The following is a 102,527-nucleotide window of genomic DNA, read 5'->3' as shown; positions in this document are numbered from 1 at the left end:
AAGGCGATATAGAGAGCCGGTGCGACGGCTTTCCCTGAGAGTTCGTCAAGGTCGCAAGCGCACCCACAGACTCGAATATGAAGAGGTAAGCCTCAAGGGCTTCGTGAGCTTGTTCGTAATCTGCGGGTGCATGTTCCTTCTTGCCGAAAACAGACATCCAGCGAAATCAGTATCGGCTAGAAAAGAACGGAACACCTATATCGTGAGCAAGCTCACTCCCACAGAATCTGGAGTGTGTCCCGGATCCGTGGCCCACATGAGACCAGTCGGGCCTTGCTCGCGAAGCGGTCTAGCCCAAAGGGTCCAGTCAGCCCTTCACTCAGCGCCCGGCTTGAGCTATGGGCCAGACGCAATCACGCTCACATACTCATCAAACAACCGCACCTGACCGCTCACCCTGCGCCATCCCCGATACGATTCCGCATCCCTCCTGTAGCGGGCAAAGGCTTCGGATTCCGGTCCGTCCGCGAACAGTGAAGCGATGGCTGCGCTCTGGAAGTACCAATAAATTCCATCACATTGTTCGGTGGCTTTGGCGTTGGAAAGGTCGATCGCCCTGGACCGCCATTGCGCTGCAAGCTCACGTCCCTCTTCCCGAGAAGCGTCTGGCAGCGCTCGCCAGCCAATCTTCTCGGCGTCGTCCACATAGGCGTGATACCTGGCGAGTAATGCCTTGTCTCTTTCCCAGACCGAAGGACAAACGGGCGGCGGCGTCGCGAACGCACCAGGCGCCTGACAAACCGGCAACCCGCTGAGAAGTTGCTGCACCCGCGACAACGGCTCCTCATGCCCCTGCTCCTTGCCGCCGGCAGAAGCTGACTCTGACTTCGACCCTGGCACAACCTCCTCCACCCGCCCCTCGCGACCCAGAACCGCCCTCAACCAACCTCGCATTTGCATAGCCACGCTCCTTGATAAATACCGTCCACAAAAACACGTTCGATCCAAGCCAACGACTCAAGCCGAACCTGCGCAAACTACATCACCCCTCCTCCGAAAAAATCCAATTTCCGCAAAAAAATCCCGAGACTGGCCACCCCCTCCGCCCCACTCGTTTCCCCTCATTTTCCTTAGTTGCCCGCTTAGTTCAGATCAGTAGGTGAACCGGTTCACCTTTCCGCGCTTTTCTTTAAACCACCCGAAAGGATCCAATAAAACCCTGCAGCCCTTGATCCACAAGGGCTAGAGCCATTCCGACCACCTCACAACCTCCCCTAGTAGCCTTGAGACATCATTGCGAGCTGTATCAAATGTGAGAAAAACTTCGCGTCTGTAGGAACTTTCCCACACAATTAACTGCCTGAGCTGACACTGCTGGCTACTAGCTATCGGTGTGATCGCAGTGCGCGTTCACCTAACCTTCGCGGCGAGTTTTCGGGATGACATTGATCCGATTCAGCTTTTCGAGAAGGTGTGCCAACCGGCCAACGCGTATCTCTCCACGCTGTCACGTCATATTCGCCGCATTGTTGAGAAGGGTTCAGGGACGATGTACCAATGACTCAAACGTTTGACGTAGAAGCACTCATAAAGCTGCGCAGCCAGACCCGGGCTATTTCCGACGTGCTTAAAGCACAGGCGTCCGATTACCTGGCCACGCTGGCGCTGCTGATTCGTCCGCAGAATCTGTTCGGTGAGTACCTCCAGGGCGCACAGCGCAGCAGTGGCCGGGAAACCCAGCACCATTTCAAAGCACTCAAAGAGCTGTACGACAGAATTGGTTCGGCGTCTCCGTTCCAGTTGGTCAACGAGATGGAAGTGCCGCTGAACCTGATCAGCACCACGCCCGAGCTGTTCCCGCTGGAATACGACAAGGTCCTGGCCGACAGCGGTCAGACCGTCCGCATCACCAGCCCGACGCGCTGGGTGATCGGTTTCAATTCATTTGATCTGGCGCGCTTTCGCAGCGTCATCAAAGACCCCAACCGCAGCAGCGCCGAGTTGTACCGCTTCGTCGTGCACTACCTGGTGCTGTTTTACTGCGTGAGCAAATCACCGGGCCTTGGGCGTTTGTTTGACGGCCTGCGGTTTCCGGTGAGTTTTGAGCGACTGAAGGATTTTGGCGACCTGCCGTTCTGCGTGATCAGCTCGCCGGTGCGCTCGACGCTGCCGGACGACTCGGTCATTCGCAGCAGCACGCAGATTGCCGGGAACGCCAGTTTTGAAGAACTGGTGGGCCAGGACAGCATCATGGACATGAAAGATGAGATTCGTCAGCGCCTGCTGATGACGATCGAAGGACTGTAAAGCACTCGGCTCAACGTCGAGCCGACACGCAAAATGACTTGCAGCGAGTTGCTCGCACAGGAGAAAACGATGGCGAAGAAGGAAAGTACCCAGCACAAACTCGACCGCGTTCGCGCCCCTCGGGTCCACATCACCTACGACGTCGACATCGGCGATGCTCAGGAAAAGAAAGAGCTGCCCTTTGTCGTCGGCGTGCTGGGCGATTTTTCCGGCAACCCCCTTGAGCCACTGCCCAAGCTCAAGGATCGCAAATTCATCTTCATCGACCGCGACAACTTCAATGGCGTGCTCAAAGGCATCAAGCCGCGCCTGGCCTATCGCGTCGACAACACGCTGGCCAAGAACGGCACGCAGCTGGGCGTCGAGCTCAACTTCAACGCCCTCGAAGACTTCGAGCCGCAGAACGTGGTCAAGCAAGTCGAGCCGCTGCGCAAGCTGCTGGAAGTGCGCAACAAGCTCGCCGACCTGCGCAACAAGATGGGCGGCAACGACAAGCTTGAAGAGCTGTTGATGGACGTGTTGCAAAACACCGAGAAGCTGAAAACGCTGGGCAAGGAATTCGGTCGTGAAGCCGCCGTTCCCGCCACCGACGCCAAAGAGTAAGCAGGAGCACGACCATGAACGACAAACAAACCGTGGCCCAGCCGGACACTGATCTGGTTGAAGTGGAAAACTTCGCCCCGCAGTCTTCGCTGCTCGACAGCATCATTTCCGAAAGCCGTGTTGCCCGCTCCGAAACCGAACGCACCCGCACCCGTGATCTGATCGGTGAGCTGGTAGGTCAGGTGCTCGAAGGCGAGATGACGCCGAGCAAAGACCTGATCGCCGTGCTCGATGCGCGCATCGCCGAGATCGATTCGATGCTCTCCGAGCAGATGAACGAGATCATGCACGCCCGTGAATTCCAGCAACTGGAAGCGTCCTGGCGTGGCCTGAAATACCAGGTCGACCAGACCGAGACCAGCACCACGCTGAAGATTCACCTGCTCAATGCGTCGAAGAAAGACCTGGTCCGCGACCTCAAGGCCTCCTCGGAATTCGACCAGAGCGCGCTGTTCAAGAAGATCTACGAAGAAGAGTACGGCACCTTCGGTGGCGCCCCGTTCGGCATGCTGCTGGGTGATTACGAGTTCAACCGTAACCCGGAAGACATGTACCTGCTGGAAGAGATCTCCCACGTCGCCGCCGCGGCCCACGCGCCGTTCATTTCGGCGGCATCGCCCGAGCTGTTCGGCTGGGACTCGTTCACCGACATGTCCGGCCCACGCGACCTGGCGAAGATCTTCGACACCGTCGAATACGCCAAGTGGAAGTCCTTCCGTAACTCCGAAGACTCCCGTTATGTCGGCCTGACCCTGCCCCACGTCTTGGGTCGCCTGCCGTATGGCCCGGATACCACGCCGGTCGAAGAATTCAACTTCGTCGAAAGCGTCGATGGCCGCGACCACAACAAATACCTGTGGATGAACGCTGCCTACGCCCTCGGCACCCGCGTCACCGACGCGTTCTCCCGCTACGGCTGGTGCGTGGCGATTCGTGGCGTGGAAGGCGGCGGTCTGGTGGAAGGTCTGCCGACCCACACGTTCAAGACCGACGACGGCGAAATCGCCCTCAAGTGCCCGACCGAAATCGCCATCACCGACCGCCGCGAGAAAGAACTCTCCGACCTCGGCTTTATCCCGCTGGTGCACTGCAAGGGCACCGACTACGCGGCGTTCTTCGGCACTCAGTCGACGCAGAAGCAAAAGCAGTACAACACCGACATCGCCAACGCCAACGCCCGTCTCTCGGCGCAGTTGCAGTACATCTTCGCCACCTCGCGCATCGCTCACTACATGAAGGCGATCATGCGCGACAAGGTCGGCAGCTTCGCTTCGCGCAAAGACGTCGAGATGTTCCTCAACAAGTGGCTGTCCAGCTACGTGCTGCTCGACGACACCGCCAGTCAGGAAGCCAAGGCCAAGTTCCCGCTGCGTGAAGCCCGTGCCGAAGTCTTCGAAGTACCGGGCAAGCCGGGTGTGTACAAGGCCGTGACGTACCTGCGTCCGCACTACCAGCTGGATGAACTGACGGCGTCGCTGCGACTGGTCGCCGAATTGCCGCAATCCACACGCGGTTAACCGAATCGGGTCTGCCAGGGAGGCAACATGAGTAGCCAACACAAGCTGTTGCCGTCACTGCTGGACCGGTTGCTGGACGACCGTCCGCACCAGTCCGTTGAAGCCTCGGCGCAACGCTTGTGTTCGCTGGCCGATTACAAGGCCAGCATCGTGCGGGACCTGGAAATCCTGGTGAACACCCGTCAGTCCCTGGTGGCTGGCGAACTCGCCGGTTTTCCGCAACTGCCCGGGACGATCCTCGACTACGGCATGCCCGATTTCACCAGCAAAAGCGTGCTCGACCCGCAGGACCGCTACCTGATTCAGCAGCAGCTGGAGAAAGCGATTTCCGACGGCGACCGGCGCTTTCGCAGCGTCAAGGTACAACTGCTCGCACAACAAACCGGCCAACGCATGCTGACCTTTCGCGTTGACGCCGTACTGCGCCTGCAAGACATCTCCCGTCAGGTTTCCTTTGACGCGGTGTTGCAGGTCAATACCCAGGAATACACAGTACAGAACCTCAACTGATGCTCGACGACCTGCTCCCCTATTACGAAAAGGAACTGTCGCACCTGCGCTTTCTGGGCCAGGAGTTCGCGAGCCAGTACCCGAAAATCGCCTCGCGGTTGCTCATCGAGGGCGATAACTGCGAGGACCCGCATACCGAGCGGTTGATCGAGGCGTTTTCGTTTCTCGCGGCACGGGTGCACAAGAAGCTCGATGACGAGTTTCCGGAAATCGTCGAGTCGTTCCTTGAGGTGCTGTACCCGCACTACCTGCGCCCTACCCCGTCGATGTCCATCGTCGAGTTCACCCTGGGCAAGAACGAGAAAGTCACCGACGCCTATCGCGTCGCCCGTCACACCGAGATTCATGCCACGCCCCTCGACAGCGTGGTGTGCAAGTTCCGCACGTGCTACCCGGTCGACCTGTGGCCGATCAGCGTGCAGCAGGCCTCGTTCGTGGAGATGGAACGCTCGGCGTTCAACGGCCATAGCGCGGACTTGGTGGCGCGTTTGCGCATCGGCCTGACGGCGACCTCCGACGTGCTGTTCGGCCAGATGGAGCTGGACTCGTTGCGCTTCTTCCTCGATGGCGAAAGCACGCTGATGCTGCAGCTGTACGAGTTGCTCTTCAACAACCTGGCCAAAGCCACGCTGACCTTTGAAGACGACGGCCGCATGCGCGAAGTGGCCCTGCCGGCCGACGCGCTGAAGGCGGTTGGTTACGGTCTGGATGAAGGGCTGGTGGATTATTCGGAGCGTTCGTTCCTCGGCTACCGGCTGCTGCACGAATACTTCACCTTCCCGGACAAGTTCATGTTCTTCGACCTGTCCGGTTTCCGCCGCATTCTGGCGGGCAAGAAGCTGGGCAAGGTCGAGATCAATTTCTACTTTTCCGACTACGACCTGCACGACCGCCTGGCCCGCCTGACCCAGAACATCGGCCGCGCCAACTTCAAGCTCAACTGCACGCCGATCATCAACCTGTTCCGCCAGCAGGCCGAGCCGATCACCCTGACCCATGCTCAGCATGAATACGCCATCATTCCGGACGTGCGCATGCAAAACACGGCCGAGGTGGTGTCCATTGACCGGGTGCGCCGGGTCAAGAAAGTCGGCGGCCTGGAGCAGGTCAGCAGCTGTCATCCGTTCTTCGAGCCGCGCGCCGATCAGGGTCCGGGCAACAGCTTCTGGATCGCCCGCCGACGCCCCTCTCAGAGCCGACAACGGGACGGCACCGACATGTTCATTCGTGTGGTTGACCGGGATCTGGAGCTGATCAACTCGGCCAGCGATACCTTGAGCATCCGCCTGACCTGCAGCAACCGCGACCTGCCTTCACTGCTGCCCTTCGGCGGCGCGCGCGGGGATTTCAGTGTCCCCGCAGGCTCGGTCATCGACGACATCCGCTGCCTGCGCAAACCCACCGCGTCGGTGCGCGTGCCACTGGGCAACGGCGTGATCTGGCGCCTGGTCTCGCACCTGTCGCTGAACCACATGTCGCTGGTCAGCAAAGGCCGCGATGTGCTGCTGGAATTGCTGTCGCTCTACAACTACCGCAACACCTCGGCGATCCGTAAGCAGATCAACGGCATCGTCTCGGTGAGCAGCGAGCCGGTGGTCGCGCGGATCGGCCACCCTCGTCCGAACTTCGTGCGCGGCGTGGGCATCACCCTCAAGTTCGATGAAAGCCAGTACACCGGCAGCGGCGTGTTTCTGTTCGGCATGGTGCTGGACCATTTCTTCGGCCAGTACTGCTCGATCAACAGCTTTACCCAATTAACCCTGCGCACCTTGCAGCGCGAAAAGAGAGTGGTCCAATGGCCCCCGCGAACCGGCGATCAACCCCTGGTCTGATCGACCAGGCACGGGCTGAGCCGCACCGATTCGAATTCTTTCAGTTGGTGCGTTTGCTCCGCCTGCATTACAGCAGGAACGGGCAAATGGACCTGCAGACGCGGCCCCATGAAGACCCGTTGCGCTTTCGTTCGCAGCTGTCGCTGAATTTCCCGGCGAGCGAAGTCAGCGATCTGAAATTCGAGCGCGAGGGCAAGGTGTCGGCGGCCGGGCTGCCGCTGACCGAAGTGCAGGTGACGTTCATGGGGCTGGTCGGGCCGTCCGGCGTATTGCCACGCCCGTACACCGAGCTGTTGCTGGAACGCCACATTCGGTACCGCGATGACGCTGCCCATGCGTTTCTCGACGTGTTCTCGCACCGCATGACCACGCTGTTCTACGAGGCCTGGCAGAAGTACAAGTTTTACATCGAGTACGAGCGCAACGGCACCTCGGACTTCGATCGCTACCTGCTGCATTTGGTGGGCCTTGGGCCGCAGGCGCAGAAACAGAAGTTCGGCCCTGAAGGCTCACCGCTGCGTCGGGAGCTGTTCAGCTATTTCTCGGGGATGTTCGCGCAGAAGCCGCGCAACGCGCTGAACCTGCAAGTGATGCTGAGCTTTTACTTCTCGCTGCCGTTCAAGGTGCGTCAGTTCGCCGGGCGCTGGCTGAAACTCGACGTCAGCCAGTGCACGCAGCTGGGCCGCAAGAACGCCGCCCTCGGGCAAAGCGCCGTGGTCGGCAACCGGGTCTGGGATTACCAGTCCACCGTGCGCATCGACATCGGCCCGTTGACGCTGGCCGACTATCAGCGTTTTCAGCCCGGCACCGAGGACTACCAGAAGCTGGTGGAGCTGGTGCGTTTTTACGTTGGCGCGCACCTGGATTACCAGATCGCGCCGACCCTCAAGCGCGAAGCAGTGCCGCTGGCGAAGATCGGCCGGCAGGGCAACGTCGCGCTGGGCTGGCTGGGCTGGTTGAAACGTCCGGGCGCCGATGTCGAGCCGGCCCGTTGTGCTCTTTTCCATATTCCTTTTGATGGGGTCTCACTGTGAACCTGAAGTCGCTGTTCGCCAAACTGAACGAAACCAGTCGCACAGCCACAGAAGGCGCTGCCGCCCTGTGCTTGTCAGAAAATCATTACGACGTTGAAGTCGAGCACTTGCTGCTGCAATTGCTGGAAAACAACGACAACGATCTGCCGGCGATCCTTCGTCACTACGACGTGGTCCCCGAGCGCCTGCAGGCGCAGTTGGTCACCGCCCTCGGCACCTTCAAAAAAGGCAACACGCGCACGCCGGCCCTGTCGCCGCACATCACCCGGATGATCGAGCAGGCCTGGGTCCTGGCCTCCATCGAATTCGGCCAGAGCCAGATCCGCACCGGCTACTTGATTCAGGCGTTGCTGGACGATGACGAGCTGCACCGGGTGGTCGTGGCCTCGGCGCCTGAGCTGGAAAAAATCAACGCCGACGACCTGCGGGTCAACCTCGCGGCGCTGGTGGAAGGCAGCCCGGAATCGGGTCTGGCCAGTCCGCTGGAAAGCCCCAAAGCCGCCAATGGCCGCACCGTTCAGGGCAACGGCAAAACGCCGGGGCTGGATCAGTACACCATCAACCTGACCCAGAGCGCCCGCGACGGTCGCATCGATCCGGTGCTGGGCCGCGAGTTCGAGGTGCGGCAGATGGTCGACATTCTGACCCGTCGCCGGCAGAACAACCCGATCCTTACCGGTGAAGCCGGCGTGGGTAAAACCGCCGTCGTCGAAGGCCTGGCGTTGCGCATCGTTCAGGGCGACGTGCCGTCGGTGCTCAAGGACGTGGCGATTCACACCCTCGATCTGGGCCTGCTGCAAGCCGGCGCCGGGGTCAAAGGCGAGTTCGAAAACCGCCTGAAGTCGGTCATCGAAGAAACCAAACGCAGCCTGCACCCGATCATTCTGTTTATCGACGAAGCCCACACCCTGATCGGCTCCGGTGGTCAGGCCGGGCAGAACGATGCCGCCAACCTGCTGAAACCGGCACTGGCCCGGGGCGAGCTGCGCACCATCGCCGCGACTACCTGGGCGGAATACAAAAAGTACTTCGAGAAAGACGCCGCCCTCGCCCGCCGCTTCCAGGTGGTCAAGGTCGAGGAGCCGGACGAAGACAAAGCCATTTACATGCTCCGTGGCCTGCTCGGCAAAATGCAGGAGCACCACAAGGTCACGGTCATGGACGAAGCGCTGGTGCAGGCCGTGCGCCTCTCCAACCGCTACATCACCGGGCGTCAGTTGCCGGACAAAGCCGTCAGCGTGCTCGATACAGCCTGCGCCCGCGTAGCCCTGGCGCAGTCAGCGCAGCCCGGCCCGCTGGAAGACTGCAAGCGCCAGATCGACAACGTCCAGGCCGAGATCGCCGTGCTGCAGCAGGAAGCCGCCAAAGGCAGCGACCACTCCCGCCGTCTGGCCGCGCTGAACGAAGAATTGCAGAGCGTTCAAACCACCCGCGAAACCCTGGAGCAGCAATGGCAGCGCGAGCTGGATCTGGTCAAGAAACTGGCTGAGCTGGGCAGCGTCGAGACACCCGATGTCAGCGAGATTTCCGCCGTACGCGCCGAGCTGTCAGCCGTTCAGGGCGAGCAGCCGCTGGTCCACGCACTGGTCGACGGCGGCACCATCGGTGAGGTGATTTCCGGCTGGACCGGCATCCCGCTGGGCAAGATGCTGCGCAACGAAATCGACACCGTACAGCGCCTGCCGGCACTGCTGGGCGAGCGCGTGCTCGGGCAAGATCACGCCCTGGCGGAGATCGGCAAACGCATCAAGATCTCCCGGGCGCGCATGGAAGACCCGAACAAGCCCATCGGCGTGTTCCTGCTGCTGGGACCGAGCGGCGTCGGCAAGACCGAAACCGCTCTGGCGCTGGCCGACACGCTATACGGCGGCGAACGTAACGTCATCACCATCAACATGTCCGAGTACCAGGAAGCCCACACCGTTTCCAGCCTCAAGGGCTCGCCACCCGGCTACGTCGGTTACGGCGAAGGCGGCGTGCTGACCGAAGCGGTGCGGCGCAAGCCCTACAGCGTGGTGCTGCTGGACGAAGTGGAAAAAGCCCACCCGGACGTGCTTGAGCTGTTCTTCCAGGTGTTCGACAAGGGCGTGCTGGATGACGGCGAAGGTCGCGAGATCAACTTTCGCAACACGGTGATCATCCTCACTTCCAACACCGGCACCGATCGCATCATGGAGCGCTGCCTGAACACCACCGAGCAGCCGACCCCGGACGAGATTGTCGAGGACCTGCGCGACGAGCTGAATCAAGTGTTCAAGCCCGCCTTCCTCGGGCGCCTGACCATCGTGCCGTACTACCCGGTTCAGGACGAGATTCTGGAGCGCATCGTTGCCCTGAAGCTGGAGCGCATTCGCAAGCGCTTCGAGCGCAACCATCAGGCGGTGCTCGGCTACGACGAGGCGCTGGTCAAGGCCATCGCCGCGCGCTGCACCGAGGTCGACAGCGGCGCACGCAACATCGACAACATTCTGTCCAAGACCCTCATGCCGGAACTGTCCCAGCACGTGCTGGAACGCATGGCCCAGGACAAACCGATTCAGCGCCTGAACATCGAACTGAGCGGCGACGGCGATTTCGCCTACAGCCTCACGTGATCCGGCTTGATTTGATTGAGCATTCATAGGTAGCAGTCATGAACATGCGAAACAGGGAACGTCTTTGCGCCGGGGCCGGCTGGGCCACCCGTGTGACCCTTTTGACGGTCGTGATGGCGCTCACCGCCTGCGGCATCACCGACCGGGCCAGCAAGCGCGTCGATGACACGTGGGCCGGCGACATGCTGTTCGGCGACAAGGAAAAAGTCATCCTGACGGCCGACGGCGGCAACCAGCTGAACCCCGATGAGAGCGGCCGGCCGCTGTCGGTTGTGCTGCGGGTCTATCAGCTCACCGCGCTGGAGCGGTTTGCGTCCATCGACGCCGATTCGCTGTGGGACAACCCGCAGCAGGCCCTCGGTAACACGCTCATCGACAGCCAGGAAATCACGTTGCTGCCGGGCATGGGCCAGATCGACCAGTGGCCGCTGAACAAGGCCACCGGCTATGTCGGCATCGCTGCGTTCTTCCGCTCCGACGAGAAGAGCCACTGGAAAGTCGCCTTCGATGCCAACTCCCTGCGCAAGGATGGCATCTGGTTCTCCTCCGACGGCCTGCGTGTGCTGGTCGACAACAACCACGTGCTGGCGGTGCGTGGCAACGACGTGCTGAACAAGCCGCAGACCGAGGCGCAGTTCGCCAAAAGCAACGTCATGCCCACGGCCGAGCCCGCCGCCAATGCGGGCAATCCGCCCCTGAGCCAACAGGTGCAGGACGCGATGGTGCAGAAGGCCAAGGACACCGCCGTGGACTCTGCGCAACAGAGCGCACAGAAAGGCGTGCAGTCAAAGTTCGATTCATTAGTGGAAGGCGTTCATGAGTAAGCAGAGCCGCGTGATGTGGTCCGAGGGCATGTTTCTTCTGCCGCAGCACTTCCAGTACCAGGATGAATTCCATCAGCACCAGCTGGCCGAATCGACGCTGCGTGGTACGCCCTTCCATTGGGGCGTGCAGGCCATGCAGATCGACGAAGAAGCGCTGGCCGGCGGATCCCTGCAATTCAAGCGGCTGAAACTGGTGTTTCCCGACGGCAGCCTGTTCGACGCGCCGTCACACGATCCGCTGCCGGCGGCGCGGGATTTGCGCGAGTTGCTCAAGGGCAATGACTTCAAGGTCTACGCCGCCCTGAAGCTGCCGGAGCCGTTCGGCCTCAATTACGTCGAAGACGGCCAGGAGCAGAAAAGCGCGCGGCGTTTCCGCAAGCAGTTCGACACCCTGCCCGACCTCAACGAGGGCGATCTGGAAAACGAGATCACCAGCCTGCGCCTGAACGTGGTCATGCTGATCGACGGCGACTCGCTGGACGGCTACAGCTACTGCCCGATCGCGCGGCTGTCGCGCAACAACATTGGCGGCTTCAGCCTCGACACCCATTTCGTGCACCCGACCCTGCACCTGGGCACCCACGAAACCCTGATCGGCCTGGGCAAGCGTCTGCTCGGTGCCCTGCATTCGAAGAGCAAAGCGCTGTCGGGCCGCCGCCGCGAACGTGCCGACCAGATCGCCGAATTCGGCTCCAGCGACGTCACGCTGTTCTGGCTGCTCAACACGGTCAACCGCGCGTACCCGAATCTGGCGCACCTGCTGGCCCACCCGCGTCTGCACCCGGAGCGTCTGTACCTGTTCCTGGCGGAACTGGCCGGCGGTTTGCTGACTTTCTCGCTGGAGGTCGAGCTCAACGACATCCCCGAGTACAACCACCACGACCCGGCGGCGTCGCTGGTCACGCTGGACCAGATGATCCGCACGCTGCTGGACAACGTCATCCCGAACCAGTGCATCGTCATCAACCTGACCCAGACCAAGCCGTCGTACTGGCAGGGTCAACTGCACGATCCGCGACTGGTCGATGCCGATTTCTATATTTCCGTGCACGCCGACATGCCCGGCTCCAGCCTGCTGGAACTGGTGCCGCGGGCGGTCAAGGTCGGTTCCCCGGAAGACATCGAAGTGGTGGTCAACAGCGCGATGCCCGGCGCCACGCTCAACCATTCGACGCGATTGCCCAACGCCATTCCGGTGCGTCTGGACAATCACTACTTCTCGATCGAACCCCATGGCCGGGTCTACGAACGCATGATGAGCGCCCAGGCGATCTCGTTCTACGCACCCAGCGCTTTCACCAACCTCAAGCTTGAACTGATGGCAGTACTCAAATGAGCGAAGCCGTAATGCAAGGCGCCATGGCCGCCGACCAGCCAAAACCGACCCTCAAAGACCTGGTGCAGGATTTCATCAGCATGGCGCTGATCCTGCGTCGTGGCCGTCAAGTGACCTCGGTCAGCGCGTTCGAGGAAAGCGTCGACACCTTCTTCGCCAACCTGGAGCGAGAAGCCCGCGCCTCAAATTACAGCGTCGAGCAGGTCAAGGACACGCAATACGCTTTGTGCGCGTTTCTCGACGAAAGCGTGCTGCGGGCCAAAATGCCTGTGGCCCCGGTCGTGGCAAAAGCCGAGGAGTCGCCCGCTTCAGCCACCGCCGCACTGGCGGCGCCGGCGGAGAAAGTCAACGAGCTGCGCCGGCATATCGAAGTGTCGCCGCTGCAGTTCCGTCACTTCGGCGTGCACCTGGCGGGCGAAGGTTTCTTCGACAAGATCGAAACCCTGCGCGCCGACGTCAAACGCAACCTCGACGTGCTCGAGGTGTATCACCTGTGCCTGGCCCTGGGCTTCGAAGGCAAATTCAGCGTCGGTGAAGGCAAGGATCAATTGCGCTATCTGGCCAACACACTCGGTCAGGACATCGCCCGCTATCGCAAGACCCCCAAAGCGCTGTCGCCGGACTGGGCGCTGCCCGATCAGGTTTCGCAGATGCTGCGTCACGAGGTGCCGGTGTGGGTTTACCTGGCGCTGATCGCGCTGGTCTGTCTGGCGGTTTACCTGACGCTGGACTGGCTGCTGGGCAAGGACGTTGCCTTATTGTCCGAACACATCAGCCAATTGTTCAGTGCCTGAGCACTGCTCGGGTAAGCGAGTCAGGAAGACATGAAAACACTACTTCGCGCTCTAAAAAGTTTCTGGTTCCTCGTCATCACGCTGTGGCTGATAAGCCTCGTCGCCTGCGTGGTCATGGCGGCACGCAGCCAATGGTCGCGGGAATACCTGCTGCAAACCCTGCTCATCGTGAGCGGGTTTTACATCTTCGTCGGCTTTATCCGTCAGATACGACGCATTCAGAAAGAGCGCAATCTCGAAAAACTGGTGCATCACGAAGTTGACCGCTCACTGCCGGCCGACGGCGACTTCCGCGACCAGCAAGTGCTGCGCGACCGCCTCAAGCACGCGATCACCATGCTCCGCGCCGATCGCTCGGCAGGTGGGGGCGGTTCATCGGCTCTGTACGAGTTGCCGTGGTACCTGGTCATCGGGCAGTCGGCGGCCGGCAAGACTTCGCTGCTCACCCGCTCGGGGCTCTCGGCCACCACCGCCAGTGGCCAGAGCAGCGGCGAAAGCGGCACCCGCCACTGCGACTGGTATTTCAGCCCTGAGGCGGTATTGATCGACACCGCCGGCCGTTACCTGGCCGAGGACTCGGCCGCCAGCGAATTCACTGCTTTCCTGCAACTGCTGAAAAAGCAGCGCAAGAAAACCGCGATCAATGGTCTGGTGCTGGTGGTCAGCCTGCCGGAGCTGCTGGCAGCCACCGCCCATGAACGTGCGGAAATGGCGATCCAGCTGGTCGCACGCATCGAGGAGTACAGCCGCAGCCTCGACGCCCATCCGCCGATCTACCTGATGCTGAGCAAGACCGACCAGTTGCCGGGCTTCAATCAGGCCTTCGACGGTCTGGACCTGAACGAGCGCCAGCAGCCGTTGGGCATGACCTTTGCGCTGTCGGAAATTCGCACCCAGGGTTTGAAGACAGTCCTCGACAGCAAACTGAAGAACCTGCACAACGGCGTTCAGCGTCACGTCGACGCGCAGATGATCAGGCTCGGTTCCGACGCCAACAGCGCGCTGCTCAACTTCCCGAACTACTTTGCCGATCTGTCAGGCGTGCTGGTGCCCTTCCTCGAGCACTTCACCCAGCCCGCCAGCCACGGCAGCCCGCTGTTGCTGCGCGGCCTGTATTTCACCAGCGCGCTGCAGACCGCCGAGCAACTGAGCCAGGTGTTCGACGACGATCTGGCCGAAGACTTTGCCCTGCAGCCGGCCAGCGACAGCGCGAATGCCGCGCAGGCCAATGGCCGGAAGACTGGCGACCGCAGCTACTTCATCACTGACACGTTCCGCCGGGTGATTTTTCCCGATCGGGACTTGATCTCGTATCAGTCCCGCGACGGCCGCGACAGGTCGATGACCCCGGTGGTCATTGCCGCCGCGCTGCTTGCAGGTCTGGGTTTCATTGGCTGGCAGGCGCTGTCGTTCCAGCACAACCGCGAGTGGATCGCCGCCCTGCAGGACAAGCTGACCGAGCTGCAGGACGCGCCTGACCGCGCCCAGCGCATGGCCGCCGGCGAAGGCCTGGAACTGCTGCGCCATGAACTGGCGCAAATCGAGAAGCACCGCGCCAAAGGCGTGCCGCTGCAACTGAGTGCCGGCCTGTATCGCGGTGACGAAATCTTTGCTGCCGCGCAAACGGCCTATCTGCAGCAACTGCGCAGCCAGGCCCTTGAGCCAGTCGCCCTGAAGCTGCAAATGCAGATGCGCGCGTTCAACGAGTTCACCAAATCCGTGGACCCGCAGAACGAACTCGGTGCCACTGCTGGTAAATCAAGCGGCAAGGCTGGCGGTAAAAACGACAAGGGTCAGAAGCTGGCCGATCGCAGCGTGCGCAGTTTTGCCGCCAACACCGGCAAGCCAAGCCTGAGCAGCATTCCGCGCAGCGTCGGCGATGTCGGCAGCCGCCTCAAAGGCGCCGTGCGCAGCAACGTGACCAAAACCCGCGAAGCGGCCCTGGCCGACCTGCGCAACCCGGCCACGGCCAGTGACGCGGCGGAACTGTCGGCCACCACCGGCGGGCTGTCGTTGTCCGAAGAAATGCTTGGCCGCCTGGATGAGCAGCAAGTCGCGTCGATCATCGAGTCCTACAACTCGCTCAAGCTGTACCTGATGCTGACGCAACCCAACGCCCATTCGGACCCGGAATTCGTCAGCGCTGCCTTGCCCGTCGCCTGGAGCAACACGGCGTCGGCGGACAGCCCGGTCAGCGACGAGGTGATCGCCGACAACGTGCCGATGTACGTGCAGTTGCTCAAAACCGGTCAGGCCCCTGCCCTGCCCCGCAACGATCAACTGGTCGAAGAAACCCGCAAGAGCCTCAAGTCGTTCATGATTTCCAGCTCGCTGGTGGACCGTGAATACCTGCGCCTGCAACTGGAAGCCAGTCGGCAATTCCCGGCCGTGGGCCTCAACGAGCTGGTGCCACTGCCCGGTCGCCAGTTGCTCTACGGCAGCGAAGCGGTGCCGGCCATTTTCACCCGCCAGGGTTGGGATGGTTTCGTCAAACCCGAGCTGATCAAGCTGATGTCGAGCAACCTGCGCAACGAGTCCGATTGGGTCCTCGACGGCGACGGCGGCGACAGCATCATCCAGAAAGCCAACTTCATGCGCGAGTTCATGGCGCGCTACAAGCGTGACTACGCCCAGTCCTGGTACACCTTGCTGAGCAGCGTCGGCGTGCGCCACTTCACCGACATGGCCAACGCCACGCAACAGTTGTCGCTGCTGAGCGACGTGCAGAATTCGCCGGTGAAAATCCTGCTGTCCGGGGTCAACGACAACACCCAGTGGGACGTGCCTGCGCCCCAGGTCAATCAACAGCCCGGCACGCCGAAGGCTGATGATTTCTGGAGCAAGGTCACCGGACTGGTCAGCGGCCCGCAAGTGCCGACCGCAGCCATGCTTTCCCCACTGCCAGCAGTGGATGACGGCAGCCTGGCCCAGCGCTTCGAACCGGTGTCGCGGGTCTTCGCGACGCAGAACGCTGAAGGTGCCGACAGCACGATCATGGATCGCTACCTGGCGGCGCTGCGCAAACTGAAGGTGCGGATGAACAACATCCAGCGCTCCCAGGATGTCGGCAAGAGCAGCAAACAGCTGATCAGCGAAACCCTCGAAGGTCAGCCGAGCGAAGTCACCAACGTGCGCAACTACGTCGAGACCACGGTCGATACCAGCCAGGGCGGCTTGTCCGAATCGTTGCAGGGTCTGTTCAGCCTGCCGATCCAGTTCGCCTGGGAAACCCTGCGTGACCCGGCCGGCCAGCAGATCGCCAAGGCCTGGGCGCAGCAGATTGCCAAGCCGTGGGAGCAAGTCATGGCGCACCGTTACCCGATCGCCGCCGGCAGTCGCAACGAAGCGTCGGTCAAAGACCTGCAGCGTTTCGTCGATCCCGAGTCCGGCCTGCTGCCGAACTTCAAGCGCAACGAGATCGGCAACCTGTCCGGCGGTGAAGGCCTGGGCATGAGCAGCGGCGCCAAGACCGCGCCGCTGGTCAACCCGAACATGGTCACCAGCATCGACAAAGCCAGCTCCCTGGGCCAGGTCATCGCCAGCCTGTCGGACAAGGAAAACGGCTTCGAGATCATGCTGGAACCGTCGGCGTTCTTCACCGACATCATCTTCACCCTCGACGGTCAGGTTCAGCATTACCGCAACGGCAAGACCAGTTGGAGCCGCTTCTCCTGGCCGGGCACCACCACCGCGCCTGGCGCACGACTGGACGTCGTGACGCTGACGGGCGAGCGCATCACCGTGTTCGACTACCCCGGTCGCTGGGGCCTGTTGCGCATGAACGACAGCGCGCGGGTCGACGACCTCGACGGCATCCAGCAGCGCTTCAGCTGGAACACCGCCAACGGTCAGGTCAGCCTCGCGGTGCGCAACTATGGCGGGGTCAAGCTGACGGACCTTGCTAACGTCAAATCCCTGAGCGCGCTGAACACGCCGTCCAAGGACGTGGCGCAAGGATCGGCGAAGTGATGAGCGGCGCGCTGTTCTTTGCACGCTGCGGCGTGAGCGGCCGGGAGCGCCGTCAATGATCGGCTGCTTCGGCAAGCTGCCGTCGAGCGCGGACTTCGTCAGCCTGCACGGCGCGGCGGATGACGTCTGCGAATTCGACGGCTGGCTGCAGGGGTCGCTGGCGGCGATTCATTCGAAGGAAGACTGGCAGGCGCGATTCGATCGCCTGCCGCTGTGCTTCTTCTCGTACCGCGCGCGCTCGGGCAACTGGTTGTTGGGCGGGCTGGTCAGTTCGATGGATTCCAGCCAGCGCCGTTACCCGCTGTTCATCTTCCAGTCCGTGAAGGCGGGGGATGGCGGGCCGCTGGTCAACCCCTTCACCCTGAGCGAATTGTTCTGCGCGCAGATCAAGCCGCTGCTGCACCTCGGTGCCCAGGGCGAGCGATCGGCAGTGCTGTTCGAGCGGATCAAGGCCCTGCGCCCGTTGCAGGGGCAGGACTTCGCCCTGTTCCGCCAGGTGCACGAGAAATTCCTGCGCAACTTCAACCTGCGGGACATCGCCACGGCGCTGGGTCATTCCTGGCCGGAGTTCGTCACCAATGCCGTGCTGACCCGCTTGCATGCGCTGCGCCGCCCGCTGAATCAGGCACAGGCGCCGGGTATCAGCCTGCCGCTGCCGGCAGAACGCGGCTTGAAGAACCCGACGGCGGACCTGTGGGTCGACTGGCTGACGCGGATGAAAACCGGCCGTGTGTCGCCCCAGGTCAGCGTGCTGGCCGATGACTTCATGCGGCCCAAGTTGCTGTGCTTCCCGTCGCGCAGCAACACCGGCCTGTACACGGCCCTGACCGACCCGGCCGAGCGGCCGGAGCATTACGACGTGCTGGCGGATTTCGCGGCATTCGACGAACACCACCGCCCGCCTCAGTTTCCCGACACCGAACGCCCCCTTTATGACGTCATCGACCGTTTTGTCGACGCGCTGGATGTGAAGTCTGTATGAACAAGCTCAAGTATTACCTGCTGCGTTACCAACCCTACATTTTGGGGGTGTGCTTCTTCCTGACGATCTTCATCGTCTGGGGGCTGGGCCGCGCGCTGGACTTCAGTTCCCTGGGCAGCCTGCTGACCGGCATCGGCGTGTTTTTGCTGCTGTCGATTGGCTACGTGCTGTATCTCTACCGGAGCACTTCGCGGCAGCACAACCTCGAGGGGCTGCTGCGCGACGACGCCGATCAGGCGGTGTTGAACGCCAGCCCCGCGGACCGCGAAGAGGTCAGCCTGCTGCGCGAACGCCTGCTGCAAAGCATCGATCGCCTGCGCAGCAACACCCCGCGCGGCACCCGTGCCAAGGACGCGTTGTACGCCCTGCCGTGGTATCTGGTGGTTGGTCAACCAGCCGCCGGCAAGAGCACCATGCTCTATCAATCCGGCCTGAATTTCCCCTACGCCGAGCGCGAAGGCGTGCGCGTCGCCGGCTTGGGCGGCACGCGCAATTGCGACTGGTTCTTCAGCTCCGAAGCGGTGCTGCTGGACACCGCCGGCCGCTACATGACCGATCAGGAGGAAGCCGGTAAATGGCGCGGCTTCCTTCAACTGCTGCGCCAGCACCGTCAGCGTCGCCCGCTCAACGGGCTGATCGTGACGGTGAGCATCCACGACATCCTGCAGGCCTCGCTGGAAGACCAGGAACGTCTGGCCAAGCGCCTGCGTGAGCGCATCCAGGAAACCTACTCGCTGCTGGAAGTGCGCCTGCCGATTTATCTGGTCTTCACCAAGTGTGACCTGGTCCCCGGTTTCGCGCCGTTTTATCGCCAGCTCGACGAGGTGGGCCGTGGCGAAGTGATGGGCAAGACCTTCCCCCACAGGGACTATGAAAAAGCCGACTGGGCCCAGCGTTTCGGCGTGGCCATGGACGAGCTGGTCAACTACTGGAAGGAAGTGGCCAGCCAGCAATTGGTGTTGCAGGACATCCAGATCACCCGTCGCGACTCGGCGGTCTACCGCTTCCCGCTGGAACTCGCGGCGCTGAAGCCCCGCCTTCAACTGTTCGTCGACGCCCTGCTGCGCGCCAATCCGTATCAGAACGCCGAGCTGTTGCGCGGCTTCTACTTCACCAGCGCACTGGATGCCGACGCGCCGGAACTGGGGGGCCACACCCGTCAGGTCAGCGAGCGATTCTCTCTGGAAGCCGAACATGCAACCGCTCACGGCCAGGCCCAGCCTCAGCCGCTGTTCATCAACAGCCTGTTCCGCAAAGTGATCATCCCCGACCAGCATCTGGTGGCGCTGTACACCAGCAACGCTCGCGAACGCCGTCGCAAGGCCGCGTGGGTCGGCGGCGCCAGCCTTATCGCCCTGCTGCTGTGCGGCGCGTGGGGCTGGTCGTACTGGAACAACAAGACCGAGATCCAGACGCTGTCTTCCGAGCTGACCGCTGCGGCAGCCCAGGATAACGCGACGCCGGGGCAGTACACCGACTGGCAAACCCTTGACCGCTTGCGTGTCCGGACCGCCGATTACTACGTTCGCCACCATGATCAGGGCGTGCCGCTGCGCCTGCGTCTGGGCCTTTATCAGGGCTACGACGTCGAGCCGCTGGTGCGAGCGCGTTACTTCAACCGGCTGGAAACGGTCATGCTCAAGCCGACTGCGGACAACCTCACCCGCTCGCTGTACCTGCTGACCACGATCAAGGTCTACCAGCGCAACGCCAAGGACCTGATGCCGGTCACCGGCGTCGACAGCGTCGAGCCGCGCGCCCTGCCGAATGACAACCGCGCGCAGTCGATCGCCGACTTTGGCAAGGCCACCCTGGAGACCTACGTTCAGCTCTCGCGGTCACAACGGGAAAAAGCCGATCCGGCGTTCCTCAAGGCGAAGATTCCTGACTATTGGTACCCGGCCATCGCCAAGCAGACCGGCAAAACCATCGGCGCGACGGGCGCTGCGACGAACTCGGGCACGGACTACGAGCTTGCCAGTCGCCAGGTTAATTTCTACAGCGACCAGATCCACGAGCCGGACGTGCCGAGGATTCTCGACAACGCGTTCCTGACCTCCAGTTCGCGCAATTACATCAACAGCCTGCTCTCGCAGTCACTGCGCTCCATCGAGACCATCACCCTGGAATCGGACACCCTGTTCGCCTTCGGCCGTGCCGATTTCCAGAGCCTGAAAACCGAGGGCCAGAGCCAGTTGAGCGCCATCGCCGGCAAGCTGCTGAGCACGCCGAACATCGGCAAAATCATCATCGCCGGTCACGCCGACCAGCTCGGCGACCGTCAGGGCAACCTGCAGGTGTCCAGGCAGCGGGCGCAAACCATCAAGACCTATCTGGTCGGCAAGGGCGTGCCCGCCGAGCTGGTGGAGGCCGTGGGCGAAGGCAGCGAGAAGCCGCTGGTCAAGTGCGACATGCAGCAGCCGCGCGCGCAGTTGATCCAGTGCCTTGAGCCGAACCGGCGCGTAGAAATCGAGGTGCGTGCGCTCAACTGATTGGGCGCAGGCATCTGAAGAACCCGACGCCAGGGCCCTGTTGCATGAAGGCCCGGGCAGCGGCAACCGATTCCTCTGACGCTTCAGAGGGGTCAAATCAAGGGGCGTGACCTGGCCGCTGGACGGCTAGCCCCAACCTGTAAGTAAGGAGAATCAAGAAATGGCATTTGACGCATATATTCAGATCGACGGCATTCCAGGCGAAGTTCTGGATGACAAGCACAAGGACTGGATTGAAGTACTCGGCTACGAGTACGGCGCCACTCAAGCGACGTCGGCGACTGCCAGCTCTTCGGGCGGTGCGTCCTCCGAGCGTGTTGCACTGAGCGATTTCAGCATCCGCAAAGCAGTCGACAAAGCGTCTGCAAAGTTGTTCGAAGCGTGCTGCAAAGGCACTCACATCGCCAAGATCCAGCTGAACGTCAACCGTGCGGGCGGCGACAAGCTGACCTACCTGACCATCAACCTGGAAGAGGTTGTGGTGTCGTCGGTCAAGGCCGTTGCCGGTGGCAGTCAGGATGGCGAAGACAAGGCCGTCAGCGACCTGCCGATCGAAGAAATCAGCTTCAACTTCGCTCGCATCAAGACCACGTACACCCAGCAGAGCCGTGCCGATGGCCAGGGTGGCGGTAACGTCACTGGCGGTTGGGACCGTACTGCGAACAAGGTTTTCGCTTGATCGAGTAGTCACAGCGGTCCGTTGCCTGGCGCAGCGGGCCGTATTCAACACCGCGTCGGCTGGATCGGCGCGGTGTTCTTTTTTCTTATCCCGAGTTGACCATGTCTGAATTTCTCAACGACCTTTCACTGACCGAACTGACAGCGCCGATCGATGGAGGAAGCGGCGAAGACCTGAGCTTTTCCACGCTGTTCGACAACGTCAAGGAAGCTCGTCGAGCGGACCCTGATTACCTGACTCAGGGTGACTGGCAGACCGATCTGAAATCCTCGGATTGGGACTTGACGATCACCCTGGCTGCACAAGGCCTTGCTCAGCAGAGCAAGGATCTGATGCTGGTCGCCTGGCTCAGTGAAGCCCTGGCGCACAAATACCACTTCCTCGGCATCACCTTCGGCCTGACCCTGGCCGAGCGGATTCTTGAGCGCTTCTGGGATGACCTGTACCCGGCGCTGGACGAAGGCCTGGAAGAGCGCGCGGCACGCCTGGCCTGGCTGAAAACCACCCTGGCCGATGTGGTCGGCGGACTGCCGATCACCCAGGGCGATCAGTTCGGCCTGCTGCGTTATGACGAATCCCGGCACATCGAAAACCTGGCCCTGCAGAACCCGCAGGCGATGCGCGTCGCACTGGACGAAGGCAAGATCAACGCGGAAATCTTCCAGCGTTCGGTGGTGCTGACCGACACCGAGCACTTCCTGCGCAAGGCATCGGAAATCACCGACAGCCTGCAGGCCTGCCGGCAGTTGCAAGCCACGGCGGATCGCCTGTTCGGTGTTGAGGCGCCAAGCTTTGCCGGTTTGAGCGAGATCCTCTCCCGCGCCGCGCAACTGGCTGAAAAACTGCTCAAGGACCGTGGCGTGGAAGTCAATCCCGCGCCTGCCCAGCCGACCGCCGAACCTGTCGCCGAACCGGCCGATCAACCTGCTGCGGGGCCTGCCATGACCATCACCGTGAAAGACACCGCGTCGGCGCCACTGCGCACCACGCCGCTGACCCGCGACGAAGCCTTCACCATGCTCGCCGGCGTCGCCCAGTTCTTCAAACAAACCGAGCCGCAGAGCCCGGTGCCGTACCTGATCGAACGCGCAATCAAATGGGGCAACATGCCGCTGGAAGGCTGGCTCAACGACGTGATCAAGGACAGCAACGTGGTCGACAGCATTCGTGATGTGCTGGGGACGAAAGAGCCGAAGGGCTGACACGAAACCCTGACGGGCAACCGAACGCTCATCAAAAAAGACGCCGCCGCCGTTACAGGTGGATGAAGATCTGTGGGATCGACCAGCGCTGTCAGCCCATCAGTTCGGAAATCTCGATCAGGTTGAGATCGGGGTCACGCACATAAACCGAACGAATCGGGCCTGTGGCACCGGTGCGCTGGACCGGCCCTTCCACGATAGGCCACGCCTGCGCCTGCAAGTGCGCGATCACCGCGTCGAGGGTCTGACTGGCGATGAAGCACAGGTCCAGCGCGCCGGGCACTGGCAGGTGAGCCTTGGGTTCGAATTCGTGACCGCGCTCGTGAACGTTGATCTTCTGGTTGCCAAAGCGAAACGCCAGGCGGCCGCTGCCGAAGGTTTCCAGCTGCATGCCCATGACGCGGACGTAAAAATCCTTGCAGGCCTCAACGTCCACAGTTGTCAGTACCAGATGGTCGAGGTGATCAATCATTGTGCGCGCTCCGTGGGCTAAAGAGGTCGACCGTCAGGCAGTCCTGACGGACCTCAGTGTTCGTTCTTGTCCAGCGTTCTCAGCTTCTGCGGCAATGCCCACATTAACAGGCTCGCCGCGACCAGGCTGCTCACGCCGATGACGTAAAGCGCGGGCGTCGTGGTGCCGGTGAGGTCTTTGATCCCGCCGACCATCACCGGGCTGACGATGCCGCCAAACTGCCCCAGGGTGTTGATCAGCGCGATACCGCCCGCAGCGCCGGCACCTGCGCCCGCCAACAGCTTGGGCGGGAGGGTCCAGAATGCCGGAATGGCGGCGACAATCCCGCCACCGAGCATGGCCAGGGAGACGATCAGCAGGCTGGTGTGCTGGGCAAAAAATCCGGCGCTGAAAAAGCCGATGGCCCCGAGCACCATCAGCCCGCAGACGAATTTGCGGCGTTCGCCGCTGGCATCCGAGAGACGTCCGACAACGATCATGCTGACGGCGCCGAAGATATACGGAATGGCCGTGAGCAGCCCGATGATCACAGGGCTTTCGACGCCGGCGCTGCGAATCAGCTGCGGTGCCCAGAAGTTAAGGCCGTAGGACGCCACCTGAATCAGGAAATAAATCAGCCCGAGCATCAGGAAGCCTGGCATCTTCAGCGCGGTCAGCAGCGAGCCGCCCTGCTTGTTCGGCTCATGCTGGGCGATGCGGCTCGACAGATACGTTTTTTCGGCATCGGTCAGCCAGTGGGCATCCGCGACACGGTCCTTGAGCAGCTTCAGCACAGCGAAACCGAGGGCAATGCAAGGCAGCCCACCGAGGAGGAACAGCCAGTGCCAGCCACGCAGCTGCATCACGCCGTCCATATGACCGAGCACCAGCCCCGAGACCGGTGCGCCCAGCAGCCCGGCGAAGGCCGAGGCCAGGAACAGAATCGACGTGATGCGGCCCCGGTAGGTCTGCGGGAACCAGAGCGTCAGGTAAAACAGCACGCCCGGTGCGAAACCCGCTTCCATGGCGCCGATGATGAAACGCAGCACATAGAACTGCCATTCGGCGGTGACGAAGACCATCAGCGCCGTGGCAACGCCCCACGACATCATGATGCGGGCAATCCAGCGCCGCGCCCCCACCTTGTACAGCATGATGTTGCTCGGCACTTCGAACAGCACGTAGCCGATGACGAACAGGCTCGCCCCCAGCCCGTACGCGGTGTCGCTCAGGCTCAGATCCGTCTGCAGCTGGAACTTGGCGAAGCTGATGTTGATGCGATCAAAAAACGCGAACAGGTAGCAGACCATGATCAACGGCATCAACCGCCAGGCGACCTTGCGGATCAGTGCCTTTTCGGCGCTTACAACCTCGGCGAGGCTGCTGTTCGGGGTCAGAACAGAGACGGTCATTGCAATACTCCAGATGGACTCCCTGAGAGAGCCCTATTGTTTTTGTTGTCTGGACGCGCACGCGGCGGAGTGCGCGCGTTTGTGGGGGAAAACCGGGGCGCACGGCGCGTTAGGCGGGCAGGTTTTCCGGGGCCGGGTGAAGATCACGGTTGCGCCCTGCCTTGGCCACCTGCCCCGGCATTTCATGGCCCAGCAGCTCCGGTAAACCGCGCGACAGGACGAGCAGATGCGCCAGGTCAATGCCTGTCTCGATGCCCATCTCATCGCACATATTCACCAGGTCCTCGGTGCAGATATTCCCCGATGCACCCGGCGCAAACGGGCAGCCACCGAGACCGCCCAGCGAGGCATCAAAGCGCCGCGCCCCCGCTTCGTAAGCGGCGAGGACATTGCTCAGCCCCAGGCCGCGGGTGTTGTGAAAATGCAGCGTCAGCGCCGATGCCGGGACACGGGTCAGCAGGCGCTGCACCAGCGCAAACACCTGACGGGGGTTCGCCATGCCGGTGGTGTCGGCCAAGGAAATGCCGTGCATGCCCAACGCCAGATAGTCATCGACGATCCGCAGCACACGGTCTTCATCGATGCGGCCCTCGAACGGGCAACCGAATGTGGTGGCGATGGAGCCGTTCAGGCTCAGGCCAGTGCCCGAGGCCAGTGCGACCACATCGGCAAAGGCCGCCAGGGACTGCTCGCAGCCCATGCGCATGTTCGCGCGGTTGTGGGTCTGGCTGGCGGACATCACCAGATTCAGCTCATCGGCACCCGCCTCGATGGCCCGCTGGGCACCGCGCAGGTTGGGAATCAGGGCGACGTAGGTCACGCCGGGCTGGCGCCGGATGCCACGAAACACCTCATCCCCGTCACGCAAGGCCGGAATGGCTTTGGGGGAAACAAAAGAACCGGCTTCGATGCGGCTGAAACCGGCGAGAGAAAGTTGGTCGATCAAGGCGATCTTGTCAGCGGTGTCCACCCAGGTCGGCTCGATCTGCAAGCCGTCGCGCGGCGACACTTCCTGCACGATCAGGCGCTGGGAAAAGTCGGTGATCATTGCACCACCCCACTGTGCTTGAGCTGCGCAATGTCATCGGCGCTCATGCCCAGCTCGCCGAGCACACTGTCAGTGTGCTGCCCCAGCGCAGGGCCTTGCCAGTTCACGGCGCCTGGGGTCTCGGAAAGTTTCGGCACGATGCCCGGCATCTTCACCGTGGCCCCGCCCGGCAGATCGGCGTCGAGAATCATCCCGCGCGCCTGGTAATGCGGGTCGGCGACGATGTCCGCAACGTTATAGATCCGCCCCGCCGGCACTTCGGCCTGCTCCAGCGCCTTGAGCACCGCGTCAATGGGCAAGGCCGACGACCACGCGCTGATCGCCCCGTCGAGCATGTCGCTCTGGGCGGCGCGGCCATCGTTGTGGGCGAACTCAGGGGCCTCGGCCAGATCGGCGCGGCCAATGGTCTGCATCAGGCGCTTGAAGATCGGGTCGCTGTTGCCGGCGATGACCACGTAGGCACCATCGGCGGTCGGGTAAGTGTTGGACGGCGCAATGCCCGGCAGTGCGCCGCCACTGCGCTCACGGACGTGGCCAAGCATGTCGTATTCCGGCACCAGGCTCTCCATGACGTTGAACACGCTTTCGGCCAGGGACACATCGACCACCTGACCATCGCCCTGGCCGGTCTTGACCCGCAACAGCGACATCAGCGCGCCCATCACCGCGTGCATTGACGCCAGCGAATCCCCCAGGCTGACCCCGACCCGCGCCGGGGGCGAGCCCGGCGTGCCGGTGGTGTAGCGGATGCCACCCATGGCTTCGCCAATGGCGCCAAACCCGGGACGGTCGCGGTAAGGACCGGACTGACCGTAGCCGGAAATGCGCACGAGGGTGAGTTTGGGGTTCAGCGCGTGAAGCACCTCCCAGCCAAGACCCAGCTTTTCGAGGGCTCCGGGCCGCAGGTTCTCGATCAACACGTCCGCGCTTTCAGCCAGCCGCTTGACGATGTCGATGCCTTCGGGGGATTTGAGGTTCAGGGAAAGGGACTTTTTGTTGCGCGACTGCAGGTACCACCACAGCGAAGTGCCTTCGTGCAGCTTTCGCCATTTACGAAGCGGATCGCCCTGCCCCATGGATTCGATTTTGATCACTTCGGCACCGAACTCGCCCAGCAGGCGGGCGGCAAAGGGTGCAGCGATCAGTGTGCCGATTTCAATGACGCGCACGCCTTGAAGGGGGCCTGTCATAGCGGTGACCTCGAGTCTTTCTTGGAATTTGTCGCCAAGACTAGAGGAACGGGGTTCGGCAAATCCAACCGTCAGTTGGCAACGACCGTTCGCAAAACGCGAACGCTCAGCCTCCGTGGCTCTGCAGATGCTCGAACAGCAACAGGCTGACCGGCGACAGTGCCGCGGTGTCGCGCACCACCAGAATCAGCGTGCGCCGGGCCCACCTATCGCTCAAGCCTACGGCCCTGAGGCCCAGCGACGGACCGAGCAGGTCGAACGCCTTGCGCGGCAGTACGCCGATGCCCATGTCGGCCTGGACCATCCGGCACATGGCGTCGAAACCCGGCACGTGGATGCGCACCCGCAGCGGCCTGCCGTGGGCGCGAGCGGCGTTCTGGGTACGCATGTTGATGGAGCTGGCGGCGTGCAGCCCGATGTAGTCACTGCCGAGGGTGTCCTCGAACGCCACCTGTTGCAGCCCGGCGAGCGGGTGATCGTCACGCATCACGACGACCAGTTCGTCGCGCCGATACGGTGCGCTGTGAAGCCCCTGAACATCGGTGTCTGCAGAGCAGATGCCGATGTCCGCGACACCGTCGACCAAGCCCTGCACGACGCCGTTGCTGGGCCGCTCTTCGAGATCGACTTTGACCAACTCATGAGTGGCCACGAAGGCGTGCAGGTCTTCCGGCAAGAACTGAATGATGGCTGAGAGGTTGGCCAGCATGCGCACATAACCGCGCATGCCCTGCAGGTGCTCGTCGAGTTCAAGTCCCATTTTTTCCAGATCGGAGAGCATCTGCCGGGCATGGTGCAGCATGGTCTCGCCTGCTGCCGTCAAAAGCATGCCCTTGGCATTGCGCAGGAACAGGCCAATGCCGAGCACTTCTTCCAGCTCCATCAGCCGCTTGCTGGCGGCCGACACGGCAATCGCCTCGCGCGCCGCCGCCCGGGTCAGGGTGCCTTCTTCGTACACCGCCACGAAGAGCTTGAGGGTAATCAGGTCGAGTCGGCGGATGAGGTTTTTATGGAGCATGGGACGTACTCGATCGGGGCGCGGCCGAAAGCATAAACGCGCTGCTGCTTGGTGGGACCGGCTTTGGCCGGGAAGCGGTCACCGCGAACACCATCAATTTCGCGGCGTGACGTCCGACGCCTTCCCGGCTGAAGCCGGTCCCACTATCGATACGCGCTGTGCTAGTGGGACCGGCTTTAGCCGGGAATATGCCAGCGTGTGCGCCATCCATTTACGTCGAGACAAATGACGCCTTCCCGACACGAGGCTGACATAACAGGGTTGCCGTCCGAGTCTGCGACGGCAACCGCATCCATCCAAAAGGATGGGTAAGACACTGTATTTCTGCCAAAAGGAGGATAATCCGCCATCAAGCTGAACCGATTCAGGTCGATAACAGGGGGATTCCTCTTTCTACGGACAGCCCCCAGATGAACCTCAGACGCCTCAACATTGCTCCCCGCTCGCTGATCTGCTTCGGCTTTTTCGCCGTATTGATCGCCGCCGTCGGACTGTTCTCACTGATGCAATCGTCCAGGCTGAAAGACGCCCGCGACGCCCTGCAGGACAACGTGCTGCCCACCCTCCTCGCCATCGCCGACATCAAAAATGACCTGCTGACCATCCGCCTCGGCAACACCAGCCTGCGCGCCGCACAAAGCCCCGCCAGCACCGACGCCGCCATGAAGCGCGTCAGTCAGGGCCGTGCCGAACTGGAGAAAGACGTGCAGGGCCTGAGGTCATTGCTGATCACCGAGCGTGGCCTGAACGCCTACCGCGAGATGGAGCGCGACATGCAGGCCTACCTCGCCGTGCACACGCGCTTTCTCGACGCCGCGGCGCAGAAACGGGATGACATTATCGTTTCGCTGACCGAACCGTCCGGGGAACAGACCCGCGCGGCCGACGCCCTCGCCAAGGACATCGCGACCATCGCCGACCTGGGCAACCAGAAAATGCAGGACTCGGATGTCGCGGCAGATGAAAGTTACGCTCAGTCCCGCGATGTCATCATTGGCGCCATCGTGATCGCCCTCGCTGCCACCCTCGCCCTGGCTGCGCTGTTTACCCGCAGCCTGGTCGCGCCCATCGCCAAGGCCCTGGCCGTCGCGGAGAACATCGCTGCCAACGACCTGAGCAAGCCGATTCAAGTGGACGGTTCCGATGAGCCGGGCCGCCTGCTGCTAGCGCTGTCGGTGATGCAGCAGAACCTGCGCCACACGCTCTCGGAGCTCGGCCACTCGTCCAATCAGCTGGCCTCGACTTCCGAAGAGATGACCGCCGTGACCGAAGAATCCCTGCGCGGGGTTCAGCGTCAGAATGACGAAATCAATCAGGCCGCCACCGCCATCAATCAGATGAGCGCAGCGGTGGAAGAAGTCGCCCACAACGCCTCCCTGGCTTCGACGGCGGCACGGGATTCCAGCGACTCGGCGGAACAGGGCCGCCTGCGGGTCAACGAAACCATTTCGGCGATCAACGAGCTGCATGACTCGGTCGGCAGCACAGCGGATGAGATCAATGGCCTGGCCGGCCAGGTGCAGAACATCAGCGGCGTACTGGACGTGATCCGCGGCATCGCCGATCAGACCAATCTGCTCGCCCTCAACGCGGCCATCGAAGCGGCCCGCGCAGGCGAAGCCGGACGTGGTTTCGCGGTGGTGGCCGATGAAGTGCGGGCCCTGGCCCACCGCACCCAGCAGTCCACCGCCGAGATCGAAAAGATGATCGACTCGATTCAGGGCGGTACCCACAAGGCGGTCACGGCCATGGGCCAGAGCAGCGAGCGCGCCCGGGTCAGCCTGGACGTTGCCGGTGCCGCCGGTCGCGCCCTTGCCGAAATCAAAACCGCCATCGTGCTGATCAACGAGCGCAACGTCAGCATCGCCACCGCCACTGAACAACAGGCCCAGGTCGCCCGGGAAGTCGATCGCAACCTGACCAGCATTCGCGACCTGTCACTGCAGACCTCTGCCGGCGCCCATCAGACCTCGGCGGCGAGCAATGAACTGTCGCAACTCGCGGTGGGCCTGAACGGTCTGGTGATGCAATTCAGAACTTAATGGCACCCGCGGAATCGCAACACTGAGCCGCCTGTTGGCGGCATCAGATGATTTCGGAGGTAAAGCATGAAGTTTGTAAAGCTGGGTTCCACGGGTCTGGACGTGTCGAGGCTGTGCCTGGGGTGCATGACGTTTGGCGACCCGGATGCCGGCACGCACCCATGGACGCTGGATGAAAACGCCAGCCGGCCGATCATCAAGCATGCCGTCGAGCAAGGCATCAACTTCTTCGACACGGCCAACAGCTATTCGGCGGGCACCTCGGAAATCATCGTCGGCAAGCTGCTCAAGGAGTTCACCCGTCGCGAAGAAACCGTCATCGCGACCAAGGTGTTTTTTCCGGCCAACATGTGGGAAGGCTCCAAGCGGCCCAACGAACAGGGGCTGTCGAGAAAAGCCATCATGGCCAACATCGACGCCAGCCTGACCCGGCTGGGCACCGATTACGTCGACCTGTACCAGATTCATCGCTGGGATTATCACACCCCCATCGAAGAAACCATGGAAGCGCTGAACGACGTGGTTCGCGCCGGCAAGGCGCGCTACATCGGCGCGTCGTCGATGTTCGCCTGGCAGTTCGCCAAGGCTCAGCAGGTCGCGACAGCCCATGGCTGGAGCCGCTTCGTGTCCATGCAGAACTACCTCAATCTGCTGTACCGCGAAGAACAGCGCGAGATGATTCCGCTGTGCCTGGATCAGGGCGTCGGCCTGATGCCCTGGAGCCCGATGGCCCGTGGCAGGCTCACCCGGCCCCACGGTCAGCAGACCGAACGTACGAAAACCGACATCTCTGGCCAGTCGTTTTACGAGGCGACGGAAGTCGAAGATGGCCGCGTCATTGATGTGGTCGAGCAGATTGCCGGCGAGCGCGGCGTGCCCATGGCGCAGGTCGCGCTGGCCTGGGTGCTGGCCCAGCGGGGCGTGTCGGCACCGATTGTCGGTGCCTCCAAGCCGCACCATCTGGACGATGCGATCGCGGCGCTGGAACTGGTGCTCAGCGATGATGAAGTGAAACGCCTTGAAGCGCCTTACGTTCCCCATGCTGTCACGGGCTTCGCGTGAAGCCCAACGGTAACTCCGGGCTTGCCACCGGCCGGGCCGTCGCGTTGTTCGACGGCACCTGCAAACTGTGCAATGGCTGGGCGACCTTCATCATCAGCCAGGACCGCGAGCACCGCCTGACGCTGGCGGCCGTACAGTCGCCCGAGGGTCAGGCGCTGCTGAAATGGGCCGGGTTGCCCCAGGACCAGTTCAACACCATCGTGCTGGTGGAAAACGACCGCTTTTATGTGCGCTCGGACGCGATGTTCAAGATCCTCGCCCACCTGCCCGCGCGGTGGCACTGGCTGCTCATGGCGCGGATGTTCCCGAGGGTGTTGCGCGACTGGCTGTACGACAAGATCGCGCTGAACCGCTACAAGCTGTTTGGCCGTTATGACGCGTGTCGCTTGCCTGCCCCGGATCATCCGGGCCGCTTCCTGAGCAAGAACGCCCTCAACCACCGCTAAATCTTCAGCGGCTGAAATGCCGTCTTCGTGAGCAAGCTCACTCCCACACGCCCTGCGCATGACTCGGAATCTCAAGTCATCCCGCGATCCCGTGGGAGCACTCCCACACGCCTTGCCTATCACTCGAAATCTCAAGCCGTTCCTCGATCTTGTGGGAGCGAGCTTGCTCGCGAAGGCTATCTTCAGTCCGCGGAGAAAGTGGCCAAATGTACCGGCCCCTTCGTGAGCAAGCTCACTCCCACACGTCCTGCGCATGGCTCGAAATCTCAAGCCGTTCCTCGATCTCGTGGGAGCGAGCTTGCTCGCGAAAGCTATGTTCAGTCCGCAGAGAAAGTGACCAAATGCCCCGGCCCTTTCGTGAGCAAGCTCACTCCCACACGTCCTGCGCATTGCTCGAGATCTCGGATCAGCCTCAACTCGGTAGATCCCACTATATGGGACTGATAATCACATATTGAGGTATCAGAATATGTCGTCTATGGTGGGACGTCTTCGCTTCCCGCAGCTCCTTATATAAAAACAACAGGAAATCCCATGCCCCAGCCATTAATGGATTCGGGCCTGCACGCCAGCACCATGAAGCGCCTCAACCTCAAGTTGATCCCCTTCCTGATGCTGCTGTACATGGTCGCGTACATCGACAAGTCGAACATCTCCGTCGCCGCGTTGCAGATGAATGCCGAGCTGGGCCTGACCGCTCGCATGTACGGCATCGGCGTGGGCCTGTTCTTTCTGACGTACATCCTTCTCGAAGTCCCGAGCAGCGTCATCCTCACGCGGGTCGGCGCGCGGCGCTGGATTGCGCGGATCATGATCACCTGGGGCATCGTCGCTGCGGGCATGGCCTTCGTGCAGAGCGCCAACCAGCTGTACGGCATGCGCCTGCTGCTGGGCGCCGCCGAAGCCGGTTTTACGCCGGGGATCATTTACTACCTGTCGCAGTGGTACCCGAAGACCGATCGGGCCAAAGCCATGTCGTTCTTCTACATCGGCGCCGCGCTGGCGTCGGTGATCGGCCTGCCGCTGTCGGGGGCGTTTCTGCACCTGGACGGGTATTTCGGCGTCAGCGGCTGGCGCTGGCTGTTTCTGCTGGAAGGCCTGCCGGCGGTGATCCTCGGGATCGTTGTGTTGCGCTACCTGCCGGATTCGCCGCAGACCACCCACTGGCTGCACGCCGATCAGAAGGAATGGCTGAGCCGGACCATTGCTGCCGAGCAAGCGAGCTCGCCGATCTCCCACCATGCCGCCTGGCAGACCGCGTTTCGCAGCCGTCAGGTCTGGCTGTTGAGTCTCTTCTGGCTGTTGCAGGCGTTCGGCACCATCGGCATCACGCTGTTCCTGCCGCTGATCGTCAAGTCGGTGTCCGGCCAGGAATCGTTCACCGTCAGCGTCATGTCCGCGCTGCCCTTCCTGTTTGCCTGCGTGTTCATGTATTTCAACGGCACCCATTCCGACCGCAAGGGCGAGCGCGGCTGGCACCTGGCGCTGCCGCTCATGGCGGCCGGTGTGCTGCTGGCGCTGGCGGTGTGGACCAGCAACCCGTGGCTGGCGTACGGCTTGCTGGTGGTGGCGGTCGGTCTGAACTGGGCCGCCACGCCGGTGTTCTGGGCGACCACCACCGAATACCTGTCGGGTGCTGCCGCTGCGGCGTCCATCGCGCTGATCAACTCCATCGCCAACATCGCCGGCCTTGGCCTGCCGCCCGTCATGGGCTGGATCAAGGACGCCACGCAAAGCTACGACTACGCGCTGCTGCTGGTCTCCGCAGCTTTGGTCGCTGGCGGTGTGCTGGGACTGTTCCTGGCCCGCGCGCCCCGTGCCGCACCGGTCACCGCCCGCGCCACTGCTCCCGCTGCGGCGCCTGTCCCAAGAGGTTTAGATGAAGCCAAGGCTCCTTAAAATTGCCCGTCTGCCGTCCATGCTCGATGACGCGCTGAACGCGACCTACGAGGTGGTGGAGGCCGAGCAAAATGGCGCCGGCGTCGACGAATCGACCGCCGACATCCGCGCCATGGTCGCCAATGGCGAATCCACCGTTAGCCGACAGTTGATCGACAGCCTCCCTGCGCTGGAAGTCATTGCCGTGTTCGGCGTGGGCTACGACGGCGTCGATGTGGCGGCGGCGCGGGAACGTGGCATCCGCGTCACCCACACCCCCGATGTGCTCACCGAAGACGTGGCGGATTTCGCCATGGCCTTGATGCTGGGCATCGCGCGCAACCTGCGGGTGGCCGACCGTTTCACCCGCTCGGGCGCCTGGGCAAATGGCCCCATCGCCTTCAGCCGCAAGGTCAGCCGGGCGCGACTGGGCATCATTGGTCTGGGCCGCATCGGTGCTGCCATCGCCCGTCGCGCCCAAGGCTTCGACATGTCGATCGCCTACACCGGGCGCCGGCCTCAGGACGTCGAGTTCACCTATTACGCGTCGGCGCTTGAACTGGCTGCGGCGGTGGATTTTCTCGTCGTCGCCGTCGGTGGCGGCGCCAGCACCCATCATCTGGTGGACGCGCAGGTGCTGGAGGCGCTGGGACCGAAGGGCTATTTGATCAACGTCGGCCGTGGCAGCGTGGTCGACGAAAACGCCCTCGCAAAGGCCCTGGCCGAAGGTCGTCTGGCCGGCGCGGCGCTGGACGTCTACGAAAACGAGCCTCACCCCGCCGCCGCGCTGCTTGATCTGGACAACGTCCTGCTCACCCCGCACATGGCCAGCGCCACGTGGGACACCCGGCAGGCGATGTCCGATCTGGTCATGGCCAACCTCCACGCCTGGCACAGCGGCACAGACTTGCCCACGCCCGTGCCGGACTAGTCCGACGTCGCCAGCGGCTCGATGAATGAACAACCGAGCCGCAGCAGACAGAATGGGTTGCCTGTTTGCGATGAGTATTTGCAGGTATGGTGTGGCTTTCCCCTGCCAAGGAAGATCCATGGCCACGAACCCCTCCAGCCACGCTCAAAAACACCTTGCCGTTCTCATCGATGCGGACAACGCCCCCGCCGCCATCGTCGAAGGCCTGTTCGAAGAAATCGCCAAATACGGCGTCGCCAGCGTCAAGCGCATTTATGGCGACTGGACCGGGCCGCAGCTCGGCGGCTGGAAGAAGGTCCTGCTCGACCACTCGATCCAGCCCATTCAGCAGTTCGCCTACACCAAAGGCAAGAACGCCACCGACAGCTCGCTGATCATCGACGCCATGGACCTGCTGTACACGCGCCGCTTCGACGGGTTCTGCCTGGTCTCCAGCGACAGCGACTTCACCCGCCTGGCCTCCCGACTGCGCGAGGAGGGCCTGACCGTGATCGGCTTCGGTGAAGAGAAAACGCCGCGACCGTTCGTGGCGGCCTGCGACAAATTCATCTACATCGAACTGCTCCGCGAAGAGGTGATTGCCGCCGCCAGCGCAGAGCAAACGCTCGACGCTCCCGCGCAGTCAGAAATGGCCAAACCCGCAGCGACCGAGACGGCAAAACGGCCCAAGGCGCCTATCAGCTTCATCGCAAAAATCCTCGACGACATCGCCGACGAAGACGGCTGGGTGCAGCTCGGCGCCCTCGGCACCAACATCACCAAGCTGCGACCGGAATTCGACCCGCGCACCCATGGCTACAAAAAGCTCAGCGACCTGATCAAGGGCTACCCGCAGGCGTTCGAGCTGCAAGCCAGACCCGCGTCCAGTGGCACGGCGGTGATGTACGTCAGGCACAAACAAAACGGCAAGTAACCCGACCAGCGTTTCTCATCTATGGAGCCATGCATGCCCATTTATTCAGTCGACTACCGCTTCAACGCTGAACCCCGCAATCATCGCTTCGACCTGAATCAGCCGAAACTGTCAGCGAGCGACGCGGCGATGCACCTGCTTGAGCTGCATTTCGGCGACAGCGAAAACAGCCTGATCATGCCCAACGCCGATGCCGAGCCGGATGAAATCATCGAACAGGCCGGCCAGCTCGGGCTGACGGAGATTCGCGTCACGCAGGTCGCTTCCGAGTAGGCCTGCCGACGACGTCCGGTAAAAACGTTGAACCCTGCAGCGGCACCTGCATCCGATCACTACGACTGAACATTTCCCGACTGACAGGTGCCCCATGATCGAGATCAACAGCTACACGACCGTCAAACGACGGGAGCGCGTGCCCCATGACGTGTTCGCCCATTACTGGCGCGACGTCCACGGCCCGCTGTGCTCGCGGCTTCCGGGCTTGGGCTTGTACATCCAGCACCACTTTTCCCGGCAGCAGGACGCGCACCTCTGGCCCCTCGCCGAGGGCATCAGCGAGATTCAGGATTACGAACTGGACGGTGGGGTGGAGATCGGTTTCGAATCTGCTGCGGACCAGAAGCAGTTTCAGGACGCCAGCCCGATCCTGTTCTCGGACGAGCAGAACATGTTCGACGAAACCCTGGCCTATGCCCTGCCCCAAGGCTCGCTGACCCTGACCAATTCGCTGGCGGATGAGCGGTTCAACGGCACCGACACCTTCGACCGTATTCACATCCACTTCAGCCCGCGGGAAACCCTGGCGCAGCTGCACGCGTACCTGAAGTCAGATCTGGGACCGCTGCTGGCAGCGTCCGATGAAGTGGTGAAAGTCTGCCTGCACCTGTGCGAACCGTTCGAGAACGATGGCCAGCACCCACCTGCGCCCAACGTCGCTCACTTTGCCAACCCGGCCCGCGCCGAACTGGCCGTGCTGGAAATCGCGTTCAAGTCGCCACTGGCGCGTCGGCGTTTTTTCCAGAGCGACGTGTTCCAGAACACCCTGCCTGAACAATCGAAGCACATCGCCCAGCTCAAGACGTTCGCCGTCTCCGGGCTCTACACCTACGTGCGCGACAAGTCCCTGACCACCGCAGGATTGCGCGGCAGTCGGGCAGCCGAGCTGATTGAATACCTGGGCGCGGTGAATCAGGTTCAGCCGGATGTTGAAGAGCTGATGCTCAAAGGCACGCAGTCCCGCTGACAATTCCGGTCGGCGGCCGTAGACCACGGCTGCCGACGCCTTTCCAGCCTGTGAGCACCCGCCACGGCCTCGCAATTGATCCGATCCATGCATCAAAGGATGAAAAAATAACGATTATCGTCGTCTGAAAATTGCCACAGAATCTCCAGTTACAAGCGCTTACAAACTCAAAAAAAACGCTGGAGAACAACATGCATCAACCGCCAAGCCAGACCTCCTCCGGGAAGTCCAGGGCAGGAATGGTCTTCCGGGTCACCTCCGGAAACTTTCTTGAACAGTTCGACTTCTTCCTCTTCGGCTTCTACGCCACCCAGATCGCCTCCGCTTTCTTTCCCGCCAGCAACGAGTTCGCCTCGTTGATGATGACCTTCGCTGTCTTCGGTGCAGGGTTCTTGATGCGGCCGCTGGGCGCCGTGCTGCTGGGAGCGTACATCGACGATGTCGGGCGCCGTCGCGGTCTGATCGTGACGCTGGCAATCATGGCCAGTGGCACCTTGCTGATCGTCCTGGTGCCGGGTTACGCGACGATCGGCCTGTGGGCACCGGCGCTGGTCTTGCTCGGACGGCTGCTGCAGGGATTCTCCGCAGGTGCAGAGATGGGCGGCGTGTCCGTCTACCTCGCCGAAATGGCAACGCCGGGGCGCAAAGGTTTTTACGCCAGTTGGCAATCGGCCAGTCAGCAAGTGGCCATCGTTGTCGCCGCCGCCCTGGGTTACGGCCTCAATCAATGGCTTGCCCCGACCGAGCTGTCGGCATGGGGCTGGCGCATTCCGTTTGCCGTCGGCTGCCTGATCATCCCGTTCATTTTTCTGCTGCGCCGCAGCCTTGAAGAAACCGCGGAGTTCACCACGCGCAAACACCGCCCGACGATGAAGGAAGTGTTCGCAACCCTCCTCGGCAACGCCAGTGTGGTCATCCTCGGGATGCTGATGGTGGCGATGACCACCACCGCCTTTTACATGATCACCGTTTACGCACCGACCTTCGGCCGCTCGGTGCTGCAGCTCAGTACCAGTGATGCGCTGATCGTGACGCTGCTGGTGGGGGTGTCGAACTTCTTCTGGCTGCCCGTCGGCGGCGCCCTGAGTGACCGACTGGGGCGCAAGCCGCTGCTGCTGGCGATGTCATTGCTGACGCTGCTGACGGCCTATCCCGCGCTGGCATTCCTGGCCCAGACGCCGACCTTTGCCCACATGCTCGAAGTGCTGCTGTGGTTCTCGTTTCTCTACGGCATTTACAACGGCGCGATGATTCCCGCGCTCACGGAAATGATGCCCGTCGAGGTGCGCGTGGCCGGTTTCTCCCTCGCCTACAGCCTGGCGACAGCAATTTTCGGAGGCTTCACGCCGGCTGTTTCGACCTGGCTCATTCACCTGACCGGAGACAAGGCCGCGCCGGCCTACTGGATGATCTTCGCCGCCCTGTGCGCCTTTACCGCGACGCTGGTGCTGTACCGCCGCCTCGCCACTCAGTCACTTGCCACTGCTTGAAGGACCCTGTCATGAACTCTTTACTAAAACCCCTCTGCGTTATGGCGCTGACCAGCTGCGCCTACGGCAATCTTGCGTACGCCGAAGCGCTGACCGTCATGACCTCGGGCGGCTTCACTGCCGCCTATCAACACTTGGGGCCGCAATACGCAGAGCACAGCGGCAACACGCTGAAAACGGTGCTCGGCCCGTCAATGGGTAAAGCGGCGGAAGCCATCCCCAACCGGTTGAGTCGCGGCGAGCACGCCGACGTGGTGATCATGGTGGGCTACGCACTGGATGATTTGATCAAGCAGGGCAAGGTCGACGCCGCCTCGCGTGTGGAACTGGCGGACTCGCGCATCGGCATGGTAGTGAAGGCCGGCGCCGACAAACCTGCCATCGGCACCGATGCTGAACTGAAAGACACCCTGCTGGCGGCCAAGTCAGTGGCCTATTCAGACAGCGCAAGCGGCGTCTACATCGAGAAAGAGCTGTTCAAGAAGCTCGGCGTTCAGCCGCAGCTGGCGCCCAAAAGCAAGATGATCGAGCGCATTCCGGTGGCCTCCGTCGTGGCCAAGGGCGACTACCAGCTGGGCTTCCAGCAGGTCGCCGAATTGTTGCCGATCCCGGGCGTGACCTTCGTCGGCAAGATTCCGGAAGACGTGCAATCGGTGACCCGCTATGCCGCCGGGATTCCGAAAAATGCCGATCACCCCGTTGAAGCGAAGGAGCTGCTGAAGTTTCTGTCGTCCCCCGACGCCCAGGCCAGCATTCGCGAAACCGGCCTGGACTCAGTCCCGCGGTAACGTCCCGGGCAGCGCGCGAATCCGCTGTTCCAGCTCCAGTGCCGCGGGCGTCAATGTGCGTCCGCGGCGTTTCAGCACGCCCATCTGCCTGATCACCTCCGGCTCCACCAGCCTCACTTTCGCCAGGATCGGGTGGGCAGAAATCGGCATGGCAATGGACGGCACCACCGCAATGCCCAGCCCCGCCTCGACCAGGCCAAGCACCGTGGTCACGTGGCGTGCTTCGCAAACGCTGTTCCGGCCCGGCTGAAAACCGGAAAGCGCGCGATCCAGCACCAGACGATTGCCCGAAGATTTATCCAGCGTGATGCAGTCGTGTTCGCACGCCTGGGCCCAGGTGACGGTGTCGAGGACGGCCAGCGGATGGTCGCGGCGGCAGGCAATCACGTAGTGCTCTTCGAGCAGCGGACTGAACTCGATTTCCGGCGCCAGGTTGCCGGTGAAACTGACCCCGAAATCGGCTTCCCCTGACGCTACCGCTGCACTGACTTCGTTGGCCGAGACGTCGATCAGCCTGATATTGATCAACGGGTATTGCCCGTGAAAGCTACGGATCGCATGGGGCAGGAAATAGTAGGCCGCAGACGGTACGCAGGCCACGGTCAGCGTGCCCCTGCGGTTGGCGCCGCCGTCGCCGATGCTGAGCAGCGCCAGATCCAGGTCGTCCAGGAGACGTTCGACCTGGGGCAGAAACGCTCGCCCGACGTTGGTCAACGAGACCTTTCGCGTGGTCCGCTCAAACAGCTTGACCCCCAGGGCGGACTCCAGCTTTTCGATGCGACGGCTCAGCGCCGACTGGGTGATGCGGATGGACTCGGCCGCCCGGCGAAAGCCCTGCTTTTCAACCACCGCACGAAAAGCCTGAAGGTCATTGAGGTCGAAGTTGATGTTCACGGCATGTCGTCGCTTTGATCGTAGACGGGCATCAATGGTAAGGCGCAATGCGTCGGCGAGCTATCCCCGGGCGAGTCCCACGGCTGCCCCTTGCACGGAACGAATGGCCTAATAAAGCGTGTCGGCGATCCGGCCTGGCAGCGCCTTGTCGTAGGCCTCGCCGTCGATGGCTGCCTTCGAAACCTCCTTGAGAATCTGACCCGCTGTCGGCAGCGCGCTGCGCGGCACCTGCTTGGACGCATCCCACAGCCCTGCCCTGATCACCGCCCGGCTGCACTGGAAATACACGCTGGTGACGGTGATTTTCAGCACCGACTTCGGCGGCTTCCCGTCCACGGCAAAACGCTCCAGCAGGTCGGGCGCGATGGAGATCTGCGCCGTGCCGTTGACGCGCAGGGTTTCGCCCACGCCTGGGACGAGAAACAGCAGCGCGACTCGCGGGTCTTCGATGATGTTGCGCAGGGTGTCGATGCGGTTGTTGCCGCGTCGGTCCGGCAGATACAGCGTCTGGCTGTCTTCGATATGCACGAAGCCTGGCTGATCGCCCCGCGGCGAGGCATCCAGGCCGCCTGCGCCCGACGAGGCGAGGATCACGAAGGAAGCCGCTTCGATGAACGGCCGGTAAACCGGGTGAATGTGGTCAACTTCTTTGACCAGGGATGGCGGCGCGATCGGGCCATACACCGCTTCCAGCGCCTCTACGGTTGTCAGGTATGAGCTGTCTTCAAGATCCATCGTGGTTCTCTGCGGTTTCTTCTTTAAAAGAAAGGGTCGGTATGCACTGACGCCTGATCCCCGTCAGGGGCAATAGTGGCAGACGCGTGTGGCAGATTGAGCGGCGATCTGATTCACTGCCTGCCTTTTCACCGTCCAGCATCTGCACACCGGGTAACCAGGCATGAACCGTCGCAAGAAACTTAACCAGATACTCAGAGCCAACGCAAAAAAGGCGAGTGCCAAACTGGCGCCGAAGAACAAAGACACCTACGTCAGCAAGGCCGACCGGTTGAAGCTGGCTGAGGCCAATGCTGAAGCCACGACCGAATCCACCCCTGAAGCGGTCCGCCCTTCCGAGGCCGTTTGAACACCCTCCATTTGCGATGCGCTGCCTACTCCTGGTAGGACCGGCTTCAGCCGGGAACAGGCCAGCGCCTACGCCATCAATTTTTCAGTGTGATTACCGAAGCCTTCCCGGCTAAAGCCAGTCCCACAGAAAGCTCCGGCTTCAGCCGGGAATGGTCTTCGATCACCGCCCGTACGCGATCGGCATCGGCGGCGGTGACCGGGTTATAGACGATCATCGACAGATCCAGTCGCCCGTCCACCGCAAAGTTCGAGTATTCCAGCTCAATGATGCCATGGGGGTCGTGGCGCAGGCGTTTGGTGCCTTTGCCCTGTAGCCGCACGTCGTTGTCTCGCCACAGCACCGCGAATTCCGGGCTCAGGGTGCACAGTTCTTCCGCCAGCCGGGTGACCTCGGACGCCGCGCCGGCGCGGGTCGCGTCCGCCCGAAAGGCCGCAACGATGAACCGCGCCACCGCGTTCCAGTCAGCCTGCCGGGCCTGGGCGCGCGGGTTGCAGAACATCAGGCGCAAGATGTTGCGTTGCCCCACCGGCAGCAGGCTGTAATCGGTGAAGACCGCCGCCGCTGCGGTGTTCCACGCCAGCACGTCCCATGTTGCCGTTTTGATAAACGCCGGGCTGAACGCAAGGGTGTCGAGGACCCGTTGCAGTCGCGGCGTCACCCCGTCGGGCGCGCTGTAGACCACTTCCGGCGGATGGCCGAAAGCGAGCATGAACAGGTGCTCGCGCTCGGGTTCGGTCATCAGCAGACTTTCCGCAATCCGGTTCAGCACCTGTGCCGAAGGTGCCCCGCCGCGCCCCTGCTCCAGCCACGTGTACCAGGTCGCGCTGATATTGGCGCGCTGCGCGACTTCCTCCCGGCGCAAACCCGGTGTGCGTCGTCGGCCGGAAAAACCGAAACTGGCCGGATCAAGGCGCGCCCGGCAATCCTTCAGATACGTGCCCAGCAAATGAACAGAGGGGTTGGCCATGGTGATCCTGTTGGTTTTTATACCCTGATAACGTCACGTCTTTTAAGCGGATAAACGTTACGCGCATCCTGCCGGCTTCAGCAAAAGGAGTTTTCAGCAATGCGCGTATTTCTTACCGGCTCCACAGGTTTTATCGGCTCCCACGTCGCCCGGGAACTACTCGCCGCGGGTCACCAGGTGCTGGGCATGACCCGTTCTCAAGCGGGAGCAGAAGCATTGCGGGCCATCGGCGCCGAGCCCCATCACGGCACCCTCGAAGACCTCGCCAGCCTCAGACTCGGCGCCGAGCAGTGCGACGCAGTCATTCACACCGCGTTCGATCACGACTTCGCCCACTTCGTCGACAACTGCCAGAAAGATGCGCGGGCCATCGCCGCACTGGGCGAAGCGCTGAACGGCTCGCAGCGCCCGCTGCTGATCACCTCCGGCACGCCGATGGGTTCGCCGGCACCGGGCGAGCCTGCCGATGAGGATCATTTCAATGCCGAGCATCCCAATCCCCGCGCCGCCTCGGAACGGGCAGCAGAGGCGCTGTTGCAACGCGGCCTCAACGTGGTGGCGATGCGTCTGTCGCAGATCCACGACACCGTCAAACAGGGTCTGGTCACCGATTTCATCAAGCACGCGCGGGAGACCGGCGTCGCGGCATATGTCGACGCAGGCATGAATCACTGGTCCGCCGCGCACATTTCAGACACAGCCCAGCTGTACCGACTCGCGCTGGAAAAACACCAACCCGGCGCTCGCTATCATGCAACCGCCGAAAGCCACATCCCCTTTCACCTCATCGCCGAAGCCCTGGGTGAAGGCCTGGGACTGCCCGTTGTTTCAGTGCCAGCCGACGAGGCGATGGCGAGGTTCGGCTGGCTGTCGAGCTTTGTGGGACGGGATATGTCGAGCAACAGCAGCAAAACCCGGGCGCGATTGGGCTGGGTGCCGACCGGGCCGGGTTTGATTGAGGATCTCAAAGGGTGTTTTGAACGGCGGTGAATGATCCGTAGAGACGCCGAGCTGCCGATCCCAACCAAGGGCCCGTGCGCGCCACGGGCCTACAACGCGTCAGAACCCCACGAGAAGCGATAAGCGCGCACGGGCGCCGGCGGTTGGCAACGACCAACGTCCGCGTCGGCGCCGACGATCAACCACTCGGCCCTCGACGTTGATCCCAGCTGGCGAGCCTTGTCGGCCACGAAGCAGCGCTCCAGTTCGGCGGCGGGCACCAGGGCAAAGGCGGATGGATGGGTGCGCAACCAGAGCGCGGCGTGTTCGACGGCGGATTGATCGGCAAACCCGAAATGCACCACCGGCTGGCGGGCGAACAGCCAGTGCCCTTCCCGCCAGCCGACCAGCACCAGTTCAGCGCCGTCAGTCAGCCGGGAAGCTTCGCTCATCAGCACCTTGTGGGGGTTGGGGCCGTCGGTGAACGGTTCGACGAAGCCACGGCCGAACCACAGGCAAAACCATGCCACCACCGCCACGCCAAACACAGCGCGGGCCTTCGGACGATTGCCAAACCAGCGGCGAAGCAGCCACGGAATCAGCGGCGCGGCGGCCAGCACCAGGCCGGGTAGCGCAGGGAAGATATAGATTTTGCGCTTGCCGGTGCTCAGGCAGAAAAACAGCACCACCAGGACTACCCAGCCCAGCAACAACAAGATCCGGGCGTCGTTCTTTCGCAGCTGGCGGCGCCAGGCGGGTACCAGCCACGGCAACGCCAGCACCAGCGGCAGCCAGTACTGCGGAATGACGGTCAGGAAATACCAGAACGGTTCGCGGTGATCCCAGGCCGACGCGTAGCGGCCACCGGTCTGGTGAAACAGGATTTCCTTCAGGTACGCCACTTCGTCAGCGCCACCCTTGAGCCAGACCGTGGCGAGCAGCGGCACAAGCCAGACCGCACATCCCGCCAGCACCACCAGAAAACCGGCCGCCCAGCGAAGCCCCTGCCCCGGCATGACGGCCACACCCGACCAGCCCTTTCGCACGGCATAGACGTAGGGCACCAGCATCAATGCCGGCAGAAAACCCACCCCTTTGGTGATGATGCCCAGGCCCATGGCCAGACACGCGACGTAGAACCAGCCCCACGCCGGGCCCAGCAGCAGATGACGGACCATGCCGTAGAAGCCGAGCGCCACCCACAGGCACAGGAAGCTGTCGATCTGGCCGGTGCGCAGAATGCTGTAGGTCTGGTACGTCGCCAGAAACAGCAGCGCGGCGATGCGACCCACTCTGCGGCACCAGAGGCGTCGGCCCAGGTCGTACAACACCGCCGTGGCGGTGGCCGCCGAGAGCAGGCCCGGGATGAAGAGTGCCAGCGACGGCGAACCGGTCAGCCAGGTGAAAAACGCGACCGTCCACATGAACAAGGGTGGTTTGTCGCCGTAGATTTCACCGGCCCGATGGGGGATCAGCCCACTGCCGCTGTGCAGCATTTCCAGTGCGACGCCCAGAAACCGTTCTTCGTCGACATTCAGCGGCTGCCGGATGCCAAAACCGGCGCCGACCAGAATCAGCGCAAGCGCCACCAGCGCCAGGCACTGCCACGCGGGAGATTGAAAACGTCCCACCGGCTATTCCTTAAGGTCTTTGTGTTTGGCAATCAGCTGCAGGTTGCGCAGGTAGACCACAAAGCCGAATGACTGACCGATGATGAACACCGGGTCTTCGCGGTAGATCGCATAGGCCAGCAACAACGCGCTGCCCACCATGCTCAGGTACCAGAAACCCACCGGAATCACGCTGCGTTTCTTGATTTCGCTGTACAGCCATTGCAAGACGAAACGGCCGGTGAAGACCGCCTGACCGAGAAATCCCACCGTGAGCCAGAGCGTTTCGCGGGTGAAATTCATCCGTTCATCTCCTCGGGCCGGGTGTTGAGTCGCGTGCGGCGCACCAGCCACCAGACCCCGAACAGGTCGAGGATGCCCACAAGCGCACGGTCCAGATTGCCGTAGTTGGAAACGCCGGCCTGACGATGACGGTGGTGAACCGGATGAACGATCATTCGGCCGTGATGGCGCTGGATCAACGCGGGAATGAAGCGGTGCATGTGGTCGAAGTAAGGCAGCTGCAGAAACGCCGCTCGATGGATCAGTTTTAGCCCGCAGCCCGTATCGGGCGTCGCGTCCTTGAGCAGGCGGCTGCGCAAGGCATTGGCGAAGCGGGACGCCCAGCGCTTGCTCGCGGTGTCTCGCCGGTTGACCCGATGCCCCGCCACCAACCTCACCGGCTGGCCCTGGTTCCGGTCATTGCCCTGCCCGGTATTGCGCACCAGTGCCAGCATGCCGGGCAAGTCGGCGGGGTCGTTCTGGCCATCGCCGTCCAGCGTCGCCAGCCACTCGCCGCGCGCGGCCTGAGCGGCATGCCAGATCGAGGTGCTCTGCCCGAGGGAAACCCCGTGGTGCAGGATTCGCAGGGGCTCATACCCTTCGGCCTTGATCTGCTGCAGGACACGCAACGTGTCGTCGGTGCTGCCGTCGTCGACCACCAACACCTCGTAGCGCTCCCCGGCCAGCGCGGTGCGTACTTCATTGAGCAACGAAGGCAGGTTTTGCGCTTCGTTTTTTGCCGGGATCAATACCGACACAAACACCGATTCACTCATCACGCCCACCGCGCCTCTTGTTTTGATTGTCTGGCCTGTTTGCTCTGGTCGCAGGAATAGAAGTCGCCGTACCAGCGCACGAATTCAGCCACGCCCTGCTCAAGCCCGACCTGCGGACTGAAGTCGATCCATTTCGCCAGCCCGGAGACATCCGCCCAGGTCTGCAGCACGTCGCCCGGCTGAAGCGGCAGATAGTTGCGCCTGGCCTGAATCCCCAGCGCCGCCTCCAGGCACTGCACGAAGTCGAGCAGCTTCACCGGCGCCCCTCGCCCGATATTGAAAAGCTGACACGGCGCGCGCCCTTCCATGAGTGGCGGTGGTCGGGGCAACAGCCGGTTCATCGACTCGATGATGTCGTCGACGTAGGTGAAATCCCGCGCCATCTCGCCGTCGTTGTAGATATCGATGGGCTCGCCTTTGAGGATGGCCCGGGTAAATTTGAACAGCGCCATGTCCGGCCGCCCCCAGGGGCCGTAGACGGTAAAAAACCGCAGGCCCGTCGCAGGAATCCGGTACAGATGCGAATAGCTGTAGGCCATGAGCTCGTTGGCGCGCTTGGTCGCGGCGTACAGAGACACGGGTTGCTCAACGGCGTCTTCCACCGCAAACGGCATCTTGGTATTGGCGCCGTACACCGAGCTGCTCGACGCATAAACAAGGTGCTTTACGGGGTGCGCCCGGCAGGCTTCCAGGACGTTGAGAAACCCGACCATGTTGGCATCGGCGTACACACTCGGGTTATCGATGGAATACCGGACCCCGGCCTGGGCCGCCAGATGAATGACCTCGCTGAACCCGGACGCGCTGAACAGCCCGAGCAACGCATGTGGGTCGACGATGTCGATTTGCTGAAACTGAAAGGAGGGGTAATTTTCAAGCTGCGCCAGTCGGGCGCGCTTGAGGTCGACGCTGTAGTAATCGTTCAAGTTGTCGATGCCCACCACTTGAACGCCCTGGCTGCACAACGTTCTGGCCATGTGAAAGCCGATGAACCCCGCCACCCCGGTGATCAGTATCGTCATTGGGCTATCGCCCAGCGGCGGCATCGAGCCTGGGTAAGTCCTGCGTATCCTGCGCTTAAGACAGTGACATTCATTTCATGAGTCCTTTGACAGAACCGGCCAACCGCCCGAAATCCCTGGGTCAGCTGTCCGTTCCTGCTGGATGCTTGATCAAGCGACATGAAACTGTGTCACAGCAATATTTAAGCAATGTGAACAGGGTGAGCGGCCCATCGCGTCATGCGCTCGAGACGTGGACCGAGCGAAGCCCAAGGCTGTTGAGCCATCCACTCTCGCGAAGCCTGATGTTTTTTTGCCGACAGGGAACCTCGTTCGCATTTATTGACACCCACACGGTCAACCCCTGAGCGTCACTCCCACGACGCCTTCAAATCCCATCAAGCTCCATGTCAAAAGGACAATGTCATGGCTTCAACAGACAGCAAGCCCACCATCGATTACACCGTACGAACCGGCCCGGGCACCGTGCAAGTGGACCCCTCCACGGGGGCCGATCAAACCTGGAGCATCATTCTTCAGCCGGACGGCAAAATCCTCGTCGGCGGCGAAAGCTTCCAGACCGCCATTGGTTATCCAGGCTCGCCGGGCGATGAAAGCTACGGAACACGCGGCAGCTTCACGTCGGTGCGCCTGAACAGCGACGGCAGCCTGGACAGCAGTTTCAGCCAGGACGGGATTGCCCTCGTGCCCGCCAGCCTGGATCCGGAAGATGAGGCTTACTACGTCATGGCCGTGCAGGCCGACGGTAAAGTCCTGTCGGCGCAGCCTGGGCTTGGCGGTTTGAAAGTCGAACGCTTCAACCTCGATGGCACCCTGGACACCACGTTCGGCAAAGGCGGCGCCGCAGCCCTTGATGTACCGATCAGCACCGATGGAATGGCGATTTACGCCACAGCCGATGGTTCGGTGTACGTCAGCGCTCGCGGCACCTCGCAAGCAGTGGTGTTCAAGCTGGACAGCAGCGGTACGCCGGCGGAAAACTTCGGTGTCGACGGCACACTCGTCCTCAACCCGACCGGCTATTACGGCACCGGCAATATCGCCACCGTTGTGCAGCCCGACGGCAGCGTATTGCTCGGCAGCTGGCTGTACGTGGGCTCCGAGGGACCCCACGACCCGGGCGATCCGGTGTATGCCGTTCAGCGACTTGCAGCCGACGGCAACCTGGATACCACGTTTGGCGTGGACGGCGTGGTGCACTTCGATACCGCCCTGGGGCTGGACTACCGCGCCGCGATCACCGTGCAAGCCGATGGCAAGATCATCATTGCCGGCGAGAGTCATGACAGTACCGCCTTCAACGTGCTGCGGCTGAATGCGGACGGTTCCTTCGACACCTCCTTCAGCGGTGATGGCAAGCTCACCCTTCAGGTGCCCCAAGGGGACTCCGCCTATGCCCACTCGGCTATCGTTCAGCCCGATGGCAAGATCCTTATCGCCGGCGACGTGATCACTCGACTGAACGCCGATGGCAGCCTGGACACCACCTTTGGCAGCCAGGACGGCCAATACCACGTGGACGGCTCCAGCGAGGCCAATCACCTGATTGGCAACGACACGGCAGAAATCATCCGCGGCCTGGGCGGTGACGACGTGCTGCAAGGCGCCGGTGGCCGTGACGTACTGACAGGCGGAACCGGCGCAGACATTTTCCGGTTCAGCCAGATCAGCGACAGCTACCGCACCGCTACGGAAACCGGCAGCGACCGGATTCTGGACTTCGACGCCTCCCAGGACCGCGTAGACCTGATTGCGTTGGGTTTCAACGGCATTGGCGACGGCCACAATGGCACGCTGGCTATCCAGGCCAACGCTGACGGCACCCGCACTTACCTGAAAAGTTTCGATGCCAATGCCGACGGGCAGCGCTTTGAACTGGCGCTCGAAGGCAACCTGACGGGGCAGTTGAACAGCAACAATCTGGTGTTCACGGCCCCCACCGTCGAAGGAACGGCTGGCAAGGACGTGATCACGGGGAGTGCCATGTCGGAGGTCATCTACGGCCTGGCCGGTAACGACCGCATCGATGGCGGCAGAGGCTCGGATGTGATCATCGGGGGCGCGGGTGCCGACCTGCTGAGCGGCGGCGACGACCCGAATCTTTCAGTCTACGGCCGTAATGGCATCAATGACGCTGACGTGTTCCGCTACACGGCAGCCAGCGACAGCTATCGCACCGAAAGCCAGAGCTTCGTGGACCTGATTGTCCGGTTCGCCAACAACAACGACAAGATCGACGTGTCGGCGTTGGGTTACACGGGTTTCGGGGACGGCACCGGGGATACGCTGAAGCTGGTCTATAACCACGACCTGGACCGCACCTACCTCAAGGACGTGGAAGCGGACGCGCAGGGCCATCGGTTCGAGATCGCCCTCAAAGGCGATTGGACACAGGACTTGGGCAACTCCGACATGATCTTTGCGCAGGCGCAGGAAGTAACCCTCGTGGGCACGGCCAGCGAGGCTGCCCTCGGCTAACAGGCGGGGTGCGACGAGGGGAACGGCTCATGCGCGTTCCCCTCGTTCAACGCTTAGCGCCGGTGACCCGCATCAACCCACTCGTTATAGGACTTCAAGATCCGCATTGGTGTAGCTGCAACCATCCAGCCGCCACTCCCGTCTACAGCCTTCGATTTCATGACCCCATGCTTTGGCTGCGCGTGCCCGCGAGCACCAAGCCTATGAGCCATCGGCGTGTCGTGACATGGATGCCGCCACTGAATCAATGGGCCGTACGGATAATGACCTTACCGCAGGCATGCCCGGTGGCGACTTTCTCCAGGGCGGCGCGGGTCTCTTCCACGGTGAAGATCAAGTCGGTCACAACCTGCAATTGCCCTGCACTGAACTGCCGCACCGCCTCCGGGAGATACGGCGTGGCGCTGGCAAAGAACACGGCTTCCCCGGGATGGTCTTCACGGGATTCGATGTCGAACTCCACGAGGGTCGCAATCCGTCCACCCTTGCCGAGTACCGACCAGGAGCTTTCCAGGGTCGGGCCGCCGACCGTGTCGAGCACCAGGTCGATGTCACGCAGCGTGGTGAAATCCTCGGTGCGGTAATCAATCGCCTCGTCCGCACCGAGGCTTTTCACCCGCTCGATGTTGCGCGCCGAAGTCGTGGCGATGACATACGCGCCCGCCAGATGCGCCAGCTGCACCGCCATGGTGCCCACACCGCCCGCTGCCCCATGTATCAAGACGCGTTGGCCGGGCTTCAATTGCCCTACCTCAAACAACGCCTGCTGCGCGGTGCCGAAGGTCGTCGGCAACGCCGCCGCCTGCTCGAAACTCATGGAAGCCGGAATCAGACAAAGCTCGGTGGCAGCGATTATCAGCTGCCGGGCAAAGGCGCCACCTGCAGTGGGCGTGCTGCGGCCGAACACGCGATCACCGGGTTTCAGGTGGGTCACCTGCTCACCGACGCTGCTGACGATGCCGCTGAAATCGGTGCCCGGGGTGTATGGCATCTCAACGGGAAAGACCGGCTGCATGTACCCGGCGATGATCTTCAGATCCAGCGGGTTGACGCTGGCGGCCTCGACGCCCACCAGAACCTCGTCAACGCCTGGCTTGCTCAGATCGAGGTTGTGCAGCGTGACGACCTCAGGGCCGCCGAATACAGAAATGGACGCTGTTTTCATGATGGCTTTCTCTTCGTTGTTCAGGCTTGAGGGAATTGACCGAGCTGCAGGAACAGACCAAACCAGTCCTCCATGTGCCACGTGGTAACGACCCGCCCGTTCTCCAGTGCGTGAAACTCATGCAAACGGAAGCTCACCTGTTTGCCCGTGGCGGCGATGCCAAATAGCTCGCCGAGGTGGGTGCCGGTTATTTCAGCCCGTACGGCGACCTGACCAGGGGCCTGAACCATGTCGTGGATGACGATGCGCACATCCGGAAACGCGTCGGCGAGGCTGCGGATAATCGGTTTGATGCCCTCGGGGCCTGGGCCTTGCCCGGGTGCCAGGGGGATGTCATCCCAGTCGGCAGCCAGCACGCTGTCGACGAGGTCGGGATTGTTCTCGCTGAAGGCGCGGTAGAGGGTCTCAACGGCCTGGCGTTCGGTCTGAAGGCGGGTGGCAAGTTCTGCGGTAGACATAAGGTTGCTCTCGGCGTGGGGTATGGCGAGAGTGTGAGCGCAGGGCTACCATCCGTATAACAAATGGCTCGTATATAGGTTTATTTGATTTATGGATTTCCACGGCATCGATCTGAACCTGCTTGCCGCATTCAATGCCCTGATGATCGAGCGCAACGTCACGCGCGCCGCCACCCAGGTCGGCGTCAGCCAACCGGCCATGAGTGCCGCGCTTTCGCGCTTGCGCACGCTGTTGGGCGATCCGCTTTTTTTGCGCAGCCCTGACGGCCTCCTTCCAACGCCCCGTGCCCGTGAGTTGGCCCAACCTGTCGCCGAGGCGCTGAGCCAGATAAAAGCCGCCCTGGTGAAAATGCCTGACTTTGTCCCGGCCGATGCCGTGCTCACAATGAACCTTGGCTTGTCGGACTATCCCGCCTTCGTGCTGCTCCCCACGCTGCTGCAGACCTTGAGCGAACACGCGCCACACCTGTCGATCAACGTTCACGCAGTCAATGACCGCGACCATGCCGTGGACATGCTGGATGCGGGAGTGATTGATGCGGCAATCGGCGTATTGCCCAGCCATCAAGACGGTCGCATTTTCACGCGACCGATTCTGCGTGACGCTTTCGTCACCCTCGTCGCCCATGGCCATCCGGCAGCCCGGCGCGGCATGGACCTGGACACTTACCTCTCGCTGCCCCATGTACTGGTCTCGCCCGAGGGTGATCGACACGGCTTGGTGGATCAGGCGTTGGCTCAGTTGGGCAAGCAACGCACCCTGGCACTGACGCTGCCGCAGATGTTCGCGGTGCCGGCGATCATCGCCTCTTCCCGCATGACTGCCACCGTCCTGAAACGCATCGCCCTCAGCTCGCCGACGGGAGGGAAACTGGTCCTGTTCCCGCCGCCGGTCGCGCTGCCGGAGATCACGTTTCATCTCATCTGGCATCGTCGTGGCAATGGGAATCCCGCTCAGGAATGGTTCAGGGGCATGATCGAATCGGTTGCATCGGGGCTTTAAAGACAGCTGCGGCCTGATACGGCGCATCAACCCACCGGTAACCGACATGGCCAGTCACGGCCACTCCCAGGCACGCAGCCGCGATATTGGAACGCCGTGCGATTGCGAAGTGTGCTCAAAAAGCAGGTTAACGGCCCGGCCCGACCATCGACAGGGCGTTGGCCTTGCCGGGCGACGGGCCACAGCGCATCATGCGCGATTGTTTATTTCCCGGCGCAGACTATCGATGGCCCACCATCCCGCCCCATTTCCTTTCAACGAGGAAGAGCGTGTCCTCTCGCTCGAACACCTGGACGTGCTGGACAGTGCCAACGAAAAGGCATTCGACGACATCGTTCTATTGGCCACCACCTTGTGCGACGCACCCATTGCGCTGGTGTCGCTGGTCGATCGGGAACGCCAGTGGTTCAAGGCCTGCGTGGGCCTCGGGGTGCAGGAAACCCATCGGGATCTGGCCTTCTGCGGCCATGCGATTCTTGATCCCGTGCAAGTGCTGGTCGTCGAAGACGCGGCCCTCGACCCTCGCTTCGCTTCCAGCCCCCTGGTGCTCGGCCCGCCCTACATTCGTTTCTACGCAGGCGCGCCCATTGTCACGGACAGCGGCGTCGCGTTGGGGACCGTTTGTGTGATCGACACATGCGCCCGTCAGCTGAGCGAACGCCAATCCCTCGCCCTCCAGGCATTGGCCCGGCAGGCCGCGGCGCTGCTGGAAGCCCGCTTGCTGAGCAAACAACGTGAACGGCAGCTGGCGCAGTTTCAGGATCAATTCCAGCAAGCCGAGCAGAACCCGAGCGAAGTCACCCCGCTGCTGCAAAATTCCCGCTGCATCTCCTCGCTGGGCATGCTCACCGCAAGCATTGCCCATGACTTCAACAACCTGCTGCAGAGCGTCAGCGCTGCGTTTCAGTTGACCCGCCTGCGTTCCCGGCGGCCAGTGGACGTCGAGCGTTTCGCCGAGACCGGCCTGCAGGCCGTTGAGCAAGGCCGGCAGCTCATCAGTTATTTGATGTCGAGCGTGCGCGGTGACGGCCCTGAACTGATCTGCATCGATGTGACCGCACGCCTCCACGCCGCGCAGCCGTTGATGCGCCATTCGATGAGTGAAGGCATCGACCTTGACTTCGATCTGGCGGAATGGGGCTGGGGCGTCCTCTGTGTCGAAGCCCAACTGCACGCGGTCGTGATGAACCTGCTCAGCAATGCCCGTGATGCGCTGAAGGGTGCCGGCCAGATTCGCGTGTCCACCCGCTGGGTGCATGTGGAGGATGATCTGTCGCTGCAACAGGGCGACTACCTTGTGGTCAGCGTCAGTGACAACGGCCCTGGCATGCCTGCCGAGGTCGCGCGCCAGGTATTCGAGCCTTTCTTCACCACCAAAGCGACAGGCGAAGGCACAGGGCTGGGGCTGGCTCAGGTCAAGGATTTCGCAATCAAATCGGGCGGTGACGCGCGCATCGAAACAGCGCCCGGGGCGGGGACGACGGTGAGTCTGTATCTGAGAATTCTGGGCTGTATCGCCACGTCGGAAGCGGGTTGAGCGGTGTGCTGATTCGCTGAATAAATCATCAGGCGCCAACATTTTTTTTACATTCAGGCGTTATAGTGGCGGCCCTTGTTGGGGAGTAGCCTGCTCTGGACCCCGTGTCACAGAGCGTTCGTGTCAACATTCTCGGCGGCCTGCCGTGGCACGAACACCTTCGGGTTGGCGAGACCAACGATGCATCCATGCCTAAAGTCGGGCGTGTGGCTGCGTCGTTGACTCATTGCCCGACTGGAACATAACCGTGAACCCGATTTCCCTCATCCTTCTTGCTTTGGCCATGTCCACGGACGCTTTCGCAGCGGCCATCGGTAAAGGCGCAAGCCTGCACAAGCCCCGCCTCATAGAAGCCTTGCGCACCGGCATCATCTTTGGCGTCATCGAAGGCATCACGCCCCTGATCGGGTGGCTGATCGGCCAGGCCGCCACGTCCTACGTCAAGAACTGGGATCACTGGATCGCCTTCACCCTGTTGGTGGTGCTCGGCGTGCACATGATCTACAACGGCCTCAAGCATGATGACGCCGAAGAAGAAAAACCCAATCAGCACTCCTTCCTGATATTGGCCGTGACCGCTTTCGCCACCAGCATCGATGCGCTGGCCGTGGGCGTTGGCCTGGCCTTCGTCAACGTGAATATCCTGGTGGCTGCCGCGGCCATTGGTGTCGCCACGACGGTGATGGTGACCATCGGCGTGATGCTGGGCCGCGTGCTGGGCACGGTGGTGGGCAAGCGCGCTGAAATCATCGGCGGCATTGTGCTGATGCTGGTTGGCGCGACGATTCTTTATGAGCATTTGTCGGCGGCGTAACGACGGACCGAGCGCACGTGAACCGTGCGCTTCAGGCCTCAAGCCGGGAGGGTTAATACCCGACGCCGCGCACGCCACCGGACGCCCTGATGGATTCACCGGTGACCCAATGGGAATCGCCGGAAGCCAAAAACATGGCCAGAGGTGCGATGTCCTCTGGCTCTCCGAAGCGTCCCAAGGGCGTACCCGCCAGTATTTTCTCTCCCAGCTCGCCCGCAAAGTGCCCGGCCGTTGCGGGCGTATTGGTGTGGCCCGGCAGGATTGAGTTGACCCGGATACCACGCGGCCCCAGCTCTCTGGCCAGAGCAAAGCTCAAGGTGTCGACGGCGCCCTTGGTGGCCGAATAGACACTCGACGCCAGGTAGGGGTCGGTGCTCAGGATCGAGCTGATATTGATGATGCTTGCACCAGGCCCCATCAGCTTGACCGCTTCTCGCACCGCAAGCAGGTAGCCGAGGACATTCAGGTTGAATTGCGTGTGGAAGGCTTCTTCGGTGAGGTCATCAATCATCTGGAACACCGCCACCCCTGCGTTATTGGCCAGCACATCCAGCGTCCCGTACTGCTCGCGAACGGTGTCAAACAGACGTGCGACGTCGGCCCCCTGACTCATGTCCGCTTGTATGGCGATGGCTGAGCCGCCCTGGGCGGTGATGTGAGTGACCACTGCCTCGGCGTCGGCCTTGCTGGAGGCGTAGTTGACAATGACGGTGGCGCCCTGAGCAGCCAGCGCCTTGGCGATTCCGGGGCCGATGCCTTTCGAGGCGCCCGTGACCAGTGCGATTTTTCCGTTGAGTTTCATACCGTGACCTTCTGGAAATGAGATGTTGTTGAGCGTCGTCACTGTCCGTCGTCAGCACCGGTCGTGAATACCGGGCCTTGATCGAGCTGCGTGGCGCCAGTATTCGGCCAACCATCGGATAGCGTTTGCCGGTTGTTCGCACATCCTTGCCTGATCTTCTCAATTGGCTTGCCAGGTACCGCTATGTAGCCCACGGTGGGGGATGGAAAATACAATTGCAGAACTGCGCCGTATCGTGATGAGCGGTCAGAACACTTGGACCGACACCGGTCTGCCCCGCGTTGCAATGGTCTGCGCCGAGGCCTGCGCAGATCAGGTCTATCAGCCGATGCTGCATTTGGTGCTTCAGGGCACCAAGACCTTGTCGATAGGCGAAGAGGTTTTTCGGTACACCGCAGGCCGGTATTTTCTGGTGCCGGTCGATGTGCCTGCCACGGGCCAGATCAGCGCCGCAGCGGCTGATTTACCCTATCTGGCCGTCAGCCTGACGCTGGACCTTGATGTCATTGCCACCCTGCTGATGGACGTGACCACGGCACCCGGGCCGGCGCGAAACGTGTGCTTCCAGGCTGTGGCTGCACCGGATGAAATGCTGGATGCATGGGTGCGGATGATGCGGCTGATTGATCGTCCCCATGACGCTGCCGTTCTGGCCCCGATGATCGAACGCGAGATTTTGTACCGCGCATTGCAGGGACCTCTGGGCGGTATCCTTCGTGACATGGCGCGGCCGGATGGTCGGATGGCCCAGATACGCCGTGTCACTCAGTGGATTCGTGAGCATTACACCGAGCCGTTCCGCGTCGAGCCTCTCGCACTGATGGCCGAAATGAGCGTTGCCGCCTTCTATCGGCATTTCAAGTCGGTCACGGCCATGACACCCATTCAGTATCAAAAACGCCTGCGCCTGTTACGAGCTCGCTGGTTACTGCTGTTCGATTCGCTGGACGCCACGACCATTGCCTATAAGGTCGGCTACGAAAGCGCGTCTCAATTCAATCGCGAATACGCCCGGCTGTTTGGCCTGCCTCCCGTACGGGACGCCGCGCGGTTCAAATCGCCCCTCGCCACACAGGGCGAGACCACCGCGCCACCGACAGCCTCATGACCGCCATTAACTGGCTGGAAAATCGGTAATGACCGTGCCCGCGATGCTTTGCGCAAACCCGTCGCCGAACACCTGCGACGGGGCCGCGAAACCCGCCCGCCGCTCACCGCCCAACACGCGACGGGCAGCTTCAACCGCCGCCAGCGGCGTGTAGGTGTAGCCGTTGACGGTTTCTATGACAGACCGCGCCATCGAGCCATCCGCCCCGGTGATCTCAACCGCCGCGCGGGCGCGATGGGCATCACGCTCCGCCGCATTGGGGCCATCGGGAAGCTGTGAGAGGTCGCCCTCCGGGAACGCTTCGCCCGAGAGGTGGACATACATCGTGATGTCGGGAATGGCGGTCGCATGCCACGCGGTCACGAGATCTCCGAAAGAGAGCGGCACGCAGAGCAGCGGTCCCTGGCCGAAATCAAACTGACGCGGCTGTGCATGAGGTGTCGCGACCAGTTCACCCTCCACCCTGGCGAGTACACCGGCACAGATGATTTCGCTGACGCTCATGGCCGAGCCCCGAGACATCGACCCCGGGACCTGCAGCGCGATTTTCAGCGAACGCGGTTGATTAACGCGCCTGGCGACATGCACTGCGAGCGAGTCCGTAGGCACCACGTCCCAGCCGACTCCTGGCAACAACATGACGTCGCGTGCAGCCGCTTCCGCCCCCAGTTGCTCGGCCAACCGGTACACGTTGATCTCTGCTGTGATGTCCAGATAGTCCACCCCGGCGTGGATGCAGGCGCGCATCAAAGGCTCGGCCGTGTGCGCAAAGGGCCCCGCGAAGTTGAGCAGCACCGAGATTCCTGACAGCGAAGCCGCGGCATCCCCGTCGGCATCGAACACCCGATAAGGCACGTTCAGTTCCGCAGCCAGTGCCTCTATTTGATGACGATTGCGCCCGGCGATTTCGAACGCAAGCCCTTGGGCTTTGGCGCGTTCTGCTGCCATGCGCCCGGTGTAGCCCGCGGCGCCGTAGATCAGAAGTGTGCTCATTGGGCGTGCTGCCATTTTTTGTAGACGAATTCGACGCTATAGCCGTCCGGGTCCAGCACATTGGCGGCGTAGTAATCAGGGTCGTAGTGCAAGCGTGCGCCCGGCGCGCCATTGTCCACCGCTCCGTGATCCATGGCGGCGGCGTAGGCGGCATCCACTTCAGCCTTGCTGTTGGCAACAAACCCGACGTGAACAGCACGTCCCTCGACAACCCCCTCACGCAGCCAGAAAAACACCCGGCCATTGGCGCCGAAGCCTTTCAGATCCGGATGACCCGGCGGGCCCTCCTTACCGTCGTAGTCCAGCCGCGCCGTAATGCCCAGCTCCCTCAACGCTGCGTGGTAAAAGCGGACGGAACGTGGGATGTCGCTCACTGACAGAAAAATATGGTCCAGCATGCTAAAAACCCTCCCGTGGTCAGATGTTGTAGCCGCCTGCAACTTCAAGGGTCTGGGCATTGATCCAGCCGCCCTCCTCCGACAGCAACATGGCAATGACGCGCGCGACATCCTCCGGCTCGCCCACTCTGCCGAGTGCGGTCTGCGCCGCCAGCATCGCTTCGAACTCATCGTCGAGGCCGCCGCCCAGTTCTGTGCGGATGGCGCCGGGTGATACTGCGTTGGCGCGTATCCGTCGTTCGGCAAATTCTTTGGCCATGTAGCGGGTCAGCACTTCAAGGCCGCCCTTGAACGCGGCATAGGGTGCAACGCCGGCCGTGGCCACTCGTGTCGTGGCGCTGGTGAGATTGACGATGCTGGCGTTTGCCGCCAGTAACGGCAGCAACGCCTGAGTCAGGAAGAACGGCCCTTTGAGGTGCACATTGAACAGCCCGTCGAACTGCGCTTCGCTGACCGTCGCCAAGGGGTTGAACAGGCCATAGCCGGCGTTATTGACCAGGCCACTCAACGTGGTGGCCGCCCAGGTTTCCCGAAGCGCCCCTACCACGGATTCGCGAAACGCCGCGAAGCTGCCGACGTCAGACACGTCGAGTTTCAGCGCAACGGCTTTCCCTCCAGCCTGTGCAATGCGCTCGACGACCGACGCCGCTGCTTGAGGGTTGGCGTTGTACGTCAGGATGACACCCATACCCCGTTTCGCCGCGTGTTCGGCGGCACTTGCACCGATCCCGCGGCTGCCGCCGGTAATAACGATAACGCCCATGTCGTGTTCCTCTGTGATTCAAACGTGACTCCACAGTACCCATCACAGCGTCCGAGGACGTGTCCGTTCCTGCTCGGAACCTGCCCGTTTCTGCTTTTCCCTTGCACGGCATGACGCTCAGCCCTCAGCATGCTGCCCATGGAAAAACAACTGAACGAACTCCGATCGCTTGCGGCCGGTGCTGAAAACCGTCGCACCGAAACAGGCATCCCCCGGGTGGCGATGGTCCAGGGCAAAATCCCCGAGCATCTGCTGGCGGCGGTCTATGACCCGATGATCAACGTGATCTTGCAGGGCAGCAAAAGCATGACCGTGGGGGATCGAACGCTCAGGTACGACCCGGCGACTTACTTCGTCATGTCCATTGATCTGCCTGCGGTGGGTTCGGTACATCCCTCCGCGTCGGGCGAGCCTTACCTGGCGGTCAGCCTGACGCTGGACCCGGCGGTGCTCGCCACGCTGTTCGCTGACCTGCCCAAACCTGCCAGCCGCGCTGAACAGGATGCAGGGTTTTCCGTCGCGTTGATGACAGATGAGCTGATGGATGCCTGGGTGCGAATGCTGCGGCTGATGGGCGACCCGGAAGCGATCGCCGCCCTCGCCCCGGTCTATGAACGGGAAATCATTTTCCGCGTGCTTCAGGGCCCGCTTGGCTGGATGTTGCGCGAAATCGCCGCGCCGGACAGCGCCATGGCCCGGGTCAACCTGGCCATTCAGTGGATCCGCCGTGACTTCGCCCAACCCCTGGGCGTGGAGCGCCTGGCCGAGCGCGCTTCAATGAGCGTTTCGGCGTTCCATCGGCATTTCAAGGCGGTGACCCACCTCAGCCCCTTGCAGTACCAGAAGCGGGTACGCCTTCTACAGGCCAGAACGCTGATGGTTGCCCATGCCAAGAGCGTCATGGCCGCCGCGTTCGAGGTCGGCTACGAAAGCGCCACACAGTTCAGCCGTGATTACACCCGGGTATTCGGGCTGCCTCCCGCTCGGGATGCCGGGAGGATTCTCAGGGATACGGGGCTGGTCGGGCGGTGAAAGCACAGAGTACGAATGTATGCAGTGAAGAAAAATTCGGCAGAACTGCCCAAACTCAAGATTTTCTGATGGGACTGAAGGAAAATTGCGCGGCCATGGCCGCGGTGAAGGATTTCTCCTGAGAGGTCCAGTGCATGTGCCAAACAGCAGGAATCGTAGAAGCTTTCCAGTTTTTTACAGGAGTAAAAATCCATGACCTGCCTGATCCGCAAGGCAACGGACAAGGACGCCACCGCGATCAGCCGCGTCATCGTGGCCGCCCTGCGCGAGTCCAATCGCCAGGACTATTCCGCCGCCGTCATTGCGCAGGTGGAACTGAGTTTTTCCCCGTCGGCGATCCTGCGCTTGCTGGCGCAGCGGCAGGTGTACGTGGCGACCCACGGCGAAGACATCATTGCCACGGCGAGCCTCGATCAGGCCACCGTCCGCAGCGTATTCGTCGCCCCCGCCTGCCAAGGCCGAGGCGCCGGTCGCGCGTTGATGGCGGTGGTTGAATCAGCCGCCGCCATCAACGGCGTCAGTCAGTTGCGCGTGCCCTCTTCTATCACGGCCGAGGGCTTCTACCGGTCGCTTGGCTACTCAACCATTCGCGATGAATACCATGGCGAGGAGCGGACGATCATCATGGAGAAGTCGCTGACGTCTGCGGCCTAGTCAGCGACGCCACACCCGCCCTTCTGCGCTGACCAACCAGGGCGAACTGTCCGCAACAATCCGCACACCGCCGACCCAACTCTCTGCCGGATCAAGATCAAGCCAGTTCAACTCCCCGCGCACTACCCGCTCACCCTGCGCCGTCAGCCGGACAAGGCGCCTGGGCCATTCGCTGCCCGGTTGTTCGTGCAGCAGCGGTTGCGGTGCATCGATGAGAGGTCTCAGCAGCGCATGAAACATCATGTCGCCCAGATACGGCAGCGGCTCATAATTATGCATCAAATGACCGAAGACCTTGCCGGCGGGCATTTCGCCTTTCTCCGCGAGAATGCGCAGGATCAATCGCTGGGTCAGGCTCAAGCCATCCTCGGCGCCGGGCAGTTCTTGCAGCTGCCTCGCCAACGCGGGGCCGAGCAGCGGCAGCGCCGAATGGTGTTGCGCCGCAAGCTCGGCCCAGCGACTTGGATCGGGGGCGGTGTAGGCGGCCCATACCTGCCGGGCCAGTGCCAAGGCCTCCTCACCGATGGCGCGGCGCTGGGGCCAGAGCCAGGCGAGTACGTCCGGGGCCAGTTGCCCGATGCCGATGAATCGCTCGACGCCGGGCACCCGATTGATCTCGATCAGCTCCAGCCTGCGCGGCACGCTGGGCAAACTCGCTAGCAGTCGAACCAGAAACAGTTGATCGTACGCATCGCCCTCGCACCACAGCACCAGTTCACTGTCGGCATTCAGGCGTGCCAACGCGTCACGCTGCATCGCCTGGCGCTGCTCGGCGTCACGGGGTGACAGCCCAAACGCCTGCTCGGCAAACGCGGCACGCCCCGCCCAATACTCATCGTCGGGCAGCGCGGGCACCGGGCCCATGACCATGGGGTCGTCGAACATCTGGAACGACCCTGCAAAGCCGGCAACCCGCAGGCTACGCTCGATGTCGTTGCCACAGCGCCAGTGCTGAACCTGTGCTTCACCCGTCGCCGCGAAGTCCGGATGACGGGCGGCAAACGCGACGGCGTCGGCATGGGCGATCAATTTGGGCCAACTGGCGAACCCCGCCTCGCGGGCCACCAGCCATTGGGTGTCGGCGAGCCGATAGTCGGGGCCCGGCAGGCCCATCGCGCGCAGTTGCGCCCGGGCTTCATCCGCTTCGTTGTTTTTCAGGGCTTTGAGAAGACGTTTTGCGTGCTTGCGCAGCGCAGGTAGATCGAGCAGACCGTGTTGACGGGACGCATTAGTGGCAGGCATGCCAACTCCTTAAAGGGCTCGGTCCGCCGACAAGCCGGGAGCTGGAATGAATGATTGGGGAAACGCTTGCCTTGGGAAACCCCTTCGCGCGGACCGCAGGCGCAGCAGACGCCCGGAGGCCGACTTTAGCGGGAAGGTCTTGAGGATGCAAAGGTTGGCGCGGGAATTGGGTTCGGGAATGGAACGGCATCACGCCGTGAGTGCTACCCCACGGCGCGTGCATCCCTCGGTTTGCTGCCCGTTCTCGCGCACGGGCAAGGATGGGCCTGACGTTACGTCAAACGAGCGCAATCTCCGGATGATCCTGAGCCACGCCTACCAGCGCCACCGACACGGCATCCGCTGTGGTTGAGGCGCTGGCCAGCGACGCCGGGGCGTCGGCAAATACCATCGCTTTTGAAGGGAGACCGGCTTTGAAATCACCGTCCAGCACCAGTTCGAACCGATGCCCTTGCACGTCTGCGTCCAGGTCCTTCAGGTAAACCCGGGTGTGCTCGGCGTTGGTGGTGAATTTCAAGGTGCCGTCATGGCCGTCGCCAAATCCGGTAAAGCCGAGGCCCGAGACATCGATGGTGTCGTGAGCGGCATCGAAGTCGCCGATGCGGTCGGCATGGCTGGCGGTCGCTGTTCTGTAGCTGTCGGACACCGAGGCAAAGCGGAACAGGTCCGAACCTGCGCCGCCGAACAGCACGTCCGCATCGGCGCCGCCGATCAGGGTGTCGTTGCCGCTGCCGCCGAGCAATCGGTCATGGCCGGCGCCGCCCCACAGCAGGTCCGCGCCCGACCCACCGTTCAATGTGTCTGCCCCGTCCCTGCCATTGATGGAGTCGGCCTTGGCCGTGCCATCGAGGGAATCGCTGGCACTGCCGCCGTCGATGGCATTCAGCACGGGGTTGGTCCCGACGTGGTCACCCGCGCCTTGCAGCGATACCAAACCCTGCTGCAGATGAGCGAAGGTGTTGCCATAAACCGAATTGCTGCCTGACTGGCCGCTCTCCTCCGCCACGCCGAAAGTGCTTTTGTCGCCGCCCGTGATGATGTTGTCGGCGAAGGTGTTGTGGTCAGACGGATGAACCTTCCCGGAGACGCCGCCGCGATCGTCGAACGGCTGGATCAGCACTTCAGGAATGCCGGCTTTCTGCGCGTTCTCGTGAATGAGATTGCCGCGGACTTCGACGTCCGTGCTGCCATAGACACGCACGCCGGACGTGCCGTTGTGGTGAATATCCACGCCGCTGATGTCAACGCCATTGGACAGTTTTACCAGCACGCCTTCAGCCGCGTTGCCGTCGACCTCGCCGCCCTCGATGGTGATGTGATACGGCGAGGGAATGTTTTCGCTGCCGCGCTGGACGACGATGCCGCCGCCGCCATTGTCGCGGGAAACGTTGTTCAGCAGCGCCAGATCGTGGGTGGTCGTGACGATGTTGAAACCGTGGCGGTCATTGTCGTAGGCCAGGTTATTGCGAAACGTGCTGTCGATCAGGTAGTCGGCAACGAACCCGTCCAGCCCGTTGCCGTGGGACACGCTGTTTTCGATGAGCATGTTCGCCGTGCGCTCGTGGGGGTCGAAGCCGTAGCCCGAGCAATCGCGAATCTCCACGCCGGACAGCGTGACATTGGAGTCCTGACCCGGCTGGCCCGGCAGAAAGCCGTTGTACCAGCCATCGACCTTGCCGCTGGTGGCATCCCGGTTGCCGTCGAGGGTGAGGTTGCTGACGCCGAAATCGTGGGTCGCCTCGCCGCTCGCCGAGCGGATGATGCCGGTGACCGCCTGGTCGGTGCCGTCTGCCAGCTTGAGCACCGTGGCGCCCATGCCGTCGCCCTTGATGAACACGTTGCTTTTGAGCATCAGCGCACCGTCGGCAGGCTTTCCGCCCGGGGTCAGGGTCCAGGTGCCGGCAGGAATATAAACATCGCCACCACCGGCTTTTGCCGCCGCGTCGATGGCGGCTTGGATGGCTGCGGTGTCAGAGGTATGTCCATCGCCAACGGCGCCGAAATCCCGGACATTGAATTGCAGTGTCATAACGTGCTCCGTTTTGAATGAAGAGACGGGGGCAGTATGGGCATGCTGTGTGAAAGGCGGGTCATCTGACGGGACAGGTGACGAGCGGTGGGGTCGCGTGCGTTTCGTAGGACCGGCTTTAGCCGGGAAGGCGCCAGGTGATTCACCGCGCCATGTGCAGTGGTCACACCGGCGTCTTCCCGGCTGAAGCCGGTCCTAACGGGGATCGCGGTACCCGGGAAGTCCGCCATTCACCCGGCCTTCAACTCCCCATCCTGCTCAAACCGCTGCTGCAGCAAGTGCCGCGCTGCTCCTGCGTTGAGGTAGGTCCCGATCAGTTCGGCCAGTTCGGGGATCTTGAGCTTTTTGTCATCGCGGCAGAACTGGGAGAGGGGCAGCATCAGCCAGCGTTTCTTCTTGTTGAGCACGGCATCGGGTGAGAAGAACGAGCGTGGGGTCAGCTCGGGCAGCGGCGCGTCGTGTTCAAGCAGAACAGTCAGCATGAGCACATTGCCGACGTGAAGGCTGAAATCGGCGATGTCGCGAATCGGCAGCGGCGCTTTGAGGTTGGCGAACACGAAGTGATCCGGCGTCAGCAGCAGCGCCGTTTTATTAGCGCGTCTGAAGAAGCGCAATCCAAAGGGCAGCGTGCACAGCGTGATGAGCAGAGCGACGCCGCCACCGACAAAAAACGGCTGCGGATCACGTCCTGCCACCCCCGAAAACAGCAGTGGGGCAAGCAGCAGAACCAGCCCCGCCAGCGCCGACAGGCCACTGAATCCGAGCAGGATCTGACCCCGCAGGCGGGCCCCTTCGTGCAGTGCAACGTCGCCGGTTACGTTGCCGGCGTGGGTGCGCAACGTCTCCACGATCGCAGCGTCCTGCTGAACATGATGGCTCAGATAATCGTCCGTCAGGCGGCTGCGCAACACGTCGGGCCGCGCGAAGTACCGATCGATCGCCGCACAGGCTTGCGTTGCATCCAGGGGCCGCGTGCCCGTGCGCACGGCATCGTCGATGGACACCTTGAGAGACGCCACGCGCTCGCCGTTCGAAGGATGGGTGTCTGACGGGTGGGGCAGCTGCGTGGCCATCTCTTCTTCCGGCAGGGTCAGCGGCAGCGCAGCCATCTCATGCAGAAGTGCCGTGGGCAGATCCTGAACGGCGCTCTGCTCGGGGGTGACATGAGTGGCTTGGGCGATATGAGTGGCCAGGCGGTCCTGAAGCAGCGGATCGATGGCGGAAATACGCACCAGCGCCGACGCGGCAGCCAGATTGCCCGCCAGCTGCGCACCGGCGGCATCGGCTTCCAGCTCGCGCACCCGGCTCCAGTGCATCACCGCGTGGTCGAAGCTTTCCATGAAGTAGGCACCCAGCATGAAGGCCGGGTGCAGGGTCGCCCGTTGCAGCCATTCGCTGTCGACCAGGGTCTGGCCGATCACCACCAGGCTGCGCTCGATGCCGTGGTAGATCGGCACGAAGCTCATGCTGAACTCGGTGTCCGCGCCGGCAAAATGCCCTAGCTCGTGACCGATGACGGCAGTAGTCTCGGCTTCATCAAGGATGCCCAGATACACCAGCGGCACATGCAGGGTGCGGCCCGTCAAGGTGGTGTTGGCCGGCGCCAGGGCGATGTCGCCGGAAGTGACGTAAAAGCCGGCGGCCATGCCCAACACGATGTGATCCGGCGGCAGTGCGCCCAGTTTCAGGGCCAGATCCTTCACGTAAGCCCAGAGCACCGGGGCCTGTTCGGCGGTGACGGCCTCTCCCATCACATCCATCGGCGTAGGCTGGAACATGTTGAGCATGACGCGCAACTGCGTGCCCATTTGCCAGATCGAATACAGGCAACCCGCGACAACTACCATGGCAGCGAACATGAATTTCATTTCGCCGGCGGACAGTCGCCCGGCGTGCCAGAGATTCAGCGCCTCGAAGGCGACGATGGCGGCGATGGCAGCCCCCATGACCACCACATGCCCCACCAGCACGAAGGGCAGCAGTTTGGTCACACGGGTAAAGCCATGCAGCAGTTGTTCCCGCGAATGCATGGCGCGCCGGCCTGCCCAGTTAAGGCCGAACAAGCCAAGCCCGCCCACCAGGGCAGCCAGCAATCCCAGCGCGATGCCCCCTGTTGCGAGCCAGACCATGACGTTGCTCAGCGGCAGCAGTGTGCCCAGCTCGTCCTGCAATCCGGCGACGCGGGCCAACGCCTCGTTGACTTCAATTTTCTCGCCGTCGCCGACGTCGACCATTACTGGGCGCGAACCGCCTTTGGCGGCAATGGCTTGCAGCTCCGGACGCGCTTCATTGAGGTCAGCCTGATAGCCCGCGTAGACCTGGCGGTCCTCGGTGCTGCGTTGCAGCTCCCAGACCCCAAACAGATTCAGCGCCAGCGGGAATAAAACCAGTACAGCGATGAGCTTCAGCTTTTTCATGGGGCGACCCTTTCCACAGCGCCGCCGAGTGCCATCCCTGGCGCGCGCCTGCTTCCCTGGACAAAGGGTCTGATGCCCTTTGCGTGCTTTACACAACCAAGGGATAACTCACCCTCGGTGCCGTTATCAGGTCCGGATTCAGCGACCCAGCAACACGGCCTGCATGCGTGTCTGCGCTTCCTGAACCACCTTGGCCTTGGCATTCAGGTCCTGCAACAGCGTGTTCAATTCAGCCTGGACCTTGGGGTCCGTCACTTGAATCACCGAGCCATTGATCTGGATCTGCGCCTTGTGAGCGTCGACGTAGTCCGCCACTTTGAGGCCCGATTCGAAGGTGCCATTGACTTGCGGCATGACGGTCAGGAGCGTGTTGGCCGGGACGGTCACCGTGCGATCGTAGGCGCTGTCATACACGGTTTTCAGATCGTCCGGCTGCTTGAGCTGGGCATGGGCGGCGTCAGCTTTCGCCAACTGTTGCTTGAGCTGTGCGACCAGATCGTTCACGCCGGTTTGCACCGTCTTGAGATCATCGCGGCGCTCAATCACGTCGCCCAATGAATGGAACGCGCCTTTCTGCACGAAGCCGTTGAGGGGTTTCATGCTGGCGTCCATACCACTGTTGAAGTCAGTGATCACGGCATAGTGCTGGGTGTAATCGCCGAAAGACTTAGATTCTTCCGGTGTCAGTTTGGGCACGTGGACGCCCGGCTTGTCGATGATGCGGGTTTGCAGGAACTGCTTGAACGCGGCGCGCTGGTCAGGCTCGCTGCTGCCGCAGGCGGTCAGGAGCAGCGGCAGTGCGAGGGCGAGTAACCAGTGGCGGCTGAATGAGACGGTCATTGTCGGGGAATCTCCAGGGAGTGAAAAAAGCCGTTGGCAGAGAAATCTTGCTTCGGGGCGGTACAGCGTTCGGGTTCGTCCGGCAGTTTGTCGAGGCGGATGAACCGTCTGTAAGCGTGATGCTAGATAGCTTACGCAAAAATAAATTCCCTTTGGATCCTATTATTTTGTAATTTTGCGAAATGTTACGCAGTCGGCGCAGTGGGTCCGAACGAGCACTTGAACCCTGCACGCCGATCATTCTCAAATCCGCGCACACCCGCTCCGGGCTCAAGGAAGACAACATTCATGACACCCAACGCGTTTATCGCAGCCCCAGGCTCCCCAAGCCTGCACACAGGAACTCGCCCATGATCGTCGGTATTGACCTCGGCACTACCAACAGCCTGGTCGCGGTCTGGAAAGACGATGCCAGCGTGCTGGTGCCGAACGCGCTGGGCGAGCTGCTCACCCCCTCCGTGGTCGGGCTGGACGATGAGGGCCGGATTCTGGTCGGGCAAGCCGCCCGCGAACGCCTGCACACCCACCCTTCCCTGACCACTGCGTTGTTCAAACGGCACATGGGCAGCGCCCACCAGACCGCCCTCGGCAATCATATATTCCGTCCTGAAGAGCTTTCAGCGCTGGTGCTCAGAAGTCTCAAGGAAGACGTCGAGCGCGCCTATGGCGAGACGGTCGTTGAGGCGGTCATCAGCGTGCCCGCCTATTTCAGCGATGCTCAACGCAAAGCCACGCGCATCGCGGGAGAACTGGCAGGCCTGAAGGTCGACAAGCTGATCAACGAGCCCACCGCGGCAGCGCTGGCGTTCGGCTTGCCGCAACACGGCAAGGAATGTTCATTTCTGGTGTTCGATCTGGGTGGCGGGACGTTTGACGTGTCGATCCTCGAGCTGTTTGAGGGCGTGATGGAAGTCCGCGCCAGTGCGGGGGACAACTTCCTCGGTGGCGAAGATTTTGACCGGCTGCTGGCCGAGGCCTTCGTTCGCGTCCAGGCCGACCAGCCAGGCTTTCCCGCCCCCGAATCCATCGCCCACGCGCTGCATCGCGAAGCCCAGCGCCTGCGCATTGCCCTGGGCCAGGTCCGCAGCGACGCGTTCGTGCTGCGGGTGGACGGCCAGCAGTGGCAGCAAACCTTCACTCAAGAGGACATGGCCGCGCTGTATGTGCCGTTGCTCGAACGGCTGCGCAACCCGGTCGAACGCGCCATGCGCGACGCCAGGCTGCAGATCGGCGATCTCGACGAAATCCTGTTGGTCGGCGGCACCACGCGTATGCCACTGGTGCGCAAACTGGCGGCGGGCATGTTCGGGCGCTTCCCTTCGATTCAGCTCAACCCCGACGAAGCCGTGGCCCACGGTGCGGCGATACAGGCGGCGTTGAAATCCCGGGATGCGGCCCTGGAAGAAGTCGTGCTGACGGACGTCTGTTCCTACACCCTGGGTATCGAGGTCGCAGAACGGGTCGGCCAGCACCGTGAGTATGGGCACTATCTGCCGATCATTGAGCGCAACACCACCGTACCCGTCAGCCGGGTGAAGACCGTTTACTCCGCCGACGCAGGGCAAACCGGCGTGACGGTGAGCATCTTCCAGGGCGAAAGTCGTCTCGTGCGCGACAATATTCCACTGGGCGAACTGGAGATTCCTCTTCCGCCCCACAACAAGGGCAACGTCGATCTCGACGTGCGCTTCACCTACGACAACAACGGCATTCTCGAATGTCAGGTCACGATTCCCGGCACGGGCGATGCGTTCGCACTGGTGATCGAAAACAACCCCGGCGTGCTCAGCCCTGAGGAAGTTGCCGAACGCCTGCAAGCGCTCGCTGCGCTCAAGGTGCATCCGCGCGATCAGCAGATCAATACGCTGTTGATGGCGCGCCTGGAGCATCTCTATCAAGAGAGCCTGGGAGCACGCCGCGAACTGATCGGTGACTGGGCAAGCCAGTTTCAGCGCGCCCTCGAAAGTCAGGACGAGCGCCTCATCCGGCAGACGCGCACGGAGCTGAACGAGCGGCTCAAACAGCTGGAACATGGCGGGTGGCAATGACCCATGGACACAACGTTCGATTGCTGGAAGATTCTCGACCTCCCTGCCCGCTCCGACGAGCGCAGTGTTAAACGCCAATACGCCAGACTGCTGAAGGTTACCCGTCCGGACGAAAATCCGGTCGCGTTCCAGCAACTGCGTGAGGCCTACGAGCGCGCGTTGCAACTGGCGCGCGACGGCGACGATGGCGTTGGCAGCGACGCTTCGTTTGTACAGGCTTCGGCAGCGCCTCTGGTGCAAAGGCCTGCGCCGGTCACCCGGCCAGTGGTGCGTTCCGCTCAGGAGCAGGCCGCCGAACTGCTCGAAACGTTCGACGATGCTGCCGTTGATCAGTGCTGGAATGAGGCGATCGCACGGGGCATCGAATCGACCGTCGAGACCCTGCTGTTCATGCGTTGCGTCCAGGCGCCGGACGCCCACCCGAACCTGTTGCATTGGGGCCTTGAAACCCGCCAGTGGCTGACGCCGTGGCAGCAAATTCGCCCGCGGGAGGCCGATCAGCAGCGGCTTGGCCATCTGCTCTCCATGGGGTTGTACCGCAGGCTGGAGCAATACATGGCGGCCGGCGAAGAAACACGCTTCATCGGGTGCCTTGAGCACCGCAGTCGACAAGGCTGGCTGGGCGATTTAGCGCGTCGCCAGACGCTTCACGTGCAGGTGCTCGATCTTTTTCTCGAACATAAGCACTGGTCCCCCGCTTTGTTTCAAAGGATTCGGCAGCTGTTCGCCTGGGACAGCGAGTCAGCCGTTGTCCCCATCGTTGATGAGCAATGGCACGCGCTGCTCTGGCGCTGCGAAGAGAAGAAATGGGTGGACGAATTGCGTGCGCTGGTGCGCCAGGGCGAGGAGCATCCCAACCCACGCGCCAATGCTGCTGCGCTGTTCCTGACGGGTTCGTCGGCGGAACACCTGCAGGCACGCGTCGCGACATTCACCGAGGCTGACTGGCAGGCTTGCGAACAATTATCCGAGGACTTCACGAAGCGGTTTCCCGACTGGGCTCGGAGGTTCCCGGACCATAATCCGTGGTTCTGGAAAGCACTGGTGGGGCCGGAAAGTCCGCCCCACGTCACGCAGCGGGCGGGCATTGTTCTGACTATTACCCTCGCACTGAATGGGATACTCGATGTCCCCGCCCCTCTCCTGCTCTTGGTGGTCATATCGCCGCTCATCTTGATGACAGGGCTGCTACTCACGTACATGGGCAAGAAGCTGTATGAGCACTGGGTCAGATTCTCGGAGTACTTCTACGATGAGGATCAACGCTTCAGCGCATGGTGCGCAAGCCATACACTGACGCGGAATCGGCGTTATCTGGTTATCCGCAACGGCGTACCGGTGCTGGCCCTGGCCTTTGTGCTCTGGAAATGGCTGGGACTTCTCGGGGTGGCCACCTACGTCATCACGGGCCTGATCGGCAGGCTGCAACCCAAAGGTGCAGTGCCAGTGGATCGCCAATATCGCTGGCGCAAGCCGCTGCAGGCGATCTACCGGATCGCCGGGCTCAGCCGTCTGCAGTGGCTGTTCTGCATCGTCATGGTGAGTGTGATTGCGTATGTGCAAATGGACATGCCCGGCACTCAGCTGACGCGAGGCACCTGAGACCGGGCCGCTTTCAGGAGAAGTCGCACGGAAGGGCCTGGCCGTAGAAAAAGAGGTCCCTTGACAGCGGTATCGCAGGACAACGCTACAGCCGAATGTCCTCCGGCCGCTGAATCAGTGCCTCGATCCGGGTGCCGGTGATCTGCTCTTCATTGGAAAACCCGTCGTACCGCGCCAGCTCGCCAAAACGGATGCCGGTGAGCGCCTCAATCTGGGTGACGCTGCGTCGATACGTCCTCAGTGCGCCAAACACCAGTTCCAGCTTGCCCAGCTCGCGAGTCTGGTCGATGACGTACGCGCTGGCCGAAGGCTTGCCGTCATTGCCAAGGAACGCGACGACTTTCCAGAAGGCCCGGGGGATTTGCACGCCCCGGTACAGCGGGTCGTCACTGCGCAGGACCGGCCCGGTAAACACCGTGGCCCGCTCTTTCCAGCGGCGGGTGTTGTCCAGGATGAAGTCTTCGAGCTCCAGCCAGGTTTTCTGGTTGAAGGCGGACATCTGCGGCGAGCAGTTGGTGAAGTGGAAGGTGTCCTGATTGGCGGTCTGCGCCTCGGCGCCCCAGTTGGGGTCCTGCCGGCGAACCAGATGGCCGCGATCCAGCAGGTTGTCGCGGTACAGATCGTCGCCAATCTGCGCCTCGACCGGCAGGCGACCGTCGTAGGCCCAGTTGTCCTGACTCCGCACGATCTCGACGCTGCTGCCACCCTCGATGTTCACGCCCACATACAGCGCAATGCGCCGACTCCGGGACATACTGATGGAGAAGTGGGTGTAATCCAGACGATTGCCCGGATTGCCCACCGGGAACACGTCGTCCGGCGTTGATGTCGTCGGCCAGGGCACGATGAATTCCCCGAGGAAATCGCCGCTGTAGCCTGAGCGACCTTCCAGTTGCGACGCCGGCGTGATCCGCCCGTGCGGGGTTGATCGCAGCGCGGTGGCATGGGATGACGGATCGGCGGTGATGGGCTGAAGATCAGCGAGACGGGGGCGGTGGGCGAGATCCACCTGAGCGTTATGTGTGGGCATCCTGCTACCTCTTGATTGATGGGGGTCCGTCGGACGGGCCCGGTTTAACACCGAACACGATCATGTGCCGCCAAGTGTGAATATCACATGACGTGAGGGGGGATCGGCTAACGGTGGGTTCACAGCACGAATTGATGTTGACCGAGAGGGCCCCTTCCCGGCTGAAGCCGGTCCTACAAAAGCATCGTATGCGTGCAGTGGGATTGGCGGTGACCTTGACCGTAGGACTGGCTTTAGCCGGGAAGCCTTTGATCTGATCTAAATGCGCTTTTGATCTTGATCTTCATACACGGCGAGTGCAGACGACACCAGTCGCGACTTGGGTGCAGGCTGAACGCAGGTCTCGCGCAGTGGGTCGAGCCGCATGGATGCGGCGAGAGCGCCGTCAGGACATGGATGTCCGTTCGGCGCGGGCCCACGGAGCGGGACCGGAGTGAAGGAACCGCGACGCAGGAGGGGCCCAATCAGGAGCACAAGCCCTTGGTTACTTGGGGCTTTATCAAGTAACTCGCCGAAGGCGAAACAGTCTGCCCCCAGGCAGACGCTCTTGATCTTCCATCAGCCGCACCACTGCCGGCAATGGACAGCGAGCGTGAGTCGTCACGACCCAATCCTTGCTATCATCCGCCCCCGCGCGCACGAATGATCGAGAGCCCCGCCTGCCGTTCGGAACCTGCGCCAAACGATCAGCTCGCAAAACCGGTTAACGCCCCAAAGGAACCCGAATGCAACACGTCACGTTGAACCGTTTCTACGCTGGGGTGCTCGCGCTGTTGCTGTGCGTCACCCTGCCCGCTTTCGCACAGGCCGCGGCGGCGCAGGTCGCGCCACAAACCGCACCGCAGGCCGCGAGCCAACCTGATGCAACGCCGGAAGTCGAGGCGCCAAGCCTGGATGACCTGAGCGAACAGCTCGACCAGATCCGGCAGAAAGTCACCGTCAGCGCCAACGATGACCTGCTGTCGAGCCTGCGCCAGGCCGCATTGCAGGTGCAGAAGCAAGCCGATGATCTGATCGCCAAACAGGCGGTCGACATCGAGCACCTGAACGATCAGCTGAACATTCTCGGCCCGGTGCAACCGGACGAAGCGCCCACCCTGACCAGCCAGCGCAAGGCATTGACCGCCCAGAAAAACGCGCTGGTCAGCGACGAACGCCAGACCAATACCTTGAGTCAGTCGGCACGGGACCTGGCCACGCAGATCTTCAGCCTGCGCCGCAGCCTGTTCGACTCGCAAATCAGCACGCGCACGGCCAGCCCTCTCAGCTCGGCGTTCTGGTCGACCCTGATTCGCCCGACCGATGACGACCTCAGGCGCATGAACGGCCTGCTGGACGACGTCCGCAGCGTGTTCACCAGCGCACTGGCGCCCGGCAACCGCATGCTGTTTGCCAGCGTAGTGATCGGCGCGCTGCTGATCTGGGTGGTGGTGCGCCGCCTGCTGGAGAGCCTGCTGATCCGCCTGATGGTCCGTTGGTTGCCCGAGGGTCGTCTGCGCCGCAGCGCCCTGGCCCTGGCCGTCGGTCTTTCGACCGTGCTCACCATCACCACTGCCACCTCCCTGCTGCGCTGGGGCATCACCAGCCATGCAGTGCTGAGCAACGACGTGGTCAATCTCCTCGACCAACTGCAGACGCTGATCACCTTCTGCGCCTTCATCGTCGGTTTGGGCCGCGCGCTGTTGATGCTGCCGCACCCCTCGTGGCGCCTGCCGAAGATTCCTGACGAGATTGCCACGGCCATGGGCCGCTTTCCCCCTGTGTTGGCCCTGGCGCTGATGGTCATCGGTACCCAGGAGCGGATCAACAGCGTCATCGCCAGCAGCCTGGCGCTGACCGTCGCAGTCAACGGCCTGACCGCACTGGCCGTTTCGCTGGTGTTTTTCTTCGGCCTGGTGCGCTACCGCCGCACTCGCCGCCGCTTTGCAATCGAGCGTCCGGGCGGCCTCGCCGGGTTGATCCCCTTCGTCGTCGCGGTGTGGGTCGGATTGAGTTTGCTGGCGTTGCTGAGCGGGTACCTGACGCTGGCCTACTTCCTTGCGGTCAAGCTGCTCTGGATGAGCGTGGTGGCATCGACCGCCTACCTGCTGGTGGCGTTCTTCGGCGACGTCTGCGAAACCCTCCTGTCGCCCAAGCAACCGGGCGGCATGGCACTGGGTTCGGCACTCGGCCTGTCCCCGCGCCATCAGGCCCAGGCGAGCACCATTCTGGCGGGCGTAGGCCGCAGCTTGCTGTTGCTGGCCGCCGTGCTGCTGGCCTTTCTGCCCTCGGGTTCAAGCCCGGGCGAGTTGCTCGAAAGCTTCACCCAGATGGAAGTCACCAACAAATCCCTGGGCAACCTGAACATCGTTCCAAGCGACATTCTCATGGCACTGGGTTGCCTGGTACTCGGCATGCTGGGCGTGCGCGTGCTGAAGGAATGGTTCGGCGAACGGCTGCTGCCGGAAACCAACATGGACGCCGGCATGCAGGCGTCCCTGGTGACCCTGATCGGCTACATCGGGTTTGTGCTGGTGATTGCGGTGGTGATGTCCACCCTGCACATCAGCCTGACCAACCTGACCTGGGTGGTGAGCGCCCTGTCGGTGGGGATCGGTTTTGGTTTGCAGGCCATCGTGCAGAACTTCATCTCGGGCTTGATTCTGCTGACCGAGCGGCCAGTCAAGGTCGGGGACTGGGTGAGCCTGGCGGGGGTCGAGGGCGATATTCGCCGGATCAACGTGCGTGCCACTGAAATCCAGATGTCCGACCGCTCCACGGTGATCGTGCCGAACTCGCAGTTCATTACTCAGAACGTGCGCAACGTGACCATGGGCAACGCGCTGGGCGTAGTCGGGATTTCCCTGACGCTGCCGCTGGAAACGGATGTCCTGCAGATCCGCGAACTGCTGTTGCAGGCGTTTACCGAGCACGAAGCCGTCCTCGATACGCCAGCGCCTTCGGTCACCTTCAAAGACCTGACCAACACGGGCCTGATCATCAGCGCCAGCGGTTACGTCAACAGCCCGCGCTCGGTCGGCAGTGCCCGAAGCGACCTGTTGTTTACCGTGCTGGGCCGCCTCCGGGAAATGGGCATCGCGTTGTCCGCACCGCAGAGCATGGTGTTGATCAACGACGGGCTGAGCAAGGAGCAACCGCCGGCAGTCGCTGATTGATCACCCCGCCCCATTAAGACACGCGGCGCGGCAGTCGACCCTTTCATGACTGTCACGCCGCGCGACCACCGGAATCAGCTTACGTCTTTGTTCGGGTCTTCGGCATGGGCCCAACGATAATCCAGACGCGGCGCAAACACTTTGATCCGGCGTTTGATCTTGATCAGGATCGGGTCATGCACCGGCTCCGGGTCTTTCAGGAAGGCGGTCAGCACGGCGCTCAGTGCGTACAAGCCGCAGAATGCCCAGACCACCCCTTCAATGCCGTAACTCTCATTAAAGATCGCGACCACCGCCGGGCCAACCCATGTGGACGCCCCTGCCCCCAGGCTTAGCACCGACAGCGCCGCGGCCTTGTTATTCGGCGCCAACGCGGGTGCGAGTGCCGACAGCGGCACGAAACACGCCAGGGTCAGGCCGTAAAAGGCACCGAAGATCGAAGCGATCAGGAAATCGTGGGGAAACGCCTGGGGCATAAAAAAGAACAACGGCGTGCTGATCGTGCTGCCCACCGCGCCGAACCACAGGATCGTGTTGCGATAGCCGATCTTGGTGCTGATCACGCTTGAGCTCAGATTACCGATGATGTTGAACACGAAGACGATGGTCAGCAGGCGTAGCCACTCTTCCAGGGTGAAGCCGACGGTGTGCATGAAGAACCCGGGCATGACCACCAGAAAACCGAACATCGACGAGGTGTTGATCACCCGGACGAGGGCGGCCAGCGAGACTTTCGGACGCGTCCACATGATGGTGATGTTCTTCGCCATCGACACCATCGGCCGCTCACCCTCGGGCGCCAGTCGACGCATGCCGTGGGCTTCACGCATCCCGATCAGACCAATCGCGCCGCCGATGACCACCAGAGCAAAGGATAACCAGAAGGTCTGCAATGCGCCGATCAGCGGGATGGCGGCGCTCGCCACCAGAGAACCCAGCATCGGCAGGCCCGCAGCGTAAGCCACCCAGAACCAGCCCACGGCCATGCCCATTTTGCGGGACGGCGTTGACGCTGCGATCCACACCAGAAAGCCATAAGCGAACAATGGATAACCGAAGCCGCGCAGGCCGTAGGTCAGGAGAATCATCGAGTAGCTCAGTTCCTGCAATCCGTAGATCAGGAACAGCACTTCAAACACGCTCCAGATGACCAATCCCAGGAACATCACCCGTTTCGGGCCCCAGATATTGGAGAGCGCACCGGCGAGCCAGGAGGAAATCCCGACCGTGACGCCGTAGAGGGTGAAGATCATGGCGATTTCGTCGCCGGGCATGCCGCGTTCACTGAGGAAGGGCGAGAGGTATCCGAGTTCCACGCCATCGCCGATCATGAAGATCAACAGACCGACAAAGCCCCAGAACATGGGATAGGGAATTCCGACTTTTTCGCAGAATCGAGAGAGTGGAGTGTTCGGAGTGGATTGATCGCTCAATTTTCCGTTCCTTTTTTGATGCACGGCGTTTGGTCGCGCCGAATGAATGGCCTCGATGAGGTTGAAAGGCAGATGGGTGGCACAGATTTCCGCTTCGGGCAGCGAGCAAACTGGCTTGATGGGTAGCGCGCGGGGGTCAGACGTGACATCAGCTATCGTCGACCCATTAATCTATGTTTTTTCTAGATTTTCGAGCCCGAAGCCAGCTTTTTATGCCAGATGAATCGATTAAGCACAACCGAGCCGGGCTGCATTGGGTGCGACAACATGCCCGGTTGTATCGTCTGAGGGGTAGAGGGACTGGGCGGTCGGGTGTTGAAGCTTGCGCATGAAAATAAATCAATCTTTTTCTTCAAGATGGCTCTGGTCCGCTCTTCTCGGCGGTTTCACCAAGCCGATGCCGCGCTTCAGGCAGGCGCGGGCAAGGGGGCGGCCAGTGAAATGCTGATCAACTTTGCCTGTCAGCCCCTCGCTGGCCACCTGTTCAGACCGAATCCGCCGTGCTCTCCTCGGCGTCGTGACACCTGAAGAGGACTGCCCTTTTCTATTATTCATAACTCTAGATACATCTTCCTCCTTGATCTAACATCGAACGACTTTCACCATCCGCCCCACACTTCACAGGGAGCTGCTGGTGAAAAGCAGGGAATTAATTGCAGAGTTAGAGGCCGCGGGCTGGACCTTGGCTCGAATCAGAGGCAGCCATCACGTTTACACACATCCGTGCAGCCCCAACTCCATCCCGGTCCCGCATCCGAAGAAGGACCTTCCCATCGGAACGATCAAAAGCATCAGGAGGCGGGCATGTCTATTACCTCTGGCACCCACTTGATCCTAGCGCAGGAGCACACCATGCAATATCCCATCGCCATCGAATGGGGCGACGAGACGACGGCTGTCGGCATACAGATTCCGGACATTCCCGGCGCGGTGACGGCTGGCGACACGTTCGAAGACGCTTACAACGCCGCGGTCGAAATTGCCCATATTTGTCTTGAAGAACGGGTTGCCGACGGTCACGCCGTGCCGATGCCATCATCGGCTCGAGCGCATCATGATAATGACGATTACGCAAACATGGGTTGGGGCATGATCGAGATCGACATCACCCCTTATCTGGGCAAGACCGAGAAGGTCAATGTCACCTTGCCGGGGTTTGTCATACAGCGCATCGACCGTTATGTTCGCGACCACAACGTCAAAAGCCGCTCTTCGTTTTTGGCCGATGCGGCCCTGGAAAAAACTCGGGCGGGTCTGAATAGAAAGTGACCGCAGCAATACCACGCGCACCGGGTGGGACCGGCTTTAGCCGGGAAGGCCTCAGGTGCGTCACACCGCAAACTGATGGAGTCCACACCGGCCTCTTCCCGGCTGAAGCCGGTCCCACTACAAAGCATCGTGTCCAGTGTAGGACCGGCTTTAGCCGGGAAGGCGTCCGATCTCGCACCCCACAACTGATGGCCTCACCGAGATGGGCGGATTTTCCTGCACCACCCCCAGGACGAGGGGTTGGTGAAAGCGTCACGCATCTGCCCGGCCGTTATCCTGCGGGCATCGGCGTCAAAAGCGAGCGCGGTTCGCAAAGCAGGCCAACCATGCCTGGGTAAGTGGCGTGGCGGTTTCAACCCGGCTTCCAGGTGCTGATCACGGGCCTGATTCGAAGGTAGATGCCGGAAGGGGTGTCTGCCGCTTGCCAGTTCGTAGATCACACAGGCCACCGCGTAGACGTCAGCACTTGTCGAGAGCTGTTGGTGCTCAAGCAGCTCAGGGGCAGCGTAGCCTGGGGTCCAGGCATTGAAGCGCTCGCGACTCAAATGCGGCAAGCCGGGTAATACGCCCTCCTCGGCCCTGCCAAGACCGAAGTCGAACAGGCGCACGCCCTCTTCACTGAGCATGATGTTGCTGGGTTTGATATCACCGTGAACCACGCCGCGAGCGTGGGCGAATGCCAGTGCGTCCAGCAACGGCAGAACGATCTCGCGCAGCTCTTTCCATGGCAGTCCCAGCGGCCGCTCACAGAGCATTTTGTCCAGCGTCAGGCCTCGCATGAGCTCCATGGTGATGAAAGCCCGCGCGCACGAGGTGTCGACATGAAACCCGTGCACACGCAGCACGTTGTCATGCCGCAGGTATCGGGTCAGGCGGAACTCGCTATAGAGCACTGCGCTGGCGTCCGGCGACTCGGCGAAGTCTTCGTTGAGGACTTTGAGCGCGACGTAAGGATCGGGATCTCCGTACTGCTCGGCCAGCAGATCGCGCGCACGGTAAACCGCTCCCATGCCGCCGGCACCAAGCAGGCGTTCGATGCGGTAACGACTTGCCAGGACAACGGGCATTGCGCTCATCCCTGCCGAGATGCATACCCGAGCCGTTTCAGGTTTTTGAGACCGGGCGAAGGCGAAGTAGGTGAGGTCTACGGGCGGGTCATCGCCGGCGGGAGCAGCCGGCGCCTGTCCATCGGGATCTATTTGCAGGGGATCAGTCATCCGCGAATCACCACAGCCGTCAGGTTATCCCGGGCAGCGCCGCGCAAGGCGTCATCGAACAGGCGCTTGAGCGCTGTTTCCGGCTGAACGTGATTCAATGCGTGACCCAGCGCATCGCTACTCAACCCCTGATACAAACCGTCGCTGCACAGCAGGAACGCATCGCCCGGAAACACCTCAAGCTCCAGCACCTCCAGCGTCAGTTGCTCGGCAGCGCCCACCGCTCGGGTCAAAGCGTGCGCTCCCGGGTAGGCGCAGGCCTGGCGAGCATTCATCTGTCGCTCGTCGATCAGTTGCTGTTGCAGGGAATGGTCCCGGGACAGCTGATACAGCCGCTGGCCGCGCCACAAATAGCAGCGGCTGTCACCCGCCCAGACACAGGCCGCCCGGCTTTCCTCCATCAGAAGTGCGACCACCGTGCTGCCGATGATGCTGTCCTGTCGGCCTGCACGGACGGTCAGCTCCTGGCCCAGCCGCCGGTTCAGCCAGTGCAGGCACTGCCTAACGCCGATAAGCCTGTCATCGAAGTGATCGCGCACCGGCAGCTCCGCCAGACTGGCGACGATCATCTGGCTGGCGATATCGCCTCCCTGATGGCCGCCCATGCCATCGGCAACCACCCACAGTCCCCTCTCGGGACACTCCAGAAACGCATCTTCATTACGCGCCCGGACCTTGCCGCTGTGGGTCCGCGCGGCGCTGCGCCACTGGCCGGCGATCGCCATCAGAGTTGCGCCGGCATGCGGAAGCTGCGCAGCACGCTCATGTCGAAAGGGTTGGGCGAACGCTGGCTCGTCAATAGGTAGCTGGCACGCAGTCCACCGACATCAGCCTTCAGTACCAGCACGTCGCGACCGCTCAGCTCCTCCCGTTGCATTGAATCCATCAGACGGAACAGCGACCACGGACCTGAGCTTTCTTCGATACCCAGTGGGCGGCCAACCATTCTGTCGAGCACCAGACTGGTTCGACCCGCCTGCGCATCGCTGGGCCATTTGAATGACACCGGGACAATCGGACCGTGGCGGTATTCGAGGGCCTTGTCCCCCAGCTTGAATTCGGAACGACTGACAGAAGAGTCCAGGGTATGCGGCTCAAGTTTGAACTGCACCTGAGGCTCGGCCGGGTTGTCGGCGAAGAACCCCTGTCGGATGGCCCGAGCGGCGGTCATCTGATCAAGATACGCCCGGGAGATCGGCAGGCTTTGCCCGTCGATACTGCGCAGACGATAACTGCCTTTCTCGCCACTCACGAACGGACGCAGGAATCCGTCGAAGAAGCGGTCTGTAACACCCTGAACCTTGAAGAACTCGCGAAAATCACTGAGTGCGACGTCGCTGGCACTGTCGGCGCTGAACGGATAACGCTTGCTGATCGCCTTGGCGTAAAAACTGTACACCTCGCTCTGGTAGTGCTGGTTCACGTGTTGATAGGCATCGCGAAGCACCAGCCGCCACGCGTCTTCGGCCAAGGTGTTGAACCACGCGCCCACTGGACGTGGCAGGCGACTGGATGCCGCACGCAAAGTGCCCAGCGCATCCCGCTGCCCGCCCATGCGTGACTTGGCCATGTCGAACGCAGCCTGCTCCGGCGAGCTGGCCCTGCCCAGACTCGCCATCTGCAGTTGCAGCTCATTGAGTACCGCCAGAACAGGTATCAGGTCTGCCGTTGGGCCGTCTTTTTCGTCGAGCAGGCGGTGCAGCGGATCGAACCGGTTCTGCAGTGATTTGCGTGCGGTGTCCGGGACGGATGCACTCAACGCTTCGGAAGCTTTACTTGACGCAGCGACCGCCAGTTTGCCGGCTTTGCCACCCTTATCCGGCAACTGCGCAGTGGCATCGACGGCGTTTGTCAGTGCCTCGGCTACTGGCGTGAAGCGAGTGTTCTCCCGTACTTCCCTGAGCAGATTGATAACCGGCGAATGGGCCGAGGTCAGGCCAGCCAGTTGCTCGGCACTGTCGGCAAAATCGTAGGGCGCGGGCAGCTCGACCGCGCTCACCGCCTCGCCCCAGTAATCAGCGTAATCACGGAAATAAAGCTGCTCCAGTTCAACCATCAAGCGCCGCATGTCCATGTCGCTGAGACCGGAGCCTTCGCCCAGCACCCAATTGTCCCGCAGGATATCGGTCACCACCCGGGAGCCGTGCACCGAAAAATACTGCTCGTAGCCCTGTCGGGTGTAAAACCCCGGAATCACATAATCGGTGCCGACGAACAGCGCTGCCTGCGGCCCGAGATGCTGGTCGAAACTGTAATCCGGCAAGGTCGCCGCCTGCTCGCGCAGCATCCGGTAGACGACGTTCGCCAGCGACTCACCACGCAGCACCTGCCGGGCCTGCACCACGCACTGTTCATTGAGGCCATGGACAAACGGCAGCGTCAGCAACCGTTCGAAGTGGGCATTCAGACCGTTTTGCGCAGCGGCGTCGCCGGGGTACAGCTCGGACCAGACAGCGGCGACCTGCTCCTTGAGCCACGCCGCTTCCCGCCGGTCTTTCATGCCCAGCATCAGATAGGCACGCAGGCTTTTGAGGAGCCCCTCGCGATCGTCAAGGCTCGCGGCAACCTGCCCCTCCAGCATCGTCGCTACCTGAGGCAAGAGCAGCCGTTCAAGCTCGCGATCGTAAGCGCTTTCGACCACCGGATTGACCGCTTGGCCTTGATAAAGGCCGCCGCGCGTCTGGTAACCGACATCCTCTTCGCCAGGGAAAACCCGGGTCGCCGCATAGCCGGTGTCCAGTACTTTCAGCGCTGCGAAAAGGTCATCCTGGACCGCATTCGCCGACCGCTGCTCCGCCCAGGTCCTGGCAAGGGCGCCCAGGCTGTCCAGGCGTTCATAGTTGCCGGAAAAACTCACGGCCCAAAGGCTGCCGAACAGCGCGAGTGACGCCAGTGCGCCTGCGTATAGCGCGCGCTGGGCCCAATGGATACGGCGGCGCTCGCGCATGTCCAGGCCCGCAAGGTCAGCCTCCGGGAAGATGACTCTGCTGAGCAGGTGATTGATGAAACGCGATCGGCCCCTCCCCAGTGTCGGCAGCGTTTCTGTGCTCATCCCGGGACTGGCACCCCTGCCGAGAGCGGGCGAGCGCATGTCCTGTTCAAAGCCTGGCGCGCTGGTGAGATAGAAACCACGCAACTGGCTCGCCAACTGGTAGCGATTGCCCGTGAACGCCAGTTCCACAAACACGCACACGCGTTCGCCGATTCCGCTGAGTTGATGGGGTAAGTCGAGAATGCCGCCACGGCGCGAGGTATCACGCTCTTGATGGATGCGGGTGATCACCTGACTGTTGAGCCGAACCAGCAGTTCGCCGAATTCGTTGCGCAGCATGGCGGCGTCAGTGCCGCTCTGCCCGTTCTTAAAGGTGCCGCCGAGGACCTGATCACTTTCCTCCCGGGTCAGTTGATCGAAAAACGCGTCGAAGCCCGGAAGGCTGTCGGCCTTGCTCAGCACAAGATAGACAGGCACCTCGACATGGAGCTTCTGATTCACCTCCTGTAACCGCGCACGCACCTGTCCGGCGAGGGTCTCCAGTTCAGGATCACTGCCGTGGAGGAGCGTGTCGACAGGGAGCGTGACGAGTACGCCGTTCAGGGGGCGGTTGCGGCGATATTTGCGCAGCAGATCAAGCAGCGTGCACCAGGCGCTGCGGTCGATGTCGGCGTTCGGCTGGGTCAGGTAACGGCCTGGGGTGTCGAGGAGCACGGCATTGTTGGCAAAATACCAGTCACAGTGGCGAGTGCCTCGGGTGTCGCGGGTAAGTTTGTGCCCGACTGTGTTGAGCGGAAACTCGAGCCCTGAAAACTCCAGCAGGCTGGTCTTGCCGCTGCCCTCGGGTCCGATCAGCAGGTACCACGGCAGCTCGGTGCGCCAATGTTCGCTGCGGCCGCGATACAGGCTTGAGGTCTTCTGCGTTTTCAGCGCGTCCTTGAAACGCGTCGTCAGTTCAGCCTGCTCCTCGTCGATCTGATCGTCGCGCAAGAGGCGCGCCTGACCGTCTTCGCTGTCCTCGACCGCTTTCTTGCGATCCCCGGCACGCCAGCTGACATACACCATGGCAAGGCCCCAGAGCAGGAACAGCGAACTGATGGTCAACAGCCGAGAGGTCGAACCCTCCCAGAACTTTCGGTCGTCAACCGCCAGGAGCGGCCCGACGAACCAGACCATCAGCGCCACGAACAACACCAGCAGGAGCGTCCACACCCACGTCTGACGCAGAAGCGCGCCGGTTTTCTTGAAAAGGTTTTTCATCACACGTCTCTGTTTACGGCGGCGGCTTACGGCTGCGGCTTTGATTGCACTTGCCGCTGGGATTGCGGGTGAGCGGCAGGCTGATCGAACAGCTGATAAGGTTGAAGGACGGCCTTGCGGTGCTCGCCCAGCACCCAGGCGAAGCCCGAATACATCACGATCAGACACACCAGGGTGAAGCCCACCACCATCCAGCCGGGCACGATGCGCACCAGGCTGCGGCGCTGTTGGTTCAGTCCTTCCCAATGGGGCGACAGCTCGCGAGGCGCATCACCGCGCAGCTGGCGAACCTGCCGGTAAACCGCGTCGCGAATGTTCTCGAGCTCCTGCACGCCACGGGTCTGCACCCGGTAGCGGCCCTCGAAACCCAGAGACAGGCACAGGTACATCAGCTCCAGCATCGACAGATGCTTCACCGGGTTTTTCGTGAGTCGATCCAGCAGCTGGAAAAACTTTTCCCCACCGAAGGTTTCCTGGTGAAACCTGCTCAGCAGGCTCATCTGCGACCACTCGCTTTCGTTGCCCCGGCCGCTCGTTACCACGGCCTCATCCAGAACAGTGCAGAGCACATAGCGGGCGCCCGCGACCTGGCTGCTCTCGGCACCGTTGTGCAGCGCGCGCGCTTCAAACGATTTCAGCACGTGGGTCAGGTGCTCATGCAGCGCGGCCATATCGTGAGGAATGTCACCGCTTCTGAGCCGTACAACCTCGGACAACAGCTCCGATGCAGCTGCCACAAGCGGGTTCATGCCGACATTGAACGTCTGCGCCGGACGCAGGCGCGCGGCGTAGATCATGCGTTCTTCCAGTTGTTCGAAGCGCGGCGGCGGCGTGGAATCCGTCATCGGCTTCGACGCCGGGCCGTGACCCTGTCGAGTGACCAGGACGGTTTTGTCGTCCTGTTGATAATCGCTATCCCTGATCATGGCGTTCAATTCCTGATGGCCCAGAAGTTGAGTTCAAGCTCGGCAAACTCGCCGGACACGTGGAACGCGAATCCGCCGGAGCGCTCCAGCTGCGCCAGGTCTTCGGAGCTGAGTTCGAGGACGAAGTAGGTTTTCTTCGAATGAAACGCAATTTGCCGCGGCGCCACCGGTAACGGGGTGAGCTTGATGCCGGGCAAGTGCAGGTTCACCAACTGGCGGATACGTTCCACCGGTGCAACCTTGAAATGCGCGGGCAGACGATGGCGCAGTTCCTCGGAATCGCAATTGGCACTCGCCGCCAATACAAAGGAGGCCGAACCCAGCAGCGTGCGATCGTGCAGCGGCGAGACGGTGATGCCGTATTGACGCGGCTGTAGCACCAGCTCGATGGCGTGTTGCTCCAGCACCATCGACAGCATCTGCCGAAGCGCTTCCACCAATCTGCGAAAGCTTTCCCCTTGATCGCTGTGCCGGTAGCGGCTGTCCAGACGCGGCCGCTTGCTGTCACTCGAGAAGGTCGCCAGGTCGCCCAGCAGGGTCAGCAACGCGCGGTAGAGTTCTTCCGGATGCACGTGCTCCAGACCCAGGTAGTGACGCAGCAGCAGTTCGGCACGATTGATCAGCTGAAGCATCATGAAGTCGCCCATTTCCGCGCTGGCGACCGTGCCGCTGGAGCGGATGCGCTCGGCAATGCTGTCGCCCCGATGGCTGAGCATGCTGATGACTTCCTTCAGGCACGACAGAAGATAGGCGGAAGCATGGGACTGAAGGTAAGTCGGTACGAAATCCGGGGCGAGACTGACCACGCCGTCAGGGGTTGTGTCGAGCACGGTGCAGATCTTCAGCTTGACGTAAGCGTGGTCGCTCTGCTCCTCGCCCAGGAGCAATCTGAAGTCGGGACGGCCGCAGCTCACCTGACAGATCGCGTCATCACCTGCATTTGAATCGGCGACTTGCGTTTCATACGCGGTATAACGCGCCAGCACATCGGACTGCTCCGGTCGCCTGGCTTCCACGTGATTGCCGGTGACCAGCGGCAACGCCAGATAAACAGGCGTGTTGACGGTATTGGGCGGTATGTCGAGGGCCAGCGACTGCGTGTTGCCGCCCAACTCGAACACGCTGCCGTCAGGCAGGATGCCCGACGCCTGACTGATCACCAGCTTCCCCATGTTCAGAAACTGCAGATCGATTTCCAGCGCCAGGAATCCCCAGGCGTAGCCACCCATTAACCGAGTGCGGATTTTCAGCTGGTGGTCGTAATACCGGTCGTTGTGCTGGAAATGCTGAGGACGCAGCAGCATGCCCTCCTGCCAGATGACTTTGTGCGTATTCATGGCTGGTCGACCGCCTCGGCAAACGCTTCAGGTGAAGTCCGAATACCGCTTTCATCAAGGGTCAGATCGACTTCGGTGGCGGTTCGCGGCGGGAGGTGAAGCGTGGAGCGCCACGAGGCTTGTGACAGGTCGCGGTACGCCGCAACTACGCCGACATAGCGACTGCCCTTCTGCACACTGAGCTTGAGCTCGACCGTTTCGCCCGGACGCAGCTCAAGCTCCTCGGTAGCGACCATGTCGGGGGCCAGTGACTCTCTGGCCCGCTCATACAGGCTGAAAAAATCAGCGTTCTCGAAGGCCACTGCGTGTTTGAGTTCGTACAGGCGGACCACGATCGGTGACGGACGACCATTCAGATCGGGGTTCAGCTGATCACTGGCGGTGAGCCTGAGGTCGAGTTTGGTGAGGTGTGAATACGGCGACAGCGTCGAGCAACCTGCAAGGATGAGCACGGCAATCAACGCGGTCAGCGCGTGTAGAAAGAAAGGTGTACGGCGAAACATGCGCTTCATCCCTGATGATCAGTGTGGAGGGTGGAAATCAGACGAATCTGCTCTTCATAGGCTTGGGCGAAATCTCGCGCCAGCAGGCGTTCGCTCCAGTCATTGTCCTGACGCAACGCCTGGTGATAGCGGCCATAGGCTCTCCAGCGACTGCCGGAGGTCGCGAGCAGTGGCGGGTTGTCGCGCTCGAATCGCAGGGTGAGTTGCTCCGGTGAAAAATGCTCCAGCGTGGCGCGCGTTGTCGCGCGACAGGCGGCCAGCAAGGCGATCTGGTGCGCCTGCACGTCATGGAAGGCTCGGCTTACCGCCAGCTCGGCGGGCAGTTGCCCGGGTTTGCCAGGACGCAGCATTGCCGACAGGGCTTCGCCCGCATCGACCGCTGATTTCAGCGGGTTGCGCTGGGCGCCCTGCACGGTGGTCTGCGACAGGCGCAATTCATTTTTCAACTCGCTGCGCGTTTGCAGGTGCTGCTGGAGACCGCCGACGCACTGCCTGAGCAGACGGCCGGCATTGATCGCCAGCGCCTCCCGGGCATCCTGATCAAGATCGTCGAACTCGAGACCCAGCGCGTCGGAAAACCGGGTCCAGAAATCATCGGTCTGGCGTTCGGTCTCAACAGCGGCTGGCGCGGGTGCTGGAGCGGGGTGTGCTGCAGGATCTTCGACCAGCTCTGGCACGCGCAGGCTTTCCATGTCCACCCGGGCATAGTCCGCACGCTGTGGACCGTCCTTGATGGCGGCAGCTGGCGAAATCAGTTCGTCGATGTCCGAGTGGACGCGTTCCTGCTGGTCGAGCGCGCTCAGCGGGTCGAGGTCCAGAAACGAGTCGTCCGGGATGATGCTGCCGTCTGCACAAGTGCGACCCACGTCACCGTCAAACGAGGTCGGCTCACGCATCAGTCGGGCACGCAGCTCGAAATCGCCCATTACATACAGACTGCCATGCTCGATGCGAACAGCTTGCCCCTTGGGCAGACGCACCCTGCTCTCCCCACTCAGCACGCCATTGCTGCTGGTATCGGTGAGATAAAAGCTGCCATCGCGGTAGCTGATCGTGATGTGGTGGTGGGAAACGTGCCGGCTGCGGTCGGGAATGACCCAATCGCAGTCCACCGCCCGTCCGATCACGCCGCCCGCCTGCCTGAAGGTCTTTTGGCATTGCTCCGCAGGCACAAACTGCCGGGTGCTCAGCATTTCGAAAACCAGTTCCACGGTGGTGCTCCTTGTGGTCAGTTACCGCGGTTGGCTGCCTGCGGATCACCCAGCGGGCGATAGGTGTTGTCGTTGAACTTGTAGTTGCCGCTGCAACCCGAGACGCCACAGAGAAGAACAAGGGTCAGCAGAACAGCTTGCCGGTGACGAACGAACATCAGAGGATCTCCAGAGGTGAGCACAGGGCGCCGTCGGATGGCGCGATGGAAAGCGAGCGGGAAAAAAATCGTTCGTGCCTACGCATTGATTTCACCCAGATTGATATTGAGGCGGCCAAGGCGGTACAGCAGCGTTCGCCTGGGCAGCCCAAGCTCGCGCGCGGACAGGCTCTGATTACCTTCGTTTTTACGCAGGCAATCGAGCAGCAGGCCGCGTTCGACCTGCTCAAGGCGTTCGCGCAGACTCAGGCGGGCAGCACCAGGGGCAGCATCCGCGCGGAGGGTGAAATGTTCGGGAAGCAATTGGCCCCCTTCGCACAGCAGAACGGCACGTTCGACCAGCCCCTTGAGCTCGCGAACGTTTCCGGGAAAGGCGTACCCGGACAAGTGATCGAGCGCCGCGTCAGACCAGCACAGAGCATCCCGTTGCAGAAATGCGCAGGCCTTGTCGGCGAAATGCCGGGCGAGATCGATGATGTCATCGCCGCGTTGGCGAAGAGCGGGCAGCTCGATGGGGAATTGCGAGAGGCGGTAGTAGAGGTCCTCGCGAAAGGTGCCTTCGCTGACCATGGCCAACAAATCCCGGTGGCTCGCTGCCAGGATGCGCACGTCTATCTTGTGCGTGTCATTGGAGCCCAGTGGGCGTATCTCTCCCTCCTGCAGCACGCGCAGCAGCTTGGCCTGCAGAGACAGCGGCATGTCGCCGACTTCATCGAGCAACAGGGTCCCGCCGTTGGCTGCATCGAACAGTCCGGCGCGATTACGCAGAGCGCCGGTGAAGGCCCCCTTGCTATAACCGAACAACTCGCTTTCCAGCAGGCTTTCAGGGAGTGCCGCGCAGTTCTGCACGATGAAGGGCTGCGAGCGACGCGGACCGTAGTCGTGGATGGCGCGTGCCACCACTTCCTTGCCGGTGCCCGTTTCTCCGCGCAGTAAAACGGTATACGGGCTGTGCAGGACTTTACTGATCATCGAACAGGTGTGGCGCATGGGCGCGCTTTTGCCGATCAACCCATAGGCGCTGATGCTTGGCACACTGACGCGCACGGGTGGTGAATCATCGGTACGTCGTCTCACGCGCTGAAGCAGCTGCAATTGATGCAGCACGAACGTGCCCAGTCGACCAAGGGAGTCGGCAAAAGCCTGCAGCTCCAGATGTCGACTGCTCGCGCAGACGAGCAAGCCTTCCGCCGCCTGTTGATCACTGATGATGGGCACACACAGCAGGGACTGCCAGGGCACCGCTCTGGGCGGCAGGAAGCTGGTTTCGTGCAGGCGGCCCGGCAAATCGGCAAGGCACACAACGCGGTTTTGGCACAGCGCAAACTGCAGCAGTTGCTCACCGTTGTAATCGGTTGGCAGGCTCTGAGCCTCACGGGGTTGCACGCTGCCCTCAAGGCACTCGGCAGTCATGCCCAGACACGTATGGGTCGCGTCCAGCAGATAAAGCTGAGTCAGCTCGCACCCGCTCAACTCGCCGAGTCCGAGCACGAGCCCGCTCAGCAGCGCGGCATCGTCCGCTGCGCAGGCAAGCCGGGCGAATTGCTCCAGAAACGCTTCCGCATAGGCCAGCGGTTGCGGCACCTGAATGAACATAGCGCCCACCTCAGGCAAACTCGCAGGTCACGGCGGCTTCAGCATCAAGCGTTGCGTGCACAGAGGTGAGACGCTGGCCTGCGGCCATGGCGTCGAGCAGCCGGTCAGCCACCCGGGGCAGAACGTGAAGCTCCAGCAAGTGGTCGATCAGACGTGCGCCACTGTCGCCTTGGCTGCAGCGTTCAGCCAGTTGATCGACCAGCGCCTCGGAAAAGGTGAACGTCAGCTGGCGACGGTTCAAGCGCTCGCCCAGACTGCGCAATTTGATCTCGATCAGCTCACGCAGCACCGACCCGCTCACCGGGTAGTACGGGACGACGCGCATGCGTGCGAGCAGCGCCGGTTTGAAATGTTGCGCGAGAACCGGACGGATATGCTCCTCAAGCACCTGCGCGGAGGGACGCGCGCCGTCGGCGCAGAGGTGACTGATGAGGTCGCTTCCAAGGTTCGAGGTCATCAGGATGAGCGTATTGCGGAAGTTGATCTCCCGCCCTTCCCCGTCGTTTGCCACGCCCTTGTCGAAGATTTGATAGAACAGGTTCAGGACGTCTGGGTCAGCTTTTTCGACTTCATCGAGCAGAACCACGGAGTACGGCTTCTGCCGCACCGCTTCGGTGAGCATGCCACCTTCGCCGTAACCCACGTAGCCAGGCGGCGCGCCAATCAGACGCGAGACGGTGTGCTTCTCCTGAAACTCGGACATGTTGATGGTGGTGATGAACCGCTCGCCGCCGTAGAGCAAATCGGCGAGCGCCAGCGCGGTTTCAGTCTTGCCGACACCACTCGGCCCGACCAGCAGGAACACACCCACGGGTGCATCAGGTTTGTTCAGGCCGGCTGCATTAGCGCGCATCGAACGATCAAGGGCGTGGACCGCTTGCTCCTGACCGCGAATGCGGGTGCGCAGGTCAGTTGAAAAGCTGGCGATTCTGGCGTTGTGCTCTCGCGCCAATTGCGCCACGGGCACCCCGGTCCAGGCGCTGATCACTTCGGCGACAAGACGCGGGCAGACTTCAAAACTCACCAGCCTTTCTTTGGCCTGGGCTTGGGTCAGCGTCCGGTGAGTCTCGTGGAGGGCGGCTTGCAGGACTTCGATGCTGTGCGTGTCGTCGGCATCACGGGCCTGCGCCAGTTGCTGACGCAAGTCCAGCAGGCGCTCGGCCAATCCTTTCTGTTCCAACCAGAGCGTTTCGAGAGCAAGGCATTCTTCATCCGCAGCGCGCAAACGGTTTTCCAATGCATCCAGTGCCGGATGATCGATGGGCAGACCGGCTTCGGCGTCACGACGCAGCGCCTGATGCTGCCGGCTGCCTTCGGCCAGTTCGCTGCGCAGACGCTCAAGGCATTGCGGCGCAGCGGCGAGGCTGATGCGAACGCGCGCGCACGCTGTGTCGAGCACGTCGACGGCCTTGTCCGGCAACTGGCGCCCGGCGAGATAGCGAGCGGACAACTCCGCGGCCGCCACCACCGCATCGTCACGCAAATAGATGCCGTGGCTTCCCTCGTAGACGTGAGCGAGGCCCCGCAGAATGGTCACCGCCTCATCGACGGTCGGTTCGTGCAGCCGCACTGGCTGAAAGCGACGGGCCAATGCCGGGTCTTTTTCGATGTATTTTTTGTACTCGGTCCAGGTGGTCGCCGCGATAGTGCGCAGTTCGCCGCGTGCCAGGGCAGGCTTGAGCAGGTTGGCCGCATCGGAACCTCCTGCATCACCGCCGGCGCCGACCAGGGTATGGGCCTCGTCGATGAACAATATGATCGGCCTGGTCGACGCCTTGACCTCGTCGATCACGCCCTTGAGGCGCCGCTCAAACTCCCCTTTGACGCTGGCGCCGGCCTGCAACAGCCCCATGTCCAGCGAAAGCACTTCAACGCCCTTTATGGCCTGGGGCACTTCCCCCGCGACGATGCGCAACGCCAGCCCTTCAACGACAGCGGTCTTGCCGACACCCGCCTCCCCCACGAGGATCGGATTGTTCTTCCGTCGGCGAGCGAGAATATCCACCATTTGCCGAATGGCCTGGTCACGGCACAGCACCGGGTCAAGTTTGCCGTCTCGGGCCTGTTGGGTGAGGTTATGGGTAAAACGCATCAGCAATGACTCGCCGGCCGTACCGTGTTTGCCCGAGTCGGAATGCTCCTTCTGCGACAAGGCGAATGTTTTCAATCGCTCGGTATTCAGCTTGGCGAGTAATGCCTGATAGCGGCTGCCTGCGTAACGCTCGGGGTTGCGCAACAGCGCGAGCACCAACGCCCCTTGATCGACCAGGGTCTGACTCAGTTCGAGGCTGGCGACCAGCAACGCATCCTGCAGCCACTGCACCAGTTCCGGCGCAAACACCGGGTTGCGCGAGGCGCTGTCTTCCATCCGCGCCTGCAGCACCGCGCCGAGTTCACCGGCGTCTATATCGGCATCCTGAAGTGCGCGGGAAAGAAGGCCCTGCGGGCGTTCCAGCAAGCACAGCAACAAGTCTTCGACGAGGACCTTGCTGCCGCCCCTTCCCACACAGCGTCCGGCAGCGTGCTCCAGGTCGCCTCGGCATTCGGCGTCGAGCGCCTGGATAAGTTGTTGCAGGTTAACGTTAGTCATCGTTGGGCTGTCCTTAATGATTTGCTCCCCAGGGTCACCACGCCGTCCGCGCGTTCTCGGCCCAGCCAGCTGGTCCATCCCAGTCGACACGCGTTCTGGCCCGCCAGGCGCAGTTCGCGAATTTCTTCCCGACGCAGCGCCAGGCGAACGTCGTAATCGAGCGGGTCACGCAGCGTGAATCGCACCAATGCGCACAGCGGTTGGTAACCCGCGCCGATCGGCAGGAACTCGTGAAAGCGCTGCCAGCCAAGCTCTCGAATGTGAATACGGAACTTGCCACTGCGGTCCCGAACGTGTTCGCCGAGCACCAGATCCTCGCCTAGCTGGGTGTTGGCCCGGCCAAGGCTGTTGCGCTGCTCTTCGAGAATGTCCACGCGGCGCTCCATGCATTGCTCGATCGTCAGCGCTGCGTGTTTGAAGTAGTACCGCAGCACGGCCTCGATCAGCGCTGCCGAGTGGGCGCGCAGGCTGAGCAAACCCAGGTACGGCAGCAGTCGCTTCCAGTTCAACTCCCGTGCGCTTCGAATCTCCTCGCTGCCCAGTCCGATCAGCGCGAACAACTGCGACGAAAACGGATCGATCGCGCCGCTTTCAAAACGGGCGTGGTAGCGGTATTTCTTCCAGATCGGCAGCATCAGCCGATGCAGGCGATGGTGAAACAGATCGAGGAACTGGCGGGTCGGATTGCCCCCCTCACCGTCACCCAGGGCTTGCTCGCTATAGAACGCAGGCAAGGGTGATCCAGACCCGACAAGCCCCAGAAGGTTGAAGCGCAGGCGTGCACGCATCAGCCCGGATTCTTCAAAAAACTCCACGCGGTCCACATCGCTGCCCGGAAAACCAAGGCTCGGATTGGCCTGAAACTCCAGCTGGTCATACAAGTCGTCATCGCTCAGACGCGGGTGTGCAGTGCGCAGTCTGTCGATGACCAGCAACACGACCTGAAACAGCGAGTATTCGCGTATGCCTCGGGTCAGCCCGCTCAAAGCAGGGGCTGCAGGCCCATACGGGGTGGCCATTGGTACACCTCTCCTTGTGTGCTTTTTACGCGCAGCTCGTGATACGAATTGAGGCTGGCGTAAAGTGCAAAAAACTCGTTGAGAACGGAGGCGAACACAAACACGTCGCCCTCGCCGATATAGCCTTGCGGGTCGATGGTCAGCTCGGTGCGCAACCCGCGTACCGGCAGCCCTCTGTGCAGCCGGTCGACATGCTGGTGCCTGATCGACTTGAGTCCGCCCAGCAGGCGCTTGCTGACCTTTTCAGCGTGCGGGTCGTAATAGCGCGGCAGGTCGTAGGTTTCGAGGATCACCTTCAAGGCGTTTACGTCCGCGAGGGACAGGTAGTTAAGCGACATATTGCTGATCAGCTTCCACAGGAAGTCTCGATTCAGCGGCGGCGCATAACTGGGTGTGGCCGGGGTGATATTGCGGAAGGTCAGAAACTCAGGTGTCTGTTCGCAGGCGATGCAGATGTCGCCAAGCTTGAGCCTGCGCGGCAGGTTCTGGTTGGTGCACATCATCTCGATCGACAACGTTTCAGAGGCTTCGGTGTGACGGATGCCGAAGCTCAAGTAGGTGTCGAGGCCGTCGTGCAACGACGATGAACGCTGACGGATGCTGTAATGCGGACGGCGGTTCGGCACATCGAAACTGGGGTCATGCTCGAAGGATTCGAACGGCACGTAGGCCTCGTAACCCAGGCCACCGGGCTTCCAGCCAATCACCGACTCGATCGAAAACACGCCACAGTTTTCCATGGCGTAGAGCGCCGGCATCAACAGGTACTCGTCCTGTTTGCCCTCAAGGCGGATCGGCGTGGCATCGTGCTTGAACAGGTTCACGATGGGCGTGCAATGGAGCTTGACGTTGTCCAGTGTCGGTCGCAGGCGCTGGACGCCGCCTTTGCGAATGTCGAATCGCAACTCAAGCCCGCGTATTTGTTTGAGCGTGTCTTCCGCCAGCGCAGCGAGCAGCTCCAGGCCCTCCACGTCCACGAATAGAAACTTGTCCTGAAAGGCGAAGTATTCCTGCAGGTAGCGATAACCGCGGAAGGTGTTCAGCGGGTACGGAATCAGCGCCTCGTCTTCGGCAAACCCCACGGGCTGGATACGATCGCCAGGCATTCTGAATGCCATGGGCATGCCGTTGACGCCGGGTATAGGCTTGCCGTCTCCGTCCAAAGGCACCAGCTCGATGCTCTCCAGATTGCGCAGAAGGCTCAGATAGAGCGTCTGGCTGATGTAGCGCTCGCCCGCAAAATGCAGGCGCAAACGGCTCAGGTCCAACTCACCCAAATGGCCTTCGCCGCTCAGTTCCAGCCGCAAGCTCAACAGCGCGCCGTCGCCCTTGACCGAGTACGTCAGGTCGACCAGATCCAGCGCCTGGACATCGGTTGGGTAGCAGGTGCGAAAGCGGCACTGCACGCCATCGACCGGCAGGCTGTCCACCGGCGTATCCCGCTCCACCCTCAACGCAGGCCCTGCCCGCTTCAACGGGTCAAACTGGAGGATGCTGAAAGCCGGCAGCGGCTGCATGTAATTGGGCCACAGCAGCTGCATCAGCGAATGGCTGAGCTCGGGCAGCTCGTCATCGAGCTTCTGCCGCAGGCGCCCCGTCAGAAACGCAAAACCCTCCAGCAACCGCTCTACATCCGGATCCCGCCCGGCCTGCCCCAGAAAAGGCGCCAATGCCGGGCTGCGCTCGGCGAATCGGCGGCCCAACTGGCGAAGCGCCGTAAGTTCGCTTTGGTAGTAGTGGTTAAAGGACATGGTGTTACCTTCGAGCGGAGCTGTTTGGTTCAAGGGTGGGCGTTGCGGGATACCTGCCTGCTAGCCCTTATGTCATCAGGTGAAGCCACGTGCAGTGGGGTCCTGACATCAGCATTTCCTGTGATTGACCTGTACCTGACCGCCACCCTCCAGGCGTGCGGCGAACGAGACCTGACGCTTGAAACCCTCCACCTCCAGAAACCCTTCAATACTGAAGGCGAGCCGAAGCTGATCGTTGTCATGGGGCAGCGCGATGACCTGGACACTGCTAAGGCGTGGCTCGTAGGTTTCGATGAAGACCTCGATAGCGAGCCGCGCTTTCGTTAACGCGTCATGAAGGCTCAAGCGCATGTCATTGAGATCCGGCAGCCCGTAATCGGAAAGCGTTTGTACGCTGCCCGCCCGGGTACTGAGCATCTTGGCGAGATGGGCAGCCACCGACGCCGTCGCAGCGTCTTCGCGGCTCCAGCCGACGCGCTTTTCTGCATCGCCACCCAGGCGTTCGAAGAGGCTGCCGTATCCAGTCATGTCTTCAAGCCCTTCACTCTTTGTCCAGCTTGCCCACCAGCGACAGGGTGAAGTCGGCGCCCATGTATTTGAAATGCGGGCGCACGTTCAGGCTGACGCGATACCAACCGGGCTCGCCCTCTACGTCACTGACGGTGATCTGCGCAGCACGCAGAGGACGACGACCACGGACTTCGGCGCTTGGATTTTCCTGGTCGGCAACGTACTGGCGTATCCACTTGTTCAGTTCCAGTTCGAGGTCGGTGCGTTCTTTCCAGGACCCCAGTTGCTCCCGTTGCAGGACTTTCAAATAGTGAGCAAGGCGATTGACGATCATCATGTACGGCAGCTGGGTGCCGAGTTTGTAGTTCAGCTCCGCGGCCTTGCCTTCCGCGCTGGTGCCGAAAAACTTCGGCTTTTGTACTGAGCTTGCGGAGAAGAACGCCGCGTTGTCCGAGCCCTTGCGCATGGTCAGGGAGATGAACCCCTCCTCCGCCAGCTCGTATTCACGCCGATCGCTGACCAATACCTCGGTAGGGATCTTGGTTTCGATTTCACCCATGCTTTCGAAGTGGTGCAGCGGTAAATCCTCGACGGCACCACCGCTCTGCGGGCCGATGATGTTCGGGCACCAGCGGAATTTGGCGAAGCTGTCGGTCAGCTTCGTACCGAAGGCGTACGCCGTGTTGCCCCACAGATAGTGCTCATGGCTATTGGCAACGGTTTCCTTGTAGACGAACGACTTGACCGGGTTCTCTTCCGGGTTGTACGGGTTGCGCAGCAGGAAGCGCGGCACCGTCAGGCCCACGTAACGAGCGTCTTCCGACTGACGGAAGCTCTGCCATTTGGCGAACTGCGGGCCCTCGAAATGATCCTTCAGATCTTTCAGGTCTGGCAGGCCGGTGAAGCTTTCCAGGCCAAAGAATCTTGGGCCGGCGGCGGCAATGAACGGCGCGTGGGACATGCAGGCGACGCTCGAAACGTACTGCATCAGTTTCACGTCCGGCGAGCTTGGGGACATGAAGTAGTTGGCGATGATCGCCCCCACAGGCTGCCCACCGAACTGACCGTACTCGGCGGTGTAGATATGTTTGTAGAGGCCGGCCTGCATGACTTCAGGTGAATCTTCAAAATCTTCAAGCAGGTCCTCTTTGGACACGTTGAGGATTTCGATCTTGATGTTCTCGCGGAAGTCGGTCCGTTCGACCAGCAACTGCAACCCACGCCATGACGACTCCAGAGACTGGAAGGCCGGGTGGTGCAGAATTTCATCCATCTGGCGGCCGAGCTTGGCATCGATCTCGGCAATCATGCGGTCAACCATTGCCTTCTTGACCGGCTCACCCGCATTTTGCGGTTTGAGCAGCTCTTCGATAAACGCCGACACGCCGCGCTTGGCGATGCCATAGGCATCCTCATCTCGAGGCAAACGTGTTTCGGCGATGATGCTGTCGAGAATGCTGAACTCGCCGGACTCTCTGCTGTGCTGCTGCGATGGTGTAGTACTCATGGTGTTGGCTCCTTGGCGGGTGGACTCAGGTGTCCTGGGCGGCGGCATTCAAACCCAGCTCGCCGAGCACGCGACCGCGTGACTCGTCATCGGCGAGGACGCTTTCGATGGCCTTGCGGAAAGCGGGCGCGTTACCCAGCGGTCCTTTGAGCGCCACCAAAGCGTCGCGCAGTTCCATGAGTTTTTTCAGTTCGGGTACCTGGTCCACCAGCGAGGCGGGATTGAAGTCCTTCATCGATTTGACGTGAAGTTGCACCGCCAACTCTTCATTGCCTTCATCCTCTTGCAGACGGTTTGGCACGCTCAGCGTGAGGCTCAGGGCCTGCTTGGCCAGCACCTCGTCGAACGTCATCTTGTCGATGCTGATCGGCTTGCGCTCTTCGACTTTTCGCTCGTCTTTGCGCAGGGTGTAATCACCGATTGCGAGCAGCTTCAGCGGCAGCTCAATCTCTTCCTGCGCCCCGCCCGTAGCAGGTTTGAACGTGACATTGATGCGTTCCTTGGGGGCTACCGATCCTTCTTTGGCCATGGCCGTTCTCCTGGTAATTAGGGCCCTTAGGCCTGTTCAAGTACGACTTCGAGGTCGAGGTGGCAGAGCCTGCGATAAACCTCTTCCTTGCGCTCCCGGGCCCCGGGAACCTGAGGCAGCAATTCGAAACAGCTGTGCAAGAGCGCAAGCACTTCCAGCGCAAGATCAGGCTCCCAGGCATTGATGCCTGAGTCCTCCAGCGTCAAGTCGAGGGTTTCGAGTTGGGTCCTGGCGAGTTCGTATTTCCTGGCGGTGAAGCACAACCGTGCCAGGGCGAATTGCCAGAAAAATCGTGCACGCCCGCCCTGAGCGCTGTGCAGGCCTTGCTTGAGCAGCTGTACAGCAGCTTTGAGGCCTTTATCGCGCAACACCGAGACCGCGCTTTCCAGGGCGGACTCCCAGGCTGGCTGGTTATCGGCGGTTTCGACTCTGCGAGGCGCACTGGCGGCCTGCAGCCGAGGCATGACGGTGGCACTGATCCAGGCGCGGGTCGCCGGATCCGCAAACGGGACGCCGTCGTGAAAACGAAGCTCGATGACCTCCGGCAGCCGCTGAATCAAGAGCGCGAATTGAATTTCCACCTCGCGCATTGCCAGCTCGGCGTTCAGCGCGTGCAGACACTCCCACGCCATTCGCTGGCCATCGAACCAGAACGGCGCCTTTGCCAGACTCGCCTCCAGCTCGACCAGCAGATCGGCGTAATTGCCCTGATCGTATTGGTCTCGGTAGCACTTGAGCTTGTCTGCCGGAAGCCCGCGCAGCGCGGTGATGTGCTCTGAGTTGCGCTCTGGCAATGCCTCGATTGGCAGCCACAGCAATGTTCGGTTCAGGCGCAACGCGCGCAGGTCGCTGGCTTTTTGCTTGAGCCACCAGGCACACAACGAGCGCGCGCTGTCCTGCTGAAGTCGCAGTGACTTGTGCGCGTCTTTCTCGCTGTCAATCAGCATCGGTGAGAGGAATGACTGTGCAGGAGGCGGCTTGGCTGGCGCGTCAGCGCCCCCAACGACACCGGCGTCGGGCAGGTTGTCAGTTACCCGTTGGGCCATATTTTTCAAACGCCGGGAGATCGGCAACAGCAAAGGTGCGTCGTCGCCCATGTGCTGGGTAAACACCGCATCAAGGTCTTCAAGTATCTCGACGAGGCGACTGAACAGCGGTAACTGCGCCTTGATTGCGACGTGATCAAAAAGCACGTGCTCAAGGCGGGGAAGGAGCCAGCCGATGGCTGCGGAGCGGGTGCGAATCTTGACGGGATGTACTTCGACCCAGTGGCACATGCAGAGATGGTGAAGTAGCCCTAGTCCTGCCAACAGCCCCTGGAAGGATTCGCGCTGATACAAGGCCCACGCAAGCCAGGCCGCGACGCGAAGATCTTTGGATTGGGTGCGAAGCAGGTGCTCACTTTGTTCACGCACCTTCTGCCAGTCGATCTGAAACGTTTCGTGCATGGATTGAGCTTTATTGACCTCGCTTTCCAGCGCCTCGTATTCATTTGAAAAACGAACGTCTTCACCCGCAAAGCTCTCTGTGGAGATAGAGGCTTGAGCACTTTCAAGATAATGATCGGACAGTGGAGTTGAATAAGACATTCGAGATCTTCAGTGTAAAACCGCGCCAAATTTAGACAATTAAATTGGCGGGCCTAACGGAATTGGAATAAGGACTAGTTGTGCGGCCGACATGTAACAAAACATCTACCCTTCAGAGGCCGGGAATAATACTCAGCGCGAATAACACTATCAAGCTCTCTATAAACGCGATAACCCCTCTCATGTCGTAGGAAGTTTCTTCAAATATACGAGACTCAGGGTAACTTCTTTCATACATCTTCTTTCTCTCGTTGCTCAGGCGGCGGGAAATATCCTGTCCAGCGTTCAGGACCGGGAAATCGCGATCATGCAACAGGTGCAAGGGGGGCGCGTTCTTCCTCAGACAGTCTGCAATCATCCGCGCCCAGCAATGGCGTGAGGCCTCCATGCGCAAAAAACTGCGCACTTCTCCACCGATAAATCACTGAATGATACTGGCCAGCCCTTATAGAACGGACCCTGCAGGTAAGTGAGCAAGAAGTTGCGCAGCACTGCGCAACTTCTTGCGCAGATTTACGCCACAAAGTCATTCGATAGACGGCAGTGAACCGTTAAACACCCACCAGACCGATGTTTAACATGAACCAACCCTTACTTGGCACGATGCTTGAAATAACACTTCGCCCGCCAGGCAAATTCGCTGGCGGGCATTTTAATTTACGAGGCAAGGAGCATTTTCATGGCGACACCAGCATATATGTCCATAACAGGCACCAAACAGGGCCTGATCACCGCGGGCGCGTTCACCGCAGATTCGGTCGGCAACACGTTCCAGGAAGGTCATGAAGATCAGGTCATGGTGCAAGGGTTTCAACATGAAATGATCATTCCGCGCGACCCGCAGTCGGGGCAGCCAACCGGTCAGCGTGTTCACAAGCCGGTCAAGATCACCAAGGTGTTCGACAAGTCTTCGCCCCTGTTGCTGGCAGCGTTGACCTCGGGCGAACGCCTGACCGAAATCACCATCCAGTGGTATCGCACCTCGGCAGCGGGCACACAGGAGCATTACTACACCACCAAACTCGAGGACGCGATTATCGTCGACATCAAGGACTACATGCATAACTGTCAGGACCCGTCGAACGCCCACTTCACCCATCTGGAAGACGTGGAGTTCACCTACCGCAAGATCACCTGGACCCACGAAGTCTGCGGCACTTCGGGCTCCGATGACTGGCGCTCCCCGGTTGTTGGCTAAGTTCAGCTGACCATCAAAATCCCGGCTGGTAATACTGGCCGGGATTTCTGAGCCTTTGCGGCGCGGGCTCGCGGATTTTGCGGCAGATGCGCTGTCCAACCCCATGTTCGTGGGATCTAGCAGCAAACTCCTCCCGCGTCCTTTCAGCCCGCGACCGCTGTGCTTGCCTGGAGGCTCAATGAATCTGCACACGCCCCTGACCGATGACGCAGGCTCTGCGCCTCAGCAGGACTGGTTCTCACATGAGCACTACGCCCGGATCGGCGAGCTGATTGCCCGGCTCAACACCAGTGACACTCGGGAAAGCGTGTCGCGTTACCACGCCATGGCCGAGGGGTATTTGCTGGGACTGCTGGACAGCTATCACGTCAGCGTCGAGCATCACGACGCCGTACGCCAATACCTGCACAACCTCGCCATTGCGCGGTTGAAGGCGGTCAAACCGAAGCTGCGCAAGTAAGCGGGCGCCGCTCAGCCGATGATGATCGTGCCGGCCGCAATGACCACGCACGCAAGGATCTTGCGCACGGTCAGCGACTCGCCCAAAAACAGATACCCCAGCAAGGCGGCAAACAGCACGCTGGTTTCACGCAGGGCCGACACCGCTCCCATGGGCGCGAGGGTCATCGCGTAAATGACGATGCCGTAAGCGAGCAGCGACACCACACCTCCCCCCAACGCGGCAACCAAACCGGGCCGGACCGTGAACAGACTGCGTGCGTCCCGCAGGCAGATATAAGTGATCGGCATCATTACGCCCCACAGGGCGCACATCCAGGCGGTGTACGCCATCGGCGCGCCGGACAGACGCCCGCCGATGCCGTCCGTCACGCTATAGGCCGCAATGAAACACCCGGTGCCCAGCGCATAAGGGAGGCTGGTCATGTCCAGTTTCCGGCCCTTGAAAGCAAGAGAAATAATCCCCGCTGACACCAGTGCAATGCCGATCATCGCGCCGGTCTCGACCACCTCCCCCGCAAATATCGACGCACACAGCGTAATCAGCACCGGCGATGAACCCCGTGAGATCGGATAGGTTTGCCCGAGGTCGCCGCTGCGGTAAGTACGTACCAGAAACAGGTTGTAGCCGATATGCAGCAGCGCCGAGAGCACCGCGTAAGGCCAGCTCTCCGGCGCCGGGGCGTCCATGAACAGCGCCCCGGCATTGCTGACGATGGCCACCGCGACGCACATGATGGTCATCGACCAGAGTTTGTCGCCACCGCCGCGCAACAAGGCATTCCAGCTGGCGTGCAGCAAGGCGGCGAAGAGGATTAGCAGGATGATGTGAGTAGGCATGCCCGATATTAGTCAGTCAACGCCGGGAAAAAAAAGCGACGTTTCTTCATCCAGCCATGAGTAAATACTCATGACTCAGCCGTAAGCCCTCCCCGCCGCTGTCGACTCATCGAGCAGCCAATCGCGAAAACTGGCCACGTGTGGCTGGGTTTCGACCCCTTTCGGGCAGACGAAGTAGTAGGCCACCGGCGAGGGAAACGGCACGTCGAACAGCCTGATTAAACTGCCGTCGCGCACCTCTTTCTCTACGTGTCCACTGCGAACGAGGGAGATGCCCTGCCCTAACAAAGCCGCCTCCACGGTCATGTTGGTGTCGGGAAAACGCACGCTTTCCTTCAGCGAAGTCACACCCAGGCCGATGTTCTGGAACCAGACTTCCCATTTTGGCACCAGGTCGGAACCGTCCCGGGCCAACAGCGGGTAACGCAACAACTCGGCCGGCTCCCGGGGCATGCCGAAGCGCTTGAGCAAGTCAGGGCTCGCCACGGGAAAAATGTGTTCCCTGAACAGAAATTCCGAGTGCAGCGCGGGGTAGTTACCGCCACCCAGACGGATCGCGACGTCGGGATCGCCGCTGGCAAACTTGATGGGAGTGTCGGTGCTGTCCAGCGTGACGAGGATTTCCGGGTGCAACTGGGACAGATTGGGCAAGCGCGGCAACAGCCATTTCAGCGCATAGGAATAGGTCGTACTGACCTTGAGCCTGACGCGGCCGTTCTCTTCACGAAGGTCCGCAAGCGTGGCCTCCAGGTTCATGAAAAACGTCCGCACGATCGGCGCCAGGGTGGCACCCGCCGGCGTCAGGCTCAACGTCTTGCCGCGCTGAAACAGCTGCACGCCCCAGATGTCTTCCAGATGTTTTAATTGGTGACTGACCGCACTTTGGGTAACGTGCAGCTCCTCGGACGCGGAGGTAAACGTCCCGTGACGGGTGGCGACTTCGAAGGCGCGCAAGGTGGCGGTGGGTGGCAGATCTCTCATCTCATCAGGCCTCAAGGGGCGTGAGCGAAGCCGCCCACACCATGAATGATGGCTCATGGTAGATCATTATGCAGATTGACAGAGGGAACGACTCACGTATGACCGGACAGATCATTTACAGCGTGAAAGGCGAGAGCGACGAACTCAAGGCGGCGGTCGCCAGCGCCCAAGCCACCTTCAAGTTCTTCTGGCGCGAGCTGTCATGGGAGGCACGCAGAATCGTCAAAAGCCTGGACATGGCGGCGGTCAAAATGTCTTTCGTGCTGGACGCCGACGACCCCGACATCCCTGCCGTCGAAAACATGTGGGTCACCGACATCGAGTTTGACGGGGAGTCCATCAGCGGTGTGCTGATGAATGAACCTCGCTGGTTCACCTCACTGAAGGCGTCCGACCCGGTGACGCTGCCGCTGGCGGCCCTCAACGACTGGATGTACGTCCGCGGCGGGCATGTCTACGGCGGCTTCACGGTCGATGCGCTGCGCAGCGGAATGTCCACCGAGGAGCGCGACGCCCATGACCGGGCCTGGGGCCTGGATTTCGGAAAAGCCGGCAGCGTTGAAGTGGTGCCCGCTGAAGAAGGCCAGACGCCGCGACTGCTGTCCCGGAATCTGGACCGTGCGCAGGATCGACAGACCCTGGCCGCCCTGGAACGCAGCGAGCACCCGATGGCGCTGAACATGCGCGACAAGGTCGAAGAAGGGTTGCGCCAGCATCCGGAAGTGATCCGGGAACCGGACGCCGGCGGATGGCTGCTCCTGCACCGCGAAGTGCTGGCGGGCAATGACACAGTGGTTCGTGCGCTGCTGCGCCACGGTGCGGATCCGCTCACACCCAACAGCAACGGCCAGACCTCGTTGGCGCTAGCATCCGCCGCAGGATGGCCCCGGATCGTGGATCTGCTCGAGGGAAAGGACACCGACTACCCGGGTCCGGTCGAGTCCAGTGGTTTTCCTCTCTGGCCAATCGCCCTGGCGCTGATTGGGGCGTCGCTCACATGGCTCTACTACCTTGTGATCGACCCCATACGCGCAGTATCGGCCGGCCATGGCAACCAGATTCCGGGGCCGCTCACCTATTCGGTTGCATTGCTGATCCTTGGTTTCGGCGTGGCGGGCATGGGCCCGTGGTACTACCGGTTGCGACTGCGCACCCCGCAAGCGGGCGGCAGCCGCGTGCTGGATCTGGTGGCGATCCTCGGCCTATGGGTGCTTGGCCTAGTGCTGCATGATTATTTAGGCAGCTACCTCATCAGTCATCGGTAGTGACGTGGCGCGACCGAAACCTAAAAGACCATACCGCCTGAGACATCGAGCGGAGCCGTACCCAAGTCTCACGGAAACTGCGCGCGTTCATTGGTTTCATGAAAGCTCGATTGAACGCCTGAGCAGGCTGCACGCCCTTTCTACGGGTCCGGGTCTGGCCGGGGTGTAGGACCGGCTTCAGCCGGGAAGGCGTCAGGTGCCACACCGCATCCGCCCTGCTCCCCTTTGAGGCTCTTCATCACCGAGCGCCCCACTGCGGAGCAATGCTGTGCAGACCACTGCCAGCGAAGGCCATCAATACGGGCGGAATTTACTTGGCACGCTTATTTCATGGTCAAAACAAACGGCAAGCCGGACCCTGGTCCTTAAGTCTCGTCCACATACGCGCCTCGAATGCGCCAGGTATCGAAGCCTGATCGACCCCTACCGGGTTGATCGGGCTTTTTTTATGGATGCTGTTCATGCCGAACTTTTTGACTCCCGACCTGCGCCCCACCGTTCACGTCGGCTTCCTGCTCTCGACCGAAGGCACCTACCGACGCATGGGTCGCAGCGCCTTGCTCGGTTTGCAGGACGCGCTGGCCGAAGTCAACGCCGACACCCGGCGCCGCGTGCAACTGGAGGCCATTTGCGTGGACCCCCAAGGCGATCCGGCCGCCTACAGCAGTGGCGTCGCGCAGCTGCTGCGTGCGGGCGTCCGGCACATCTTCGGCAC

The 102,527-nt window shown here is 61.7% G+C and carries 86 protein-coding genes and 1 pseudogene (1 of these 87 cut by a window edge); 44 read left to right on the top strand and 43 right to left on the bottom strand.

The window, feature by feature from the left end; all coding sequences use genetic code 11:
• Window positions 1–336: 336 nt before the first annotated feature.
• Entirely contained in the window at window positions 337–900 is a 564-nt protein-coding gene (locus ACYASU_RS23820; protein ID WP_463584294.1) for a hypothetical protein, read from the bottom strand.
• A gap of 597 nt (window positions 901–1,497) precedes the next feature.
• Between ACYASU_RS23820 and ACYASU_RS23815 the strand changes: the two genes are divergently transcribed.
• The 15 genes from ACYASU_RS23815 to tssA (ACYASU_RS23745) all read left to right on the top strand — a co-directional run bounded on the left by ACYASU_RS23815 (window position 1,498) and on the right by tssA (ACYASU_RS23745) (window position 22,615).
• Entirely contained in the window at window positions 1,498–2,247 is a 750-nt protein-coding gene (locus ACYASU_RS23815; protein ID WP_346625832.1) for a hypothetical protein, read from the top strand.
• A gap of 69 nt (window positions 2,248–2,316) precedes the next feature.
• Window positions 2,317–2,850, top strand: a complete 534-nt coding sequence (tssB, locus tag ACYASU_RS23810; RefSeq protein ID WP_062387737.1) for a type VI secretion system contractile sheath small subunit — start codon at window positions 2,317–2,319, stop codon at window positions 2,848–2,850.
• Between the two features lie 14 nt (window positions 2,851–2,864).
• Window positions 2,865–4,367 (top strand): type VI secretion system contractile sheath large subunit, encoded by a 1,503-nt coding sequence (gene tssC / locus ACYASU_RS23805; protein ID WP_074887836.1) that lies wholly within the window; start codon window positions 2,865–2,867, stop codon window positions 4,365–4,367.
• Between the two features lie 27 nt (window positions 4,368–4,394).
• The gene (gene tssE, locus ACYASU_RS23800) at window positions 4,395–4,877 is read left to right on the top strand and encodes a type VI secretion system baseplate subunit TssE (protein WP_065988945.1); all 483 of its coding nucleotides are present in this window, start codon (window positions 4,395–4,397) and stop codon (window positions 4,875–4,877) included.
• The gene (gene tssF / locus ACYASU_RS23795) at window positions 4,877–6,709 is read left to right on the top strand and encodes a type VI secretion system baseplate subunit TssF (RefSeq protein WP_463584293.1); all 1,833 of its coding nucleotides are present in this window, start codon (window positions 4,877–4,879) and stop codon (window positions 6,707–6,709) included. The genes tssE (ACYASU_RS23800) and tssF (ACYASU_RS23795) overlap by 1 nt, the downstream gene beginning before the upstream one ends.
• A complete protein-coding gene (tssG, locus tag ACYASU_RS23790) occupies window positions 6,673–7,743 on the top strand; it encodes a type VI secretion system baseplate subunit TssG (RefSeq protein WP_463584292.1) in 1,071 nt (356 codons plus the stop codon). Before tssF (ACYASU_RS23795) ends, tssG (ACYASU_RS23790) begins: the two co-directional genes overlap by 37 nt.
• Complete coding sequence (gene tssH, locus ACYASU_RS23785; protein ID WP_463584291.1) at window positions 7,740–10,337, top strand: type VI secretion system ATPase TssH; 2,598 nt, start codon at window positions 7,740–7,742, stop codon at window positions 10,335–10,337. The genes tssG (ACYASU_RS23790) and tssH (ACYASU_RS23785) overlap by 4 nt, the downstream gene beginning before the upstream one ends.
• A gap of 38 nt (window positions 10,338–10,375) precedes the next feature.
• Window positions 10,376–11,161, top strand: a complete 786-nt coding sequence (gene tssJ / locus ACYASU_RS23780; RefSeq protein ID WP_244655975.1) for a type VI secretion system lipoprotein TssJ — start codon at window positions 10,376–10,378, stop codon at window positions 11,159–11,161.
• On the top strand, window positions 11,154–12,497 hold the full coding sequence (gene tssK / locus ACYASU_RS23775) for a type VI secretion system baseplate subunit TssK (RefSeq protein ID WP_463584290.1): 1,344 nt from the start codon (window positions 11,154–11,156) through the stop codon (window positions 12,495–12,497). The genes tssJ (ACYASU_RS23780) and tssK (ACYASU_RS23775) overlap by 8 nt, the downstream gene beginning before the upstream one ends.
• On the top strand, window positions 12,494–13,291 hold the full coding sequence (gene icmH, locus ACYASU_RS23770; protein ID WP_463584289.1) for a type IVB secretion system protein IcmH/DotU: 798 nt from the start codon (window positions 12,494–12,496) through the stop codon (window positions 13,289–13,291). The genes tssK (ACYASU_RS23775) and icmH (ACYASU_RS23770) overlap by 4 nt, the downstream gene beginning before the upstream one ends.
• A 30-nt stretch (window positions 13,292–13,321) precedes the next feature.
• Window positions 13,322–17,260 (top strand): type VI secretion protein IcmF/TssM N-terminal domain-containing protein, encoded by a 3,939-nt coding sequence (locus ACYASU_RS23765; RefSeq protein WP_463584288.1) that lies wholly within the window; start codon window positions 13,322–13,324, stop codon window positions 17,258–17,260.
• Between the two features lie 55 nt (window positions 17,261–17,315).
• A complete protein-coding gene (gene tagF, locus ACYASU_RS23760) occupies window positions 17,316–18,242 on the top strand; it encodes a type VI secretion system-associated protein TagF (RefSeq protein WP_463584287.1) in 927 nt (308 codons plus the stop codon).
• Window positions 18,239–20,734 (top strand): type VI secretion system membrane subunit TssM, encoded by a 2,496-nt coding sequence (tssM, locus tag ACYASU_RS23755; protein WP_463584286.1) that lies wholly within the window; start codon window positions 18,239–18,241, stop codon window positions 20,732–20,734. Before tagF ends, tssM (ACYASU_RS23755) begins: the two co-directional genes overlap by 4 nt.
• Window positions 20,735–20,894: 160 nt before the next feature.
• Window positions 20,895–21,413 carry an Hcp family type VI secretion system effector gene (locus ACYASU_RS23750; RefSeq protein WP_065988935.1) on the top strand — a complete coding sequence of 173 codons (519 nt, stop codon included), beginning with the start codon at window positions 20,895–20,897 and terminating at the stop codon, window positions 21,411–21,413.
• Between the two features lie 101 nt (window positions 21,414–21,514).
• On the top strand, window positions 21,515–22,615 hold the full coding sequence (gene tssA / locus ACYASU_RS23745) for a type VI secretion system protein TssA (protein ID WP_463584285.1): 1,101 nt from the start codon (window positions 21,515–21,517) through the stop codon (window positions 22,613–22,615).
• Between the two features lie 91 nt (window positions 22,616–22,706).
• On the opposite strand, the gene ACYASU_RS23740 is transcribed toward tssA (ACYASU_RS23745), so the two are convergent.
• From ACYASU_RS23740 to ACYASU_RS23720, 5 genes are all read right to left on the bottom strand, one after another.
• Window positions 22,707–23,087: a VOC family protein gene (locus tag ACYASU_RS23740; protein ID WP_463584284.1), complete on the bottom strand. Its 381-nt coding sequence runs from the start codon at window positions 23,085–23,087 to the stop codon at window positions 22,707–22,709.
• Window positions 23,088–23,140: 53 nt separating this feature from the next.
• Window positions 23,141–24,478: an MFS transporter gene (locus ACYASU_RS23735; protein ID WP_463584283.1), complete on the bottom strand. Its 1,338-nt coding sequence runs from the start codon at window positions 24,476–24,478 to the stop codon at window positions 23,141–23,143.
• Between the two features lie 109 nt (window positions 24,479–24,587).
• Complete coding sequence (locus ACYASU_RS23730) at window positions 24,588–25,526, bottom strand: hydroxymethylglutaryl-CoA lyase (protein WP_463584282.1); 939 nt, start codon at window positions 25,524–25,526, stop codon at window positions 24,588–24,590.
• The gene (locus ACYASU_RS23725) at window positions 25,523–26,716 is read right to left on the bottom strand and encodes a CaiB/BaiF CoA transferase family protein (RefSeq protein ID WP_463584281.1); all 1,194 of its coding nucleotides are present in this window, start codon (window positions 26,714–26,716) and stop codon (window positions 25,523–25,525) included. Before ACYASU_RS23725 ends, ACYASU_RS23730 begins: the two co-directional genes overlap by 4 nt.
• A gap of 106 nt (window positions 26,717–26,822) precedes the next feature.
• Window positions 26,823–27,734: a LysR family transcriptional regulator gene (locus ACYASU_RS23720; RefSeq protein ID WP_463584280.1), complete on the bottom strand. Its 912-nt coding sequence runs from the start codon at window positions 27,732–27,734 to the stop codon at window positions 26,823–26,825.
• Between the two features lie 410 nt (window positions 27,735–28,144).
• Here ACYASU_RS23720 and ACYASU_RS23715 point away from each other — a divergent pair.
• The 11 genes and pseudogenes from ACYASU_RS23715 to ACYASU_RS23665 form a co-directional block, all read left to right on the top strand.
• Window positions 28,145–28,918 (top strand): annotated as a pseudogene (locus ACYASU_RS23715) (MCP four helix bundle domain-containing protein); the annotation flags it as partial.
• On the top strand, window positions 28,913–29,776 hold the full coding sequence (locus tag ACYASU_RS23710; protein ID WP_407073243.1) for a methyl-accepting chemotaxis protein: 864 nt from the start codon (window positions 28,913–28,915) through the stop codon (window positions 29,774–29,776). The pseudogene ACYASU_RS23715 and the gene ACYASU_RS23710, both read left to right, overlap by 6 nt.
• Before the next feature lie 66 nt (window positions 29,777–29,842).
• Window positions 29,843–30,838, top strand: a complete 996-nt coding sequence (locus ACYASU_RS23705) for an aldo/keto reductase (protein WP_463584279.1) — start codon at window positions 29,843–29,845, stop codon at window positions 30,836–30,838.
• Window positions 30,835–31,284, top strand: a complete 450-nt coding sequence (locus ACYASU_RS23700; RefSeq protein WP_463584278.1) for a thiol-disulfide oxidoreductase DCC family protein — start codon at window positions 30,835–30,837, stop codon at window positions 31,282–31,284. Before ACYASU_RS23705 ends, ACYASU_RS23700 begins: the two co-directional genes overlap by 4 nt.
• A 534-nt stretch (window positions 31,285–31,818) precedes the next feature.
• On the top strand, window positions 31,819–33,183 hold the full coding sequence (locus ACYASU_RS23695; protein WP_346625814.1) for an MFS transporter: 1,365 nt from the start codon (window positions 31,819–31,821) through the stop codon (window positions 33,181–33,183).
• Window positions 33,164–34,093, top strand: coding sequence for a 2-hydroxyacid dehydrogenase (locus ACYASU_RS23690; protein ID WP_463584277.1), 930 nt, complete (start codon window positions 33,164–33,166; stop codon window positions 34,091–34,093). Before ACYASU_RS23695 ends, ACYASU_RS23690 begins: the two co-directional genes overlap by 20 nt.
• Before the next feature lie 118 nt (window positions 34,094–34,211).
• Window positions 34,212–35,006 carry an NYN domain-containing protein gene (locus tag ACYASU_RS23685; RefSeq protein ID WP_192173511.1) on the top strand — a complete coding sequence of 265 codons (795 nt, stop codon included), beginning with the start codon at window positions 34,212–34,214 and terminating at the stop codon, window positions 35,004–35,006.
• Window positions 35,007–35,039: 33 nt separating this feature from the next.
• Window positions 35,040–35,279, top strand: coding sequence for a hypothetical protein (locus tag ACYASU_RS23680; RefSeq protein ID WP_192173510.1), 240 nt, complete (start codon window positions 35,040–35,042; stop codon window positions 35,277–35,279).
• Between the two features lie 94 nt (window positions 35,280–35,373).
• Window positions 35,374–36,249 (top strand): EthD domain-containing protein, encoded by an 876-nt coding sequence (locus ACYASU_RS23675; RefSeq protein WP_463584276.1) that lies wholly within the window; start codon window positions 35,374–35,376, stop codon window positions 36,247–36,249.
• A 191-nt stretch (window positions 36,250–36,440) separates the two neighbouring features.
• Window positions 36,441–37,739 carry a tricarballylate/proton symporter TcuC gene (tcuC, locus tag ACYASU_RS23670; protein ID WP_463584275.1) on the top strand — a complete coding sequence of 433 codons (1,299 nt, stop codon included), beginning with the start codon at window positions 36,441–36,443 and terminating at the stop codon, window positions 37,737–37,739.
• 41 nt (window positions 37,740–37,780) lie between these two features.
• Window positions 37,781–38,527 (top strand): substrate-binding domain-containing protein, encoded by a 747-nt coding sequence (locus tag ACYASU_RS23665; protein WP_244655981.1) that lies wholly within the window; start codon window positions 37,781–37,783, stop codon window positions 38,525–38,527.
• On the opposite strand, the gene ACYASU_RS23660 is transcribed toward ACYASU_RS23665, so the two are convergent.
• The gene (locus ACYASU_RS23660) at window positions 38,513–39,421 is read right to left on the bottom strand and encodes a LysR substrate-binding domain-containing protein (RefSeq protein ID WP_192173506.1); all 909 of its coding nucleotides are present in this window, start codon (window positions 39,419–39,421) and stop codon (window positions 38,513–38,515) included. The genes ACYASU_RS23665 and ACYASU_RS23660 overlap by 15 nt on opposite strands.
• 108 nt (window positions 39,422–39,529) lie before the next feature.
• On the bottom strand, window positions 39,530–40,156 hold the full coding sequence (locus tag ACYASU_RS23655; protein WP_463584274.1) for a pyridoxamine 5'-phosphate oxidase family protein: 627 nt from the start codon (window positions 40,154–40,156) through the stop codon (window positions 39,530–39,532).
• A gap of 163 nt (window positions 40,157–40,319) precedes the next feature.
• Between ACYASU_RS23655 and ACYASU_RS23650 the strand changes: the two genes are divergently transcribed.
• Complete coding sequence (locus ACYASU_RS23650) at window positions 40,320–40,505, top strand: DUF2986 domain-containing protein (protein WP_282372019.1); 186 nt, start codon at window positions 40,320–40,322, stop codon at window positions 40,503–40,505.
• Between the two features lie 76 nt (window positions 40,506–40,581).
• Here ACYASU_RS23650 and ACYASU_RS23645 read toward each other — a convergent pair whose 3' ends face one another.
• Window positions 40,582–41,475, bottom strand: coding sequence for a helix-turn-helix transcriptional regulator (locus tag ACYASU_RS23645; RefSeq protein ID WP_463584273.1), 894 nt, complete (start codon window positions 41,473–41,475; stop codon window positions 40,582–40,584).
• A gap of 99 nt (window positions 41,476–41,574) precedes the next feature.
• Between ACYASU_RS23645 and ACYASU_RS23640 the strand changes: the two genes are divergently transcribed.
• Entirely contained in the window at window positions 41,575–42,465 is an 891-nt protein-coding gene (locus ACYASU_RS23640) for an SDR family oxidoreductase (RefSeq protein ID WP_463584272.1), read from the top strand.
• Window positions 42,466–42,524: 59 nt separating this feature from the next.
• On the opposite strand, the gene ACYASU_RS23635 is transcribed toward ACYASU_RS23640, so the two are convergent.
• Genes ACYASU_RS23635 through ACYASU_RS23620 form a run of 4 tightly spaced genes read right to left on the bottom strand, consistent with a single transcriptional unit; the run spans window position 42,525 to window position 46,104 of the window.
• Window positions 42,525–44,045 carry an ArnT family glycosyltransferase gene (locus ACYASU_RS23635; protein ID WP_463584271.1) on the bottom strand — a complete coding sequence of 507 codons (1,521 nt, stop codon included), beginning with the start codon at window positions 44,043–44,045 and terminating at the stop codon, window positions 42,525–42,527.
• Between the two features lie 3 nt (window positions 44,046–44,048).
• Entirely contained in the window at window positions 44,049–44,327 is a 279-nt protein-coding gene (locus ACYASU_RS23630) for a lipid-A-disaccharide synthase N-terminal domain-containing protein (RefSeq protein WP_172611839.1), read from the bottom strand.
• The gene (locus ACYASU_RS23625) at window positions 44,324–45,082 is read right to left on the bottom strand and encodes a glycosyltransferase family 2 protein (RefSeq protein ID WP_463584270.1); all 759 of its coding nucleotides are present in this window, start codon (window positions 45,080–45,082) and stop codon (window positions 44,324–44,326) included. The genes ACYASU_RS23630 and ACYASU_RS23625 overlap by 4 nt, the downstream gene beginning before the upstream one ends.
• Entirely contained in the window at window positions 45,082–46,104 is a 1,023-nt protein-coding gene (locus ACYASU_RS23620; RefSeq protein ID WP_463584269.1) for an NAD-dependent epimerase/dehydratase family protein, read from the bottom strand. The genes ACYASU_RS23625 and ACYASU_RS23620 overlap by 1 nt, the downstream gene beginning before the upstream one ends.
• Window positions 46,105–46,509: 405 nt before the next feature.
• Here ACYASU_RS23620 and ACYASU_RS23615 point away from each other — a divergent pair, with 405 nt between their 5' ends.
• Window positions 46,510–48,582, top strand: coding sequence for a calcium-binding protein (locus ACYASU_RS23615; protein WP_463584268.1), 2,073 nt, complete (start codon window positions 46,510–46,512; stop codon window positions 48,580–48,582).
• 244 nt (window positions 48,583–48,826) lie between these two features.
• On the opposite strand, the gene ACYASU_RS23610 is transcribed toward ACYASU_RS23615, so the two are convergent.
• Window positions 48,827–49,747 (bottom strand): NADP-dependent oxidoreductase, encoded by a 921-nt coding sequence (locus ACYASU_RS23610; RefSeq protein ID WP_463584267.1) that lies wholly within the window; start codon window positions 49,745–49,747, stop codon window positions 48,827–48,829.
• A gap of 20 nt (window positions 49,748–49,767) precedes the next feature.
• A complete protein-coding gene (locus ACYASU_RS23605; protein ID WP_282372030.1) occupies window positions 49,768–50,205 on the bottom strand; it encodes an ester cyclase in 438 nt (145 codons plus the stop codon).
• A gap of 91 nt (window positions 50,206–50,296) precedes the next feature.
• Here ACYASU_RS23605 and ACYASU_RS23600 point away from each other — a divergent pair, with 91 nt between their 5' ends.
• The 3 genes from ACYASU_RS23600 (at window position 50,297) to mntP (ending at window position 53,559) form a co-directional block, all read left to right on the top strand.
• Window positions 50,297–51,208 carry a LysR family transcriptional regulator gene (locus ACYASU_RS23600; protein ID WP_463584266.1) on the top strand — a complete coding sequence of 304 codons (912 nt, stop codon included), beginning with the start codon at window positions 50,297–50,299 and terminating at the stop codon, window positions 51,206–51,208.
• A gap of 226 nt (window positions 51,209–51,434) precedes the next feature.
• Window positions 51,435–52,745, top strand: coding sequence for an ATP-binding protein (locus ACYASU_RS23595; RefSeq protein WP_463584265.1), 1,311 nt, complete (start codon window positions 51,435–51,437; stop codon window positions 52,743–52,745).
• Window positions 52,746–52,992: 247 nt separating this feature from the next.
• Window positions 52,993–53,559, top strand: a complete 567-nt coding sequence (gene mntP, locus ACYASU_RS23590; RefSeq protein WP_463584264.1) for a manganese efflux pump MntP — start codon at window positions 52,993–52,995, stop codon at window positions 53,557–53,559.
• Between the two features lie 52 nt (window positions 53,560–53,611).
• On the opposite strand, the gene ACYASU_RS23585 is transcribed toward mntP, so the two are convergent.
• The gene (locus tag ACYASU_RS23585) at window positions 53,612–54,361 is read right to left on the bottom strand and encodes a glucose 1-dehydrogenase (RefSeq protein WP_463584263.1); all 750 of its coding nucleotides are present in this window, start codon (window positions 54,359–54,361) and stop codon (window positions 53,612–53,614) included.
• Window positions 54,362–54,563: 202 nt separating this feature from the next.
• Between ACYASU_RS23585 and ACYASU_RS23580 the strand changes: the two genes are divergently transcribed.
• Window positions 54,564–55,469, top strand: a complete 906-nt coding sequence (locus tag ACYASU_RS23580) for an AraC family transcriptional regulator (protein WP_463584262.1) — start codon at window positions 54,564–54,566, stop codon at window positions 55,467–55,469.
• A gap of 6 nt (window positions 55,470–55,475) precedes the next feature.
• Here the strand turns inward: ACYASU_RS23580 and ACYASU_RS23575 are convergent, their stop codons facing one another.
• Genes ACYASU_RS23575 through ACYASU_RS23565 form a run of 3 tightly spaced genes read right to left on the bottom strand, consistent with a single transcriptional unit; the run spans window position 55,476 to window position 57,623 of the window.
• Window positions 55,476–56,462, bottom strand: coding sequence for a saccharopine dehydrogenase family protein (locus ACYASU_RS23575; protein WP_463584261.1), 987 nt, complete (start codon window positions 56,460–56,462; stop codon window positions 55,476–55,478).
• Window positions 56,459–56,860, bottom strand: coding sequence for a VOC family protein (locus ACYASU_RS23570; RefSeq protein WP_463584260.1), 402 nt, complete (start codon window positions 56,858–56,860; stop codon window positions 56,459–56,461). Before ACYASU_RS23570 ends, ACYASU_RS23575 begins: the two co-directional genes overlap by 4 nt.
• A gap of 19 nt (window positions 56,861–56,879) precedes the next feature.
• Window positions 56,880–57,623: an SDR family NAD(P)-dependent oxidoreductase gene (locus tag ACYASU_RS23565; protein ID WP_463584259.1), complete on the bottom strand. Its 744-nt coding sequence runs from the start codon at window positions 57,621–57,623 to the stop codon at window positions 56,880–56,882.
• 138 nt (window positions 57,624–57,761) lie between these two features.
• Between ACYASU_RS23565 and ACYASU_RS23560 the strand changes: the two genes are divergently transcribed.
• Both ACYASU_RS23560 and ACYASU_RS23555 read left to right on the top strand, forming a co-directional pair.
• A complete protein-coding gene (locus ACYASU_RS23560) occupies window positions 57,762–58,655 on the top strand; it encodes an AraC family transcriptional regulator (RefSeq protein WP_463584258.1) in 894 nt (297 codons plus the stop codon).
• Window positions 58,656–58,847: 192 nt separating this feature from the next.
• On the top strand, window positions 58,848–59,309 hold the full coding sequence (locus ACYASU_RS23555) for a GNAT family N-acetyltransferase (protein WP_463584257.1): 462 nt from the start codon (window positions 58,848–58,850) through the stop codon (window positions 59,307–59,309).
• Here the strand turns inward: ACYASU_RS23555 and ACYASU_RS23550 are convergent, their stop codons facing one another.
• The 4 genes from ACYASU_RS23550 to ACYASU_RS23535 all read right to left on the bottom strand — a co-directional run bounded on the left by ACYASU_RS23550 (window position 59,310) and on the right by ACYASU_RS23535 (window position 65,837).
• Window positions 59,310–60,551, bottom strand: coding sequence for a DUF1835 domain-containing protein (locus ACYASU_RS23550; RefSeq protein WP_463584256.1), 1,242 nt, complete (start codon window positions 60,549–60,551; stop codon window positions 59,310–59,312). It abuts the gene before it with no gap.
• A gap of 277 nt (window positions 60,552–60,828) precedes the next feature.
• Window positions 60,829–62,580 carry a right-handed parallel beta-helix repeat-containing protein gene (locus ACYASU_RS23545; protein WP_463584255.1) on the bottom strand — a complete coding sequence of 584 codons (1,752 nt, stop codon included), beginning with the start codon at window positions 62,578–62,580 and terminating at the stop codon, window positions 60,829–60,831.
• A 230-nt stretch (window positions 62,581–62,810) separates the two neighbouring features.
• Window positions 62,811–64,997 carry a M48 family metallopeptidase gene (locus ACYASU_RS23540; protein WP_463584254.1) on the bottom strand — a complete coding sequence of 729 codons (2,187 nt, stop codon included), beginning with the start codon at window positions 64,995–64,997 and terminating at the stop codon, window positions 62,811–62,813.
• A 138-nt stretch (window positions 64,998–65,135) separates the two neighbouring features.
• The gene (locus ACYASU_RS23535) at window positions 65,136–65,837 is read right to left on the bottom strand and encodes a DUF3053 domain-containing protein (protein ID WP_192173482.1); all 702 of its coding nucleotides are present in this window, start codon (window positions 65,835–65,837) and stop codon (window positions 65,136–65,138) included.
• 350 nt (window positions 65,838–66,187) lie between these two features.
• Between ACYASU_RS23535 and ACYASU_RS23530 the strand changes: the two genes are divergently transcribed.
• Both ACYASU_RS23530 and ACYASU_RS23525 read left to right on the top strand, forming a co-directional pair.
• The gene (locus tag ACYASU_RS23530; RefSeq protein WP_463584253.1) at window positions 66,188–67,885 is read left to right on the top strand and encodes an Hsp70 family protein; all 1,698 of its coding nucleotides are present in this window, start codon (window positions 66,188–66,190) and stop codon (window positions 67,883–67,885) included.
• Between the two features lie 3 nt (window positions 67,886–67,888).
• On the top strand, window positions 67,889–69,487 hold the full coding sequence (locus ACYASU_RS23525) for a J domain-containing protein (RefSeq protein ID WP_463584252.1): 1,599 nt from the start codon (window positions 67,889–67,891) through the stop codon (window positions 69,485–69,487).
• Between the two features lie 85 nt (window positions 69,488–69,572).
• Here ACYASU_RS23525 and ACYASU_RS23520 read toward each other — a convergent pair whose 3' ends face one another.
• Window positions 69,573–70,517 (bottom strand): DNA/RNA non-specific endonuclease, encoded by a 945-nt coding sequence (locus ACYASU_RS23520; RefSeq protein WP_463584251.1) that lies wholly within the window; start codon window positions 70,515–70,517, stop codon window positions 69,573–69,575.
• A 725-nt stretch (window positions 70,518–71,242) separates the two neighbouring features.
• Here ACYASU_RS23520 and ACYASU_RS23515 point away from each other — a divergent pair.
• Entirely contained in the window at window positions 71,243–73,672 is a 2,430-nt protein-coding gene (locus ACYASU_RS23515) for a DUF3772 domain-containing protein (protein WP_463584250.1), read from the top strand.
• A gap of 74 nt (window positions 73,673–73,746) precedes the next feature.
• On the opposite strand, the gene ACYASU_RS23510 is transcribed toward ACYASU_RS23515, so the two are convergent.
• Entirely contained in the window at window positions 73,747–75,105 is a 1,359-nt protein-coding gene (locus ACYASU_RS23510; RefSeq protein WP_213016797.1) for an MFS transporter, read from the bottom strand.
• A 634-nt stretch (window positions 75,106–75,739) separates the two neighbouring features.
• Here ACYASU_RS23510 and ACYASU_RS23505 point away from each other — a divergent pair.
• Both ACYASU_RS23505 and ACYASU_RS23500 read left to right on the top strand, forming a co-directional pair.
• The gene (locus ACYASU_RS23505; RefSeq protein WP_192173678.1) at window positions 75,740–75,937 is read left to right on the top strand and encodes a type II toxin-antitoxin system HicA family toxin; all 198 of its coding nucleotides are present in this window, start codon (window positions 75,740–75,742) and stop codon (window positions 75,935–75,937) included.
• A 20-nt stretch (window positions 75,938–75,957) separates the two neighbouring features.
• Window positions 75,958–76,374, top strand: a complete 417-nt coding sequence (locus ACYASU_RS23500; protein WP_463584249.1) for a type II toxin-antitoxin system HicB family antitoxin — start codon at window positions 75,958–75,960, stop codon at window positions 76,372–76,374.
• Between the two features lie 194 nt (window positions 76,375–76,568).
• Here the strand turns inward: ACYASU_RS23500 and ACYASU_RS23495 are convergent, their stop codons facing one another.
• The 16 genes from ACYASU_RS23495 to tssA (ACYASU_RS23420) all read right to left on the bottom strand — a co-directional run bounded on the left by ACYASU_RS23495 (window position 76,569) and on the right by tssA (ACYASU_RS23420) (window position 97,069).
• Window positions 76,569–77,591, bottom strand: a complete 1,023-nt coding sequence (locus ACYASU_RS23495) for a serine/threonine-protein kinase (RefSeq protein ID WP_463584248.1) — start codon at window positions 77,589–77,591, stop codon at window positions 76,569–76,571.
• Window positions 77,588–78,316: a PP2C family protein-serine/threonine phosphatase gene (locus tag ACYASU_RS23490; protein WP_282368361.1), complete on the bottom strand. Its 729-nt coding sequence runs from the start codon at window positions 78,314–78,316 to the stop codon at window positions 77,588–77,590. The genes ACYASU_RS23495 and ACYASU_RS23490 overlap by 4 nt, the downstream gene beginning before the upstream one ends.
• Window positions 78,316–81,843: a type VI secretion system membrane subunit TssM gene (tssM, locus tag ACYASU_RS23485; RefSeq protein ID WP_463584247.1), complete on the bottom strand. Its 3,528-nt coding sequence runs from the start codon at window positions 81,841–81,843 to the stop codon at window positions 78,316–78,318. Before tssM (ACYASU_RS23485) ends, ACYASU_RS23490 begins: the two co-directional genes overlap by 1 nt.
• Window positions 81,844–81,869: 26 nt before the next feature.
• Complete coding sequence (gene icmH / locus ACYASU_RS23480; RefSeq protein WP_463584246.1) at window positions 81,870–82,769, bottom strand: type IVB secretion system protein IcmH/DotU; 900 nt, start codon at window positions 82,767–82,769, stop codon at window positions 81,870–81,872.
• 5 nt (window positions 82,770–82,774) lie between these two features.
• Entirely contained in the window at window positions 82,775–84,106 is a 1,332-nt protein-coding gene (tssK, locus tag ACYASU_RS23475; protein ID WP_192172610.1) for a type VI secretion system baseplate subunit TssK, read from the bottom strand.
• On the bottom strand, window positions 84,103–84,609 hold the full coding sequence (gene tssJ, locus ACYASU_RS23470; RefSeq protein ID WP_463584245.1) for a type VI secretion system lipoprotein TssJ: 507 nt from the start codon (window positions 84,607–84,609) through the stop codon (window positions 84,103–84,105). Before tssJ (ACYASU_RS23470) ends, tssK (ACYASU_RS23475) begins: the two co-directional genes overlap by 4 nt.
• Before the next feature lie 5 nt (window positions 84,610–84,614).
• Window positions 84,615–85,820 (bottom strand): type VI secretion system-associated FHA domain protein TagH, encoded by a 1,206-nt coding sequence (gene tagH, locus ACYASU_RS23465; protein WP_463584244.1) that lies wholly within the window; start codon window positions 85,818–85,820, stop codon window positions 84,615–84,617.
• 17 nt (window positions 85,821–85,837) lie between these two features.
• Window positions 85,838–85,978, bottom strand: coding sequence for a type VI secretion protein (locus ACYASU_RS23460; RefSeq protein WP_463584243.1), 141 nt, complete (start codon window positions 85,976–85,978; stop codon window positions 85,838–85,840).
• 78 nt (window positions 85,979–86,056) lie between these two features.
• Complete coding sequence (locus ACYASU_RS23455) at window positions 86,057–87,574, bottom strand: sigma 54-interacting transcriptional regulator (protein WP_463584242.1); 1,518 nt, start codon at window positions 87,572–87,574, stop codon at window positions 86,057–86,059.
• A 10-nt stretch (window positions 87,575–87,584) separates the two neighbouring features.
• The gene (gene tssH / locus ACYASU_RS23450; protein ID WP_463584241.1) at window positions 87,585–90,164 is read right to left on the bottom strand and encodes a type VI secretion system ATPase TssH; all 2,580 of its coding nucleotides are present in this window, start codon (window positions 90,162–90,164) and stop codon (window positions 87,585–87,587) included.
• Entirely contained in the window at window positions 90,161–91,183 is a 1,023-nt protein-coding gene (gene tssG / locus ACYASU_RS23445; RefSeq protein WP_463584240.1) for a type VI secretion system baseplate subunit TssG, read from the bottom strand. The genes tssH (ACYASU_RS23450) and tssG (ACYASU_RS23445) overlap by 4 nt, the downstream gene beginning before the upstream one ends.
• Complete coding sequence (tssF, locus tag ACYASU_RS23440; protein ID WP_463584239.1) at window positions 91,147–92,934, bottom strand: type VI secretion system baseplate subunit TssF; 1,788 nt, start codon at window positions 92,932–92,934, stop codon at window positions 91,147–91,149. The genes tssG (ACYASU_RS23445) and tssF (ACYASU_RS23440) overlap by 37 nt, the downstream gene beginning before the upstream one ends.
• Before the next feature lie 108 nt (window positions 92,935–93,042).
• A complete protein-coding gene (gene tssE / locus ACYASU_RS23435; protein ID WP_463584238.1) occupies window positions 93,043–93,462 on the bottom strand; it encodes a type VI secretion system baseplate subunit TssE in 420 nt (139 codons plus the stop codon).
• Window positions 93,463–93,475: 13 nt separating this feature from the next.
• Window positions 93,476–94,951 (bottom strand): type VI secretion system contractile sheath large subunit, encoded by a 1,476-nt coding sequence (gene tssC, locus ACYASU_RS23430; protein ID WP_463584237.1) that lies wholly within the window; start codon window positions 94,949–94,951, stop codon window positions 93,476–93,478.
• Between the two features lie 25 nt (window positions 94,952–94,976).
• Entirely contained in the window at window positions 94,977–95,480 is a 504-nt protein-coding gene (gene tssB / locus ACYASU_RS23425) for a type VI secretion system contractile sheath small subunit (RefSeq protein ID WP_192172600.1), read from the bottom strand.
• 26 nt (window positions 95,481–95,506) lie between these two features.
• Window positions 95,507–97,069 carry a type VI secretion system protein TssA gene (tssA, locus tag ACYASU_RS23420; RefSeq protein ID WP_463584236.1) on the bottom strand — a complete coding sequence of 521 codons (1,563 nt, stop codon included), beginning with the start codon at window positions 97,067–97,069 and terminating at the stop codon, window positions 95,507–95,509.
• Between the two features lie 679 nt (window positions 97,070–97,748).
• On the opposite strand from tssA (ACYASU_RS23420), the gene ACYASU_RS23415 reads away from it, so the two are divergent.
• Both ACYASU_RS23415 and ACYASU_RS23410 read left to right on the top strand, forming a co-directional pair.
• Window positions 97,749–98,267, top strand: coding sequence for an Hcp family type VI secretion system effector (locus tag ACYASU_RS23415; RefSeq protein ID WP_192172598.1), 519 nt, complete (start codon window positions 97,749–97,751; stop codon window positions 98,265–98,267).
• A gap of 178 nt (window positions 98,268–98,445) precedes the next feature.
• Window positions 98,446–98,727 (top strand): hypothetical protein, encoded by a 282-nt coding sequence (locus ACYASU_RS23410; protein ID WP_192172597.1) that lies wholly within the window; start codon window positions 98,446–98,448, stop codon window positions 98,725–98,727.
• Window positions 98,728–98,738: 11 nt separating this feature from the next.
• On the opposite strand, the gene ACYASU_RS23405 is transcribed toward ACYASU_RS23410, so the two are convergent.
• Together ACYASU_RS23405 and gcvA are read right to left on the bottom strand one after the other, a co-directional pair.
• Complete coding sequence (locus ACYASU_RS23405) at window positions 98,739–99,566, bottom strand: EamA family transporter (protein ID WP_463584235.1); 828 nt, start codon at window positions 99,564–99,566, stop codon at window positions 98,739–98,741.
• Window positions 99,567–99,641: 75 nt separating this feature from the next.
• On the bottom strand, window positions 99,642–100,547 hold the full coding sequence (gene gcvA, locus ACYASU_RS23400) for a transcriptional regulator GcvA (protein WP_463584234.1): 906 nt from the start codon (window positions 100,545–100,547) through the stop codon (window positions 99,642–99,644).
• A gap of 98 nt (window positions 100,548–100,645) precedes the next feature.
• On the opposite strand from gcvA, the gene ACYASU_RS23395 reads away from it, so the two are divergent.
• The gene (locus tag ACYASU_RS23395; protein WP_463584233.1) at window positions 100,646–101,812 is read left to right on the top strand and encodes a DUF2314 domain-containing protein; all 1,167 of its coding nucleotides are present in this window, start codon (window positions 100,646–100,648) and stop codon (window positions 101,810–101,812) included.
• Between the two features lie 461 nt (window positions 101,813–102,273).
• A protein-coding gene (locus tag ACYASU_RS23390; protein ID WP_463584232.1) for a transporter substrate-binding protein crosses the window boundary here: on the top strand, window positions 102,274–102,527 show its 5' end (the start). It continues 907 nt past the right edge of the window; the window shows 254 of its 1,161 coding nt (coding positions 1–254); its start codon is at window positions 102,274–102,276; its stop codon lies off the right edge, out of view.

Source organism: Pseudomonas sp. HP_12 (assembly GCF_055283955.1).
This window is presented reverse-complemented; position numbering and strand designations above follow the sequence as displayed.

What these genes read in the sequence shown, in the direction of transcription:
- tssJ (WP_244655975.1), top strand. Translation starts at nt 10,376, where the DNA reads ATGAACATGCGAAACAGGGAACGTCTTTGCGCCGGGGCCGGCTGGGCC.
- ACYASU_RS23665 (WP_244655981.1), top strand. Translation starts at nt 37,781, where the DNA reads ATGGCGCTGACCAGCTGCGCCTACGGCAATCTTGCGTACGCCGAAGCG.
- ACYASU_RS23695 (WP_346625814.1), top strand. Translation starts at nt 31,819, where the DNA reads ATGCCCCAGCCATTAATGGATTCGGGCCTGCACGCCAGCACCATGAAG.
- ACYASU_RS23405 (WP_463584235.1), bottom strand. Translation starts at nt 99,566, where the DNA reads ATGCCTACTCACATCATCCTGCTAATCCTCTTCGCCGCCTTGCTGCAC.
- ACYASU_RS23530 (WP_463584253.1), top strand. Translation starts at nt 66,188, where the DNA reads ATGATCGTCGGTATTGACCTCGGCACTACCAACAGCCTGGTCGCGGTC.
- ACYASU_RS23595 (WP_463584265.1), top strand. Translation starts at nt 51,435, where the DNA reads ATGGCCCACCATCCCGCCCCATTTCCTTTCAACGAGGAAGAGCGTGTC.
- ACYASU_RS23605 (WP_282372030.1), bottom strand. Translation starts at nt 50,205, where the DNA reads ATGTCTACCGCAGAACTTGCCACCCGCCTTCAGACCGAACGCCAGGCC.
- ACYASU_RS23540 (WP_463584254.1), bottom strand. Translation starts at nt 64,997, where the DNA reads ATGAAAAAGCTGAAGCTCATCGCTGTACTGGTTTTATTCCCGCTGGCG.
- ACYASU_RS23460 (WP_463584243.1), bottom strand. Translation starts at nt 85,978, where the DNA reads ATGTTCGTTCGTCACCGGCAAGCTGTTCTGCTGACCCTTGTTCTTCTC.
- ACYASU_RS23535 (WP_192173482.1), bottom strand. Translation starts at nt 65,837, where the DNA reads ATGACCGTCTCATTCAGCCGCCACTGGTTACTCGCCCTCGCACTGCCG.
- ACYASU_RS23585 (WP_463584263.1), bottom strand. Translation starts at nt 54,361, where the DNA reads ATGAAACTCAACGGAAAAATCGCACTGGTCACGGGCGCCTCGAAAGGC.
- ACYASU_RS23560 (WP_463584258.1), top strand. Translation starts at nt 57,762, where the DNA reads ATGGAAAAACAACTGAACGAACTCCGATCGCTTGCGGCCGGTGCTGAA.
- ACYASU_RS23490 (WP_282368361.1), bottom strand. Translation starts at nt 78,316, where the DNA reads ATGGCGATCGCCGGCCAGTGGCGCAGCGCCGCGCGGACCCACAGCGGC.
- ACYASU_RS23620 (WP_463584269.1), bottom strand. Translation starts at nt 46,104, where the DNA reads ATGACGATACTGATCACCGGGGTGGCGGGGTTCATCGGCTTTCACATG.
- ACYASU_RS23515 (WP_463584250.1), top strand. Translation starts at nt 71,243, where the DNA reads ATGCAACACGTCACGTTGAACCGTTTCTACGCTGGGGTGCTCGCGCTG.
- ACYASU_RS23720 (WP_463584280.1), bottom strand. Translation starts at nt 27,734, where the DNA reads ATGCTCCATAAAAACCTCATCCGCCGACTCGACCTGATTACCCTCAAG.
- ACYASU_RS23410 (WP_192172597.1), top strand. Translation starts at nt 98,446, where the DNA reads ATGAATCTGCACACGCCCCTGACCGATGACGCAGGCTCTGCGCCTCAG.
- ACYASU_RS23415 (WP_192172598.1), top strand. Translation starts at nt 97,749, where the DNA reads ATGGCGACACCAGCATATATGTCCATAACAGGCACCAAACAGGGCCTG.
- ACYASU_RS23545 (WP_463584255.1), bottom strand. Translation starts at nt 62,580, where the DNA reads ATGACACTGCAATTCAATGTCCGGGATTTCGGCGCCGTTGGCGATGGA.
- tssJ (WP_463584245.1), bottom strand. Translation starts at nt 84,609, where the DNA reads ATGTTTCGCCGTACACCTTTCTTTCTACACGCGCTGACCGCGTTGATT.
- ACYASU_RS23525 (WP_463584252.1), top strand. Translation starts at nt 67,889, where the DNA reads ATGGACACAACGTTCGATTGCTGGAAGATTCTCGACCTCCCTGCCCGC.
- ACYASU_RS23575 (WP_463584261.1), bottom strand. Translation starts at nt 56,462, where the DNA reads ATGAGCACACTTCTGATCTACGGCGCCGCGGGCTACACCGGGCGCATG.
- ACYASU_RS23395 (WP_463584233.1), top strand. Translation starts at nt 100,646, where the DNA reads ATGACCGGACAGATCATTTACAGCGTGAAAGGCGAGAGCGACGAACTC.
- tssK (WP_192172610.1), bottom strand. Translation starts at nt 84,106, where the DNA reads ATGAATACGCACAAAGTCATCTGGCAGGAGGGCATGCTGCTGCGTCCT.
- ACYASU_RS23765 (WP_463584288.1), top strand. Translation starts at nt 13,322, where the DNA reads ATGAAAACACTACTTCGCGCTCTAAAAAGTTTCTGGTTCCTCGTCATC.
- ACYASU_RS23820 (WP_463584294.1), bottom strand. Translation starts at nt 900, where the DNA reads ATGCAAATGCGAGGTTGGTTGAGGGCGGTTCTGGGTCGCGAGGGGCGG.
- ACYASU_RS23740 (WP_463584284.1), bottom strand. Translation starts at nt 23,087, where the DNA reads ATGATTGATCACCTCGACCATCTGGTACTGACAACTGTGGACGTTGAG.
- ACYASU_RS23690 (WP_463584277.1), top strand. Translation starts at nt 33,164, where the DNA reads ATGAAGCCAAGGCTCCTTAAAATTGCCCGTCTGCCGTCCATGCTCGAT.
- ACYASU_RS23735 (WP_463584283.1), bottom strand. Translation starts at nt 24,478, where the DNA reads ATGACCGTCTCTGTTCTGACCCCGAACAGCAGCCTCGCCGAGGTTGTA.
- ACYASU_RS23630 (WP_172611839.1), bottom strand. Translation starts at nt 44,327, where the DNA reads ATGAATTTCACCCGCGAAACGCTCTGGCTCACGGTGGGATTTCTCGGT.
- tssB (WP_062387737.1), top strand. Translation starts at nt 2,317, where the DNA reads ATGGCGAAGAAGGAAAGTACCCAGCACAAACTCGACCGCGTTCGCGCC.
- tssF (WP_463584239.1), bottom strand. Translation starts at nt 92,934, where the DNA reads ATGTCCTTTAACCACTACTACCAAAGCGAACTTACGGCGCTTCGCCAG.
- ACYASU_RS23655 (WP_463584274.1), bottom strand. Translation starts at nt 40,156, where the DNA reads ATGGATCTTGAAGACAGCTCATACCTGACAACCGTAGAGGCGCTGGAA.
- icmH (WP_463584246.1), bottom strand. Translation starts at nt 82,769, where the DNA reads ATGATCAGGGATAGCGATTATCAACAGGACGACAAAACCGTCCTGGTC.
- ACYASU_RS23645 (WP_463584273.1), bottom strand. Translation starts at nt 41,475, where the DNA reads ATGGCCAACCCCTCTGTTCATTTGCTGGGCACGTATCTGAAGGATTGC.
- ACYASU_RS23625 (WP_463584270.1), bottom strand. Translation starts at nt 45,082, where the DNA reads ATGAGTGAATCGGTGTTTGTGTCGGTATTGATCCCGGCAAAAAACGAA.
- tssA (WP_463584285.1), top strand. Translation starts at nt 21,515, where the DNA reads ATGTCTGAATTTCTCAACGACCTTTCACTGACCGAACTGACAGCGCCG.
- ACYASU_RS23725 (WP_463584281.1), bottom strand. Translation starts at nt 26,716, where the DNA reads ATGACAGGCCCCCTTCAAGGCGTGCGCGTCATTGAAATCGGCACACTG.
- ACYASU_RS23550 (WP_463584256.1), bottom strand. Translation starts at nt 60,551, where the DNA reads ATGCCTGCCACTAATGCGTCCCGTCAACACGGTCTGCTCGATCTACCT.
- tssB (WP_192172600.1), bottom strand. Translation starts at nt 95,480, where the DNA reads ATGGCCAAAGAAGGATCGGTAGCCCCCAAGGAACGCATCAATGTCACG.
- gcvA (WP_463584234.1), bottom strand. Translation starts at nt 100,547, where the DNA reads ATGAGAGATCTGCCACCCACCGCCACCTTGCGCGCCTTCGAAGTCGCC.
- ACYASU_RS23750 (WP_065988935.1), top strand. Translation starts at nt 20,895, where the DNA reads ATGGCATTTGACGCATATATTCAGATCGACGGCATTCCAGGCGAAGTT.
- ACYASU_RS23675 (WP_463584276.1), top strand. Translation starts at nt 35,374, where the DNA reads ATGATCGAGATCAACAGCTACACGACCGTCAAACGACGGGAGCGCGTG.
- tssG (WP_463584240.1), bottom strand. Translation starts at nt 91,183, where the DNA reads ATGGCCACCCCGTATGGGCCTGCAGCCCCTGCTTTGAGCGGGCTGACC.
- ACYASU_RS23500 (WP_463584249.1), top strand. Translation starts at nt 75,958, where the DNA reads ATGCAATATCCCATCGCCATCGAATGGGGCGACGAGACGACGGCTGTC.
- tssE (WP_065988945.1), top strand. Translation starts at nt 4,395, where the DNA reads ATGAGTAGCCAACACAAGCTGTTGCCGTCACTGCTGGACCGGTTGCTG.
- ACYASU_RS23640 (WP_463584272.1), top strand. Translation starts at nt 41,575, where the DNA reads ATGCGCGTATTTCTTACCGGCTCCACAGGTTTTATCGGCTCCCACGTC.
- ACYASU_RS23730 (WP_463584282.1), bottom strand. Translation starts at nt 25,526, where the DNA reads ATGATCACCGACTTTTCCCAGCGCCTGATCGTGCAGGAAGTGTCGCCG.
- tssG (WP_463584292.1), top strand. Translation starts at nt 6,673, where the DNA reads ATGGCCCCCGCGAACCGGCGATCAACCCCTGGTCTGATCGACCAGGCA.
- ACYASU_RS23705 (WP_463584279.1), top strand. Translation starts at nt 29,843, where the DNA reads ATGAAGTTTGTAAAGCTGGGTTCCACGGGTCTGGACGTGTCGAGGCTG.
- tssA (WP_463584236.1), bottom strand. Translation starts at nt 97,069, where the DNA reads ATGTCTTATTCAACTCCACTGTCCGATCATTATCTTGAAAGTGCTCAA.
- ACYASU_RS23610 (WP_463584267.1), bottom strand. Translation starts at nt 49,747, where the DNA reads ATGAAAACAGCGTCCATTTCTGTATTCGGCGGCCCTGAGGTCGTCACG.
- tssF (WP_463584293.1), top strand. Translation starts at nt 4,877, where the DNA reads ATGCTCGACGACCTGCTCCCCTATTACGAAAAGGAACTGTCGCACCTG.
- ACYASU_RS23815 (WP_346625832.1), top strand. Translation starts at nt 1,498, where the DNA reads ATGACTCAAACGTTTGACGTAGAAGCACTCATAAAGCTGCGCAGCCAG.
- ACYASU_RS23650 (WP_282372019.1), top strand. Translation starts at nt 40,320, where the DNA reads ATGAACCGTCGCAAGAAACTTAACCAGATACTCAGAGCCAACGCAAAA.
- ACYASU_RS23520 (WP_463584251.1), bottom strand. Translation starts at nt 70,517, where the DNA reads ATGCCCACACATAACGCTCAGGTGGATCTCGCCCACCGCCCCCGTCTC.
- ACYASU_RS23615 (WP_463584268.1), top strand. Translation starts at nt 46,510, where the DNA reads ATGGCTTCAACAGACAGCAAGCCCACCATCGATTACACCGTACGAACC.
- tagF (WP_463584287.1), top strand. Translation starts at nt 17,316, where the DNA reads ATGATCGGCTGCTTCGGCAAGCTGCCGTCGAGCGCGGACTTCGTCAGC.
- tssH (WP_463584241.1), bottom strand. Translation starts at nt 90,164, where the DNA reads ATGACTAACGTTAACCTGCAACAACTTATCCAGGCGCTCGACGCCGAA.
- ACYASU_RS23570 (WP_463584260.1), bottom strand. Translation starts at nt 56,860, where the DNA reads ATGCTGGACCATATTTTTCTGTCAGTGAGCGACATCCCACGTTCCGTC.
- tssM (WP_463584247.1), bottom strand. Translation starts at nt 81,843, where the DNA reads ATGAAAAACCTTTTCAAGAAAACCGGCGCGCTTCTGCGTCAGACGTGG.
- ACYASU_RS23710 (WP_407073243.1), top strand. Translation starts at nt 28,913, where the DNA reads ATGCAGCAGAACCTGCGCCACACGCTCTCGGAGCTCGGCCACTCGTCC.
- ACYASU_RS23600 (WP_463584266.1), top strand. Translation starts at nt 50,297, where the DNA reads ATGGATTTCCACGGCATCGATCTGAACCTGCTTGCCGCATTCAATGCC.
- tssK (WP_463584290.1), top strand. Translation starts at nt 11,154, where the DNA reads ATGAGTAAGCAGAGCCGCGTGATGTGGTCCGAGGGCATGTTTCTTCTG.
- ACYASU_RS23495 (WP_463584248.1), bottom strand. Translation starts at nt 77,591, where the DNA reads ATGACTGATCCCCTGCAAATAGATCCCGATGGACAGGCGCCGGCTGCT.
- tcuC (WP_463584275.1), top strand. Translation starts at nt 36,441, where the DNA reads ATGCATCAACCGCCAAGCCAGACCTCCTCCGGGAAGTCCAGGGCAGGA.
- ACYASU_RS23555 (WP_463584257.1), top strand. Translation starts at nt 58,848, where the DNA reads ATGACCTGCCTGATCCGCAAGGCAACGGACAAGGACGCCACCGCGATC.
- ACYASU_RS23580 (WP_463584262.1), top strand. Translation starts at nt 54,564, where the DNA reads ATGGAAAATACAATTGCAGAACTGCGCCGTATCGTGATGAGCGGTCAG.
- ACYASU_RS23565 (WP_463584259.1), bottom strand. Translation starts at nt 57,623, where the DNA reads ATGGGCGTTATCGTTATTACCGGCGGCAGCCGCGGGATCGGTGCAAGT.
- tssM (WP_463584286.1), top strand. Translation starts at nt 18,239, where the DNA reads ATGAACAAGCTCAAGTATTACCTGCTGCGTTACCAACCCTACATTTTG.
- tssE (WP_463584238.1), bottom strand. Translation starts at nt 93,462, where the DNA reads ATGACTGGATACGGCAGCCTCTTCGAACGCCTGGGTGGCGATGCAGAA.
- tssC (WP_463584237.1), bottom strand. Translation starts at nt 94,951, where the DNA reads ATGAGTACTACACCATCGCAGCAGCACAGCAGAGAGTCCGGCGAGTTC.
- ACYASU_RS23685 (WP_192173511.1), top strand. Translation starts at nt 34,212, where the DNA reads ATGGCCACGAACCCCTCCAGCCACGCTCAAAAACACCTTGCCGTTCTC.
- icmH (WP_463584289.1), top strand. Translation starts at nt 12,494, where the DNA reads ATGAGCGAAGCCGTAATGCAAGGCGCCATGGCCGCCGACCAGCCAAAA.
- ACYASU_RS23455 (WP_463584242.1), bottom strand. Translation starts at nt 87,574, where the DNA reads ATGTTCATTCAGGTGCCGCAACCGCTGGCCTATGCGGAAGCGTTTCTG.
- tssC (WP_074887836.1), top strand. Translation starts at nt 2,865, where the DNA reads ATGAACGACAAACAAACCGTGGCCCAGCCGGACACTGATCTGGTTGAA.
- ACYASU_RS23680 (WP_192173510.1), top strand. Translation starts at nt 35,040, where the DNA reads ATGCCCATTTATTCAGTCGACTACCGCTTCAACGCTGAACCCCGCAAT.